This is a genomic window from Porticoccaceae bacterium LTM1 (genome assembly GCA_030252795.1).
Lineage (GTDB): Bacteria > Pseudomonadota > Gammaproteobacteria > Pseudomonadales > Porticoccaceae > SCSIO-12696.
Window position 1 is genome coordinate 1,324,559 of the sequence record CP127080.1, and the last position, 115,343, is coordinate 1,439,901.

Here is a 115,343-nt window from a genome sequence, read left to right on the forward strand (position 1 = left end):
ACTACTGATCAATTCGACTGCTACACTGAAAGTGTTTCAAGCGAGTTAGAGGTGCCCTTTGCGACGTGTATTGATCACCGGCGGTAGTGGTTTTATTGGTAGCCACCTCTGTCAATCTCTGCTGGCAGATGGCTATGAAGTCCATGTGCTGACCCGTGATAAAGCCAAAGCCAGAAATTCTCTTCCCGATGCAGTGAAGCTGTACCAGTCTCTCGCGGATATGGATGCCGATGCGCCAGTTGATGCGGTGGTTAATTTCGCCGGAGAGCCATTGGCCGCCGGTCGTTGGAGTAGCCAGCGCAAGCAGCGCTTTTACGATAGTCGCGTGGGTACAACCGATGCCCTATACGATTACTTTGTTCATGCACCGCAGCCGCCCTCGGTATTGATCAGCGGATCGGCAATTGGTTACTACGGCCCCCATGGTGATGAGCAATTGAGTGAACAGGGAGCTGTGGTAAACAGCTTTTCTCACAGGCTTTGTGATGCCTGGGAGTTGAGTGCCAAACGGTTCGCCGATATGGGCTGCCGTGTCTGCTGCATTCGTACAGGTGTTGTATTGGGCAAAGGTGAGGGTGCTCTGGCTCGAATGATGCCGGCTTTTAAGATGGGACTGGGAGGGCGACTGGGCAGCGGTAAGCAGTGGTTTTCCTGGGTTCATATTGCCGATATGGTGGAGCTGCTTAAATTCTGCCTGGAGCATAACGAGCTGCGAGGGCCGGTAAATGGTACTGCGCCTGAACCTGTTACCAACCTTGAACTCACCCGCCAATTGGCTCGTAGTTTGAATCGCCCGGCAATTTTCCCTATGCCGTCACCGGTAGCACGGTTGCTGTTTGGTGAAATGGCTCAGGAGCTGCTACTGACCGGGCAGCGAGTGGTGCCGACAAAGTTGCAGAAAGCAGGGTTCGAATTCAAGTATCCAAAATTGCAAGATGCGCTAAAGCAAATAATTGTTTAGTACCAGCGCACCCATAGATCTGGTGTTACCGTTTCAGCTTGTATTTTTGCAGTGCCAAATAGCGGCTGCCTTCACTGTGCAATTCACTCTGGAAAAGTACGGCTTGTTCGACCACAAACTCAATATCAACCGGTTTGTAATGGCAATGAATCGCTGACTTTGATCGCGCCAAAGTGATATGGGGTGAAAAACGTTTATGATCACAGGGCAAGCCATTGTTCCTGAATTCTTCTGCAAGTTTTTTTTGAAGTTCATTTAAATGCGAATTTGGTTCTACAAATGCCGCCAGTATTTTTGAGGAGTTTTTGGGGAAGGGGGCGATACGCGTAGTGTGTAAATTCAACGGTGCAGGCCACTGAAAATTAGCCAGGGTATTTTTCAGTAAGCTGAGTTGCTCTGGCGTGGTGTCACCAATAAACAGCAGCGTAATATGTGGATGGTTGGTACGCCTGCAATGAAGCGGTATCTCCTGAGCTTTAAAGAGCTGCTTTTCAGTATTGTGGCTTACCGGAAGGGCCAGAAAAGTTCGAATGGTATTCATGAAGCCTCCGCTTCAGATTGTTATTGAAGTGTATGCCGTTCGATATTCACTACGTAGCCATCAATGGCTTCGTGCAAATAGTTTTCTATCTGAGAATAGACCGGTTCTACGCTGGATGCGCTATTTCCCGCAATCGTGAATGTCCACTCACTGCGAGTCAGGTTGTCCTGGTAGTTGGATTCAATAACTGCGGTAGAAGGGTGCTTGCCAAATCGCTGGCGCAAACCGCTTAGGCGTTGGCGCTTCTCTTTGAGGGAGGTGCAACCCGGCAGATGAAATTGAACAATCAGTTGAATGATCACCATGCCGGGAAGTATAGAACACTGCTGGGCTTAGTCTCCGGTGTAAACACAGCCACTGGTGCAGGTTTCACGAATTACAATCTTGGAGAGTTCCGGCAGTTCCGGTTTCAGGTGTTGCCAGATCCAGCGGGCAATATTCTCGCTGGTGGGGTTTTCCAGACCTTCAATATCGTTCAGGTAATAGTGGTCCAGCTGATTGTAGATCGGCTTGAATTTGGCTTTGATATCGCCGAAATCCATTACCCAGCCGCTGGTGTCACCAACCGGCCCTGAAACATGGATGGAAACCATAAAGGAATGGCCGTGTAGACGGGCGCATTTGTGACCCTCTGGCACATTGGGAAGACGGTGGGCGGCTTCGAAGTTGAATTCCTTGTAAATTTCCATGCTGAACGGACTCTTTGATCGCTATTTGAACAGGCGCGCTATGGTAGTCGCCGCCTCGCGATAAGTATAGATTTTATTACCAAAAAAGTTTCACAAAGTGTTTGACAGCTCTGAGGAATTGGGTAGAATGCGCGTCTCTTTCGAGGGGGTGGTTAGCTCAGCTGGGAGAGCAACGGCCTTACAAGCCGTAGGTCACAGGTTCGATCCCTGTACCACCCACCAGATACTTTAGCCTTATTGGAGTATCGATCGAAAGTGAGCGATTGGTGTATGACAGGCCACCATGTTAAAACGCTCAACACACTGCGGCCCGGTAGTTCAGTTGGTTAGAATGCCGGCCTGTCACGCCGGAGGTCGAGGGTTCGAGTCCCTTCCGGGTCGCCATACAAACAAAAAAGGCCATCTCTTTCGAGATGGCCTTTTTTGTTTGTATGCAATCTGGACTATGGACAAGAACCCCGTTCGACAAATTTGTCTGGAACAAATTTGGGCGCCGCAGCGAAGCCAAGGCGGTCCGAAGGACCGAGGGCCATAGATGGCCCGAGTCACTGATTTGTCTGGAACAAATTTGGGCGCCGCAGCGAAACGAAGGCGATCCGAAGGATCGAGGGCCATAGATGGCCCGAGTCAGTCCCGCCCCTCAGTAGGCACCACAGCTTAACGAAACTGCCAGATTAATTTGGTTAATCTAGCGCCTTTTAAGTTAGAAGCTGCATTCTCCGCAACCCAGAATCGCCCTTACCCTGTTTTCAGAACACGCTGCAAGCACATCCCTGTGAGCTCGACGACAGCATCCATGCTGTCGACGGTTCTGAAAACAGGGTAAGGGCAATTCTTCACATGGTGCCAGGCCAACGCTCAGGCGCAATAAAAAATCTTTCCTGTTCATCCCAGCTGCCTAATTCAGTCTTACAAATCCGCGTCACCATTACCGGAAAATCAGGCATGTCATTAATTAAACATTCATTTAATTCGCTACCCGATATTGTGTTTTCTTCAGCCAAATTTATCACTGGTCCCAGCCATTCCCGCTTGGTCAATGCACGCCAGCGACTTTCTGAAAAAGCGGTTGTTAACTCAGTTATTTTATCCCGGTATAACCACTGCCCATTGCAGTGATTATCAGGTGCCCACTCCGGCTTTTGGGTTGATTGCTGCCAGGGGTAAAACAGGTATCCCTTTAGGGCGGCGCTAGAGGTTATTTGGTGTTCTTCTGTAATCCCGGCAAGTGCATCACGCCCCTCAGCGGTTTGTGGCAGTTTTAATTGGTGGGTGGTTAATCGATTAACTTTATTGCCGAGATTGTCTTTGGGGTTTGGCCCTGGCCACAGCATTTGATTCGAGCTGAGCTCTGAATGCTCGCCAATAAACAGGTAAAATTTTACCGCGACTTCCAGGTGGTGAATCGAGTTGGTGGGAATGTATCGGTAGATAAAATCAAACGCGCCCAGAGTGCGACGGTCGCTATTCTGTACTTGCAGGTTGTGGCCCAGTAACTCCAGTTTCGGGTGGTGTGAAAGGTAAAAAGCCCATAATTCTTCAAAATAGTAACCGAGACGATGACTGCTGCATTTGGCCAGATGTTGTTGCAGGGGCTTAGGGTTGGCATCCAGTGCGGTAAGAAAGTCGATAGTTTCTTCGTCTGAAACAGGCAGCTGGCTATCCATGGTTTTCACCAGTGGAGCACTTAATAATGCCCAGGCAAGGGTGCGAACTTCGGTACTGGAAAATTGAGAACTAATGAATGATGCTTTTTCACAAGGCATAGCAGCGAGCCGGTAGCGGTTTACTGTGTATAATCGTTTCTATATTGAGCATTGCAAGAGTTTTTCATGGCACAGTTTCAACGCATCGGTTTGATGGCGCGATTAACCTATCCGGAAGTGGCGGAGTCGATTCAGCGTTTGGCCGCCTATCTGGCGGCGGATCATACGGTTGTTGTAGAGTCCCAAACAGCCACTTTACTGGACGGCGAGGCGATTCAGTATCAGGTGTGTGATCAACTGGAATTTGCTCGCCAGATTGACCTTGCCATAGTCGTCGGTGGTGATGGCAGCATGCTGAGCGCTGCTCGTGAGCTGATTGACAGTGAAGTACCCATGCTGGGTGTTAACCGTGGCAGGCTTGGCTTCCTCACTGATATCCATCCGGACGACATCGAACAGCGGGTGGGCAAAGTGCTGGCTGGCGAATTTGTTGAGTCCAAGCGCTTTTTGCTTTCTACCGAAATCACTCGCGACGGCGAAACCATCGGTCGAGGCGATGCCCTTAATGATGTGGTGCTGCACCCGGGGCAATCCATTCGAATGATGGAGTTCGAGCTCTACATTAATGGCCAGTTTGTAAACAGTCAGAGGTCTGATGGCTTGATTGTATCCACGCCAACGGGATCTACTGCATACGCTTTATCCGGTGGCGGGCCAATTCTGCACCCCGATCTCGATGCAATTGTGTTGGTGCCAATGAACCCGCACACTCTCAGTAGTCGCCCAATTGTTGTCCACGGTAACAGCGCTATAGAGATTCGCGTGGGTAGCCGCAACGAGCTTCACCCCTCGGTAACCTGCGATGGCCAGAATCATGTGGAGACCGAACCGGGTGATGTAATTCGCATAGTCAAGCGCCAAGGTACTTTGCGATTGATTCACCCGGCGGATCACAACTTTTACCAGATCTGTCGCAGCAAGCTGGGGTGGGGTAGTCGCCTTGATTCGCTGCACGACCATGAAAAAGATAGTTAATCTTTATACGCTTTTATGAATGAATCCAGTTGGACTCTGGTGGCGGAACTGCCACTGTCGCAGAATATTGAGCCGCTCTTGAAGCGCCTTGAGCAGTTGGGTGTCGCTCACAATGTAGTGACTGACAACGCTCGTCAGTCACTTTGGGTTGAAAACCCGGAGCATATTCCGCTGGTGGATGAATTGCTTCAACAGTTATCCAAGCCGCGCCGTCCCAGCGACCCCTGGTTTGACGAAGCGCCCCGAAAAGCTCGAACCAGCTTAAAGTCCTCCGGTAGCATAAAAGCTCTGTTCAGAGAGTTTCCAGTCACCATGTACAGTATTTTACTCAGTGCCATCGGAGCGCTATTGGTGTATGTGGATCTGGGCATGGGGTTGGATTATTCGTTGATTGGAGCGCTTACCTTCCAACCTCTGATAGCCCCGTATTCACCCTTGCAAAGCTTTTTGGATGGTCAGTTCTGGCGCCCGATATCGCCGATATTCCTGCATTTTGGTTTCACTCACTTGGCATTCAATGGTATGTGCCTGTGGCTGTTTGGCGCCCGTATTGAGCGTCTGCTTGGGGCGGGGCGACTGGTTGTGCTGATGCTGATAACTGCCCTGATCAGCAATGTGGCCCAGTATCTCTGGCTTGGCCCACATATTTTCGGCGGCATGTCCGGGGTAGCCTTTGGCTTGGCAGGGTTTGTCTGGGTGCGCCATCAGTTCAGACCTGACCCGTTAACCGAGTTGCCGGCGGTGCTGGTGTTTATGATGCTGCTGTCGCTGTTTCTCGGTATCAGTGGAGCGCTCGACAGTTTAGTCGGTGGCAAGGTGGCAAATGCCGCTCACCTGGGCGGTTTGTTGAGTGGGGCGATACTCGGGTGGTTTTCTGCGCAGGCAGCCGACGCCCGTCGCTGATATAATCGCGATCCTAACTGATCGACCAGAGATGCAGATGGACTATCAACAGCTGTTAAATACCCTCACCCCGGAAATCTACCAGAACCTTAAACGCGCCGTTGAGCTGGGCAAATGGCCTGACGGTAAACGCCTGAGCAGCGAACAGCGCGAAACCTGTATGCAGGCAATGATCGCCTACGAAGCCAAGCACTTGTCACCTGAACAGCGCACAGGCTATGTGCCACCCAAACCCACCGGTTGTGATACCGACCCGCAGCTGGATACGGAAGAGACCCTGAAGTGGAAGCAGTGAAGTGGAAGTAGTAATGACGGAAAACAACCAGGCAGGGCATCTGGGCAAGATGAAGGTAGCGCTGGATACTCAGGTGCGCTACCAGTTGCCACTGAATGACCAGTTGGTAGAGCTCAACCCTCTGATTGGTCAGCACATTCGATTGGAGTACAGCGGTACCATTCACTGCACCCACTGTGGCCGCAAAACCAACAAGAGCTTCAGTCAGGGTTACTGCTACCCGTGCTTTACCAAACTGGCGCAGTGCGACAGTTGCATCGTCAGCCCGGAAAAGTGTCACTACCACGAGGGTACTTGCCGCGAGCCATCTTGGGGTGAGCAGTTCTGCATGACCGATCATATCGTCTATCTGGCGAACTCCTCCGGTGTGAAGGTGGGCATTACCCGTGCCAGCCAGATCCCCACCCGCTGGATTGACCAGGGTGCAGTACAGGCACTGCCGATATTGCGGGTGAAAACCCGTCAGCAATCCGGGCTGGTGGAAGATGTTATTCGTCAGTATGTAGCTGACAAAACCAACTGGCGAGCTATGCTGAAAAACAGTGTGGATGCAGTGGACCTGATTGCCAAGCGCGACGAATTACTGGATCTCTGCAAAGACGAGTTGAACGAGCTGACAGACCGGTTTGGCATCAATGCCATCCAGCCGATCAGCGATGCGGAAGTGGTGGAGATCAATTACCCGGTGATTGAGTATCCGACCAAAGTAACCAGTTTCAATTTTGATAAAGCACCGGTGGTGGAAGGCAAGTTGATGGGCATAAAAGGCCAGTATCTGATCCTGGATACCGGTGTCATCAATATTCGCAAGTTCACTGCATATGATGTAACTATTACTTACTAACACGTCATCCTGAGCGCAGCGAAGGATCTCGTAGAAGCAAGGCCCTGAGATCCTTCGCAGCGCTCAGGATGACAACTGTAGAGACAAGCCTAATGAAAGACGCACAGCCAAAAACTATTTTCCTGAAAGACTACCAACCACCCAATTACCTGATCGATACCACCGACTTACGTGTGGAACTCGAAGAGCAGGGCGCGGCGGTATTTGCCAAACTGAACATGCGTCGCAACAGCGATGCTCCTGCCGGTACCGAACTGGTTCTGCACGGTGTGGACCTGGAGCTGCGCGAACTCAAAATAGACGGTCGTGCATTAACACCAGGCGAATACTTCACCGAAGAAGAAACCCTCACCATCAAAGAGGTGCCAGCCGAATTTGTGCTGGAGTCCGAGGTTTACATCAAACCGCAGGAAAATACCTCACTGGAAGGCCTGTACAAATCTGACGGAATGTTCTGCACCCAGTGTGAGGCGGAGGGTTTTCGTAAAATTACCTACTTTATCGATCGCCCTGATGTAATGAGCGAATTCACTACCACTGTGGTGGGCGATAAAGCCAGTTGCCCGGTGCTGCTCAGTAACGGTAACCCTGTCGATAAGGGCGACCTGGATGGCGACCGTCACTTTGTCACCTGGCACGATCCGTTCAAAAAGCCCAGTTATCTGTTTGCTCTGGTAGCCGGTGACCTGGAATACATCGAAGACACCTTTACCACCATGAGCGGCCGCGAGATTGAACTGCGCATTTTTGTCGAGGAGAAAGACATCGACAAATGCGACCACGCCATGGTCTCACTGAAAAAGTCCATGGCCTGGGACGAAGAAGTCTATGGCCGCGAGTACGACCTGGATATCTTTATGATCGTTGCCGTCGACGCCTTCAATATGGGCGCGATGGAAAACAAGGGCCTGAATATCTTCAACACCTCGGCGGTACTGGCCAAACAGGAAACCACTACCGATGCGGCATTCCAGCGCGTTGAAGCTATTGTTGCTCACGAGTACTTCCACAACTGGTCCGGTAACCGTGTAACCTGCCGCGACTGGTTCCAGTTGAGCCTGAAAGAGGGTTTTACCGTGTTCCGTGATGCGGAATTCTCCGCCGACATGGGCTCGCGCGTGGTCAAGCGGGTGGAGGATGTCAGCATGCTGCGCACTGCCCAGTTTTCTGAAGACGCCGGCCCGATGGCGCATCCGGTGCAGCCTGCCAGCTTTATCGAGATCTCCAACTTCTACACCCTGACCGTGTACGAGAAGGGCTGTGAAGTGGTGCGTATGTACCACACCTTGTTGGGGCCAGAGCTGTTCCGTGAAGGTACCGATCTCTACTTTGATCGCCATGACGGTGAGGCGGCCACCATTGACGACTTCGCCCGCTGCATGGAAGAAGTGTCCGGCCGCGACCTGACCCAATTCAAGCGCTGGTACAGCCAGGCGGGTACCCCGCGCCTGAAGGTGACTGGTGAATACGATGCCGCCGCCCAGACCTACACCCTGAACTTTGAGCAAAGCTGCCCGGCAACCCCGGAAAGTGCCGAAAAGCAGACCTTCCTGATCCCGGTTACCGTCGGTTTGGTGGGTAAGGATGGCGACCTGCCGCTGACCTTGCGTGATTCAGGTACCGATGAAACCTTTACCGACATCGTGCTGGAAGTGACCGAGCGCGAGCAGAGCTTTGTGTTTGAGAACGTTACCGAGCAACCGGTACCGTCATTGCTTCGCGATTTCTCGGCACCGGTGAAGCTGAGCTTCCCGTACAGCCGTGAAGATCTGGTGTTCCTGATGAGCCGTGACAGTGACGGTTTCAACCGTTGGGATGCCTGTCAGACACTGGCTACCCAGATTCTGCAGGGGCTTGTGGAGGACCGCCGCGCCGGCCGAGCAATGGAACTGGCCGATGACCTGGTGGAAGCGTTCAGGGCTGTGCTGAACGATGAGAGCCTGGATCCAGCGATGGTTGCCCTGATGCTCAGACTGCCAAGCGAAGCGTACCTGGCAGAAGAGGCGGAAGAGATTCACGTGGATGATATTCACGCTGCCCGTGAGTTTGTTCGCACCCAGTTGGCCCAGTTGCTCAGCGATGAATTCCGTGCCGCCTACGCCAACAACCAGGTGGAAGAGTCTTATCAGCCGAGCGCCGAGCAGATTGCCAAACGCAGCCTCAAAAACGTTGCGCTCAGCTACCTGATGCTGGCCGACGACAATGCGGTTGCCATGACCCGCGAGCAGTACGACAACGCCACCAACATGACCGACAGCAGTGCCGCTCTGGCCTTGCTGGTACACAGCGAACGCGACCAAGCCAAACAACCGGCTGCCGAGATGCTGGCAGGCTTCTACCAGAAGTGGCAGAAAGAGCCACTGGTGGTGAACCAGTGGTTTACTCTCCAGGCAACCGCACCGCAGGCGGGTGCGGTTGAGCGAGTTCGCGAGCTGATGAAACACCCGGCGTTTGATATTAAAAACCCCAACAAGGTGCGTTCATTGGTTGGTGCGTTCTGTGCCAACAACCACATTCACTTCCACCGTGCCGACGGCGCTGGCTACCAACTGCTGGCTGACGTGGTACTGGAGCTGAATACCCTTAACCCGCAAATCGCTGCACGTCTGCTGGCTCCGCTCACCAAGTGGAAGCGCCAGGTGTCTTCCCGCCAGCACCTGATGCGCGAGCAGTTGAGTCGTATTCTGGCTGAGCCTAAGCTGTCCAAGGATGTATACGAGGTGGTTTCCAAGAGCCTCAAGTAAGCTCGTGGCTAGCAGCCCGCATGGAGTGATAACGAGATGCGGGTAGTTCTTCCCGTATTACGCGTTGCTTCATACGGGCTACAATATGTCATCCCCGCGCAGGTGGGGATCCATGCCACTACGGAGCTACAGACCGCATAGCGCCACAATTTCTGGATGCCCGCCTGCGCGGGCATGACGACGTCTCAGACGCCACCTAATTTCAGCAACACTTCCAACTCTAAGCCATACTTACCATACCGCTTGCATAACAAGGGGAGTGATTTATGCGCTACAAAACGGTGGGTGAGATTCTGGCATTTTCCCGTGAGCTCCACGAGGCACTGTCACGGCAGTACGCAGAACTGGAGCAGTTGACCACCTCCGAGCGAGCCTCGATGCTGCTCGACTACCTCAATCGCCATGAGCATCAGTTGTCAGTGGTGATGGAAAACTATGGCAAGGACATCCACAACGGCGCGCTGAACACCTGGTTACAGTATGCACCGGAGTTCAATATCAATGAGCTGACCGAAAAAGTTCGTGAAGTTGATCTCGAAAGTGTGGATAGCATCGTCCAGACCGCTTTAGAAGTGGATGATTTTCTGGTTAGGCTTTACACGATCATGGCCGAGAAAGCGGATATCGAGAGTGTTCGCGACTTTTTTCAGAGCCTGTTGAAGATCGAGGACAAAGAACGTCATCGTATCGCTCGAAATGCCTATAGCAGTAATGATATGTAATATTATTACCTGTCAGGCCGATTACGATTAGGTTGAATAGGTATTTAAGCCAGAGCCAGGCATCGGAAATAAGAAAAGTTCAACGTTTCTGTGCTGGTAGTTTTGTGCCGGTAGAGAGTGTTGCCATACTTCCTGAGGTTTCTCCGAGAAGGGTCAGGAAAAACTGCTGCCTCAACTACAACTACAGGTTTTCTGAGCCACTAGGGCCCAGCGCCACCACTGGGCAAAAGCCCCATGTCGCCAAGGCTGGAGTCAACGTGTACAAACGCTTTGCAGGCGAAACACCCATTCACAGGATGTAGTCGGTTAACCTTCATTACGTCTTTTGCACAACTACGCAATAAAACTTACCATGTTTCTATGAGGTGGTGCCCCTGTACGTTTTATCGTGGGTACACTCCAATGTATCCACAGTTGTTTCTTCGGCAAGGGTTAAAAAATGTTATTGCAATTTGTCACTCGACTTGCAACTGCCACGCAAAAACCACTGGTTATCGCTTTGCTCGCTTTGAGTCTGGCGGCACCATTGCTCTTGGCCAGTCCCGACCAAAATCATCATCATGAAAATGCCGAAGATACCTGCTTTATCTGCGACCCCGCCAAGCGTGAAAAGGGCCGATTGTGGTGTCGCGAGCACAGCCGCTACGAAGACCGATGCTGGCTATGCCATCCCGAGCTGGAAGATAAAGATCGCCTCTATTGTAATGAGCATGGTTTATATGAAGATGAATGTGCGCTTTGTCATCCTGCCTTGGCCAGCCCCGACCAAAACCATCACCATAAAAATGCCGAAGATACCTGCTTTATCTGCGACCCCGCCAAGCGTGAAAAGAACCGCCTGTGGTGTCGCGAACACGGCCGCTATGAGGACCGGTGCTGGCTTTGCCACCCCGAGCTGGAGGATAAGGACCGCCCCTATTGCAATGAGCATGGGTTATACGAAGATGAGTGCACGTTTTGTCATCCTGAACTAAAGGGAAAAAATGCTGCTCTTGGAGTTGATAAACAAAACTCAACTGAAAGGGGGTTGTTTTGCAACGAACACCAGGTTTACGAAGAAGAGTGCGGGATCTGCCACCCGGAATTGGTTGATGAACTGAAGCCTGGTGAAAGCATGAAGTTACGTTTCGCATCGACTGAGTCAGCGCAAAAAGCCGGGATCAAAACCGCCTTCCCGAAGCATGAGGATTCATTCTCGGTGGTCGAAGCGTATTGCGAAATTGGCTACAACCAAAATCGATTGGCTCTGGTGACTCCGTTGACAGAGGGAATCGTTCGACGAGTGCTCGTGGATGTCGGAACTGAGGTTGAGGAGGGAGATGTATTGATTGAGCTGCATTCGTCTGCAATTTCACAAGCCAAGGCCGACTACCTGTCTGCCATTGCTGATCACAAATTAAAGCAGCTGATTTACCAGCGAATGAAAAAACTCGCCGGGATGAAAGTTTCCGCAGAGCAGGAGTTTGAGATCGCTCAAGCGGAATTTGAGATGTCCTCTTTTGCCGTCGAGCGAGCTCGGCAACACCTGTTTAATCATGGGTTTAATGCGGACGAAGTTGCAGCTATTGAAAAAGATCATGACAGCTCATCTATTTTGCGCATTCGCGCGCCTTTCTCGGGAACGCTGGTTGATCGCAATGCTGTCGTGGGTGAATCCGTAGAAGCCAGTCACACGCTGTTTAGAATTGCTGATTTGTCCGATATGTGGATTGAACTGTCGATTCCCGCCGACCGCTCTCAGCAGGTAAAGACCGGGGCACAGGTTGACGTGTCGTTTGATGATTTTCCCCAGCTTTCCGTCAGTGGCCGCATTACCTGGGTGGCGACATCCATTGATGAACGCAGCCGAACCTTGAGGGCACGTGCTGTCGCCGATGTGCCGCAGGGTACACTGAAGGCCGGCATGTTTGGTAACGCCCGAATTATGGATAGTTGGAGTAACAAAGGAATTTCTATTCCTCGCAATTCCTTACAGTATGTGAATGGCAAGCCATTCTTATTTGTCAAAGTCGAAGACGATCTCTACGACTTGAGGCGTGTTGATGTCGGTAATAAATCCGACTCCCAGATGGAAATAGTAAACGGTGTTTCATCGGCTGATCAGGTAGTTACACAGGGCTCTTTTATCGCTCTGTCAGAATTTTTAAAGTCGCACCTGGGTGCGGGATGCTGTGAGCCGGGTAAAGGTACTGATAAATAATGATAAATGGAATTGTCCGGTTTTCCCTGAATAACCGCCTGCTGGTTATATTGCTGTTTCTGGTTGCTGTTGGCACAGGTGTTGTCTCACTGCTCAATATTTCAATTGATGCCTTTCCCGATACCACTCCTGTTCAGGTGCAAATAAATACCACTGCACCGGCGCTTAATTCGGAAGAAATTGAACAACAGATTACGCTGCCGGTGGAGCTATCAATTGGTGGTCTTCCCGGCTTGGTGGATGTTCGCTCGGTCTCGAAGTTTGGTCTGTCGCAAGTGGTTGCCACCTTCGATGATTCGATAAGTGTTGTCGATGCCCGGCAATATATTTCGGAGCGATTGAGGACGGTGGAGTTGCCGCAAGGCATCAAGTCACCGGAACTCGGGCCTATTTCTACCGGTCTTGGTGAGGTTTTTCACTATACGGTGTCTTCCGAAAACCCGGAGCGGACTCTGGAGCAATTGAGAACTCTCCACGACTGGATTATCAAACCTGAATTGCGCAAGGTGCCCGGTGTTGCCGAGGTCAACTCCTGGGGGGGGTATGAGCGTCAGTACCACGTGATTGTCTCCCCGACTGCGCTGGTTAAATACCACCTCACACTGGATGATTTATTCACGGCTCTGCGCAAGAACAATCAGAACGTTGGCGGGGGCGTTGTCACGGAAGCCGGGCAGTCAAAGTTGGTACGGGGTGTGGGTCGTGCCACTACGGTGGAGGAGATTGAAGGTATTATCCTGGCGAGCTTTGATGGTACGCCGGTCAGAGTCAGGGATATTGCCAAAGAGGTCAAAATAGGCCACGAAATCCGCCGCGGAGCGGTGACCGCGCAGGGGCAGGGTGAGGTGGTGCTTGGTCTGGCCTTTATGCTGATGGGTGAAAATGGTCAAGAGGTAACCGAGCGACTCAAAACCCAACTCGCCAATGTTAAAAAATCGATCCCCGACGATGTTAACGTTGACATTGTTTACGACCGTACCGAAATGACCAAAGAAGTGGTCAAAACTGCACGCCACAATCTGTTTGCCGGTGCTGTGCTGGTCATTCTCGTGCTCTTTATTTTGTTGGGAAATCTGCGTGCCGGTCTTTTGGTGGCGCTGGTGATTCCTACCGCGACACTTTTTGCGATCATGGGGATGTACGAGTTCGCAATTTCGGCGAGCCTGCTCAGCCTGGGAGCGATTGATTTTGGCATTTTAGTGGATGGCTCGGTAGTGATTACCGAGGCCAATATGCGAACCCTTAACGAGCGTGCACTCAAACTGGGGCGCCCGCTGACGTCGGAAGAACGAAAAGAAGCCATTATTCAGTCGGGCACACGTGTGACGAGACCGATCGTATTTGGTGTTGGCATCATTCTGGTGGTTTTTATCCCTGTACTTACCCTGGAGGGAACGGAAGGCAAACTGTTTGGGCCGATGGCCTGGACCTTTATATTTGCTCTGGCCGGTGCGCTGATAACGGCACTGATGCTGTCTCCGGTGCTCAATTATTATTTTCTTCCGCGTCAGCGGCCAAAGCGTGAGGGGCGTTTTATCTCTGCGCTGGTACGGGTCTATGTGTCGTCTTTGCAGCGAGCCTTTAAATACCGTCGTACCGTATTTGCGGCCGTACTGGTGTTGCTGGTATCGGCAGGGTGGATGGCAACCCGACTGGGGGGAGAGTTTATTCCCCGACTGAATGAGGGAGCCATCGTAATTAACACAATCCGGCTTGCAGGAGTGTCGATAGAAGAGTCCACTGCTTACAACACCCGGATAGAATCACTGCTGTTGGCGGAGTTTCCCGATGAGATTCGCTCAATCTGGAGTCGGATTGGTACCGCGGAAGTTGCTACGGACCCCATGGGCATCGAATTGACGGATACGTTTATTTCTCTGAAGCCGCGCGACGAATGGACCAATGCGTCCAGCCAGACAGAGCTGGTGGCCGCTATGCAGACATTTGTTGGAGATCTTCCTGGTGCCAATTTTGTCTTTACACAACCGATTGAAATGCGTCTCAACGAAATGGAGTCGGGTATTCGGTCTGATCTCGGCATCAAAATTTACGGCGATGACTTTGATGAGCTGATCCGGATCAGTGACCAGGTCCAACGTATCCTGATACAGATTGAAGGTCAGTCCGATGTGTCAGTGGACCAGATTACCGGTCAGCCTACCTTGCAGGTTGTGATCGATCAGAACGCAGTAGCTCGATATGGGGTGCCGGCAGAGCATGTTCTTGAAATGGTTGAACTGCTTGGAGGCAAACAGGTAGGCGAGATTTATGAGGGCCAACGCACCTTTCCGCTGGTGGTACGGCTGGCCGAAAATCACCGGGTTGATAGTGACTCCTTGAAGCGACTGACTGTGCCGACGGAAGAGGGGTATCAGCTGCCTTTACATGTGCTTGCCGATATCACTGAAACTGATGAGGCGGCTACCATCAATCGCGAGTGGGGGCGACGCCTGATTCGCGTACAGTGCAATGTGGTAGACCGTGATGTGGCGTCATTTGTGGAAGAGGCCCAGCGACGTATCGGCCAGGAAATAGATCTTCCGGATGGTTACGTTATCGACTGGGGTGGGCAATTTGAAAATCTGCAGCGCGCTGAGCTGCGCTTGTCGATCATCGTACCGGTTACTCTGCTGTTGGTGTTTTTCCTGTTGTATTTCAGCTTGAAAAATATGCGCGATGTTTTGCTGATTTACACTGGTATTCCTCTGGCGTTGATTGGTGGGGTATTTGCCCTGTGGATTCGCGGCATGCCTTTCAGTGTCAGTGCGGCGGTTGGCTTTATTGCACTTTGCGGTATTGCGGTATTGAATGGTCAGATTCTTGTTTCCGCTATTCGCGAGTTTCGAAGTGCCGGTGAGTCGTTGCGCGACTCTGTCACGCGTGCTGCGAGTCAGCGTCTTAGCCCGGTATTAGCAACCGCAATTACTGATGCAGCCGGATTTTTGCCCATGGTTATGTCGACGGCACTTGGAGCTGAAGTGCAGCGTCCTTTGGCGACCGTGGTCGTTGGTGGTGTGTTGACCTCAACCCTGCTGACGTTGTTTGTGTTGCCGCTGTTGTATACCAGGTTTGGTAAAGGCGAACAGCCGGAAGCCGTCAGACCAGGTGGTGGAAATGCGATGATGTTGACCGGGTCGACCTCGTAAGCCCGTTATATATCGATTCGATCAAACTGGCACACCCGGTTGCGACCACTTTGCTTGGCTTGATATAGCGCCTGATCCGCGTGTTTAAACAGAGTTGCGTAGTTGTTGCCTGGTTGCAGGGAGGCAATGCCGATACTGATGGTGATATCAATCCCGCAGGGCGTAAGTCGGCTTATCGAGTCGCGCAATTGCTCGCTGGCCAACTCAACTTGCTCTAAGTCCATTCCGGTAGTCAGGCGTACAAATTCTTCGCCACCAATACGCGCTGCAACGGTATTGGTGTTACAAACCGAAGCGAGCTGGTCTGAGACCAGTTTCAAAACCTGGTCACCCACCGGGTGGCCGTGACGATCGTTGATTTGCTTGAAGTGGTCGATATCGAGAACAGCCAGTGCCAGAGGGGTATTGTTGGCCTGCGCTTCGGCTACTTTTTTCTCTGCCATATGTGTAATAAAACGGCGGTTATACAAGCCGGTAAGCTCGTCTAGAATCGCCAGTTGGGTCAACTCGTTATTTCGGCGCTGGAGTTGATCAAACAACTGTTTCGAGTTGACCAGGTTGCTGACCCGGGCATAGAGCTCATCAAACTGGGGCGGCTTGTTGACGTAGTCGTTGGCGCCGGCTCGATACAACTCTGCGGTACGGGTTTTGTCGTCAAACCCGGACATCACCAGAATAGGCAATCGTTGATCATTGCACTCATCGCGAATGGCCCTCACCAGCCCCAAGCCGGTCATTCGCCCCTTGAGAATAACATCAGTCATCAACAGATCGTATGAGACCTGTCTATAGGCCTCAAAAGCATCTTCGGCATTATCGAACGGATTGACTGTGTAACCATGTGACTCAAGAAACCGGGTTACCAGGTCACACTGGGCACGACTGTCTTCTACGTAAAGGATCTGGCCACTTTGAAGCTTACGGTGTTCAATGGAATTAATCAGCTTCTGGGTGTATTCCTCAAAGGAGGCGAGAGAATTTTTGTAAAACACCTCGGTGGCACCGGCTTTCAAGCACTGGGCAGCGCTGTCGCTGGCACCGGAGCAGAGTACCAGAAGGGGTGTTTCTCGAGTTTCTGCCTGGTGACGTAACTTCCCGCAAAGCTCGTAGCCCTGCATATCCGGTAACACTACAGAGATACAGATCAGGTCAAAATGTGCCTGGGTTGTCAAAGCCAGGGTTTCTTTACCCGAGTCGCTGAACTCGACCTCCATATGAAGGTCGGACAGAATGTTTGCGAAAATAAGTCGCTGGGTTTGGGAGACTTCTACAATAAGGGCTTTCATGAATGGTTTATTGTCAGTTATAAGAGACAGCGACTAATTAGCGGCCGAATTGTATAGAACTTAACCACTTCGGGAGTCAGTCTTTAGGGTGGTTTTTATTGATTTCACTCAATATAGGAGAGAGGTATGAAGGTCTGGACGGCGTTGTTATGTGGATTACTGAGCTGGACTGCTCACGCAGGTTCCCTGGGGGATGAGCATAAAGCGGCGCTAAAAGCGGCGTTGGAACACAGTAATCGCCCTGTAGAAGATAAAGCGCGGGATGCCGACCGCAAACCCGCTGAGCTGCTGGCTTTTTACGGGGTAAAGCCGGGCATGGATGTCGCTGACATGATGACCGGTGGTGGTTATTACGCCGAGATTTTGTCCCGCTACCTCGGGGCTGATGCCAAAGTGTATGCCCAGAATAACCAGACCGCTTTGCAACGGTTTGCCTCGGCGGCCATGGACAAGCGATTGAATGGCAGGGATCTGGACAACGTTATTCGCCTGGACCGGGAACTGGAAGATCCGGGCCTGCCCTCAGGTGCGTTGGATGTGGTGATGATGGGGCTGTTTTATCACGATACCTACTGGATGGGGGTGGATCGCCCGGCAATGAATAAGGCGATTTACGATGCGTTGAAGCCGGGTGGGGTATTCGCTGTGTGGGATCATCGAGCCGAACAGGGCAGTGGAGACCGTGATGTGAAGACCCTGCACCGGGTGGAGGAATCAATTGTCGCCGAGGAAATTCAGCAGGCTGGCTTTGTTCTTGAAGCACGTGGTGACCTTCTGACACACCCGGAAGATGATCACACTATCAATGTATTTAAGCCGGAAATTCGCGGTAAAACAGATCGGTTTATGTTGTTGTTCAGAAAGCCGGTCAGTTCAGAAAATTGAGTTGTGGTGGAGCTACGAATCTGATCCCGAGCAGTCGGCAAGGCATTACTGTTCAAAACACGCTGTAAATACTTCCCTGTACGCTCGGAGGCGGCATCTGAACGCCATGGATGGTGGGAATGTCGGTTTTGCAGGAGCAAAAACCGACCATGCCGGCTACGGTTTTGAACAGCAACACCTTACCTCCCTAAGCTTTTCTGGCGTACTACCGAAGTTAGCCTTTGATTATCGGGAGCTGTTTCCCCCGATTTGTCAGTATTATGAGGGGGAGGCAGCACGCGGTAAGCAAAGGCGGTGTGCTTCTACGGGCCTTCCTTAAGGCCAATACAGGCTAGTCCAGAGGAGTCGGCAAAGCACCAAAATTTCAAGTACAGGTAGACCTTACTGTGGATAGAGCGGCTTAAGTCCGTCCTCAGATTTTGCGGTGCCGGAGCCATTAGCACGCCATCGCTTCAATTCGGTTGCCAGGGCTGTGAGGTCTGGTGAATCGCTAGATTGTCCGTAGAGTGATCTGTCCAAATTCATTAATTGCTTTTCTAATTCACTATCTGCCAATCGCTCGGCGATTTCATTCAGCGTGCTGATTGCCGGGTTCTTCCAATAAGTTTGTCCCCAGACCAGAATAGCCTCGCGCAATTGTTTGGCATTGTTGTCCCTGGCGGCGTTTCGAATTGCAGAGAACAGCTCGCGCTCATTGCCGGTTGGTTGCTCGGTCGTGGTGGTTTGTCTGGACTGTGCTGCTGGGCGTTTAAACAGCAACCACAAGATGCAGATCAATAATACGCCGTTAACGGACAATGAAATCCACAACAGCTGGTTATCACTTTCGGCCACTGGCGGCAATGCCACGTCTTCATTGGGCATTGGGGGTGTAAAGCTCTTTTGCGATGCAGGCAGAATATTAAATCGTCGCTCCGGCAAGGAGGCGGTGCGCAGGGTCTGTTTGGCAGTGTCCCACCATTGCAGGGTTACTTTCGGCAGAGTCAGCAGTCCCGGTTTTGAAGGTACGATTGCAAAAGACTGTTGATTGATTCCGGTCACACCGCCGGAGTCGAGTTGCTGATTGCGCTCGGGCCTGTCAGGGTAAAGTGTGTAGCTGTCGCTCTCTTTTAACTCGATATCGGGGATCCGCTCTGCGGTAGCTCCTTTCGCTTTAATAGTGATGGTTCGAGTGATCGGCTCGCCAACGCGCCAATCTGAAGATTCGTCACTCCACTGGTCTATAAGCTCTACGTTTTGGGCTGGTAGCCAGTTCGAACCGCTGTTGGCCGGCTGCGGTTTAACTTGAATTTCACGGGGTTGACTCAATGCCGAAAAGCGATTGCCATTGCGGTATAAGTCGCCAAAGAAGGTTCGTCTGCTGCTGGGCAGATAGGCAGAAAAACGCAGCGCAGGAATGTTGATTGTTCCATTGCTGGTTGGGAAAATCGCGTATTTCAGCTCCATTACCTGGAAACGCTGGTTATCAATCACTTTACTGAATTGACTTTGGTGGAGTTTTTCAAAGTCAACGCCAGGTAACTCCAGAGTGGTCATTTCCGGATTTTGTAATCCTTCTGCCAGATAAATTCGATAGGTAAGCAGCAGTTGTTCACCAACATAAACGGCATCCTTGTCAGTGATAAGCTCCACAAACAGCGGTACATCATTGCCAATGTCAGTTGGTTTTCGTTCCGCATTTACCTTAATTGTTAATGACTTGGATTTATCACCGTCCAGCTCAAAAACGGGAATGGTGAATGTACCTTTTACTTTCGGTTGCAGAACCAGAGTCCAATTGGAACTGGATTCAGTTAGGCCATTGATATTTCTGTAGCTTTGTTGTTTAAAAGGACCTTGGACAATATGGAAGTTATCAGAAAGCTCTGAAAAATCTGGCTCATCCAGCAGTACCTGCTCATCATAGCTGACCGTCAATTCAAAGGTTTCGTTAAGGCTGAGTTCGGTACGGTCCACATTCGCAGTGAGTGTGCCTGCGCCAGCTACAATTGATAGTGTCAGTGACAAAAATAATAAAATGGCTTGGTTAATAAAGTTCATAACTGCTTTGTATCCGTAATTATTTACCAACGCTGCTCATCCTGTTGGGGAGGGCGGCGGTGTTCATCTCGCTGGCGATTGTTTTTCTGATAATTAAATTTTCGACGCAAAAAAGCGCCGGGATCGTCCGGTACCTTGCGCAAAAACTGTTCCATGGCATTGCGTGCCTCTTTTTGTTCTGGCGTTTCCTCGCTCTCTGCAGCATTGGCCTGTTGTTGCTGTTCGTCACCTGATTCAGGTTCACCCGGCTGGCCTTGCTGCTGTTTTTCCTGTTGCTCCTCTTCCTCTTCACCATTCTCCTGGTTAGCATCCTGCTGTTCGCCACCCTGATTCTCTTTGCGTTGAGAGGTGGAATCCTGCTGTTGGGATTCGTTGCTGCTATCTGATTGTTGTTGAGAGTTGGAGCTGTTTTCCGATGAGCTTTCCTGTTCAGACTCGGATGAGTTCTGTTTCGATGACTCTCCACCTGAAGAATTCTCATCAGATGAATCCTCTCCCGATGAGTCTTGGGATTGAGAATCGCTCTGGTTTTGATCCTGATTCTGTTGATTTTCTCCATTCTCAGATTGAGACTGATCTTGCTGTTGCTCTTGTTGTTTCTTTAAAAGATCTTCAAGTAGCTTTTTATTGTGCTCGGCATCTGCAAGGCCAGGTTCTTTTTTCAGCGCTTTTTTGTAGGCTTCAATTGCCTCTTCCAAACGCTGCAGTTGGGCCAGTGCATTTCCCTGATTGTATAAACCGGCGGCGCTGTTATCTTTTTGATACTCACTTAGAGCCGTTTCATAATCGCCATTGCGATAGGCAGCAGCGCCTTTCCAGTTTGGATCTTTAAAGGTCTGTTGTGCGTTTTCAAATTGCTCTTTTTCAAAAGCTTGCTGACCCTGTTGGTTGGGTGTTTTCCAAAGGTCTTTCCAGTCAAATGCAGCCGCTGGTTCGCTGAACAATATTGGGGCTAACAGCAGAACCGCCAGCATGCCCTTGCGAAATGCCGCGATAACCAGCGGCAGCAAAACAATAGCCATCCAGAAACCCTGGTCATCCCAACTGTCGAATTCGCGTTCCAGACGTTCAGTGTTGTTATTTATGGGCTCACCAAAACCGTTCAACAGGTAGTTTAGATCACTGCTGTCGGCGGAAAGGTCGCTGTATTGACCGCCATTGCGATGAGCCAGTTCTAGCAGCGCACTCTGATCCAGGCTTGCCACCACAATGGTGCCTCTGCTGTCTTTGGCAAAGCCGCCATCGGGCAGGGGAATGGGTGCACCTTTGGGTGTGCCAACACCGAGAATGGAAAGGCGATAGCCGCTGCTGCGCATTAAGTCACTGACTTCTTCTTGCGCCTGTTCGGTCACTTCGTCGGTAATTAATAAAATATCGCCAGTGGCATGGCCACCATCCCGAAGCAGTTGCTGGGCCAGGCTGATTGCATCTTCGGTATTGCTTCCCGGTGTGGCAATCAGGCTGGGGTCAAGTACAGGTATCTGGGCAATGATGGTGTCGGTGTCATCGGTAAGTGGTGTGACCATATGGGCTGTACCACCATAAACCAATAGGGCGGTGACGCCTTCAGTGCGGGCTTTAAGGATATCGGTCAGTTTGTAGCGAGCTCTCGTCAGACGACTGGGCTTTAGGTCTGTACTCCACATGGAAGGAGACAAATCCAGCGCAATAACTAATGCGCTGTGCTCCTTGTGAACCGGCAGTGGCAGTTGTTGCCAGGTTGGCCCTGACAGCCCTATGCTGGTGGCGATAATACCTATTCCCCACAGCAAGCTGTGATTTCGACGTCGGCTTTGCTGGCTATCAAGCATCAACGGCAACCAACGAGGGTTGATTACTTTCGCCCAGTTGCCGAGCGATTGGCTGCGTGAGCGCAGCCACCAGAGCAATAACAGGCCAACGGGAATAGCGAGCAGCCAAAGTGGGCGAAGCAGATGAAATCCGGTTTCAGTCATAAGTCGCCTCCTGTCGTCGAATCATCAGTAACAGGCCTGCGAACAGGGCGACACCCAAGGGCCAGTGATAAAGCGCTTTTGTCGGGCGAAGAGTCTCTGCTTCCTGTTCTATGGGCTCCAATTTGTCGAGTTCCTGATAGATCTGGTTAAGTTCTTCAACGTCACGTGCACGGTAGTAACGACCGCCGGTTTTGTCGGCGATGGCTTGCAGGGTATCTTCATCCAATGCGGTATTGTGAACTCGCTGAACGCCAAACAGAGAGCGTTGTAAAACGCTGTCTGCTCCGACACCCACAGTGTAAATTTTTACACCCATCTGCGCGGCAGCTTCTGCCGCCTTAATGGGATCTAATTCACCGTAGGTGTTGCTGCCATCGGTCAGTAAAATGAGTATGCGGTGATTTTCTGGTCGATCAATCAGTCGTTTAACCCCTAGGCCAATGGCATCGCCGATGGCGGTTTTATTCCCGGCGAAACCTGCTTGTGCCTCTTCCAGCAGGCGAGTTACTGTTTGGCGATCAAAGGTAAGGGGCGACTGTAGGTAGGGCAGGCTGCCGAACAGGATCAATCCCAGCCTGTCGCCTTTGCGGCGTTCCGCAAATTGGCTGAGTACTACTTTAACCGCCACGATACGCTCGGTGGTTCTGCTACCCAGTGGCATATCATCCATTCGCATACTCTCGGAAATATCCACACACAACAGCAGATCACGGCCGGTGGTGGGCAACTCGATTGGTTCGCCAACCCAGGTTGGGCGCGCAGCTGCAAACAGAGCTGTAATCCACAGCAATATCAGTAGCAGGTAGTTCAGTTTGTTTTTTGAAGTAGCTGTAAATGACTTTGTACCCGTACCCAGCAACTGATCGTAAACCGGAATCGCAAGTGCCGGGTTTTGTGACTCAGCCGGTTTGCGAAAACTGCGGTAAATCCAGGGTAGAGGTAGTAAAAACAAAATCCACCACCACTCAAAAATCACACTTGTTGATTCGGTCATGATTTGCCTCCAAGCTGTTTTAACATCCAGAGGCGGGCGTTATTTTGAAATTTCAGACGTTCGTCGTCGCTTAGTGGTTGAGGTTGCTTTTGATAAGCAAGTTCGTCAATTCTGGCGATTAGTGCTTCATCGAATAATGGTTTCGTGGCTTGATGATTCAGGGCCGATAAAAACTGGCTGGCCGACTGGCTGGTGAGTCGTGAGTCTGAATGAACAGTTAGCAGGCAGCGGCGCATTATGGTTACCAGCTGCAGGATAAACAGCTGATCATTGTCTGAGGGATTAAGCCCTAATTCTGACCGTGAACGATGTTCGTCGGCACAGCGTTCTAATTCGGTCAATGCGGATCGTTTCAGCTTTTTCTTGTTGGCAATTTTCAACAGCTGTCTAACGGCAAAAAGAACGAATACCGCAACAATGACAGCAACCAACCACCAGCCGGGTGCCAATGGCCACCAGCTGACAGGATCGGGGAGGTGAATATCTTTTAATTCATTCATGCTCTTGCCCTCCGCTTACCATAGCTGCGTTGTAACAGGGCAGGCACAGACTGGTCGGTACAGAGTTCCAGCCAGCCCATACGCAGTCTGGCGGCGAGTAGCTTTAATTGTTCGCGACGATTGCTGAAAACCTCGACACAGTGTTCCCGCATTTTTTGATTGCGGGTGTTCAATGACTGGCGGATTCCGTTCACAACTACCGGGTAATTTCCGGGTGGCGGCAACTCCTTTTCCAGGCCGTCGAAAATATGGCAGAGCGTCACGTCACAGTGTTTTGCCAATTCGTACAGATTTTCCTGGCAGCTGTCGTCAAGATCATGAAAGTCACTGACCAGAAACACCGATGTACCCGGATGGGCGATACGACGGGTTTCTTCGATGATATTTGATAGTCTGTACTTATCTTCCGGCTGCTCAATAAGGTCCGCGCATAAGGTTTGCAGTGAATTAATCAGCTGCAATACCGTGTGATGACTGCGCCTTGGTCTGATGTCAATTTGTTGTCGGGTACCAAAAAGCATGGCACCCACACGATCATTCGCCTGTATGCCAGACCAGGCGAGAGCGGTACTCAATTGGCAAACGCTTTGCGCTTTTAATTGTTCGCTGCCAAACAGCATCGGTCGTCGCAAATCGGCGATCACCAGAATTGGCCGTTCGCGCTCCTCACGAAACACTTTGGTGTGGGGGGTGCGTGTTCGTGCGGTTACCCGCCAATCGATGGATCTAACATCATCGCCAGGTTGGTAGTGGCGCACCTCTTCAAAATCCATGCCGCGCCCACGAAACGCCGATCGTTGATTACCGGCCAGTTGGCTGCGGGCAATTTTTTTCGGGAAAAAGACCAGATCCTTCAAGGCATGGCGAAGTTGTACCAGCTCGGAAGGATTGGCAATTTCCTGCGCAAACTGCTGTGCAGTGTGTTTTTGCTCACTCATAGAAAAACATCAAGCCGAGGGAACTTCAGCAATCAATCGGTCGATAACCTTATTGGCGTCGATGCCTTTCGCTTCTGCTTCGAAGCTCAAGATCAATCGATGACGCAGCACATCATGAGCGACAGCGCGAATATCATCCGGGCTGACATAGTCGCGCCCCTGCAACCATGCGTAGGCTCGAGCGCAACTGTCGAGGGCGATAGTGGCACGGGGGCTGGCGCCGTAATCCAGCCAGCTGCCGAGTTCTTCGTGGTACTTCTCAGGGGTACGTGTGGCGAGTACCAGTTGTACCAGATACTCCTCAACTGCTTCGGTCATGTGCAGGCTGGCGATTTCCCTGCGGGCATCAAAAAGCGCTTTTTCGGTAACTTCATTTGGTTTGGCAACGGTTTCGGAGAGGCTTTCCCCGCGTGCCAGGCGCAGAATGCCACGCTCGGCTTCCGGGTCCGGGTAATCCACGAGAACATGCATCAAAAAACGGTCCATCTGAGCTTCCGGAAGCGGGTAGGTGCCTTCCTGTTCGATGGGGTTTTGGGTAGCCATCACCAGGAACAGCTTGGGAAGCGGGTAGGTTTTGCGTCCAATACTGATTTGTCGCTCTGCCATGGCCTCCAGGAGCGCGGACTGCACTTTGGCTGGTGCGCGGTTGATTTCATCGGCCAGCACCAGATTGTGAAAGATCGGTCCGGGCTGAAAGCGGAAGCTGCCGTCTTCATGATGGTAGATGTCACTACCGGTGATATCTGAAGGCAGAAGGTCCGGTGTGAATTGCACACGGTGGAAATCGCCCTCAATACCATCGGCCAAAGCCTTGATGGCGCGGGTTTTTGCAAGCCCCGGTGCGCCCTCAACCAATAGGTGGCCGTCGGCCAGCAGGGCGATCAATAGGCGCTCGGTGAGGTGGGTCTGGCCGATAATCTGACTGTTCAGCCAGTCCCGTAAGCCCTGAATTTGTTGCTGAGTACTGTTTGAAATGTGCGTTTCTGTTAGTTCCATGAAATTTTTCACTGAATTGTCAAATTATGTTCATTTGTGGTAGTGCGGCGGGATGCGGAAAATTGTAAACTTCGCCCACCCAGCATACCAGTCAATGGATTTGGTTATATCCCGAATGGCAGTACACCGAAACAATGGGGTGCCAGAGGGTAACAAAGATCATTGCTGACAGGGAAAGTTCCCTGCCTGTTGGTGCTGTAAGTAGAGTCAATAATTAAATTTTCAAGTTAACAGCCGTATTGGGAGTGTGAGTGTGGATACCGGTCGTAGCGAGCCTTTTTTCCAAAAGCTCGAAGAGAAGATCAACAATAGTTACGAGGCCAGTCTTTCGGCGCAACTGATACCCTTTGCCCGAAGGGTGTTTGATCTGCTGCCACTGGAAGAATATATCGACACTCCACTGGCCGATCTGTCCGGCTTTGTTGGCAACTTATGGGACTTCTTCCAGCATTACGACGGAAAGGGTCCAAAGATTCGCGCCTTTAACCCCAGTCTGGAAGAAGATGGCTGGTTGAGCCAGCATTCCGTTATCTTCATCGCCCAGCGCGATATGCCTTTCCTGGTTGACTCCCTGCGCATCGAACTCAACAACCGCGGCCTTAATATTCACACCAACAAAAGTACTCTTTTCAACGTAAAACGCGATGAAAAGCACAACTTGATTGCTCCGGTATATGATGGTGATGGCACTGGTCGTGAAGCACTTATGGTGTTCCTGGTAGATCTGCACTCATCTCAAGAAGAGCTGGATGTATTGGCTGAGAGCATGGTCGATGTACTGGCTGATGTTGAAGCTGTGGTGGAAGACTTCCACCCGATGCTGGATCGCGTTGAGCAACTGATTGAAGAGACGGCTCAGGTTCGCAGCGGAACGTCTGTTGAAGAGCGCGACGAAGCTGTTGAACTCCTGAAATTCCTCCACAATGGTTATTACACCTTCCTTGGCTGTTCCGAATACGAGCGTTATGAGGAAAATGGCCAGCAAATGCTGCGTGAAAATGAAGAACGTCGTCTCGGCCTCTTCAAGCTGCATGGCGGTGAAGCCAGTGCTGAAGCACTGCAGGACCTGAACCCCGGGGTTCGTGGTTTTTACGAAAATGACAATCTGCTCGGGTTTACCTACTCTTCCGTTCGCTCGCGCGTTCACCGCAATATTCACGCTGATTATGTGGTGATTAAGCGTTACAACAAAAACGGTGATGCTATTGGTGAAGTTCGTTTGCTGGGTATGTTTACCTCCCCGGTGTACACCCTTAGCCCGACCCAGATTCCTGTGCTGCGCCAGAAAGTTAAAAGAGTATTTGAGCGCTCCGGCCTGCGCCCGGAAAGCCACGACGGCAAAGCATTACGTCAGCTGCTTGAAGTTCACCCACGCGATGAGCTGTTCCAGAGCACAGATGACGATCTCTACAACACCATTATTCGCGTATGGCAGCTGAATGAGCGCCGTAAAGTGCGTTTCTTCATGCGTACAGATCCGTATGAAAAGTTTGTTAACTGCATGGTGTACATCCCTCGTGACCTGTACAACACCGATGTGCGCGAGCGGGTTGAAAAGATGCTGGAAGAGCAGCTGGGTGCTACTGAACGCGAGTTCTACACCTACCTGTCGGAATCAGTATTGGCACGTATCCAGTTTATTTTCCGCATCGATAGTGATCGCTACAAATCACTGAATGCCACTGAGCTGGAACAGCGCATTGTCCAGATTACTCGCAATTGGAGTGACGACCTTCAAGCCGCCGGTCTGGAGCACTGGGGTGAAGATGAGGGACAGCGCCTGTTCCGCATTTACGGCCGCGGATTCTCTACCAGTTACCAGGAAAGCTTTGATCCGCGTTCAGCAGTCAACGACATTGAGCTGATGGAGTCACTGAAAGACAACAAACTGGCGATGAGCTTCTATCAGCCGCCAGCTGTTGCCAAAGATGTGATGCGCTTTAAGGTGTTCCATTGCGACTCTCCGCTGGAACTCTCATCCATGGTTCCGCTGCTGGAAAACCTGGGTTTCCGGGTTCAGGGTGAACACCCGTATCAAATCAAAACCGTAGACGGCAAGCAGATCTTCCTGTCTGACTTTATCCTGAAGTTCCGTCTCAATATCGATGTGGATGTACCGACAGTTCGCAGTAACTTCCAGGATGCTTTCCGTGCTGTATGGCTGGGGGAGGCGGACAACGACTCTTTCAACCGATTGGTGATTGGCGCTCGTCTGGACTGGCGTTCAGTGGCGATGCTGCGGATGTACGGCAGATATATGAAACAGTTGGGCTTCAGCCTCAGCCAGAAGTTTGTAGCCAATACACTCGCTAAAAATCTTGAGACCACTCGTAATCTGGTGGCACTGTTCAAAAGTCATTTTGAGCCGCGCTACGAACAGGACGGTCGCGCCGAGCGCCTGACCAGCAAGATTCTGTCGGCTCTGGATGAGGTGGATAACCTCAACGAAGACAAGGTTCTGCGTACCTACCTGAACCTGATCAATGCCACCTTGCGCACCAATTTCTTCCAGCTGGATGCTGAGGGCAACCACAAGCCTTACATGTCCATCAAGTTGGCAACCCGCCAATTGGCTGAGGCGCCTAAACCGCGTCCGATGTTTGAAATCTTTGTTTATTCACCGCGCATGGAGGGTGTTCACCTGCGCGGCGGCAAGGTTGCTCGCGGTGGCTTGCGCTGGTCCGATCGAATGGAAGATTACCGTACCGAAGTACTGGGTCTGGTTAAGGCCCAACAGGTTAAGAACGCGGTAATTGTGCCTACAGGCTCCAAGGGTTGTTTTGTGGCCAAGCGCCTGCACCTCACCCATGGGCGCGAAGAGTTTATGGCGGAAGGTATTGCCTGCTACCAGACCTTTATTCGTGGCCTGCTGGATCTGACCGATAACATCGTTGGTGGTGAAATCATTCCGCCGAAAGATGTTGTACGCCTGGACGAAGATGACCCCTATCTGGTGGTTGCAGCGGATAAAGGTACCGCGACGTTCTCTGATATCGCTAACAAGATCTCTGAAGAGTATGGTCACTGGCTGGGCGATGCTTTCGCTTCTGGCGGCAGTAACGGATACGACCACAAAGGTATGGGTATTACCGCCCGTGGTGCCTGGGTGGCGGTTCAGCGTCACTTCCGTGAACGCGGCCTGAATACGCAGGAAGATGAATTTACCGTTATTGGTATTGGCGACATGGGCGGTGACGTATTTGGTAACGGCATGCTGTTGTCAGACAAGATTCGCCTGAAGGTGGCATTTAACCACCTGCACATCTTTATCGACCCGAATCCGGATGCAGCGGCGACCTTCCCGGAGCGCAAGCGTCTGTTTGAAACTCCGCAAACCACTTGGGCGGATTTCAATCCTGAGTTGATTTCCGAGGGTGGTGGTGTATTTGATCGCAGCGCCAAGTCCATCAAGCTGACGCCTCAAATCAAAGAGTCGTTTGAAATTGAAGCAGATGAGCTGTCCCCGACTGAGCTGATTCATCAGTTGCTGAAGTCAAAAGTGGACCTGATCTGGAACGGCGGTATCGGTACTTATGTGAAGGCCACCGGTGAGTCCCATGAAGAGGTGGGCGACCGCGCAAACGACAGCCTGCGGGTGAACGGTAAAGATCTGCGCTGCCGCGTATTTGGTGAGGGCGGTAACCTGGGGATGACCCAGCGTGGCCGCGTTGAGTTCTCCCAGAACGGCGGCTCCTGTAATACCGACTTTATCGATAATGCCGGAGGTGTGGACTGTTCCGACCACGAAGTAAACATGAAGATCCTGCTGAACGAACTGGTCAGCAGCCAGGATCTGACCATGAAACAGCGCAATGTGATGCTGGAAGAGATGACTGACGATGTGGGTCATCTGGTGCTGGAGAACAACTATCAGCAAACCCAGGCAATCAGTGTTGCCGAATTCCATTGCCCGAGTAACCTCGCTGAATACTGGCGCTTTATCTCCACATTGGAGAGCAAGGGCCGCCTGGATCGCGCGCTGGAATTCCTGCCAAGTGATGAGGAACTGGGTGAGCGTAACGTACGTGGTCAGGGCCTGGTTCGTCCGGAGTTGTCTACCTTGATCTCTTACGCCAAGGTGGAGCTGAAGGAGGCGTTGATCAATTCCGACGTTGCGGATAATGCTTACATGGCGAAAGCGGTGGAAACCTTGTTCCCGCAACGGATGCGCAATGAATACAACGCCCAGATTCATCAGCACAGCCTGCGTCGTGAAATTATCGCCACGCAGTTGGCTAACCAGCTGATTAATACCATGGGCCTGACGTTCTTTATGCGTCAGCAGGAGTCTACGGGTGCCAATGCCGGTGAGACCCTGAAGGCCTACGCGATTGTCCGTGACATCTTTGGCTTTACTGATGTCTGGAGTGATCTTGAAGCCCTGGACTACAAAGTTTCCGCCGCACTGCAGTTGGAACTGTTGACGATCTATATGCGCCTTGGCCGTCGCGCTACCCGTTGGGTGTTGCGCAACTGGCGAGGTAACCTGGATCCAGCCAAGCTGATTCCAAGACTGCGTCCGCAAATTGCCATAATTGAAGATCTGTTGTCGGAGATTATGGTTGGTGAGCACGCTGAACAGTGGCATAGCCTGCACGATAACCTGATTGAAAAAGGTGTCAGTGAAAGGGCTGCCAAGCTTGCAGCCAGTGCCAGCAGTTTGTTCTACGTACTGGGTGTTGCCGAGATTGCGCTCAACACTAATGTGCCGGTGGATTATGTTCTGCGCCTTTACCACTTGCTGGGCCACCACCTGTCCCTGGACTGGTTTGGTGATCAGATTGTGTCACTGCGTCCTGAAACCCGTTGGAAGGACTTCGCGCGTGAGTCTTTCGTGGATGAGCTGGAAGCACACCGCCGCAGTCTGACTCTTGCTGTACTGCAGGAGTATGACCAGAAAGATGATATCAATGGTGTCGTGAAGAGCTGGAGCAGTAAGCACAGCCAGCTGGTAGGTCGTTGGCAGGATACCGTTCAGGAACTGCGTTCTACTACTACCCAGGACTTTGCTATGTACTCTGTAGCACTGCGCGAACTGCAGGATCTGTCCCGCAGTACTGGCAGTCAGGTGACTCTTGCTGCCGAGTAATTGAAGGCATTTTGAGGTACCATTGCGCCGGCCTACTTGGCCGGCGTTTTAATAATTGGTGTTAGGGCCTGTTCACACTAATTGAATATTTACTGCTGAGGGCCATTTTTTGGGCCAGCAAGGCAGAAGGAGTGAAGTGTAGTTACTCTACATAAACGACTGATAACACTGCTGGGCGAAAAAATGGCTTCAGCCCTTCGGGTTGTGTCTAAAAAAGCACCACCCTGCGTTATTCGTCGTTTATTTGGAATGACCAAACTGCTCTCCTCATGCCTTGATTGGCACTTTTTTAGACACAACAGTAAGTATTCAATTAGTGTGAACAGGCCCTGGTTAGGTGCCACGATTCCGCCCATTGGCAAGTGCCGGGAAGTGGTTCCTCATATACACACAAATCGTCACAACTTCCCGGCACTTGCCAATGGGCTGATCACGGAGAAGGGAGAGGCCTGGGGGACAATTTGAAAAATACCGAGTTTTTTAGTTATAGGACACTGTTGTCTAACAAATCTAAAGACGTGGGTTGGGTATTGCTTGATGTGACCGTGGCCAGCATGGATGCTGGCCTCGAGCCTACATGGATGTATTTACGGCGTGTCACAGCAAGCAATACCTAATCCATGTCCGGGAATACTATCAGGAACTAGTTATGTACGATCTGGCCCGCAAAGCCCTGTTTTTATTACCTGCTGAAACTGCACATGAAGTGGCGTTGGATGCAATTGGTTGCGCAGAGCGGCTGAAGTTCACCAGCCTGATGAAAGCACCGGTTTCGGCACCGATTACGGTAATGGGGCTGGAGTTTCCTAATCCGGTCGGGTTGTCCGCGGGACTTGATAAAAACGGTGATTTTTTCAACGGGCTTGGTGCCCTGGGTTTTGGTTTTGTCGAGATTGGTACTGTAACGCCGCGACCACAGCCGGGTAATCCCAAGCCACGTCTGTTTCGCCTGCCGGAACACGGCGCAATTATCAATCGCCTGGGCTTTAACAATCTGGGTGTGGATCACCTGGTTGAACAGGTCAGGCACCGTCGCTACAAGGGGGTGCTGGGGATCAACATCGGTAAGAATTTTGATACGCCGGTTGAGAATGCAGTGGATGATTACCTGATTGGCATGGAAAAAGTGTACGCCCACGCCGACTACATCACTGTTAATATTTCATCCCCAAACACACCGGGATTACGTGATCTTCAATTTGGTGAGAGTCTGGATAAGTTGCTGGCGCGTTTGAAAGTGGCCCAGCAGGAGCTTGCTGATCAGCATGGCCGCTACGTACCGCTTGCCGTGAAAATTGCTCCTGATATGGACAGCACCGGCTTGGAAGATATTGCGCGAATCCTCACCAACAGAGAGCTGGACGCTGTAATCGCGACCAACACCACAATCGACCGTGAAGCGGTTGCGGGCTCACAGTACGCCAACGAAGCCGGTGGCCTGAGCGGAATTCCGGTCAGGGAAAAGTCTACCAAGGTCATTGCTGAACTCAGCAAGCTGTTGGATGGCGCGCTGCCGATCATCGGTGTGGGCGGTATTTCCTGTGGTGCGGATGCGGTGGAAAAAATCGAGGCAGGTGCGAGTCTGGTGCAGGTGTACACCGGATTTATCTATCGTGGGCCAAAATTGATTAGAGAAGCGGCGGACGCTATCGCGTCCTCACACCGCTTCCAAAGCCTCGTTGCAGGCTCGTAGTTGGGGCGTTTTAGCCCCGTTGGTATCCGGGTAGTACCCGGAAAATTGAATTGTGTTAAGGACACCTCTAAAAATCACTATTTTTAGAGGTGTCCTTGAGTCGAGCTACATATTGGCGGCTTTCTGGTTACCGGTAAATTGGTTATAACCAGACCAGTGATCTTCCCGGCCGACTCGCCAACCACGATTCCACTCCATAGAGCTTTCGGTTTCTCCACTATGTGGGCAGCTGGATTTGGATTTTCCGTTGAAACCGGCTTGATAGCCTTTGATAAATGCGCGGTGGGAAAGGTCACGTTTTTGCCTTCTCATACTTATTGGCTCCTCGCGTTGTTCGGGTTGTGTTGTAATGATTTACCGGACAATTCACAGTTCAACAAATTCTTCAGACACTGTCGAAGATTTAAATCGCCTTAATTGAGTCATTTTTATTACGACAGGGAATGAAAGCGCTAGTGTTAGGCCAAATGTTTCTCGAATAGATGGCTTGGCAGCACTTTAGTATATGAGTACTGAGTTATGACTGGAAAAATGAAATGGTTGGTCAGCTGTCCCAAGGGGCTGGAGCAACTTCTGTCGCAAGAATTGACCGAACTTGGTGCCGATGTCGAGCGGGAGACTGTTGCCGGGGTTTACTGTGAAGCGAGCCTCGATAATGCCTACCGCATTTACTTGTGGTCACGACTGGCCAACAGGCTGTTGCTGCAGTTGGGCAGTTTTCCGGCAGAAGATTCTGAAGAGCTGTATATGGCCGCACGCCAGCAGGACTGGATGCAGCACTTTGCACCTAACAAAACTTTTGCAGTACGTTTTACCGGTAGCAACCGGGCCATTACCCACACCCAGTTTGGCGCCCGACGCATCAAGGACGGCATAGTTGACTATTTCCGCCACCAGATGGGTGAGCGCCCGGATGTGGATGCCAAAAAGCCGAACATTTGGGTTCAGGCCCACCTGACCAAGGGGACAGTTCATCTCAGTATCGATTTTGGCGGTGACAGCCTGCACCGTCGCCGTTATCGCAGTTCCAATGTGCCTGCGCCCCTGAAAGAGAACCTTGCCGCTGCGCTGTTGATTCGAGCTGGTTGGCCGGAGCTGGCCGCCCAGGGTGGCGCACTGATCGACCCTATGTGCGGTAGTGGCACACTATTGATTGAAGCTGGCCTGATGGCAGCTGATATTGCTCCGGGACTGCTGCGCGATGACGTGGACGGCAGCCATGGCTTTGAGCACTGGCGTGGCCATGATGCCAATATTTGGGGGCTTTTATTGGCGGAAGCACGCCAGCGTCGAATTGAGGGCCTCTCCAAAGAGCTGCCGGAGATTCGCGGTTACGACCAGGATGGACGGGCAGTACGGGCCGCCCAGGAAAATATTGAAACAGCTGGACTGGATTCTTTCGTTCGCGTGGTTCACAAACCACTCGACGAGCTGAAAAAGCCAACTCATAAGCCATTGCCGCTGGGATTGGTGATTACCAACCCGCCTTATGGTGAGCGACTGGGTGAGCAGGAGGCTTTGCGCAGTCTGTATTACCAACTGGGTGAACGCCTGAAGGCCGAATTTGCCGGTTGGCAGGCTGCGGTCTTTACCGGCAACCCGGAGCTGGGGCCGGAGATGAACCTGCGTGCCCACAAGCAATACAAGCTGTTTAACGGTGCAATCCCGAGCAAGCTGCTGTTGTTTACGATCAGTGATACTCCTCGTGAGTCAGCACCTCAAGAACCTGAGGCATTATCCGAAGGCGCACTGATGTTTGCCAACAGGATAAAAAAGAACCAACGTAAACTGAAGAACTGGCTCAAGCGTGAAGATATTCACTGCTACCGACTGTACGACGCGGATATGCCGGAATACGCTGTGGCAGTAGATATTTACGATGGTGAGAAGGGGCTGGCAGTACATCTGCAAGAGTATGATCCCCCCAAAACCATCGATGAACGAGATGCCCGCCGCCGTCTGCGCGAGGCTCGAATGGGGTTGCTGGAGGCACTGCAAATCAGTGAAGAGCAACTCTTCTTCAAACAGCGCAAACGCCAGAAGGGGAGTTCACAGTATCAACGCCAGCAACAGACTCGCGATAACGCGGTAATGGTAGTACGTGAGGGTCCAGCGCGTTTGGAAGTAAACCTGCAGGACTATCTCGACACCGGACTGTTTCTCGATCATCGTCCTTTGCGCAAAATCGTTCGCGAAGAGGCTCGTGATAAAAAAGTGCTCAACCTGTTCTGTTACACCGCCAGTGTGAGTGTGCAGGCTGCACTGGGTGGCGCGAAAGAAACATTGAGTGTCGATATGTCGCAGACCTACCTGGACTGGGCGCGTCGTAATTTTGATCTCAATGATCTGGACCCGCGCCGTCATCACCTGCAACGAGCGGACTGCCTGAAGTGGCTGGATGAAGCCAGTGAGCGGGAAGAACGCTTTGACCTTATTGTGCTCGACCCGCCAACTTTCTCCAACTCCAAACGGATGGAAGACGTGTTGGATGTGCAGCGCGATCACGGTCGTATGATTCGTCAGTGTGTTCGACTGTTAACGCCGGGCGGAACGCTCTATTTTTCAAATAACTTCCGCAAATTTGTAATGGATGGCGATGTGCTCGATTTTCTGGATACAGAAGATATCACTCGACAGACAATCGACCCGGACTTTGAGCGTAACCAGAAAATTCACAACTGCTGGCGGATTCGTCGGCGCGGCTAATAGGTATTACCTGAGTTATGAATTTAATTCTCTACAGCGGCCCCCATTGCACTTTGTGTGAAAAGGCCAAGCAGGTGATCTGGCCGGTAATTGCTGCTACCGGGCATCAATTGCAAGAAGTGGATATCACTACTGACGTAGAGCTGCTGCGTCGCTATCGCCTGAGTATTCCTGTGCTGGCCCAAGAAGCAGGTGATGAGCTTTTCTGGCCTTTTGATAGTGAGCAGTTGGTAACCTGGTTGGAAACTAACTAGATAGCGGTTCAATTCAATAAAAGTATGAAAAGTTATGGAAGAATTTATTGATAGCGTCTGGCGAGTAAAACTGCCTAATAAATGGCAGGGTGAGCACAGCGATGAATGTGCGACTTTTTATCACACCGATGGTGTTGGTGCGCTGCAAATCACAACCTTTGAAAAAGAGGGTGAGGTGCAGCCGGAAGATTTACAGATGTTGGCCGATGAGTTGCTGACTCCTGAAATAGAAATCAGCGAATTGCGTATCGGCGATTTTCGTGGCTTTAGCTTTGAACTTGAAGACGATGCTGAATGCTGGCGCTACTGGTTTGTATCAGCCGGTGAATTTGCTCTGGCGATAACCTACAACTGCGATATAGAAGATCGCGACAAAGAGGCGGGTGTGGTGCTTGAAATCCTTCGCTCACTTCGCGTTTTGATTGAGGAATAAAACAGTATGCAAACGTTCGAACTGGAAGGCCGTGAATTTGTTGAACTGCACAACCTGCTGAAATTGACCGGAATGGTCCACAGCGGTGGTACCGCCAAGTTGTTGATTGGTGAGGGGCAGGTGACGGTTGATGGCGCGGTAGAGTTGCGCAAGCGCTGTAAAATTCGCCCCGGTCAGGTGGTGGAGTTTCAGGGGGAAACGGTTCAGGTTGTTGAGTAAGCCAGCTTGGGTTCCTCTGTTACCCTTCACTTCGCTCAGGGCGACAAAAGCCTAAAAAATCGCCGCGCCGTCTCACTGGTAGCGCAGGCAATTTCCTCCTGACTCACTCCCATATGCTCACTCAACACCGGCAACAGCCATGGCAAATATGCCGGCTCATTACGGCGATTCTTCGGCTTCGGCGTCATATTTCGCGGCAGTAAGTAGGGGGCATCGGTTTCGATCATCAAGCGATCGAGAGGAATGTTTCCAACAATATTTTGCAGCTCCAGGCCGCGGCGTTCGTCGCACACCCAGCCGGTAATGCCAATGTGTAAATCCAGGTCCAGATAGTTAAACAGTGCTTTTTTATCACCAGTGAAGCAGTGAATGACACCATCAACTAGCTGATCACGATAAGCATTCAGAATTTCGAATTGACGCTGGTGAGCGTCGCGTTCGTGCATAAACACCGGCATCTGAAGTTCGATGGCCAACTCCAGTTGAGCTTCAAAGGCTCGCTGCTGCTCTGCAGGGGTAGAAAAATTGCGATTAAAGTCCAGGCCGGTTTCGCCGATGGCTTTTACCTGCGGGAGGCTGGCTAAATCCTTCAGCGCTTTGATGGTGTTTGGGTCAAACTCACTGGCGTGGTGAGGGTGGACGCCAGCGGTGCAGGATAGCAGGCCGGGGAACTGTTCAGCGTACTCCTCACAAAGTTTGGCAACCGCTTCGCTGCCACCAAGATCGGTGCCGGTCAGTACACAATGTTGGATACCATGCTCAAGCGCCCGCTCCAGAGCCTGTTCCGAATCTTTGGCAAACTGCTCACTGGTTAGATTGACACCGATATCGATCAGTGGCGGGTGATTTTGGGCGGGGGATTGGGACATAGCTGATTAAATATTCTGTTTGCTTGTTGGGCGGCGAGTATAACCTGTCGCCGCCCCCAAGACAGATTACAGCAGCATCTGCTTTTCCTGGTTGCTCAGGATGCGAGTGTTATTTCCAAGCAGATGGGCGTAAATGGCCGAAAATGCCAGCACATTCTGTACGTAATTGCGCGTTTCCCTGAAGGGGATGGTTTCTATCCAGGTGTCATAGCTGAGCTGCTTGCCACTCTCCTTGAGCCACTGTTGTACTCGATGTGGGCCGGCATTATAAGCAGCGGTGGCGAGAATACGGTTGTTGTCAAAGGTGTCCAGCAGTTCTTTGTAGTACCGGGCGCCCAACTCAATATTCTTTTCAGCCAACAAAAGATCGCTGACACCAGAATACGTGATGTTGTGGCGACGGGCTGTTTGTTTGGCAGTTGCCGGCATCAGCTGCATCAAGCCGCGTGCTCCGGCCGGTGAAACAGCATCTTCAGCCAAAGCGCTCTCCTGGCGAGCCAGGGCCAACAGCAGGTGGGTATCCATCTTCAGAGGCTGTGTGTGCTTTTGCATCTCTTCGAGATACGTGAGCGGAAAGCGAATCTGGATATCGTTCCAGTAACTGGCCTGGACCATGCTCATAATCGACTGATTGATCCACTCCCAGCGATGGGTGAGTACGGCGGCAGCGATCCATTGCTTCTCACTGAAATTGCGGGTTGCGTCAAACCATTCCCGGCGAGCGTTAAGGGTCTCACCGTGGTAGTGCAGTTCACGGGCCATTTGAATGCCTGGCATTGCGGCAATCGCCTGGATATCTTCTTCGCCTGGGGCGATGGGCTTGTGTTCCATGGCGTAATGGCCACCCAGGTGCTCGCTGGCCAGAAACCCGTAATAGCTGCGTTGCTGCGCCAACTCTGCGTAGATAATTGCCGGATCAGTGCCGTTCAGATGCTCGGAAAGGCGGGCATGCCAGTAACGCCAACGGTTCTCCTGCCGGTATTCACTGGGCAGGTGTTCAATCCAGGTAAGTGCAGTTTGCCAGTTATTGGTTTGCAGGGATTGGCGAATGCGCCACTCGATCAGATCCGGGTCGACCAGATCAAGGCTGCTAAGCAGGTATTCATCAGCAGCTTTCAGGTCATTCTGGCGATACAGTGCCTTCACCAATCCAGTAGTAATTCGATTCTGGCTCTTAACCGAAAAAGGATGAGTCTGATGGTAATGTCCCCAGTACTTCATCGCTGTGCGGCCATCCTGATAAGCGAGCCTCAAAAGGAAGTGCTCAAGAATTGCCAGTGTTTCAGGACTCTTGTCGTTGAACTCCTGGTATTTACCAATTTTGCCAAAGTTATTGGTGGCAGCAACGGCATTGTTGGCTTGCTGTTTGTAGGGCTGCTCTGTAATGAAGCGCTGCAGGTACTTGGCCAGGGAATATTCCCGGTTACTGAGAGCGAGACTGAAGCGTTTCCAGGCAGCAGCGGTATCTATGCGATTGTTATCCTGAAGCAGCTCAAACAGCTTGTCGCACTCTTTTGGCTGTGACTCACCAACCATCCAGAGCTTCATGGCATCGTCCAGTGCGGCTTGTTGCTGTTGCTCGTCACCAGTGCGATATCTTGCGTAGTGGTAGTAGCATTGGTACTCGGTGTCGGCCAATGACGAGTGGTAATAGTGAATAAAATCACTGCCGCGGTGACGGCGCTTCATTTCATCGAGCCATCGAACACGAAGCCGGTCGGCAACCCGGGTACCGTCGTTATCGGCTAAAAACTGTTCAACCTCTTTTTTGGGGAGTCTGCGAATTCGCACGGCGATATCGGCATATTCCAGATAAGGGTAGAGAGGATAATCTTTCAGCTGCTTTTTAAGCCGCTGGAACTCCGGGCCTGGTCCTTTTTTTAATGCTTTAAGCGCCTTCTGGTACAGCTCCCGCTGATCTTGTAGCTGCTGGTCAGCCTGGTCGTGTCGAGTAAGTCTGTCAGAGGCGACAGTTTGCGTGGCAATAGATTGGTCTGCTACAGCAGGGTGAGTGTGTAGCGAGAGAGTCCCGGTCAGGACGACAGCAAATAAGGCGTACAACTTCACTTTTTTCTTAATCCATTTAAGTAAATGGCGGGTCATCTATACAATTAACATCGGGTGGTGCGACACCGCATCACCCGGTAAACTCAACTTCAGTGTAGTACTCTATCGAGTTGTACGCCCATTACATAGGCCCGCTGGTCAATCTTCAGTTTTCCTCCTTAATTCGCACGGCCAGCACATCACAGGTAGCACCGTGCAAAACTCCGTTGGCGGTGGAGCCAAACACCAGGGCAAGACCGTGACGGCCATGACTGCCAACCACAATAAGATCGACTTTGTTCTCGCGGGCAAAGCGGTGCATCTCGTGAGACGGTTGACCGACGATGACATGTTGATCGGCCACCACTACACCCAGTTGTTCGCCGAGTTTGGCCAGCTGGCCTTTGGCCTGGTCTTCAAGTTGGGTTTGAATTTCAGAGAGATCCATAGGAATATCGCCGCCGTAGGCGAAGGAGAGTGGCTCCTGAACATGGATCAGGCTGATACGAGCCTGGCTACAATCTGACTCGCTGTCGGAGAATAACGCTTTAACTCGATCCACCACCTGTTGGGATTCATTAGATAGATCAAGTCCAACCAATACATGTTTATACTGTGCCATAGTCACTACCCCGTGATTTTTTTGGCCATTTGAACAAAGTGTAATCAATTTATGAAGTTTTTTTGGATTTTAGTTGCTATCGCATTAGTTTTGTCACCTCTTGTGAGCCTTCGTTCCTCACCCCGTCAAAAGCGAATAGAGCAATTACGGCGGGCTGCGGCGGCGCAGGGCGTCAAGGTTCAGCTGGCCCGACGAGCGGATGCCAGGGACGACGAACGTTCTCTGGATTCAGTCAGTTACCGCCTGCCTTGGGGGCCGGTTGAGCCAAAAGAGTTCCGTCCCTGGACATTGGTGCAGAATAATCAGCGTGGCATGGAAACTCAATGGGGCGACTGGCGTTGGTTTAAGGGGCCGTCTTCGGTGCCGGTAGAAAGAGAGTTGGGCGCACTACTCGAGCAGCTCCCACCCGGTGTTACAGCGCTTCTGGCGGATCGCGCCGGGGTTGTAGTCCATTGGACAGAAGAGGGCGAGGAGCAGCAAGTAGACGCTATAGTAGAAGGCTTAAAGGCTGTTCGAAAGTTAATGTTAAGCCAATAAGGTGGTTGTTTTTTAAGCATCAGGAATTGGGCTAAATCAACACTTTTTTCAATTTTTCCTTGACCTGTTGTCGGTCACTCCGTTTATATTCGCGTTTTTAGCACTATACATATAAAGAAGCAGTAACCGGTCAAAGCATAATTTTGATCGGATCCTCCGAAAAAAATGGCAAGAAATTCTATGGGCAAATCACTGGTAATTGTGGAGTCGCCAGCCAAGGCGAAAACGATCAATAAGTATCTGGGTAAGGATTTCGTGGTGAAATCCAGCGTGGGTCACATAAGGGACCTGCCCACTGGCGGTGGTACTGGCAAGCCGGTGGATGCCAAAGCCAGAGCTCAGGCTGCTGCATTGACCCGCAAAATGTCGCCGGATGAAAAGGTGGCCCATAAAAAACGCAAAGCCAAAGAGCAGCTCATCACCCGAATGGGGATTGACCCCGAGCACGGCTGGAAAGCGAACTACCAGATTCTGCCCGGCAAGGAAAAAGTAGTTGCCGAGTTAAAGAAACTTGCCAAAGACGCAGACCATATCTATCTCGCAACGGACTTGGACCGCGAGGGAGAGGCCATTGCATGGCACTTGCAGGAGTCCATTGGTGGCGATCTGGATCGCTACAAGCGTGTAGTGTTCAACGAAATCACCAAAACCGCTATCAAAGGTGCATTTGAGAAGCCAGGTGATCTGGACCTGAACCGGGTTAATGCCCAACAGGCGCGTCGCTTCCTGGACCGGGTGGTGGGGTATATGGTTTCCCCGCTGCTGTGGGAAAAGGTTGCCCGGGGATTGTCTGCCGGTCGTGTTCAGTCAGTAGCAGTAAAAATGCTGGTAGAGCGTGAGCGGGAAATCCGTGCGTTTATCCCGGAAGAGTATTGGACAGTGCAGGCTGACCTGGACAGCCCGGTGGAAGACAAGGTCCGTTTTGAAGTGGCCAAACAGGCTGGCAAGGCGTTCCGTCCAACAAACAAAGCGACAACAGATGTTGCCCTTGAGGCACTGCGCGCCGCTGATTATCGCGTCAGCCAACGTGAAGACAAGCCAACCAGTTCCAAGCCAAATGCCCCGTTTATTACTTCGACGCTGCAACAGGCAGCCAGTACTCGTCTGGGCTTTGGTGTTAAGAAAACCATGATGATGGCCCAGCGTCTCTATGAGGCTGGTTACATCACCTACATGCGTACCGACTCAACCAACTTGAGTAAAGAGGCGGTTGAAGCCTGTCGCGAATTTATCGGTATTCGTTTTGGCGATAAATATCTGCCGGAAAATCCGAATATCTACAGCAGTAAATCCGGCGCCCAGGAAGCGCACGAAGCGATTCGTCCTTCCAATATCGATATCATGCCCGGCGACCTGTCGGAGATGGAAGCGGATGCTCGCAAACTCTATCAGTTGATATGGCAGCAGTTTGTCGCCTGTCAGATGACCCCAGCGCAATTTACCAGTACGACAGTAACGGTTGAGGCGGGTGACTTTGAGTTGCGTGTGAAAGGGCGGGTAATTCGCTTTGACGGTTTCCTGAAAGTGCTGCCGGCCTTGCGCAAGAAAGACGATGACGTTGAACTGCCGGAGCTGCAGGTTGGCGATGAAATGAAACTGAATGTGCTGATTCCAAACCAGCACTTCACCAAACCGCCAGCGCGTTACAGCGAAGCTTCGTTGGTTAAAGAGCTGGAAAAACGCGGCATTGGCCGTCCTTCTACATACGCTTCAATTATTTCCACGATTCAGGATCGCGGTTATGTGCGTGTGGAGAACCGTCGTTTTTACGCGGAAAAAATTGGCGATATCGTTACTGACCGACTCAATGAATCCTTCAGTGATTTAATGGATTACGGCTTTACGGCGGCGATGGAGGAGTATCTCGATGAGGTCGCCGATGGTGAGCTGGATTGGCAGGATGTTCTGAATCGTTTTTATAAAGACTTCTCGGCCAAACTGGAAAAAGCGCAAGCCGCTGAAAATGGCATGCGTCCAAATGCGCCGTCGGAAACCGATATTCCATGCCCGACCTGTGGCCGTCCAATGATGATTCGCACCGGTTCTACTGGTGTGTTCCTGGGTTGTTCCGGCTACAACTTGCCGCCCAAGGAGCGCTGTAAGGGAACCCTGAATTTACAGCCCGGTGATGAAGCGGTAAATATCGACGAAGACGATGAAGCAGAATCCAAGTTGCTGTTGGAGAAGCGTCGTTGCCACAAGTGCAACACGTCGATGGAAAACTATTTGATCGACGATAAGCGCAAACTGCACATTTGCGGTAACAACCCGGATTGTGATGGTTTTTACGTGGAGCAGGGCACTTTCAAAATCAAGGGCTATGAAGGCCCGACGCTGGAATGCGATAAGTGCGGCAGCGAGATGCAGCTGAAAACCGGCCGCTTCGGCAAGTTCTTTGGCTGTACTAACGAAACCTGTAAAAACACTCGCAAGCTGCTGAAAAGCGGCCAGCCTGCGCCGCCGAAAATGGACCCGGTACCAATGCCGGACCTGAAGTGCGAAAAGGTGGAAGATCATTATGTGCTGCGTGACGGTGCCAGTGGTCTGTTCCTGGCGGCCAGCCAGTTCCCGAAACACCGGGAAACCCGCTCACCGCAGATTGCCGAGATGTTGCCGTTCAAGGACCAGATTGACTCCAAATACAACTTCCTCTGGAGTGCACCGGTTGCCGATCCGGATGGTGTGCCGACCTATGTGCGTTACAGCCGTAAAACCAAGGAGCAGTATGTGCAGTCGGAGGTTGATGGTAAACCGACCGGCTGGCGTGCCTGGTATAACAATGGCAAGTGGGAAATTGAGGATAAGCGTAAGAAGAAGTAATTTTTTCGTTTATTGAGCTTATGAAAAAGGCCGGGATTTCCCGGTCTTTTTTATTTCTGGTGTCCCGTCCTGAAATAGTGTCAATCTATATCAGGACAAGTCACTGTCATCCTGAGCGCAGCGAAGACAAAAGCGCAACGCGCGTTGGGCGCCGAAGGCGACAATCTCCGCTTTTAGGTTTTGTTTACTCGAAAACCTTTAAGTGCCCTAAATCCGCCCTTACCCAACCGGAACAGGCCCGCCCTCATATACCCACAAATCGGGCAAACCTGTTCCGGTTGGGTAAGGGCTCAATTGGGTGCCATCCATTCTCCGTCATCCCCGCGAAGGCGGGACAAAAGCACGGAGTGCATTGGGCACCCGTAGGGTGAGCGTAGCGTACAATCCATATTGATTATCATCCTGAGCGCAGCGATGATAAAAGTGCACCGCACGTTGATCTCCGAAAGCGACAATCTCGTATCCAAGCATTGGGTGTCAATCTGCCTCTTTAACCCACCTATGTCTTGATCCAGCAAAGATATCCCTTTATTGTTCAACAACTGAAGTGCCTGGTGAGCAAGTGCTCATAGATTGATCGAAGGAATGGTAGCTGGGTCATTTGGATATCCTCTCCAAATTGTGCTGTAACTCTAAGCAGTATAATTTTCCCTCCTTCTTTCAAGGGAAATTCCCGAATTAATTTCCCGTTTATCAGAATTAAGAATATTTCATTTTGATAAACATGTAATAAAAACAATGAGTTTTTAGTGGAGCGGGTGGTCAGATAATATATTAAATGGGAAGCCCGATAATAATTGTTATGAGGCCGAAGGCCTCTTAAACAGGCTGTTAAATTGCAAACATGAACGAAGAGCAAGATGTGAAAAAAGTCTATTTGGTAAATCCGCCAATCCAAGATCCTTGGAGGACTCGCCAAGAATATATAGACGAGCAAAATCAATCGAAATGGCAGTTTCGGTTAACTATCGCTGCGCTTGTGGTTAGCATTATCGCTTCACTTGCAGCTGTGGCTTCGGCCTATGCTGCAATTAAAGCATTAAATAATCTCACTCCTACAATAAATGCGGTGCCAGCGGAAAGTAAAAGCAATTTAACAAGTCAATCTAGTTCGCAGCCTGCGGCTGCTGGGACGCCGCAAAGCGGCGCCCCTAATTGAAGCGTTAAATTTCGAGAATAAATATAGATATGATAAAAATAATACTTTCTAGTTTAGTGGTTTCGGTGTTCATATCTGCTGTGATCACCTTTGCGTCTGTTTCAACGTCAACAGTAGAGGCATCTGAAAATCTAGCGAGCTTAGAGCTCGCAGAAGAAGAGCTATCTGATTTATCCGAGAAAATGGGAATTTCTGTTGAAGAAATAAAAGAGGGGTTTGAGCAAGCTAAGACTTCTGACAGTCCGTTTAATTACCCTGGGTTTTACAGATACTGGTTTCAGGCTTTCCTGTGGGTTTTTACAGCATGTTTCGCTTCAAGTCTAATTCAAAGTTATTTAGTAGTGTCACAATTTAATAAGACAAAGCAGGTAGGGACGCCGTAATCGGCGTCCCTGTTTGCGGCGTTAAGTTTTCTCCGTAATTATGTGGTTATCAAGAGTAGTATGAGTAAGACGAATTCAGCACTGGCGGTGGCCAAAAGAGAGTTAAGAGCGGCAGAGCGATACCATGATGCAATGGCGAAGTGTAATTCATTTGAAGATGTGGATATTGAGTGGAGAGGGTTCTTAGTTTCAATCGAGAAAGTCTGGAAGAAGATTGAGAGGGCGGGTGTTGCGATAAATCAGGGTGAATTTAGTCAGTTTCAGAAGCCTTTCAAGGAACGAAAAAAAAGTGACCAATTGTTAAGCTATATTCTCCATGCGCGCAATAGTGATGAGCATAGTGTTCAAGAGGTTACTGATTATCTCAATAACTACTCGGCCATCCCGATTGGAATTATGCAGAGGAGCATGGGGCGGCCAGATGTGTTTGTGCCAGTGAATCCTGCTGGTAGACCGATGGCTCAAATGGATATTAAGTTTGAATTGCTTGATGTTGTCGATCGAGGAATAACATATAGGCCCCCTTGGGGGAATTGTGTTTCAGGGCCAATTTCGCCAATGGAAGCGGCAAGAGAGGCACTTGTTTTTTACCGTGAATATATGTCTTCTTTTGAAGAGTGGTTCACAACCTAACAAGAAAGGGCAACTGACGCCTACGGCGCAATTGCCTTGAACGCTATGCACCCAGTTACTATGGAGAGGTGAAATGGAATTTACACTTTTAGAATGCAAGCACTGCAATGAGACTGGAACTTGCCAGCTCGAGGACGGTGTATCGTGCGGAACCTGCATCAAAGAAGCTAAAGCCAAGAAGGGATCTAAAGTTGTTGCATGCGGGGTTTGCGCTGGTGTAGGAAAGGTTGAACCAAAGACATCCAGGCTCAATAGTAGGTTGCCATTTCTTATTGTGATGTTGGTTCTACTGGTTTTCTATTTCTATAGCTTCGTCAACTTAGGCGATGATTCAAAGTTTGATCAAATATTTCCACTGGTGGCCTCATTAACAACAATGATAGTAACTTTTTACTTCACCAAGAAATAATGCATAGCACGCCGCTAAAATATGACCTAGCCGCAACAAAAAGTACGATTTCTACTGGACTTGCTACGTGTTGATTCGTATACCAGTTTAGCTGGATATTAATAAATATATTTTTAATCGCAATGGAAATAGGCCTCGGAACCCCGTCAGCTAAATACCGGATTTATATCGGTAATCGACCGCCGCTACCCGAATATCAGGCACTGGATCAACTGCGCCCGGTATTACCCGGTGAAGTTGCCCATATTGTCGAACAAACCGGAAACCACTGGCGGAAAATTTTTAATCTGTTTGCCAAGTTGATGTTTGAGTTGAATGCTGAAGGTCACTCAACTTGGCAGGCTTTTCGGGATAATCGCCTTTTACAGTCTGGAGCTGATCACGCATTACTCTTCAGTCAGCCCGGTTTTAGCCAACCGGATACGATCCATATCGTCAGCGGCAAGAGCCATGCGCTAGCACTGGGGTTTGAGCAGTTGTCAGAATTGAAACAAGACTTTGCCGTTGATAAAAGCCGGAAGCTGATTGTCTCGCCGTATTTTGATTATCGACAGTTGTCGAATCAGAAGTTGGCGGAGTTGGTGGGGGTTGTTAAAAAGTTGGATGGGTTGTAAGACGCTGGATTGCTTCGCTTTGCTCGCAATGACGGGTAATTCACCAGAGCTGTCATTGCGAGTGTAGCGAAGCAATCCAGTGGCTTTATTCTGAACTGGTCTGGGGCGCTTCCAGCTCCAGTGGCACCAGCAAGCGATGGAAATCCCGCGGAGCTACATATTGTAGGGTTTCTTTCCCCTCGTCATTTAAAATCACATCCACACCTTTGGCTTCGTAGAGGTAGTGGTGGCTTTCGCCGCGGTCAATGATTTGGTCGGGTTTGCCAAATAGTTTTTCAATAACTTCGGCATCAAGGCTGGCAGTTGGCAAAAATGTCAGGTCGCTGACCAGCAGGGTCTCGCCTATGTTCATCATGTCCTGACCGAGTGTGAATTTTCTGGAGCCGGTGCCGAGGTATTCGGACTCCACTGCATTCTCTGCCAGGTAAGTAACCATACTCGGCTCGGCTTTGGCGGAAATCACCAGTTTTCCGGCCAGTGGGCCTGACTTGAAGTGGCTGTAATACATCTCCAGGTTGGCATTGTCCTGCTGGTCGATCATTACAGCGATTTCATAATCAATACCAAATTGTGTGGCGGCTTCTTTAAAGGTGGTGGCTCCCAGATTGATTCCAAATACATCGCTGGTTCCGTCATCCCGAACATCAATTTGCCAGGGTAGGCCAGTAGCAGCCACGTCTGAAACGTCAGGCTTTAAGAATTGGTATGCGGTAAATGCTGTAGCCAGCACTAAGAGAATGATCAGTAATTTTTTCACGAGGGCTTGTTCCTGTTTCGGCTTCCTTGACGACGCTGTTTGCGGGCGGCTTTTTTCTCTGCTTTTTCCGCGCGAATTACTTCCAGTTCAGCCATTTCTCTTTCCATCTCGGTTGGCGTTTCCAGCGTCAGTCGCCCAATGGTCCCGGCACGGAGTTCGGTCAGCAGGATTTTGGAAACCTTATCCAGGTCAACACGGCCACCGGCACCCAGGCAGCCTCGGCGGGCGCCGATTAATTCCAGCAGCTCCAGAGCGGGACTTGGGCTGTGAGCGTCGGGGAGCTCGGCAATACCATATCGCTCGCTGACCATTTTCGGGTAGTTCTCCAGCAAAAACTCGGCGGCGAAGAACGCTATATCATCGTGCTCAATAGCGGTGTCTTTGATGGCGCCGGTGGTAGCCAGGCGATATCCGGTGTTGCGGTTCTCCAGATTGGCCCACAGCACGCCTGGGGTATCATGCAGAACGATTCCGTTGCGAAGGTTGATGCGTTGCTGCCCTTTGGTAACCGCCGGCTCGTTGCCGGTTTTGGCGATGATACGACCGGCCAGTGTATTGATCAGGGTGGACTTGCCAACATTGGGGATGCCCATGATCATGGCGTTGATGCTTTTCACGCCCTGATCTTTCTCCGGCAGCATTTTCCGGCACAGGTCGATAATCTGCAGGGCTTTGGATGGCTCTTCTGTAGTGATTGCGAGGGTTTTAACCCCTTGCTCCTGTTCAAGGTAGTGTTGCCACTGAAGGGTGCGCTCCGGGTCGGCGAGATCCGACTTGCTGAGCACCTTGATGCAGGGTTTGTCACCGCGAATACTGCGAATCATCGGATTTTCGCTGCTGAAAGGAATGCGCGCATCCAGCACTTCGATGATCATGTCTACCTCTGGCAGAAGCTGTTTCATCTCTTTGCTGGCCTTGTGCATATGGCCTGGGTACCACTGAATTTGTTGCATGTCTGGAAAACCTTTGAATTAGCCCGTTATTTTAGAAGCCTGGGGCCGATTTTGATATAGTGCCGCCTCTCAATCTGAAACGAGTTGACGATGAATTACCTGCCGCTGGATCAATACAAATACGCCTGGGTGTTTCGCCGCCAGGATATGGCTGTGACGCCGGACGATCTGGCGCAGATCAAGCCGTTAACCGCCAGTCGCTCTGCAGAAGTCTGGCGTGGCCAGATTAGTCCGGTATGTCTCTATCCGAGCCACTTTGGCTCGGGCGATTGGGCAGGGCAGGAGAAGACCTGGAAGGCAAAGGAGCAATGGCAGGGGGCTTGGGATTCCGATAGCCCGGAACTGCCAGAGCTGCTCTCTGGGCATATTAAGTGGGAGCCTAATGTCACCGTCTATTTCTGTTACAAGCACGACCATGTGATTGAAACCACTTGGGGCGTTTTTCGCCGCAACTGGAAGTGCTTCCTGTTTTTTGATGACGGACCTCTGCTGGTTGGTCGCAAGCGTAAAGAAGTGGCGCAGTTCTTTGAGGATGGGACTTTGCAGGTCGGCATACGCGCCTGATTGCTCCCAAGCTTCTCTCTGCCATTAGCACAGACCGAGTCACAGAAACAGACTTGTCATCACCACTTCAGATTGGCCATCATAGCGACCTTTCAGAGATTCCCAAGATAACAAGACAGAGAGCAGCCATACCCATGTGGTTTAAAAACATCCAGGTTTACCGTTTTACCAAACCCTTTCAATTCTCCGCAGAGGAGTTGGATGAGAAGCTGGCCGAGCAGGCGTTTGTGCCCTGCGGCAGCCAGGATATGCACCGCACTGGCTGGGTACCCCCTCTGGGTGACCCGGAAGGCTCATACATCCACAGCGCCAACGGTTACATCATGCTCAGTGCTAAACGTCAGGACAAGGTTCTGCCTGCCGCTGTGGTGAACGAATTTGTGCAGGAAAAGGTTGAAGAGCTTCAGGAGCAGGAGAGTCGCAAGATTGGTCGCAAGGAGCGCCAGGAAATTAAGGACGAGATGATTTTTACCCTGTTGCCACGTGCGTTTACCCGTTCCAGCAAACTCTTTGCATACATCGATTTGAAAGCACAGCTGCTGATCATCAATGCTGGTTCCGCCAAAAAGGCTGAGGATTTCTGTCATGTACTGCGCGAAACACTGGGTACGCTGCCTGTGGTGCCGGTAACCACCAATAATATTCCCCAGCAGGTAATGACCAACTGGATGCGCGAAGGCATTCACCCGGAAGGCTTTGAGTTGGGCGGGGAGTGTGAGTTACGCGATACCAGTGACGAAGGCGGTGTGATCCGCTGTAAAAACCAGGTGCTGACCGCAGCGGAAATCAACAACCACGTTCAGGATAGTATGTACGTGAGCAAGATTGAGCTGGCTTCTACCAACGGAATCGAGTGTATCGTTGATGAAAACTTTGCCATCAAGCGTATTCGCTATGGCGATATGATTCAGGACAAGGCCGAAGAAGTGTACACCGGCGATGCGGCCGAACGTTTTGATGTGGACTTCTCGATTATGACACTGGAGCTGTCGGCGCTGATTGAATCACTGCTGAGTGCTTTTGGCGGTGAAAATCTGGATGCCATTGAAGATGAAGTGATTGCTGCTTAAAGGGGCAGTCACACCATGTAATTTTCAGCACATACTTATTTATCTATGTGTGCCAAATGCCCGTGTCCTTAGGGCTTTTTACTGTGTCATCCTGAGCGTAGCGAAGGATCTCGTTGTGAATAGTTAGGCAAGAGATCCTTCGCTGCGCTCAGGATGACAGATGATAAGATTTTTCGCTGCGCTCAGTTATGCGGGGATTATTGCTGTCACGAGACAGATAGCGCGGAACCCCAGAGGCTTTGTGCTACGCTCTTTTTATTTCTACACCCCGGAATGCACTATGACCACAGCCATTGTTCGCCATATTCTGGTCAAGCACAAAGACCAGGCCGAAAAACTCAAACAGCAAATCGCTAAAGGCGCTGATTTTGGCCAGATGGCCAAGAAGCACTCCATTTGCCCAAGCAAACGTCGCGGTGGAGACCTTGGCGAAGTGCGCAAGGGTGATATGGTGAAGCCGTTTGAGGATGTGGTGTTTAAGAAGCCTACCAATGTAGTGCATGGTCCGGTGAAAACCCGCTTTGGATATCATTTGATTGAGACGGTGTTTCGGGGGTAATAGCTAATTACCGAGCAGTGTGACCCGACCAAAGTTACCAATTCTTTGGGTAGAACCGTCAAGGAACAATGGATATAGCAGTGCCACTTGGGGAGTCAATAAATCACTAGGGGTTGCGCAATTCACTGCCAAGAAAGTGAGGCGCTTTTAAGGCTCTTTCTTTTGCATTCTTTTCTTTGAGCCAGCAAAGAAAAGAATGTTGCCCCCAGTGCACAGAAGTAGCTCGCCGCAGGCGCATGCGAAACTTTCGGGGGCGAAATTCAAAGAGCAAGTACAACAATGTGTAGATACCCGCCTGAGCGGGCACGACAAAAAATTAAATCTCTGAATCTTGCTAAAGGCTGTGTATCGATGGAGGAAGTCAGGGCATATTCTCAATTTCAGCCAATCGGTTCTTAACCTCAATCCATTGCCCCATAAACTGGGTGCTGCGATGGTTATGATGTCGTAGCATTGCGCCGGTAAAGTTATTGAGCCGGTGCTCTTGCAGGTTATCTTTCACTACTTCAATTCGATCGACTAACGCATCGCCAATACTCTTTTTATCAAACAGTTTTTGGGCAATGCTAATACCTTGCTGCTGAGCCTTTTGCCAGTACTCAGCACTCTGATACAGCTGCACTGCGGCATTGGCAAATTCTTGTGGATCATCTGTAGTGTCACCTCCCCAAGGCAGCCCGGCAGTCATGGCCTCGGCTCCAACAGACGTGGTTACGCTGGGGATGCCGCACAACATGCCATCGGCAAGTTTTCCTTTAATACCTGCTCCAAAGCGCAGGGGAGCCAGGTTTACTTTTCCCTGACGAAGTACTTCAAAGGCATCAGGTGCCCAGCCCTTAACCAGAAAGCCTTCCTTTGCATTGTGCAATGCGGTGGCTTTTGGAGGTGGGTAGGCACCGTAGATATGCAGTTCTGCACTAGGAAGCTGTTTGCGAATGAGAGGCCAGATAATTTGTTTCAAATAAAGCACGGCATCCCAGTTGGGGGCATGCCGAAAGTTGCCAATTGAGACAAAGTGCTGGCGTTGCTCAAAACCTGGCAAGTTGTCTGAGTTCAAACCTCTTACATCCAGCATAAACGGGCAGTGCTGCAACAGCATTGATGGCACGTTGAACTCTTTCTCGAGAAGCGCAACTTCGGCCTCGGAAATCATCAGTGATAGGTCGCTGCGGTAAATCGAGGCGATTTCACGCTGAGCCATCTCACTCATCAGATCAGCTCTGCTCACATCGCGATTCTGTTTGTAAGCGGCGTGGCGAGCATTGCGAAGACTGTGTAAATCTTCGGTGTCTAAAAGACGCAGGGCGTTGGGATAGTGCTTTTCGACACGCCAGCCGAATTGTTCTTCGATAAAAAAGCGATCAAACATCACGATATCCGGCTGAAGCTCGGAGATATACTGGTCAAAGCCGGAATCGTTAATTTCGAGCTGCTTTACGGAAACACCCATTTCCGGCAAATTTACCATATGCTCGGTCTCTGTAGCAGCACTTGCAAAATGCACTTGCCAACCGCGCTCCAGGAAAAGGTGGATAAACTCCATCATATGGGTGCCGGCTGCCGAGGAGTTTGGTTCAGGCCAAACATAGCCGATGATTAATACGCGATTGCTGGGCATAATGGTTGATGTCTATGGAAGCATTCTTAAAACGGGACAGAGAGTATGATAACAGCAGTCTATTTTGTTGTGGCGGCGGTTTTTGTCGGGCTGATGGTCTGGTGGCTGTTGTTCAAGCCTGGAAGCGAATACCGAAAGGCGGTTCAAAAGCCGTTTCCGGCAGAGTGGCAGACTATTCTGTTTCGTAACCTGCCGATTTACCGCAATCTCTCCAAAGAGCAGCAGAGTGAACTGCAGGATTTGATCAAAGCATTTCTGCATCAAAAGAATTTTGTAGGCTGCGACGGGCAATTGATCACCGATGAGGTTCGAGTCACTATTGCCGCGGAAGCCTGTCTGTTGCTGCTCAATCGCCCTCACACTCTGTATCGCCAGCTCAAGTACATTTATGTCTACCCGTCAGCCTACCTGGCGCCACACACCGAGGTGGCGGAGGGAGGTGTGGTGACCCATCGAAAACAGGGACGTTCGGGTGAGTCGTGGCAGAATGGCAAGGTGATTCTCTCATGGGACGACGTTGCCCATGGCGCTCGTAACTTCAGCGATGGCCAGAATGTTGTTCTTCACGAGTTTGCGCACCAATTGGATCAGGAATCCGGTACTGCCAATGGCGCACCGCTATTGAACCAGGTGTCCAGCTACCAGAGCTGGGCAAGAGTGCTGTCCCGTGAATTTGAAGAGCTGCAGGATGATCTGATGCGTGGTCACCGGGGACTTCTGGATCACTACGGCGCCACCAACCCGGCTGAATTTTTTGCGGTAGCCACCGAAACGTTTTATGAGCGACCGGACAAAATGATGCAGGAGCATCCAGAGTTGTTTGAGCAATTAATGGCTTATTTTCAGGTTGATCCCAGGAAGTGGCAGTGAAGGTTTTTTAATTTCCGTGACACTTCTTAAACTTCTTGCCACTCCCACAAGGGCAGGGATCATTGCGTCCTGCATTGACCTGAGCAGGTAGTATTTCCCCGTCCAGATAAAACCAGCGGTCATCCTCTTTTGTAAAGCGTGAACGCTCATGAAGTTGTCCGAGTTCACCCTGGTCTTCGTAGGTGGCAATAAACTCTACTTGATCAGAGTCGCTGGAAATCACTTGCAGATTAAGCCAGTGAGTACTGGCTATGGTTTGAGCCAGAACCTCGCGATCATCGACTTGCCTTTTATCGGGATGGTGAGTCTCTACCAGGTAATCCACCAGTCCTTTGCAGAATGCGCTGTAACGAGAGCGCATCAAAGTTTCGGCAGTCGGGGCTGGTGTGCCATTGTGATAGGGTTGGCAGCAGTTGGCGTATGGCTTTGCTGATCCGCAAGGGCAGATTGTCATCAGGCAGTTTTTCATTAAGTTTTGGTTGGAGCGCGCACACCAAAGTAGAAGTTCTCGCGCTATAATCGCGTCAGTTTATGACCCTCGAAAGGAATACACAATGAAAGCCAGTGACCTGAAGCGTGGCATGATCGTTGAGATCAATGGCGCTCCGCATATTGCCAAGCAAATTGATGTGAAAAGCCCGTCTTCACGTGGAGCGAATACTCTCTACAAGGTTCGTTTCAATAACCTGAAAACCGGCCAGAAGCTGGATGAAACTTACAAAGGCGATGACATGCTCAAGGATTGTGACTGTCAGCGTCGCGAGGTTCAGTACTCCTATTTTGATGGCGACAACTATGTGTTCATGAACATGGAAGATTTCAGTCAGTACAGTCTGGGTGCGGATGATCTGGAAGGGCAGCTGGAATATTTGATTGATGGTCTTGAAGGCATAACCGCGCTGATCCTGGATGGCAATGCCATTGGTATCGAATTGCCGCAATCGGTGAATATGACCATTATCGAGACCCCGCCCTGCATTAAAGGTGCCAGTGCTACTGGCCGCACCAAACCGGCGAAAATGGCCACCGGCCTGGAAGTTCAGGTGCCGGAGTACCTGGAAGAGGGTGAGCTGATCAAAATCAACACTACCACCAATAAATTTATGTCTAGGGCATAGTACTTAGTTTGTGACTGGGGCTGTTTTAAACAGCGTCAGATTTCTCCCCCTGCTACAGGACTGCTAAAATAGCAGTCCTGTTTGTTTTTATGCCGGCTATACATCACCGGCCCCAGCTGTAGTGAGAGTCTTTTGAGCACTTTACGTTTTATTCCCGGCCAGCGCTGGGTCAGCAATACCGAATCCGAAGCCGGTCTCGGCATCATCGTTGAGGCCGCTGGCCGCCGTGTGACAGTCAGTTTTCCTGCCATTGGAGAAGAGCGGGTCTATGCGGCGGATAATGCACCGTTGAGCCGTGTGCAGTACAACGTAGGTGATCGTATTCGCAGTGATGAGGATCTGGTGCTGACCGTTACCGAGGTGCGGGAAGAGGGCAGTATTTTCAGCTACATGGGGCTGGATGGTGACGGAAAAGAGCACTGTATTGATGAGCTGGAGTTGGACAGCTTTGTCCAGTTCAGTAAGCCACAGGACCGACTTTTTGCCGGACAGGTGGATAAGCTCAGCCAGTTTGAACTGCGTCAGCAGACCCTTGCTCATCGCCACCGCTTGCAGCAAAGCGACGTGTTGGGCCTGTTGGGGGCTCGAGTGCAGCTGCTTCCCCATCAGCTTTATATCGCCCATGAAGTGGCAAACCGCCACGCCCCACGTGTATTGCTGGCCGATGAAGTAGGCTTGGGTAAAACCATCGAGGCAGGCCTGGTCATTCACCAGCAGTTGGTGTCCGGTCGCTCCCGTCGTGTATTGGTAGTGGTGCCAGACAGTCTTGTGCATCAGTGGTTGGTGGAGATGTTGCGCCGCTTCAACCTGATGTTCACGATTCTCGATGAGGACCGCTGTCAGGCACTGACACCGGAAGACGATGACGGAAGCGCTAATCCGTTCGAAAGTGCACAACTGGTTCTGTGCAGCTTGTCCTTCCTTTCTAAATCGCCAAAGCGCCACCAGCAAGCCTGTGATGCTGGCTGGGATCTTATGGTGGTGGACGAAGCACACCACCTGCAGTGGAGTGAGAAAGAGGCCAGCCTAGAGTACCAATGCGTAGAAGCGCTGGCGAAAAATGTACTGGGACTGCTTCTGCTTACCGCTACTCCAGAACAGCTGGGTATCGAGAGTCACTTTGCCCGTTTACGCCTGCTGGATCCCGACCGTTATTACGATTTGCAGAAATTCTGTGACGAAGAGGGCGAATATCAACGGGTCAGCCGTTTGGTTGAACAGCTGACCAGTGAGGATGCTGCCGATCAGCTACGCCATAGCGATGAGCTGAAAGCAGAATTGCAACATTACCTGGGCAGCGATGCGGACAAGTTGCAAAAAGAGTTGGATGACGATGGCTGTGAACAGGCCATTGACGATGTGGTACGCACGCTATTGGATCATCACGGCACCGGCCGAGTACTGTTCCGCAATACACGGGATGCCGTCAGCGGTTTTCCGGAGCGTCGCCTGGTTCCGCACAAACTCCAAACGCCTGCTGCCTATCGAAGTGCCAGTGAAGGTGCCAGTATTGAACAGCTGCTGAAACCGGAAATGTTACTTGGTGGCGGCTGGCTAGCTTCTGACCCTCGTGTGAAATGGCTTGCCAACTGGCTGGCAGACTTGCGCGAGGAGAGTCGCAGTGACAAGGTGCTGGTAATCTGCGCCAATGCCGACACCGCCCAACAACTGGAAAATCACCTCAATATCCGTTGTGGCGTTCACTCGGCAGTATTCCATGAAGGAATGAGCCTGGTGGAACGGGACCGCGCTGCCGCCTATTTTGCCGACGAGGAAGAGAGCGCACAGGCACTTATCTGCTCGGAAATTGGCAGTGAAGGCCGCAACTTCCAGTTTGCCCGCCACATGGTGCTGTTCGACTTGCCGCTTAATCCGGATCTACTTGAGCAGCGTATCGGTCGTCTCGACCGGATTGGTCAAAAGTACACAGTCAATATTCATGTGCCGTTTTACGACAGTGGCGCCCAGTTTGCCCTGTTGCGTTGGTATCACGATGGCCTTAATGCCTTTGAGCGGGTTTGCCCGGTGGGTGGTGCAATCCAGGCGCAGGTGCGGCAGGAGCTGGATGCTTGTTTGGTGAATGATAATGTCCAGGCGTTGGACAAGTTGGTGGCTCAAACCTATAAGCTGACCGAGGCGGCATTGTACGAATTTCAGCAAGGTCGCGATCGTCTGCTGGAGATGTCCTCCTGTAATCCGAAGCGAGCCCAGCAGGTTGTCGATTCAGTTGCTGAGGCTGAGAGCCCGGAAGTTTTGACCGAATACATGGAAAAGGTATTCGACCAATACGGTGTTGATCACAACCACCACAGTGCTGATGCGGTGATCCTGGAACCGAGCGATCATCTTCAATGCGAAAGTTTTCCGGGGCTGTATGAAGATGGTATGACTGCCACATTCAATCGTGAGAAGGCACTCAGCCGTGAAGATATGCACTATCTGAGCTGGGAACACCCCATGGTCAGTGGTTCCATGGAGATGATTCTGAGCGGCGAATTTGGCAACACCTCTGTTTGTACCATGAAGCTGCCACCACTCAAGCCTGGCAATCTTTTGTTGGAGACGGTGTTTACACTGCACTGCGCAGCACCCCGTTCACTGCAAGTACCTCGCTATATGCCTTCAAGAAAGGTGCGGGTGGTGGTTGAGAGCAATGGTAAAGACTTAAGTGCCGTACTGACCCCGCAACACTACCAGAAACTCGCACAAGGCGTTGCCAAGGGAACAGCCCAAGAGTTGGTGCGTCATGCCAGACCACAGATTACTGCGTTGATTGATAAGGCAGAGACCATCGCTTCCTCTCAACAGCAGGGACTGATTGATGCCGCCATTGCCAAAATGGAACAGTCACAAGGTGTTGAGCTGCAACGCTTGAAGTCACTGGCGAAAGTGAACCCAAATATTCGCCAGGACGAGATTGATTACCTGGAAGAAACCAGGGATCAGTTGCAAAAATACCTCGAAGGCGCAGAACTAAGGCTGGACTCGCTGAGAGTTGCGATTACCGTCTGACTTTCCCCTAGTCATCTCTTCAACGACCGGGTGATATGGTTACCCGGTCGTTGAGTAATTTCGTATCAACCGGCCACTCATCTGACCAAATTCAAGATCAACAAATTGGCACTCTCCCTAAACTGTGCTAAAAAGTCCTTTCAATATAATAAATATGGAAGGAATCCAAATGTCTGTAGATATACCTTCAGATCAGCCAGTCACTCCCGGCACTCCCGAATCTCCAGTTAATCCGCAAGTTGAAACCCCAGAATCCCCACCAAGACGCATCCAGATGGAGTTTCGTGGATCTGGTAGTGAATTCTTTCGTATATGGATCGTGAATGTTTTGCTCTCTATTGTGACCCTGGGGATTTACTCCGCCTGGGCCAAGGTGAGAACCAAGCGATATTTCTACGGGAATACCTATCTCGATAATCACAATTTTGAATATACCGCCGATCCAATTGTGATTTTGAAGGGGAGAATTATTGCTGCTGTCTTATTGGTCGGTTATATATTTGCACAGAACTTTTTCCCTGTAATATCTGGTTTGCTTGCTTTGGCAGGTATGATTATTTTCCCGTGGTTTTTTGTGCGAGCCTATGCATTTAATGCTTATCACAGTGTGTATCGTGGTATTCGATTTCGATTTTCGCGCAGTTATGGCGAGGCTGCCAAAGCCTATATTCTATGGCCATTTTTGGGTGTAATTACTTTTGGAATACTCTATCCAAGTGCTATTTTGCGTCAGGAAAAGTTGCTGGTTGAAGGACACAGCTATGGAGAGAGCCAGTTTTCGCTGAATATCAGAGTGGGTCAGATCTGGGCAATTGTCGGGATAATGATTGCGCTCGGTGTACTGTTTGCTATTGGCACATCTGTATTGACCGCAATTATCGCCGGAGTGTCAGGTTTGGAAGGCGCAGAGAACCGAAATGGTATTTTTGCAATTATTTCGATGATTCCGTTATTCCTGTTTTATTTTGTAATGATGGCCTACTTTACCGTAGCAATGATGAACTTGCGTTATGGAAATATGTTGATTGCAGGCAACCAATTTAATGCCAATTACAAATTTGGCGCCTGGTTGTGGTTGCTGGTTTCCAACACATTTATGATCGTACTGACTCTGGGGCTGGCTATTCCCTGGGCGATGGTTCGCGTGGTTCGTTACCGTGCCAGTTGCACCAGTCTTAACGCCAGGGATATGGATCACTTCGTTGCCGGTGAAAGCAATAAAACCAGCGCACTGGGTGATGAAGTGGGCGAGGCCTTTGATCTGGGCTTTGGCATATGATGGATATTCAGGGCTTTTGGCAAGATGGAAAAATTTCGGCTTCTCCGGAAGCCGTCCTTCATGCTGATGCAGTGGGGCGACTTACGGTTAGAGTTGGAAATGAGGCTGTTGTCAGTGCAGAGATCAAGGAAGTAAAAATCCCTGATCGCCTGGGCAATATCCAGCGACAACTGCGGTTTCCGAATGGCGGTACTTTTGTTACCGCCAATAATGAAGCCGTGGATCAATTACAGCGCAATTTGGGCAAAAGCAGCGGGGGGCATAAGCTTCACGCTGCGGAAAACCGCTGGAGTCTTGCGCTTGTTTGCCTGACTTTGATTGTAGGTTTAATTGCCTGGTGTTTGATCTGGGGTGTGCCGCTAGCCGCACAGGGTGTCGCTAAGGTTATTCCTGATGCTGTGGTGGAGTACACGGACCAAACGTCGATTGATTTTTTTGACGATGTTTGGCTTGATCCGTCGAACTTGCCTGAAGCTCGTCAAAAACAGTTGCTCAATTATTTCCAGCCCTATATCCATACTCTGCAAAGTTCCAGTGATATGCCGGAAATTGATGTTCAATTCCGTGATGGTGGACCACTGGGTGCTAATGCGTTTGCATTGCCGGGCGGCACGATTATCTTTACAGATGACATTGTTGAATTGGCAAAGAGTGATGCCGAGCTACTTTCAGTCTTGTTTCACGAAATAGGGCATGTTGAACATCAACATGGAATGCGGTCTGTACTGCAAGGCTCAATCATTGTGTTGTCACTTGCGTTCGTTACCGGTGATATGAATGGTGTTGCCGAATTGCTGTTGGGCATTCCGGTGTTACTGGTAAACAGTGCCTACTCCAGGGATTTTGAAACCGAAGCAGACGATTATGCTTATCAAAATATGAAACAGGAGGGCATTCCGCTACATCATTTTGCCGATATTCTGAGCCGTATGGATCATCAACATCATCATGGTGATGAGGCGAATAAGGGGGAAGAAAATAAATCCACAGATCAAGGCCCTGTAAGTCATGACACTTCCGATGAAAGTTCAGACAAGGATGTAATGGGGTATTTTTCTACCCACCCCTTGACTAAGGATCGTATCAAGCGGTTTGAGACAGAAGGCGACGAGTAGTTCGTTGAGATAAAAAAAGAGGCTTTGGTATTGATACCAAAGCCTCTTTTTATTGTGCCAGGTTTTTATGGCATTAAGTGCGTTTGACCAGTAGCGCACCACACTCAAGGTGATGGGTGTAAGGGAATTGGTCAAAGGCTGCAAATTTGGCAATCTCGTGAGTGTCTTGCAGTGCTTCAAGGTTGTTTTTCATGGTCTCCGGATTGCAGGAGATGTACAGGATATTGTCAAAACCTCTTACCAGCTCCACGGTGCCGTCATCTAGTCCGGCACGGGGTGGGTCTACAAACACGGTGGAAAAGTTATAGCTGTCCAGGTCAACATTGTTCAGGCGTCTGAACGGGCGAACCTTATTGAGGGCATCGGTAAAGTCCTCGCTGGACATGCGGACAATTTCGATATTGTCCACACCGTTTTCTTTCATGCTCCATTGCGATGAATTTACCGAAATCTTTGAGATTTCTGTGGCCAATACACGTTCAAAATTTTGTGCCAGTGGCAGAGTAAAGTTGCCGTTACCGCAGTAGAGCTCCAACAGGTCACCGCCTTGTCTCTCAGGTGATAAGTTGCGGCTGGTTTCTACGGCCCAGCCAAGCATTTTCTGGTTTACACCGGCGTTTGGTTGGGTAAATCCGGTTTCTACCTGTTTGTAGCGATATTTATTGCCCAGTACATCCAGTTCTTCGATGACGTAATCGCGTTCCAGCACCACCTTCTGCTTTTTGCTGCGACCAATAATGGGGGCACCTAATTTTGTACTAAGGGCTCTGGCTTCGTTCTGCCACTGATCATCGAGAGGTTTGTGATAAATAAGGGTTATTAACGCATCGCCACTCAAGGTAGTTAAGAACTCAACTACATAAAGCTTGCGGCGCAGTAGTTCATTATCTTTGATTCCTGTCATCAGCCGTGGCATCAGCTCACCAATTCGGGTGGAACCAATCGGGAACTCCTGAATCGGAATAGGGCGACTGCCGCCTGGCAGGTGCATGGCATAGTGGGATTCGTCGCCTTCATGCCATATACGAAACTCGGCTCGCATACGAAAGTTGATTGGCTCCGAGGTGAACACCTCTATTTCCGGCAGGTTCAGTGCTGCAAAGTCTTCACGCACCTTGCTGATCTTGTCGGTGAGCTGCTTGTCGTATTGGCTGGTGTCGATGGTATTCAAAATGGGGTAACCTGAATCTGGTGCAGGGGCCTGTTAAGAGGCCCTAAGTGGGTAAGCTGCGGCATTATACGGCAAACCGAGTGGTATGAGGAATTGAGGTGATCCAGACAGTTTCAGTACCTGTTTCCGGGCAGGGGCTTCACGATATAACCAACAGGATTCAGTCGGCAGTGGCCGCTGCAGGGCTTTCTGAAGGGCTTTGTACATTGTATATCCAGCACACGTCGGCCAGTCTGTTGATTCAGGAGAACTACGACCCTTCAGCCAAAGCGGATCTGGAGAGTTGGTTGAACCGCCTGGTGCCGGAAAATGATCCACTCTACACCCATACCCTGGAAGGGCCGGATGATATGCCGGCACATATCAAGTCAGCATTGACTGCCACATCGCTCTCAATTCCTATTATGAATAGCAAGCTGGCGTTGGGTTCATGGCAGGGGATTTTTCTGTGGGAACACCGTCATCACGCGGGTGGTAGAAAAGTATTGGTGCATACTAGTGCTTAATCGGCGGTGCGCACCATTATGGAGGGTTTATATGGATAAAGACATTCTGCTGGTTTACGACAAAGAATGCCCGATCTGCGATTACTACTGTCTTAAAGTGCGTATCGAGGAGTCGGTCGGTCGACTGGTTTTGGTGAACGCCAGAGAGTCCTGCGAAGTGATGGATGAAATTACTGCTCAGGGGCTCGATATTGATCAGGGTATGGTATTGAAGCTAAATGGCCAGATATATTACGGCCCGGATGCCATCTATATGCTGACAAAAATTGGTGGTAAATCGGGGATGTTTAACCGGTTAAATTCGTTGTTTTATGGTTCACAAATAGGGGCCGGGGTTTTTTATCCGATCAGTCGGTTTTTTAGAAATCTGTTACTGAAGGCTTTGGGGAAAACCAAAATCAATAATTTGAATTTTGAGGATAATGAAAAATTTTAATGACCTTCATTATCCTCAAGGGCATGGCGACACTAAAGAACCAAGTTACCTGACTTAAAACCACTTCAGTAAATCATGGCCGAGGAAAATAAGTATTTCCACGGCAATCAACCAGATAATAATCCACTCCAGCAATGATGAGTGCTTGTGCTTTTGCTCGTCCGCCAGCATTTCAAACAGTTTGTGAATCATGCCGAGCTTTTTGTTGAGCACTTCAACGCGAGCCTGTACGTCCAGGTAGCGAGCCATCTCCAGATAGAGGCTCTCCAGCTCCGAGTACTCCCAGAAAAATTCGGGGGTATCCAGCAGCGCGTAGTGGTGGTTAATGTCGCTCTCTACCAAAATCAATTTACCGCGCATACGGCCAATATCTCGTCGGGTTAAGCGAGTGCTGCCTGTCTCAGCCAGGTTGCGGGGAATGTGGGCGGTTTCATCGATAGTCCGGCTGGCGCGTGCTTCCAGTTCGGCCAGTTTTACCGATTGAGCGACGCCTTGGGAGAGTGCCAGCATTTCCAGAGGGCTGCCGTCGGTCAGCTGAATGTGATCATCCCGAATACGGATCGTTTCTGCACCGATGTCAAACGTGAAACGATCCTCTTCGGGCTTGAGAAGAGGATCGATCATCATCGGTGTTAATTCGTCCCAGAGGCGTTGTTCGCTGTCGGCATCAACGCCCCAAAGTACGATACTGCCAAACGGGAATAGAAAAACATCGCCGTTAGTATGTAATTGGACATGAAAAACTTCCCGGTACTCAGTGACCCGATAGTTGGTTTGCAGATGAGTACGCAATTCACTGACGTCAAAACCTTTGGCCAATCCGTAAGCGATGCAGCTTTTCATGTTTGTTCCTTAGGAAGCGTCCGGTTGGTTCTCCGGTAAAGCATTTTTAAAGGCATCCAGGCTGTTGCAGTGCTCCCAGATGCTGCTGAGTAAAGGGTAATTGCTCATGTCCAGTTTAAATCTCAAAGCATTATAAATCTGCGGAATTAAAACTACATCAGCCAGAGTGAGTTGATCGCCAAATAAAAATTTACCGGTTGAACCGTATTTTTTGGCCTGGGCCTCCAGCGGCCCAAAGCCTTTGTGTAGCCAGTGGTGATACCACTCGGTTTTCTGCTCTTCAGTTGCACCCAGCTCACCGGTCAGGTACTTGAGAATACGCAGGTTGTTGAGCGGGTGAATGTCGCAGGCGATATCGTTGGCCAATGCCAATACCTGGGCTCGTTCAGCAATATCTGCTGGCAGAAGAGGATGCTGCGAAAATTTGTTCTCGATGTAATCAAGGATTGCCATGGACTGGTTGAGAGTCAGCTCGCCATCCACCAACGTAGGCACCAGTTGCGCCGGATTCATGGCGGTGTAGCTGTCACTGAATTGCTCGCCGCCATCCTTAACCAGGTGAACGGATTCCTGCTCGTATTCAACACCTTTTAGGTTGAGAGCGATGCGAACGCGGTAAGCGGCAGAAGAGCGCCAGTAGCCGTAGAGTTTCATTGTGTTGTCCTGTTGTTTTGGTGCCGGTAAGACAGCGGTGATTGTCTGCGGCATTGGTGTTTTTAACAACAGGTCGGAGGTCGGACGTCGGACGTCGGGCGCTAAAACCCAAAGAGTTATTGTCATACCCGCGAAAGCGGGAATCCATCTGGCTACATCGTCAGAACTCTTTTTCAAAAAGAGTGGATCCCCGCATACGCGAGGATGACAAAGTGCTTGGCTTTAGCGTCAGACGTCAGACGTCAGACGTCAGACCAAAATAAATACAAAAAAGCCCCGCACAAGCAGGGCTCTTCCTTACTACCTTACAAAGCTCAAACCCGAGCCGGAAGAACAGTACCAGTCACTTCACCAAAACCGATACGAACTGCGCCATCACGCTGGCAGTAGCCGCGCATGATTACGGTGTCGCCATCGTTGAGGAAAGTGCGCTGTTCACCGTTTGGCAGGGTGATTGGCTCTTTACCACCACGGCTGAGTTCCAGCAGGGAGCCGGCTTCTTCGTGTTGTGGGCCGGATTGGGTGCCAGAGCCGAGCAGGTCACCTGGTTGCATCGCACAGCCGTTAACGGTGTGGTGCGCGACCATCTGTGCCACTGTCCAATAGGAGTGCTTGAAGCTGGATTCAGACAGTTTGGCTGGCGCGTCGCCAGCGGCACGCATTTGCTCGGTTTCGATCAGGCACTCAAGATTGACGTCCATACCGCCATTCTCGGTGTTGAAATCGCTGGTCAGGTAAGGCAGTGGCTGAGGGTCACCTTCCGGGTGGGCGAAGCTGCTGCGGAACGGAGCCAACGCCTCGGTGGTAACAATCCACGGTGAGATGGTTGAGGCAAAGTTCTTGGCCAGGAATGGGCCCAGTGGCTGGTATTCCCAGGCTTGCAGGTCGCGAGCAGACCAGTCGTTAAACAGGCACAGGCCAAATACGTGGTCTTCAGCCTTTTCGATGTCGATGCGGTCGCCCAGTTCGTTACCCTGGCCGATAAAGATGCCCATTTCCAGCTCGTAGTCCATACGCTTACATGGGCCAAAGCTTGGCTCATCAGCGTCTGGCGCTTTGGTTTGACCGACTGGACGAGGGAATTTCTGGCCGGAAACGCCAACAGTAGAAGCGCGTCCGTGGTAACCGATCGGAACCCACTTGTAGTTCGGCAGCAAGGGGTTGTCCGGACGGAACAGGGAGCCTACAGCTGTAGCGTGGTAAATGGAGGTATAGAAGTCGGTGTAGTCGCCGATTACGCAGGGCAGGTCGTATTCAACTTCGTCCATAGGAATCAGGCATTTTTCCAGCTCTGACTGTTGCTCGGAACCGCTGCGCAGGGCGCGAGACAGAGCCAGACGCAGGGCGGAGTTGGCTTCTTTACCCATACCCATAAGCAAGTTCAGGATCGGCTCACCAGCGGCTTCACAGGCTTCCTGGGCCAGATCGTCGAGGATGTCGGCATCTGCCAAGGCGTGCATGTCGATTACTTGGTCGCCGATGGCAACACCACCACGGAATTCTTCCTCGCTGCCAGCGCGACGGAACACGGCAAATGGCAGGTTCTGAATTGGGAAGTCACTGCCTTGTGCGGATTCAACCCAGCTGGTCAGCTTGGGATCGTGGGTTTCGTTCAGTAGGGAGGTCATTATCGTCTCTCTTTCTATATTGTTGTCATTCTCACCTTACCTTGGTGTCATTCTGAGCGTAGTGAAGAATCTCTGTGTTGGCTATGTATGAGATCCTTCGTTGTACTCAGGATGACAACGGTGAGGATGAAGATCATTTCTCGCCGGTAAAATGCTTGTTTAGCCCGTTCCAACAGTCCAGATAGTCTTTCTGGCGGTGTTCGGTTTCCAGCGCGTACTTGGTTGGCGCGATCACGTAGCGTGATTCAAACATAAAGGCCATGGTGGCTTCTTGTTTGATTGGCGACAGCTCACCGTTGCTGGCTTTTTCAAACACTGCAGCTTCCGGACCGTGAGGTGACATGCAATTGTGCAGGCTTGCACCGCCTGGCACAAAGCCTTCTTCCTTGGCGTCGTAAACACCGTATATCAGGCCCATAAACTCGCTCATCACATTGCGGTGATACCAGGGCGGACGGAAGGTGTCTTCAGCCACCATCCAGCGGGGTGGGAAGATCACAAAGTCCACGTTGGCCACGCCTTCAGTATCGGACTGCGAAGTGAGTACCGTAAAGATAGATGGGTCCGGGTGATCGTAGCTGATGCTGCCCATGGTGTTGAAGCGCTCCAGGTCGTACTTATACGGCGCTGAATTGCCAACCCAGGCCACCACATCAAGTGGTGAGTGGTCGATGTCACAGGCAAACAGGTTGCCGCCAAACTTACTTACCAGCTCGAAGTTACCTTCGCGGTCTTCATAAGCGGCGACCGGGTATTTGAAGTCGCGATCGTTGGCGTATCCATCAGAGCCAACGGGGCCTCGCTCAGGCAGGTGCATGGGTGCACCGTAATTTTCACAGATATAGCCACGAGCCTGACCTTCCAGCAGTTCAACACGGAATTTCATGCCGCGAGGAATCACCGCAATTTCACCGGCCTTTATCGCCAGAATGCCACACTCGGTGTGCAGGGCAATGGCGCCAAGCTGTGGCACAAACAACATTTCGCCATCGGCGTTGTAGAAGAAGCGATCTTCCATCGACTTGTTGGCGAGGTAGGTGTGAATGCCAATACCGACCTGGGCATTTACATCACCATTGGCGGCCATGGTGGTGAGACCGTCAACAAAATCAGTGGGTTTGGCGGGAATGGCTAGCGGGTCCCAGCGATACATGGTGGGTGGAGTTACCACTTCGGTAATCGGACCGCTGCGCACCAGGCCCTGATCGAGCTGGCGGTAATCACCTTGCGCCACGGATGGGCGAATTCGATAGAACCAGTTGCGACGATTGCTATGGCGCGGTGCGGTAAATGCCGTAGTACTGAATTTCTCCGCATACAGGCCATAAGCCACTTTTTGTGGCGAGAATTGGCCTTGCGGCAGGGCGCCGGGCAGTGCTTCGGATTCGTGCTCATTTCCGAAACCGGACAGATAGCTGAGATCGTCGTATTTGTTTGCGCTCATACGAAAGCTAATCCTTGTTGATATTCTTTGTGTGTGCTCACGGCTGTGACTGAGTGTCATTGCGAGCGTAGCGCGGCAATCCAGTGTTTTAAAGTCGCTGGTTTGTCGCGTCACCTGCCGACTCCATGGAAAGAGGAGTCAGCAGGGGCCGGTGGGGCAGTCTATCAGTCCAGAACGCCGCGGCGAATCTGGTCTTCTTCGATGGACTCGAACAGGGCCTGGAAGTTGCCTTCACCAAAGCCGTCGTTGCCTTTACGCTGAATGATTTCGAAGAATACCGGACCGATAACGGTCTGGGTAAAGATCTGCAGCAGAATGCCTGAGCTCTCAGGATCACCATCGACCAGAATCTGCAGCTTGCGCATCTCTTCCAGGTTTTCGCCGTGGCCTTTTACGCGGGAGTCCACTTTCTCGTAGTAAGTGTCCGGGGTGGGCATAAAGTCCAGGCCCTTGGCGCGCAGGTCGCGAACAGTCTGGTAGATGTCTTCAGTAGACAGTGCAATGTGCTGGATACCTTCGCCTTTGTATTCTTTCAGGTACTCTTCGATCTGGGATTTGTCGTCTGAAGATTCGTTAATCGGAATACGAATCTTGCCGCAAGGCGCGGTCATGGCCTTGGAAACCAGGCCGGTTTGCTTGCCGGTGATGTCGAAGTAACGGATTTCGCGGAAGTTGCCGATGTTCTCGTAGAAGCCTGCCCACTTGGCCATATTGCCCTGGAATACGTTGTGGGTCAGGTGGTCGAGGGTTTTCAGGCCACCTTCGTTGGCGGCGACTTTTTCGCGCCAGCCATTGTAGAAATTGAAGTCTACGTCGTAGATTTCGCCTTTGTCGCCGTAACGGTCAACAAAGTACAAGGTGCTGCCACCGATACCGTAAACGGCCGGGATGTGCAGCTCCATTGCGCCTACAGAAGACGTGAAGTTTTCAGCGCCATGCTCCAGAGCGTATTTGTGGGAGTGAGCCGCATCTTTAACGCGGAATGCCATGCCGCAAACGCTCGGGCCGTGTTCCGCAGCGAATTCAGCCGCTTGTGAGGAAGGCTGGGCGTTGATGATGAAGTTGATGTCGCCTTGCTTGAACAGCCAGGCTTCCTTGCTGCGATGTTTGGCGACTTCAGAGAAGCCCAGCAATTGAAACAGTTCTTTCAGGGCTTCGATGCCTTTGGCATCTGGAGCAGTATATTCAACAAATTCGAAACCGTCGGTGCCGAGCGGATTTTCTTTGGCGAGTTCAACACTCATTTGCGTACCTCTGAGCTGGTTGTCATGTTATAGCTTTGATGGTCAAAGTATGAGATTTTCTCAAACAGAGCTTTTTATTGACCAGTATCAATGCTTGAAAATGCCTATTATAGACTCTTCGTTTTTGTAAACATTCCTTTACGGCTCTAGTTGCTCTCGGGTTTGCCAATGTCGTATTCACGCAGTTTGTTTGCGATGGCGGTGTGGGACACTCCAAGTCGTTTGGCCAATTTTCGGGAGGACGGGTAGGCGGGATAAAGCCTTTTTAAAAGCTCTTTTTCATATTTTTTGATTGATTCCTCCAAAGTGGTAACAGATTCACGATCTACCAGCCCCCAACCCTCTGCATATCCGGGCAACTGAAAGTCTTCCGGTTCCAAAACTGCACCCTCAGCAACAGAGGCGGCCTGCTGTATGGCATTTTGAAGCTCGCGTACATTGCCTGGCCAGTTGTAGCGCTCCAATATGCTGCGTGACAATTCCGAAAGATTAAGGCGTCGTCCACTAGCTACATTGAATTGCCTCAGATAGTGGCGGGCAAGGGGGAGGATGTCTTCACGGCGCTCCCTAAGTGGCGGGATCTCCAGGGTAAGGACATTTAGCCGATAATAAAGGTCCTCCCGGAACTTGCCGCTTTTAGCAAGAGCGCGCAGGTCTTTTTGGGTGGAGCAAACAACCCGGACCTGACTCTGTAGTTCCTGTTCACTGCCAACCCGACGGTAGCTGCCATCTTGTAAAAGGCGCAGAAACTTGGCCTGAAGCGACATGGAAAGTTCGCCTACTTCATGCAGAAAAACTGTGCCATTTTCAGCAGCTTCAAACACGCCACGGTGCTGTACATCATCGTTTTCAGCTTTACCAAACAGCTCGCTCTCAGCGCTGTTTTCCGGCAACCCTGCGCAGTTAACCGCAATGAAAGGGTAGTCCTTACGATGGCTGAATTGATGACAGGCTTTCGCCAAAAGCTCTTTACCGACTCCGGTTTCGCCGCAAATCAACAAGGGGGCCTCAAGCTCTGCAATTTTCTTTGCCTGCCTGACAACGCGCTTCATTTTGGGGCTGGTAGCTTCAATAAACTCGAAGTGACCTACCTGCTTTTTCCAGGCGGCCATCTGCTGTCCCAGTGATGACGGAGCTTTAAAGTAAACCACTGCTCCTGCAAATGCGTCACCGCTATCATCGGCCACGCTGATTGGGTAAAAGCTGGCCAGATAGGGATAGCCTGCAAACTCCAGCTGGCAGGTGTGAGGTTCTGCAGCATGGCTGTTTAGCCATTGGGAAAGGTTGAACCCGCGCAACCACTGCTTGAGTGCTTTCCCTTTGGTTTCCTGGGTGTCGAGTTTCAACAGGCTCAGTGCAGCGCCATTGGCGATACTGATTTGTCCCTGTTGATCAATCGAGATTACCGGGTCTGGCAGGGTGTTGAGGAGTGTATGCACCTCTACATGTTCCCGCTCAAGAGGGATGTAGGGGATAATTACGACATCTTTAACATCTTCAATGCGGCGGATTTCCGGCATCAGCTGCTGGGTGATATTAAGATCCGGCTCCTGGAAGCTGAGGTAGATTTGACCGGTTGGTCCAAATTCAATTCCTCGCAAATCAATATCGTGGCGGACTAATGCGTCCAATACATTGTGAGCAATTCCCGGGCGGTTTTCACAAGCGATGAATAATCTCATGTCACTATTTCTGTACAGATAGGCTTGGTTGTGGAATATACAGAAATTGTAATTAATTTTTTACACTGGTGATAGGGAGGGGGAACAGCCCGGCAATACCGGGCTGGGGCGCTTTAAAGCTGTTCGTCTGTTCGGGCGGCCATAATAAAGTCGTTGCGATGCAATCCATTGATCTTGTGGGTCCACCAGGTCACCGTAACTTTTCCCCACTCCAGAAGAATGGAGGGGTGATGAAACTCTTCTTCAGCTATGGTGGCAACCTTATTGGCAAATACTAAGGCGTCCTTGAAGTTACGGAAGTTGTATTCGCGTTCTAACTGCATGACGCCGTCGCGTACCGGAGCTGACCACTCAGGGATCGATAAAACCAACTCTTTTAATTCTTCGTCAGAGACTTTGGGTGCATCCGCGCGGCAAGCTTCACAGCTCTGTTTGGCTAAAGACATTCGGGTATCCTCAAAAAGGTTTGATAATTTCTTTGGTTAATGCTGATTCAGCAGGCAGTAATGGCCTGAACTGCTTCACGATCTGTGATCAGGCCATGCCGTATGGCCTCTTTGACGTAGGACATAATATCCAGCTCGCACAATCCGTATAAATCTTCCAGATTGTTTATCAGGTAGTAGAGCGGCTGCATGGTATCGATACGATATGGGGTGCGTAGCACTTGCAGAATATCGAGCTCCCGGATTTCTGGGGCGTCGCTCAATGCATGGAGGGTCTCGCCGGGGGAGGATAGGATGCCTCCGCCGTAAATCCTGAGCCCCTGGCTGGTCTTCATAAGTCCAAATTCAACAGTGAACCAATAGAGTCGGGCCAGAAATACGCGTTCCTTGTGGGTGGCATTCAGGCCGAGGTTTCCGTAATGGTGAGTAAAGTCTGCAAAAGATTGGTTGGTTAGTAGTGGGCAGTGACCAAAAATCTCATGGAAGATGTCTGGCTCCTTTAGGTAGTCAAGTTCCTCCGGGGTGCGAATAAAGGTCGCTGCTGGGAACTGTCTGTCAGCCAGGAGGGAAAAGAACCGATCGAAGTTGATCAGCGCTGGTACAGGAGCTACTCGCCACCCGGTGGTATCCAGTAGAACTTCGTTGACTTCAGAGAGTTGTGGAACCCTTTCCTTTGGGAGCTGAAGTGTATTTGCCCCTTGAATGTACTCGTCACAAGCCTTGCCTTCTATGGCGGAAAGCTGACGGTTTATCAGTGTTTTCCAGGTTTCATTTTCAGACGCAGAGTAGTGGATTACCCCACAATCATCAGGTGTCTTGGTAATGTACGATGTGGCTGATTTCATGTTTGATCTCAATATGTCAAGCTGCGGAGTCTATCAGAATGAAAATAAAAATCATTAAATATGTAATCATATATTTACACGATGCACGGAGTCTGCCTTGAGCTGAGCGAGGTCTGAATGGTTTGAGGGGACGTTGGAGGGGTTGTATGCTGCGGGCAGCAAACCTGTCAGGTCTGCTGCGGCACTTGGGGGAGGGGGTTAATCCTTGATAATTACCGGCAGCTGTTCGGTGCGGGCAGCCATAATAAAATCATTGCGATGCAGGCCGTGAATCTTATGGGTCCACCAGGTCACGGTGACTGCGCCCCATTCAACAAGAATGGCGGGGTGGTGATTGGCGGTTTCGGCCAGCTCGCCCACCTGGTTGGCAAAGTTCATTGCCTCGGCAAAGTTCTTGAAGGTAAAGCGACGCTGTAACTGATCAATGCCGTTCTGATCCACGATTTGCCAGTCATGCAGTCGATCCAGCAGCATTTGGCGTTCGTTGCCATCATCAACCCTGGGGGCATCGGCACGGCAGGCTTCACAGGTTTCCTGGGAGAGTCTGGTGGGCATGGTGATTTCCTCCGTTCTGCTTAAGTAATAGCAGAAATCTAAAGGATGGGTTTGGCTGCTAGATGCAGCCCTCTGGTTTGGGGAGTCCGGCAATCTTGCTGGCGATCTTGGCTGGGTTGGGCGGGAAGAGTCTGGTTAGGTAGATACTTTTGCCCTTGTCTGCTCCCAGGTGCAAGGTGACATACTTCACCAGTGGGCGCATGGGTGGTGAGATGTCAAACTCCTGCTGGAACTGCCGAAGTAATTTCAGTACTTCCCAGTGTTGCTCTGTTAGTGTCAAACCTTCAGCTTCGGCAAGGGCCTCGGCCACAGTTTCGGACCAGTCGTTGAGGTCGGTCAGAAAGCCCTCTTTGTCTGTAGCAATTTCACGGTTTTTCACAATTAGTGTCATCAGTACCAACTTTGTACAGCAGAAGCCTTGGTGGTCAGTTCCACAAATGTGGAGTGGTTAATCAGTTTTACGTTGTCGGGCAGTTTATCGCTTAAGCCCCGTGTCTTAATGTCGTCTTCCAGCGCCAGTAACTCTCTTTCAGGCTGTGCAGAAAGTATTCCGTAAACACCATCTTCAATCAGAAGGATTGTGTCTTCAGGTGCGGCAACTCGCAAACAGGAGGTGAGTGCGCCGTGATCAAAAGGTGACTTGTTAACCGTGTGCAGAATCATCAGAAGCTCACAATGTGATCGTGGTCAGCCATTAGCTTTTGAATGCCTGAAACATTTATTGGCTTAATGCCTGCAATAATTTGCTCATTTTTCATATTGCGGTGTTCCAGTGAAGTTTCATCTACGTACAGGTCTTCAACTTCATACATTGGCAGTGCCTTGAGCATGGCGGCATGATTTTTGGTGCCCTGTCCAGGAGATTGCTGGTCGATTAATTGCAGTACACCGTCATCCATAAAAAGAACGCTTACCGATTGCTCAAATGAGCCCGCTGCCAAAACGGCTTCCGCCGCTTCGCGGGCAAGGCTGGTTCCGTAAGGTGAATGACGCAGGATAAAGAGAGCTTTTTTATTCACGTAAAACTCCGTCAGTTACCAAAGGTGATAATGCGATCGGAATTTTCGGTGGCATCCACCAAAAGCCCCAGGCCGGAGAGGTCAAAAGCTGGCTCATCAAGATTGGCAGTGGGCTTTTCAAAGCGGTCAGCTTCTTCGCGATTGATGACGCCACGTCGCAAGGCGGAAGCGATGCAGGCAACCAGATCAATATTGTTTTCTTTGGCCAGTTCGTGCCACTCGCTAGGGTAATTTACTTCGCCTTGTGGTGGCGTGGTCAATGTGGAACCGTTATGAACACCGTCGTGATAGAAAAAAATACGATAAATCGAATGCTGCGCAGCTACAGCTGCCTTGGCAAAAGCGAGGGCTGTTTGTGTGCATTGGTGGGTGCCGGGGGCACCGAGAACTATTAGGGAGAATTTCATTAGGAAATTGTAGGCGCTTAGCTGCAAACAAAAAAGCCCGGCGATCGCCGGGCTTTTTGATGCCGGTATTTAGTCGTCAGCAAAGCCAATAAGATGTAGCAGGCTCGTAAACAGGTTGTGAATATCCAAATACAGGGCAACTGTGGCCATAATGTAGTTTTGTTCGCCGCCGTGAATGATTCGGCTGGTGTCGTACAGGATGAAGCCTGAGAAAAGCAAAACGCCAACAGCATTAATGGCAAGAAACACACCGCTCATTTGAACACCAAAGAAGCCGGCAATAATGTAAGCTAAAATAGCCAAAAGTAAAACAATCAATCCAGTTATCAGGAATCCACGCATAAAAGAAAAATCTTTGCGTGTGGTTAAAACATAACCTGAGAGGATCAGAAAAACTGCGGCCGTGGCTCCCAGCGTTTGCATGATTATTTGAGAGCCATTATCCATTGCCAGATAGTGGTTAAGTACTGGGCCTAGAGAAAAGCCCAATAGGCCGGTAAACAAAAATACTACAGGAAGTCCTGCAGCGGATTTGGCTACACGTGGCAAAACAAACCAAACAATTGCAAGTGCTGCCAGGCTGCACATTAAAGCGGTCACTCTGCTGACTTCCATTGCAGTGGATGCCCATGCAGCAGTAGCACTGACCAATAGAGTCATTGAGAGTAGTAGATAAGTATTTTTCAGTACTTTGTTTGTGCTGAGGGTTGACTCAATGCCTCTAGGGGCGATGTAGGCTTGTTCAGACATTTTGGGTCTCCCTTGACCTAAATGAAGTTTGTCGCCCCATAATACAAAGCATCTTGGCTAAATCAAGGAATTTTTAATTGCCCTAAATTCAGTGTGGAATTGGAGTTTCTGGGAATTTAAATGCGAGAAATGAAAAAGGCCACCCGTATGGGTGGCCTTTAAGTAGTGGCGGAGGGATAGGGATTTGAACCCTAGATAGGCTATTAACCTATGCCGGTTTTCAAGACCGGTGCTTTCAACCACTCAGCCATCCCTCCGTTGTGGGGTGGCATTATAGCGACTTAAACAAAAGGCACAAGAGTAAAATGGTTTTCCCTTGTGCCTTTTTTACACTTTTTTTACCAAGTGCAATCAGTCGTTATTCTGCAGATGTTTCCTGAGATTCTGACGCTGCATTTTCGGCGGCGGCTTTACGTTTCAGGCGCGGATCGTTGGCTGGACGTTTCAGTTCGTTGGCAACGATTTCTACCGGTGCAGGTTTGGCAGTATCCAGTGCCGAGGGCAGAGGGCGCTCACGAGTCACGGTAGTAACTTCAACAGCCTCAACTTTGCGTGGCTTGTTACGTGGGTCGTTGCTCGGGCGAGCTGGAGTGCCCGCTTCGGTTGCTTGAGGCGCTTCTGGTTGTTCGGCTTTGGCAGCTTCGTTTTCAACTGGTGCTTCCGGTTGAGTTTCTGTGGTAGCAATCGAGGCTTCGCCAGTAGCTTCAGGCTCCGAAGTGGTTGCCTCTGTCGCTACGGAAGCTTTAAACAGATCGTGCTGTTCGGCCTTGTTGGCAGAAGAGGGCTGGCTTGCCTTTTTCGCTTCCACAATTTGTGGTTGCTCAGCTTTGGTCGACTCTGCTGGCGCTACTTCTTCAGTCGAAGTGGCAGCTACTGTTTCGGCAGATTGAGGTTCAACCTCTGCTTCTGGCTGTTCAGCGACTTTGGTCTCTTCTTCGGTTTGGTTTTTAGCCTGTGAAGAGCCCTCAGCCTGTAAAGTGCCTTCAGCTTGTAAAGAGCTTTCAGCTTGTAAAGAGCTTTCAGCGGATACAGAGTCTTCAACCAGTGAAGGGCTTTCTGCCTGTACAGGCTCTTCAGTTGCAGGAGTGGTTGCTTCTGCTGCTGGTTGTTCAGTGGCAGTAGGTGCTTCCTGCTCGACTTGGGCGGCCGCCTTTTGCTTCTCTGGTTGATAGGCTGGGGCTGCTTCAGTGGCTTCAGTTTTCTCGGTTGAAGCTTCTTCACGAACCGGTTGTTTCTCGGTTGCTTTCTGCGCTTTCTCGGCTGCCTTGCTTTCTACTTGAAGGGCGGCAGCTTTTTCGGTTGCGTCGTCATTGCTTGCTTCCAAATTGGTTGAAGTTGCATCAACTGCTTTCAACAGTTCATCGTTCACCGGGCGTCTTTCGCGACGGCGACGAGGGGAGCGGCGTGAACCTTCGCTGCGGCGTGGTGGGCGCTGCTCACTGCTGTCCTGATTGCGCTCCTGATTTGAAGTCTGTGTTTTTGGCTGTTGCTTGCTTTCGGCTGTTGCCTGAGCCGCTTTTGCCTGAACCTGTTGGTCTTTTTGGCGCTCAGGCTGGGTGCTGCCGGGTTTTTTGCGGCGATTCTGGTGGCGACCTTCCTGAACGTCACGTTGCTGTTGGCGTCCCTGGCCCTTGTTGCGATTTTGGTTGCCGCTGCCGGACTTTTTACCGCGGTTATTGCGGTTTTCTGCCGATCTTGCGTATTGCCCTTTCTTGCCTTTGTGCGAGGACTTTTTGCTGCGCTTGTCTTGCTTCTCCTCGCTGCCGAACAGAGCGTCGATTATGCGGCGCAGCAGTCCTGGCTTCTTGGTGCCAGTCTTTTTCGGTTCGCTCGGCTCGGGAGCTGGTTGGGTGCGGGCAACACTTTCAACAGCTGGTCGGGCGATCTCGGTAGGTGCGCTTTCTTTGTTGGCGTCGTAATTGGTGGCTTCCGGAGCAATGCTTTCAGCCAGGCGGTAGCTGTACTCCTGAACCACGCCGTCCTGTTCGCGGAGGCGTTGAACCTCGAAATGAGGAGTGTCCATGTGGTTGTTGGGGATAACCACCACGCGAATTTTATTGCGCTTCTCGATTTCGCCGATTTCACGGCGTTTTTCGTTGAGCAGGAAAGTAGCCACTTCAACCGGTGTGATGGCGCGGATCTCAACACTGAACTCTTTCTGTGCTTCCTCTTCCACAAGGCGCAGGATTGACAGTGCCAGTGAGCGGGTGCCGCGAATGGTGCCTTGGCCAGTACAGCGAGGACATACCTTGGAGGTGGTTTCTTCCAGGGATGGGCGCAGGCGCTGACGAGACATTTCCAGCAGGCCAAAGCGTGAGATGCGGCCAACCTGAACGCGGGCGCGGTCCAGTTCCAGTGCATCTTTCATGCGGTTTTCTACTTCGCGCTGGTTCTTGGCGGAGTTCATGTCAATGAAATCGATAACGATCAGGCCGCCGACATCGCGAAGACGTAGCTGGCGAGCAATTTCGTCGGCCGCTTCGAGGTTAGTCTGCAGGGCAGTCTCTTCGATATCGCCGCCCTTGGTGGCGCGCGAGGAGTTGATGTCGATTGAGATCATTGCCTCGGTCGGGTCGATCACAATGGAGCCGCCAGAAGGCAGTTTTACTTCACGCTGGAAAGCTGTCTCGATCTGGTTTTCGATCTGGTAGCGGGTGAACAGCGGAATGTTGTCTTCGTAATCGCGAATCTTGCTTTGGAAGTTTGGCATTACCTGCTGGATAAAGGTGCGAGCCAGGTCGCAGGCAGGTTTATTGTCGATGATGACTTCGCCAATGTCCGGGCGCAGGTAGTCGCGAATGGCGCGAATAATGATGTTGCTTTCCTGGAACAGGAATGAAGGCGCCTTCATGCCCTCTGCTTCCTTGACGATCTCTGTCCACAGGTTTGACAGGTAGTCGAGGTCCCACTGCAGCTCTTCAGAAGAGCGTCCAATCCCGGCGGTGCGAACGATGGCGCCCATACCTTTGGGGACATTCAGGTCGCGCATGGCTTCGCGCAGTTCAGCGCGGTCGTCGCCTTCAATGCGGCGTGAGATGCCGCCAGCACGTGGGTTGTTTGGCATCAGAACCAGGTATCGGCCGGCCAGGCTGACAAAAGTAGTAAGTGCGGCGCCTTTGTTGCCACGCTCTTCTTTTTCGACCTGAATAATCAGCTCCTGACCCTCTTTGAGGACGTCCTGAATGCGAACGCGTCCCTGAATTTCTTTAGGCTGCTTGTTGAAGTATTCGCGGGAGATCTCTTTCAGGGGGAGGAAGCCGTGACGCTCTGCGCCGTAGTCAACAAATGCGGCTTCAAGGCTTGGCTCAATGCGGGTGATTTTGCCTTTGTAGATGTTGGCTTTTTTCTGTTCGCGATTGCGGTTTTCAATGTCCAGGTCATACAGCTTTTGGCCGTCAACCATGGCAACTCGCAACTCTTCTGAGTGAGTTGCGTTGATTAACATACGTTTCATTTTGGTTCCTGTTTACTGCAAAGGCACAGCAGTAGCGGGACGTATGTATTCGGCGGGCAGGTGGTTTAGCAGGGCAGAGGAGGCGATAAAAACAGGGTTACACCAGCGGCTTGGCTGGTGTTCCGGGCACTATTTGTGGTGGTGCCTGAAGGCCTCTAAACTCTTGTGTCATCTGGGTTTCCAGTCGACTCTAACTCTTCTCTGGTGCTTGTCAGAGATGGAGTTCCGTACGTCGCCTTATCGCTTTCTGTTTCGTGCCGGGGAGTTCTCTAGAACTCCCGGGAGGACGACGGATCCATCTTTTTAGCCATTGTTCTGCGCTCTATGGCAGTCAACAATTGGCAACCTGTAACTGCGTGCTTTCTCGTATACGTTCCGCACCGTTGTGCGGTTAAGTTCGGTGCTTGCAGGGCCTGTCAATCGTGTGGGCAGGGGCTGCAAGAACCTTTCAAATTCACTCTTCGGTAACGTCTACTTACTAACTATTAGTAAAGCGGGATACCGGTACAAGGCGCCGCCGTGAAAAAGACCCGGCTGGCGCGGTTGCTGACTATATCAGTATTTGCTAACCCCTTCAAATTAAAGAGAACATTCTGTCAAGGGCGAGTTTCTGGTTTTACTCACATTAGCCGGTCAACCTGTTAGAATGCGCGCCTGTTTTTACTAACCAAGCGGCTGACATGACTGATCAAAAGGCAAAAGAAGGTTCTACGGGCGGGGTGCGCTTTGTAGAGGTTACGGAAGATCAGGAAGGTCAGCGGGTCGATAACTTTTTGATGACCCAGTTGAAAGGTGTGCCCAAGTCGCTGATTTACCGCATCCTTCGCAAAGGTGAGGTGCGAGTAAACAAAGGCAGGGTGAAGCCAACTAACAAGCTATCTGCTGGCGATATTGTGCGTATTCCGCCGGTTCGTGTTTCCGAGGAAAAGGTTGTAGCGGGGCCCGGGGTCAAGCTGCAGCGTTTGTTAGAGCAGAGCATTGTTTACGAAGATGACCTGCTGATGGTGGTTAACAAGCCGGCTGGCCTTGCGGTGCATGGTGGAAGTGGCATTAGTCTTGGGCTGATTGAGTCATTAAGGGCAATGAGGCCGGATCAGCGTTTCCTTGAGTTGGTGCATCGCCTGGATCGTGATACCTCGGGATGTATTCTGCTGGCCAAGAAGCGCAGTGCATTACGTTGGCTGCAAGAGGAGATGCGTGCTCGCCGGATTGATAAAATCTACACTGCTCTGGTTAAGGGGCACTGGCCCAAGGATCGCAGGCGCATCGACGCGCCACTGCGCAAGAATGAACTGAAGTCCGGTGAGCGGATCGTGAAAGTAACTCAGGACGGCAAGCCGTCCGTGTCCAACTTTTCGATCCTGCAGAAATTTGATCGGGCTACCCTGGTCCAGGTCAAGCTTGAGACTGGTCGTACACACCAGATTCGTGTGCACAGCCAGTTTGCTGGTCACCCGCTGGCTGGTGATGACAAATACGGTGATACCGAGTTTAACCAGTACGTGAAATCTGCCGGGCTAGGTCGAATGTTCCTGCACGCCAGTGCGCTTGGCTTTCGGCTGCCGGAATCGGAAAAGAAATTGCTGGTTGAGGCGCCGCTGCCGCCGGAGCTGGAAGAGCCACTTCATAACCTTTAAGCCTTTAGTTACATTGATTATTTGTCGGATAAGCCCTGATTTACTATGACTGAACTACTTATATTTGATTGGGATGGGACGCTTTCGGACTCGCTGTCGAGAATTGCGTTCTGCATGCAAAGGGCAGCCGAAGATTGCGGTATCGAGCCCCCATCCGATAAGCAGGTTCACGAGATAGTGGGGCTGGGGTTGCGAGAAGCGTTGATGGCGCTTTATCCGCATGTGCAAGACGAAGACCTCATCCAGCGACTACGCGAAGGCTACTCCAGTCACTTTATGTCAAACGATAAGGTGCCATCCCCGTTCTACCCGTATGTTATGGAATCCCTGGAGCGGTTTCGCGATACCGGTTACAAGTTGGCGGTGGCAACTGGCAAGAGTCGCCGTGGGCTTGACAGGGTACTGAAAGAGAAAGGGCTTGAGGGTTTCTTTCATGGCAGTCGCTGTGCTGATGAGACCCGATCAAAGCCGCACCCGCTGATGCTGAACGAGTTGCTTGATGAGTTTGGGCTGCAAGCTCATCAGGCAATTATGGTTGGGGATACCGAGTTTGATATGGAGATGGCGCAGCGCGCCGACATTCCTAGATTAGCGGTCAGCTACGGTGCCCATGAGGCCGAACGGCTGAGTCGTTATCAGCCTATTGCAACGATTGACTGCTTTTCATTGATGGAGGGGGTAGTTGAGAGGCATCGTCAAAGTCAGGGTGCCTGAATCCCCTGGTTGCGCAGCATTTCGCACAGCCGGATCAGTGGTAACCCAATCAGTGCTGTGGGGTCTGGTCCCAGCATGGACTCAAGTAGGCTAATCCCCAGCTGCTCGCACTTGAAGCTGCCAGCACAATCAAATGGTTCTTCTTTATATAGGTAGCGTTCTATTTCGCTGTCGCTCAAAGTTCGAAAGCTGGCGGTTGTTGTAACTACATCGGTTTCTGACTCGCCGTTTGAGCTGTTGAGCACGCAAAGCCCGGTGTGGAATCTGACGCTGTTGCCGGATTGTTCCTTGAGTTGCAGTCTGGCGTTTTCAAAACATCCTGGTTTGGTGATTATCTGGCCATTCAGCTCGGCTACCTGGTCGGAGCCGATGATCAGGTGGTTGGGATGGGTTGCTTGCAGGGCGGCGGCTTTTTCCCGCGATAGTCGACGCACCAGCTCGAGTGGCGTTTCGTTTCTCTTCGGGGATTCATCGATCTCCGGTGACTGGCAGGTATAGGGTATCGACAGTCGGTCCAGCAGTGACTTTCGGTACGGTGAGGACGAGGCGAGAACCAGGGTAGTCATAAAGGTGTCTGAGTGCTTGTTTGCCAGTCATTCTATACTGCCTGACAAAGCCGTTAACAGCTTGATTTTTCTTTGACTTATCAAAGTGATATCACTATCATTGCGCGCCTATGTTGACTACCCCATCCAAAAGAGCGTTACCCCAGACGGTTGATGCACGTAAATTGACCGGTCAAGGCGTACATCTGACGGGCGTTTTTACCGGGGAGCAACTGCCTCGTCTGGCTGCGGCTGTACTGAATATCGATGAACCTGTCGATGTTGAGTTGAGCTTCAATATGGACGAACAAGGAACCCGAACTGTTGTCGGTACGGTGTCGGCCAAAGTGGCTGTAACCTGCCAGCGCTGCATGGAGGGCATGCCTCTGGAGCTTAGCTCCGATGTGGCGCTAGGGCTGGTTTGGGATGAAGATGGTGCCAAGCACCTTTCCAGTGAGCTTGAGCCCTGGATTGTGGCCGATGAAAGCGCCCAACTGAGTCGCCTTGTAGAAGATGAATTGTTGCTGGCATTGCCGTTTGTGAATTATCACGATGAAGGCGATTGCCAGGGCGTCAGTCACTTCTCCACCGGTGAGGTGGAAGAGTCGTCTGAACCGAATCCGTTTCAGGTGCTGGAGCAACTGAAGCGAAAAGATTGATGGCGCCGATATGGCTCCGCCAAGAACAGATTAACCTTATTTCAGGAGTTCAATCATGGCTGTACAAAAAAGCCGTAAAACCCGTTCCAAGCGTGGCATGCATCGCTCTCACGATGCTCTGAGCGGACCTACTCTGTCTGTTGATCCAGTAAGCGGTGAGAAGCACCTGCGTCACCACGTTACTGCTGACGGCTTCTACCGCGGTAAGAAAGTAGTCGAAACCGGCAACGAATAAAAAGCAACTTTAAGAGGGCGCCTCTTATAAGAAGCTTCTCTTTGGCAGATTCCATTTGTCTTGCCATCGACGCCATGGGCGGGGACTTTGGTCCCCGCGTCACGGTTCCCGCCGCTGTCGACTTTCTTCGTCGGCACGCTGATGTGCGCGTTATTCTCTTCGGTGACGAATCCGTCATTCGAAAGCAACTCTCCAGTCTCAAACTAGCTGCCGCTGCAAAGCCGGTACTTGATCGTATTGATGTTCACCATTGTGAACAGGTGGTCACAGCAGACGATAAGCCGTCAATTGCCCTGCGCCGAAAGCGCGAGTCGTCCATGTGGGTGGCTGTCAATGGCGTTGCAGATGGCGGTACACATGCCTGCGTCAGCGCAGGTAATACCGGCGCTTTGATGGCAATGGGTTTGAGTGCATTGGGATTGTTTAAAGGTATTGATCGGCCGGCTATCTGCACTGCAGTACCGTCACTGGGTAAGCGCAGTTATCTACTGGATGCCGGTGCCAATCTCGAGTGTTCCCCTGAACAGTTACACCAGTTTGCCACCATGGCCAATTGCCTCGTTCAGGCGGTTGAGCAAAAAGACCGGCCGACGATTGGTTTGCTGAATGTCGGCTCGGAAGAGCTGAAAGGTGGCCGCGAGTTGCAGGAGACGGCTAAGCTTTTGGAGGCTGACCGCGCGCTGAATTACTTCGGCTTTGTTGAAGGTGATGATATCTACCTTGGCACTACCGATGTGGTGGTGTGTGACGGTTTTAGCGGCAATATCGCGATCAAGGCAGGTGAAGGTGTCGCAAAAATGATTGCCCTGCGTTTGCAGAAGGCATTTTCTCGCTCGCTGGGCGCTAAAATTGCCGGAGTGATTTCCCGTGGAGTGTTACGTGCGTTCCAGCGTCGCATAGATCCAGCTGGTTATAATGGCGCGAGCTTTTTGGGATTGCGTGGGGTGGTGGTTAAAAGTCACGGTTCGGCAAATCAGAAAAGTTTTGCCTGTGCACTAGAAGTGGCCTTGGGTGAAGCCAGGGCCAGGCTGCCGAGTTTGATTGAAAAGAGCCTGCAGCAGCGATAAAGAATTAACTGAATCAGATTAGAGTGATTAGAGAGTTATCATGAAAAAGAATCTCGCATTTGTTTTTCCGGGGCAGGGTTCCCAAAAAATTGGCATGCTGGCTGATGTTGCTGAGCAATACCCAATTGTTAAGCAAACCTTTGCGGAAGCATCAGAGGTGCTGGGCTACGATCTTTGGGATCTGGTTCAAAACGGAGAGCAGGAAGCGATCAACCTGACTGAGCGCACCCAGCCGCTGCTGCTGACTGCCAGTGTTGCCTTGTGGCGTATCTGGAACGAGAAAAACGGTGCCCAGCCTGCGCTGATGGCTGGCCACAGCCTCGGTGAGTGGTCTGCTCTGGTTTGTGCCGGTGTGGTTGAATTTAAAGATGCAGTTGAGTTGGTTCGTAGTCGTGGTGCTTACATGCAGGAAGCGGTTCCGGCTGGAGTTGGAGCTATGGCTGCCATCATCGGTTTGGATGATGATGCCATCAAGGCCGCTTGTGAAGCCTCCTCCGGAGATGAGGTGGTGGTACCAGTAAACTTTAACTCCCCTGGCCAAGTGGTTATTGCTGGTCACGCCGGTGCAGTTGAGAAAGCAATTGAAGCTTGTAAGGAAGCGGGTGCCAAGCGTGCTTTGCCGCTGCCAGTAAGTGCGCCTTTCCATACACCGCTGATGCAGCCTGCAGCTGATAAGCTGGCGGCCCAAATTGAAGCGACTGAATTCAAGGCTCCGCAAGTTCCTGTGGTTCACAATGTTCACGCCAAAACCGAGACGGATCCTGCGGCTATTAAAGCGCTGATGATTGAGCAGATTTACAGCCCGGTACTCTGGGTAGATTGCGTAAACAGCCTGACTGCTGCTGGTGTTGATACGGTTGTTGAATGTGGCCCTGGTAAAGTCCTCAGTGGCCTGTGCAAGCGCATTGAACGCTCTTTAAGCGCTCTGGCTACTGAAGATGTAGCCTCTCTGGATGCTGCGCTGGCGGAAGCCTGAAATAAATTATAACGAAGGAGTTAACTATGAGCTTGGAAGGAAAAGTTGCCCTGGTTACCGGTGCCAGCCGTGGTATCGGTGCGGCGATTGCCGATGAACTGGGTGCTAAAGGGGTGGTAGTAATTGGTACGGCAACCAGCGAATCCGGTGCTGAAAAAATCAGTGCGCGTTTTGCCGAGAAAGGTATCAATGGCAAAGGCATGATGCTGAATGTTACTGACCAGGAGTCAGTAGATTCCGTGGTTAAGGCTATTACTGGCGAATACGGCGCACCGACAATTCTGGTCAATAACGCCGGTATCACCAAAGATAATATTCTGATGCGCATGAAAGATGATGAGTGGTTCGATGTGATCGATACCAACCTCAACTCTATCTATCGCGTCTGCAAGGCCTGTGTCCGTGGTATGACCAAAGCTCGCTGGGGGCGCATCATCAACATTACTTCTGTGATTGGTTCAATGGGCAATGTTGGCCAGAGCAACTATGCTGCTACCAAAGCGGGTGCTGCGGGTATGACTCGTGCGCTGGCAAAAGAGCTGGGTTCTCGTGCCATTACAGTTAATGCTGTAGCTCCGGGCTTTATTCAGACAGACATGACGGATGAGCTGGGTGAAGATGCCAAAACCTCTCTGTTGTCCATGGTGCCGTTGGCGCGTCTGGGACAGCCGGAAGAGATTGCCCAGGTGGTAAATTTCCTGGCTAGCGATGCAGCAGGCTACATTACCGGTGAAACCATTCATGTGAATGGTGGTATGTATATGGCGTAACCTGTTGATTCTCAACGGGTTACTCCCTGTTTTTGAAAATGGGTTACGCATTGTGAATTTTAAGGTACAATGCGCACCCATTGTCTTCGGACAAACACTTTTTAAAACCGTATCGACAGCGCTGCGCGGTCGGGCGGTAGGACAAACTCTTACTAATATTTAGGGGTGAGATTACTCATGAGCAGCATCGAAGAACGCGTGATAAAAATGGTTGCTGAGCAACTGGGAGTTAAGGAAGAAGACGTTAAGCCGGCTTCATCATTCGTTGAAGACCTGGGCGCAGACTCCCTCGATACCGTTGAGCTGATCATGGCTCTCGAAGAGGAATTTGATACTGAAATTCCTGACGAAGAAGCTGAGAAAATCACTACTGTTCAGCAGGCTATCTCGTACATCAACGAGAACCTCGACTGATAGTCGATTTCTAAAAAAGGCCGCTCCTTTATCGGGAGCGGCCTTTTTTTTACCCTCGAGAAAGGCGGGTGAATCTGGTTTAATTCCTCTATGTCAAAAACTCCGATCGACACTCAGCAAAGTACTGCAGACCAGCAAACAGTTTCTGTTATGGACAGGGGCTTTGCCTATGGCCATGGTTTGTTTGAGACGGTGCGCGTTCATGATGGTCAGGCGCCATTGTGGGTCAAGCACCGAGAGCGATTGCTGGCTGGGTGTGAGCGTTTGCTGATTTCAGTTGACCCATTGGAAATTGATCGAAAATTAAATGAAGTTTTGGCAAGTGGAGACGGAAAATCCGGCATCGCCAAGCTGATTGTTACTGCTGGGGTCGGTGGCCGAGGTTATCAATTCTCGCAATCATGCGAGCCGGTTATCAGTGGCCTTTATTTGCCGCTGCCTGAGTTACCGTCAAAACGTGCAATTGAGGGTGTTGCGGTAAGAGTTTGCGATTATCGTCTTCCGGATAATCCGGTGCTGGCTGGAATCAAGCACCTTAATCGCCTTGATCAGGTGCTGGCCAGGGCGGAGTGGAGTGATTCTGCTGTTTTTGAAGGGTTATTGATGGATGCGAGAGGTTCGGTGATCGAAGCTACTTGCAGTAATCTTTTTGCCCGGATAGACAATGAATTGATTACGCCAAAGTTAAATTGCAATGGTGTTTCCGGAGTGATGCGCAGGGTGGTGCTGGAGGAGCTTTGCCAAAAAGCCGGCATTCCCTGTGTGGAAAAAGAAATTTCTTTGCAGCAACTTATTCAGTCATCCGAGATTTTTATTACGAACTCTCTGTTTGGTATTTATCCTGTTCGAAAAATTATTGAGCATTGTGAACTCCCCGTGGGGGAGTGGACTAAGCAATTACAACAAAAATTAGGGGAACGCTGGACGTGCTACCGAGTTTAGGTCGTCAGTTTATTATTGGTTGTACCCTGTTGGCAGTTTTGGCCATGGGTGTTTTGTGGTGGGTAGATCGTTATTTACAGGCACCTCTGGCAGTTGTGGAAGCTCACCAGTTCAGCGTTGCACCAGGGAGTAATCTTACCAGGGTGGTGAATGGTTTGGTTGAGTCTGAAATACTGGATCATCCGGAAGTGTTGTTGGGTTATGCCCGAATTTCTGGTCAGTCAGAAATAAAGGCGGGAGACTATCGATTAAATTCGGAGGATACGCCGCTATCCCTGTTAGGAAAGCTTTCCCGAGGGGAGGTGATTGAGTATCAGGTGACCTTCCCGGAAGGGCTGACGGCCAAAGAGTGGCTTCTGCGACTGACAAATAGTGAACAAGTGGAACTGGGGATATCAATAGCTGCAGTGCCAACTTTGCCTTTTGTGGATGGTAGCCCTGAAGGGTGGCTCTATCCGGATACCTATCAATACCATTCAGGCGCTACTGATGTTGAAATTCTTCGACGAGCTTATCAGGTAATGCGTCAGGTGCTGGATGAAGAGTGGCAAAACCGTTCAGCAGATTTACCCTACAAAACACCGTATGAGGCGCTTATTATGGCGTCCATTATTGAAAAAGAGACGGGTGTCCCGGAAGAGCGCCAGCAGATTGCCGGTGTTTTTGTGCGCAGGCTGCAAAAGGGCATGCGTTTGCAAACTGATCCGACCGTAATTTACGGTTTGGGTGATCGTTACAGTGGCAATTTGACTCGCAGGCACCTGCGCGAACATACCGCGTTTAATACCTATGTGATCAAGGGATTGCCACCAACGCCGATAGCAAATCCCGGGCGTGCGGCAATTCATGCTGCACTGCATCCGGCGGAAGGGGATGCACTCTATTTTGTCGCTAAGGGTGACGGTAGCCATGTTTTTTCGGCGACACTTGCGGAACATGAGCGGGCGGTAGATAAGTATCAGCGTCGTAAAAATAATAATTACCGCTCTTCGCCATCTAGCTGAGCCAGAGCCTGTTAGCACTAATCAAAACCATAAGGAACGCATTGAATGCGAGGCAAGTTTATTACCATTGAGGGCACGGAAGGGGTCGGCAAGACCACTAACATTGAGTTTATCCGTCAATGGCTTTCTTCCCGGCAGCTCGATTTTATTGCCACCCGTGAGCCAGGGGGCACTCCGCTTGCAGAGGATATTCGTAATCTGCTGCTGTCGCCCCGGGATGAGCCGGTGGATGAGGCTGCTGAATTGCTGCTGATGTTTGCCGCTCGCGCCCAGCATATCGATCAGGTGATTGAGCCAGCATTGGCTAAAGGTGATTGGGTGCTGTGTGACCGATTTACTGATGCTACCTATGCCTATCAGGGTGGTGGTCGTGGTCAGGATATTGAGCGAATTAAGGTGCTGGAGCAGTTGGTGCAAGGTAGCTTGAGGCCGGATTTAACCCTGATTCTTGATTTGCCGGTAGAGGTGGGGTTACAGCGGGCTCATAAACGCAGTGAACCCGATCGATTTGAGCAAGAGCGACACGCCTTTTTTGAACGGGTGCGTGGCGCCTATAGAGATATTGCCGAGCGTGAGCCAGGGCGCTGTCGGTTAGTGGATGCATCCAGGCCGTTGGAAGAGGTACAGCAGCAAATATCCCATATTCTGGAAGAGTTCTATCGAGATACAGAGGTGTCCGGCTGATGGCGGAAGAAAAACTCTCACCACCAGAAATGCCATATCCCTGGCAGGGACAGCAGTGGGACAGCCTTTTGAGGCTTCATCAAAATGGCCGAATACCTCATGCAATTATGCTTAACGGCCCGGCAGATGTGGGTAAGCACCAGTTCGCCCAGGCTCTGGCACAGCTGGTGTTGTGCCTTGATCCGTTAGGTGGCTACGGTTGCGGTCGTTGTAAGTCATGTCGCTTATTGGCGGCGGAAAGCCACCCTGATCTGCTTTCGGTCGAACCGGAAGAGGTGGGTAAGGCGATCAAAATTGACCAGATTCGTGCTACCCGTGATTTTGTTACCAAAACCTCGCAGCAGGGTGGCTGGAAAGTGGCCATTATCGATCCTGCCGAGGCGATGAATGTGAATGCGGCTAACGCTCTGTTGAAAAGTCTTGAGGAGCCGTCGGCTAACACTCTGTTGATCTTGATTTGTCACCGAGTGTCTGGTGTGCCGGCAACCATCAGAAGCCGCTGCCGCATGATACCTTTTTCGGTTCCTTCAATTAATCAGGGGCTAAACTGGCTGACTCAAGTGGTGGCCAGTGACAACAATCCTCAATGGTTGTTGGAACAGGCCGGTGGTAAGCCGCTGTTGGCGCTAAAGCTGGTCGAAGGTGATTTGCTGGAGCAGCGGGCGAATTTTGATGAATTGCTGGATCAGGTAGCTTCTGGCAGCCTGTCGCCAGTGGTGGCAGCCGAGAAATGCAGCCGCCTCAATGCTAGTGAGCTCCTGGAGTGGCTTATCGGTCGGGTATCCAGCTCAATACGGACCCAGCTTGGCGACAAGGCCTCGCGTCCTTTGTTCAGCTATCATGACCGTCTGGTCACAGCGAGACGTGAAATACTTGGCAGCAGTAACCCCAATCTACAACTATTATGGGAAACACTACTGCTTGACTGGCAGACGTTGCGGTCATCAAATTGATTTCGCACACCCTGTCCGGCTTGCGGTAGAATGGACTAATTCCATAAATTAACAGCCAAAATTGGCCTTTTGTCGAATAACAACAGATACTTACCTATATGAAAACAATGGCAGTTGATAGTCTTGGCGGCGGTGTGCGTAACGGGATACTGAATTTAAAGCTGATGACTGAAGACGAGTTGTATCAGTCCTACATGCCTTTTGTGGTCAATGGCGGTCTGTTTATTCCGACCCGCCAGTCCTATCTGTTGGGTGATGAAGTCTTTGTGCTGCTGCAGTTGATGGACGAGCCTGAAAAGATCCCCATTACCGGTAAAGTGGTCTGGGTTACCCCCAAAGAGACCGCTGGCAGTCGTCGTCAGGGTATCGGTATTCAACTGGGCGAAGCCAACAGTGATCTGGTGGGTAAAATCGAAGCCTATCTGGCGGGTATGATCCAATCCGGTGATCGGACTCACACCATGTAATTGGACTGCTTCCAGGCAGTCCAGGCCAAACATATCTTTTTATCTGAGTTTTCATGCTGGTAGATTCCCATTGTCACCTTAATCATCTGGATGTTTCGCATTACGAAAATGGTCTGGATGGTGTTCTTGATGCTGCCCGGCAGCGTGGTGTTAAGCAGTTTCTGAGTGTTGCGGTAAATCTAGATTCCTCCCGCAAATTACAGGATCTGGCTGAGCGTTATCCCGATGTGGTGATCTCTGCAGGTGTCCATCCACTGCAAAAGAATCTGCCACCCTTACCCGATATTGATGAGCTACGCGAACTTGGTGCTCACCCTAAAGTGGTGGCGATTGGTGAAACCGGGCTCGATAACTTCTACAGTCCGGACTCTGCCGATTGGCAACGGGAGAGCTTCAAGCGTCACCTGAAGGTGGCAGGGGAGCTTGAAAAACCGCTGATTATTCACACTCGCGATGCCCGCGACGAAACCATTGAGCTGATAAAGCAGTATGGCAACCCGCAAGTGGCGGGGGTGTTGCACTGCTTCACTGAATCTCTTGAGATGGCCGAGGCTGCCATGGAGATGGGTTACTACATTTCGTTTTCCGGCATCGTTACGTTTCGCAATGCTTCTGAATTGCGTGAAGTTGTAAAGCGTGTGCCGCTTGATCGCATTCTGGTAGAGACCGACTCGCCCTGGCTTGCACCGGTACCGCATCGGGGTAAGCAGAACGAGCCTCAATATGTGGTTGAGGTGGCGAAGTGTGTCGCGGAGTTGAAAGGGGTGACCGAGCAGGAGTTAGCTGTGGCTACTACAGATAATTTTAAGCGGTTGTTTCGTTGTTGATGGATGTTATTCCAAAAGTCCTTGATGACTCAGCCCAAGCTAGCCTTTGATGGTCAGAAGTTATTTGTCCCGATTTGGGGTATATGAGGGACGGATAACTTGTGGCTGGCAAAGGCGGAGTGTTGAATGGGCCCGCCTTTTGGCCGGTACCGAAAAGTGGTTCCTCATATAACTGACAAATCGTCACAACTTTCCGGTACCGGCCAAAAGGCTGCTTGGGTGTTAGCTAAAAAATAGTTGATTCACTAAGACGTCGATCATTGCTGGCTGATATGATGCGTCTTCGAATCTGAATATGACGGGAATTACATGATCCTCGAAACCTTTCCTGTTGGGCCGCTGCAGTGCAACTGCTCAATAATTGGAGATCCGGTAACGGGTAAGGCGTTGCTGGTGGATCCCGGTGGGGATGCTGACAAAATTCTTGCTCGTCTTAATGAACTGAACCTGCAACTTGTGGCGATAATTCATACCCATGCCCACCTTGACCACGTATTGGCAGCAGGGAAAATTAAAACCGCAACCGGTGCGCCAATTTACCTGCATCGGGATGATCAGTTTTTGTGGGATATTGTCGATCAGCAGTGTGCGATGTTTGGTGTGCCTTACGAAGACAAGTTGCCAGCACCGGATCGTTACATTGAGGATGATCAGGACTTGGGTTGCTGTAGTGGGGTGGCAATACATACACCGGGGCATACTCCCGGCTCGGTGAGCTTCTGGTTTGAGGATCACAAAACCCTTATCGCCGGCGATACCCTGTTTCGTGGCAGTATCGGCCGAACGGATTTGTGGGGCGGCGACTTCAGCCAAATAGAAAAGTCGATTCGCGAGAGGCTTTATTCTCTCGATGATGACGCGACCGTTATTACCGGCCATGGTCCAAGTACGACCATAGCCGATGAAAAGCAGCACAACGCTATTATCAGGGCCTGTTAAAGGCTTACAGGGGAAATGATGAGACAACAACTTTTGACCATGTTGCAGTTGCAGGATGGCATGAACAGCAAGGTAAACAGCGACTGGAAATCCCGCAATCACGAATGGTACCGGGCAATCTGGGTTGAGTGTGGTGAGCTGATGGACCATTACGGCTGGAAGTGGTGGAAGCACCAGGCACCGGATGTGGATCAGGTAAAGCTGGAGCTGGTGGATATCTGGCACTTCGGTTTGAGTACCTTGCTGCAGCACGATCAGTCAAAAGAGCAGATGGCTCAGCAACTGGAGCAGGGGCTTTTGGAATCTGTGCAAGTGGGTGAATTTCGTGAAGACCTGGAAGCGTTCACTCTGTGCACTCTGGAAACCAAAGCTTTTGACATCACCGGTTTTACCCGACTGATGGCCGGGGTGGAAATGGATTTCGAAGAGCTTTACGTCCGCTATGTTGGTAAGAATGTGCTCAATTTCTTCCGTCAGGATCACGGCTATAAAGACGGCACCTACATCAAAATCTGGCACGGCAAGGAAGATAACGAACATCTGGTGGAAGTGGTTGCCGAACTGGATCATAGTTCGAAAAGCTTCAGTGATGATTTGTATGACGCTCTGAAGGAGCGCTATCCAGTCTGATTTTGGAGCTTAAAGTTGATTAATGAGGTTGGGGAAAAGCTCAATCTCATTTCAAATGCGGGAGGTCATTTAGAAATTCTGGCCAATCCCGTATAATCCGCCCCGAATTTTACCTACCCAAACGAATTGACGGAGAATTCCCGTGAAAGCACCTGTACGCGTTGCAGTGACCGGCGCCGCCGGCCAAATCAGTTACTCCCTGTTGTTCCGTATTGCCTCTGGCGACATGCTCGGTAAAGACCAGCCGGTTATTCTGCAAATGCTGGAAATCACTCCCGCACTGGAAGCCCTGAAAGGCGTTGCCATGGAGCTGGAAGATTGTGCATTTCCGCTGCTGCAAGGCATGGTTCAAACTGACGATCCTAACGTTGCTTTCAAAGATGCTGACTACGCGCTGCTTGTTGGTGCTCGTCCGCGTGGACCTGGCATGGAGCGTAAAGATCTGTTGGAAGCTAACGCGGCTATCTTCTCTGTTCAAGGTAAAGCCCTGAATGACAACGCTTCTCGCGATGTAAAAGTTCTGGTGGTTGGCAACCCGGCTAATACCAATGCCCTGATCGCCCAGCGCAATGCGCCGGACCTGGATCCGCGCAACTTCACTGCCATGATGCGTCTGGACCACAACCGTGCTATGTCTCAGCTGGCTGGCAAGCTGGGTGTTCACAGTAGTGCTGTTACCAAAATGACTGTGTGGGGCAACCACTCAGCCACTCAATACCCGGACCTGCACACTGCAATCGTTAACGGCAGTGTTGCTATCGATCAGGTTGAGCAGGACTGGTACGAAAACGACTTTATCCCGACTGTTCAGCAACGTGGTGCTGCCATCATTAAAGCCCGTGGTGCTTCTTCCGCTGCCTCTGCTGCCAACGCTGCTCTGGATCACATGAGAAGCTGGGCCCTGGGTACTGCTGAAGGCGACTGGGTAAGCATGGGTATCTACAGCGACGGTTCTTACGGCATCGAAGCTGGCCTGATTTACTCCTACCCGTGCGTTTGCAAAAACGGCGATTGGGAAATCGTTCAGGGCCTGGAGATCAATGAATTCTCCCGCGCCAAGATGACTGCTACCGAGCAGGAATTGAAAGAAGAGCGCGACGCGGTTGCTCATTTGTTGCCGTAAGTAGTCTTCGTAAGAAGGTTCGAAAGAAGGGCGCCTCTATGGCGCTCTTTTTTTATGGTCGCACGTCGCACGTCAGACGTCGCACGCTAAACCAAGCAGCATTATTCCGGGGGTTGGGCTTGTCTTGTTATGTGCTACGTAGTGATAAGCTCCAATTTATTAAAAGGCTTACTACAGAGTGATTAAAAAAGCGTGCGACGTCTGACGTGCGACGTGCGACCCCAACAAAAAAGCCGCCCAACTGGACGGCCTTTTCATTCTTGCTAACGAAGCTTAACCCGGATAATCACGCTTGGTCGGTCCGGTGTACAACTGACGCGGACGGCCGATGCGGTATGGGTTGCTGATCATCTCGTTCCAATGGGCGATCCAGCCTACAGTGCGGCCGGTTGCGAAGATAACGGTAAACATCTCTACTGGAATGCCCAGCGCTTTCAGGATGATGCCGGAGTAGAAGTCTACGTTCGGGTAGAGTTTCTTCTCAACGAAATACTCGTCTTCCAGAGCGATCTCTTCAAGACGCTTGGCGATTTGCAGCAGTGGGTCGTTCTCGATGCCCAGTGCAGCCAGTACTTCATCACAAGTCTCTTTCATCACTTTGGCGCGCGGGTCAAAGTTTTTGTAAACGCGGTGACCAAAGCCCATCAGGCGGAATGGGTCGTTCTTGTCTTTGGCGCGAGCAACAAATTCGTCGATGCGGCTAACGTCACCGATTTCCTGCAGCATGGTCAAAACGGCTTCGTTGGCACCGCCATGGGCTGGTCCCCACAGTGCAGCAATACCGGCTGCGATACAGGCGAACGGGTTGGCGCCAGAAGAGCCTGCCAGACGTACAGTTGAAGTTGAGGCATTTTGCTCGTGATCAGCGTGCAGCAGGAAGATGCGATCCATGGCGCGTGCCAGAACCGGGTTGATCTTTTTCTCTTCACAGGGAGTGCTGAACATCATGTGCAGAAAGTTTTCTGCATAGCTCAACGAGTTGTCCGGGTAGATAAATGGCTGACCGACGTAGTGCTTGTAGCACATAGCGGCAAGGGTAGGCATCTTGGCGATCAGGCGGTGAGCGGAGATCATGCGGTGCTCCGGGTTGGAGATGTCCAGTGAGTCGTGGTAGAAACTGGACAGGGCGCCAACCGCCCCACACATCATAGCCATCGGGTGAGCGTCGTAGCGGAAACCGTTCATAAAGGTTTCGATAGAGCGATTCACCATGGTGTGATGAGTGATGGTGTCAACGAATTCGGCCTTCTCATTCTCGTTGGGCAATTCGCCGTTGAGCAACAGGTAGCAGGTTTCCAGGTAATCGGATTTTTCTGCCAGCTGCTCAATCGGGTAGCCGCGGTGCAAGAGGGTACCTTGGGCGCCATCAATATAGGTAATCTTGGACTCGCAAGAGGCGGTCGAAACGAACCCCGGGTCAAAGGTAAAGAGACCGTTTTGGGTCAGCGGGCTGACATCGATGACGTCTTGACCGAGAGTGCCGGAGTAGACCTCCAGATCAATTGGCTTCTCAACGCCCTCGATAGACAGGCTTGCTTTACGTTCAGACATATGGGACTCCACTTCAAACACCCGAAAAAAAGGTGTATGTAAATAAACAACAGGCTTAGTTTAACTAATTGAGCCTTTAAACTGGATTACAAACGCCGGAAAGCTATCGTTTGTGCTCTGATAAGTCAAATTTTATTGGCTTTTTGTAATATTTTTACAGGTTAAAAAGTGATCAGCGGGCTTGGCGTCTGGCTGATCTGACGATGAATTAGCCAACTTCATCGAAAAGCTTGGGAATAACTGAAATTCATGGCCTTGTGGATTTGTAATCGACTATCAAGAAACCTATAATCACGGCGCTTTTTACAGGGCTGGTCACTAACTGGTCGGCCCACGAATTCTTTAGTGGATCAGGTGGTCATTTAGTTGTTAACCAAGATGCAACAAAAATGTTCAAAATCGGCGTTCGATGCCGGTTTGTTTGCGCTACCTGGTATCACTGTAGTCTCTACTCTTGATCGTATTCTGAGGGGAAACAGAACCCATGGCTGATATAAGAACCATCTCCTTCGACGGTATTGTGGTTGGCGGTGGCGGCGCAGGCATGCGTGCCGCACTGCAAATGGCGCAATCCGGTTTTAAAACTGCGGTAATTACCAAGGTTTTTCCAACGCGCTCTCACACCGTATCAGCCCAGGGCGGTATCACTTGCGCGATCGCAAGTGCTGATCCCAACGATGACTGGCGCTGGCACATGTACGATACCGTTAAGGGATCTGACTACATTGGCGATCAGGACGCTATCGAATATATGTGTCAGGTTGGCCCGGAAACTGTTTTTGAGCTGGAGCACATGGGGCTTCCGTTCTCCCGTACCGAAGAGGGTCGTATCTACCAGCGTCCATTCGGTGGCCAATCCAAGAATTTTGGTGAGGGTGGCCAGGCTGCCCGTACCTGTGCTGCTGCTGACCGTACCGGCCACGCGCTGCTGCACACTCTGTATCAGAACAACCTGAAAAATAACACCACCTTCCTGAATGAGTGGTTTGCCGTTGATCTGGTTAAAAATGACGACGGTGCTGTGGTTGGTGTTATCGCCATCAATATTGAAGATGGTGAAGTGGTTTATGTGAAGTCCAAAGCCACTGTATTTGCTACTGGTGGTGCGGGCCGTATCTACGCCTCTACTACCAATGCCCACATCAACACTGGTGACGGTGTTGGTATGGCCCTGCGTGCCGGGTTCCCGGTTCAGGATATCGAAATGTGGCAGTTCCACCCGACCGGTATTGCCGGCGCCGGTGTGCTGGTTACTGAAGGTTGTCGTGGTGAGGGTGGTTACCTGGTCAATAAAGATGGCGAGCGCTTTATGGAGCGTTACGCGCCAAACGCCAAAGATCTGGCGAGCCGTGATGTTGTTGCTCGCTCCATGACTCTGGAGATTATCGAAGGCCGCGGTTGTGGCGAGAAAGGGGACCATGTGTTCCTGAAGCTCGACCACCTCGGTGAAGAAGTTCTCAACAGCCGTCTGCCAGGTATTTGTGAGCTGTCCAAAACTTTTGCCCACGTCGATCCGGCTAAAGAGCCAATTCCGGTTGTTCCAACCTGTCACTACATGATGGGTGGTATTCCAACCAATGTTAACGGCCAGGCGCTGACTCACGATGAAAATGGCAACGATGTTGTTGTTCCAGGATTCTACGCCTGTGGTGAAGTGGCTTGTGTTTCTGTGCACGGCGCAAACCGTCTGGGTGGTAACTCACTGCTTGACCTGGTTGTATTTGGTCGCGCGTCTGGTCTGTTTATCGAGAAACAACTGCGTGAAGGTATTGAGCTGACTGATGCAACCGATGCCAATATTGAAGCGGCTATGGCTCGTTTGAATAAGGTGAACGGTTCAACTGAAGGTGAGTCTGCTGCCGAGCTGCGCACTGAACTGCAAAACATCATGCAAAACCACTTTGGTGTATTCCGTCGTGGCGATTACATGCAGGAAGGCATCAAGAAGCTGGCTGAGCTGCGTACTCGCATTGAGAACGTTCGCCTGGACGACAAGAGCTCTGCGTTCAACACCGCTCGTATCGAAGCGCTGGAACTGCAAAACCTGTTGGAAGTAGCTGAAGCGACTGCGATTGCCGCAGAAGAGCGTAAAGAATCACGCGGTGCTCACGCCCGCGACGACTTCCAGGATCGTGATGACGAGAACTGGTTGTGTCACTCCCTGTATTTCCCGGCCGACAAGCGCGTTGCCAAGCGTGACGTGAACTTCACTCCGAAGACTGTCGATACCTTCAAGCCGAAAGCGCGTACCTACTGATTTGGGGAGCCGAGAATAATGAGCATGTTGAAAGTAGAAATTTACCGCTACAACCCTGAGACCGATAGCGCTCCTTATATGAAGAGCTACGAGCTCGACACCCAGGGTCGCGACCTGATGGTGCTGGATGTTCTGGAGTTGCTGAAAGCCCAGGACCAGTCCCTGGCTTACCGCCGCTCATGCCGTGAAGGTGTGTGTGGGTCTGATGGTATGAATATCAATGGCAAGAACGGCCTGGCTTGTATCATGCCGCTTTCTGAAGCTGCGCCAAAAGGCAAGCTTATCCTGCGTCCTCTGCCTGGCCTGCCAGTGATTCGTGATCTGGTTGTTGATATGAGCCAGTTCTATGACCAGTACAAAAAAGTTGAGCCATATTTGCAGAACAGTGCCCCGGTATCCGGCATTGAGCGTCTGCAGTCACCCGAAGAGCGTGAAAAGCTCGACGGCCTGTACGAGTGTATTCTGTGTGCCTGCTGTTCCACCTCCTGCCCATCTTTCTGGTGGAACCCGGACAAATTTATTGGCCCGGCCGGCTTGCTGCAGTCCTACCGCTTCCTGGCGGACAGTCGCGACACCGAAACTGCCAAACGTCTGGAGAACCTGAGCGACCCGTTCAGCGTGTTCCGCTGCCAGGGCATCCAGAACTGTGTATCAGTGTGTCCAAAAGGCCTGAACCCAACTCGCGCCATCGGCCATATCCGCCATATGCTATTGTCAAATAGGGCCTGATAAGGAACCGACAAGTAGGCGTAACGGAACTAGATTATTTGAGTAACAGGTGTGTCAGGTTTTTACCGACACACCTTTGATTTTATCCGTAAAGGAAACCGAAAAGATGCCAGACAGCATCATGGAGCAATTTCTCCGCAGCAGCCACTTTTCCGGTGGTAACGCTGACTATGTGGAAGCGCTCTACGAGCAGTACATACATGATCCCAATAGCGTTGCCGATGAATGGCGCGCTTTCTTTGATTCTCTGCCACGTGTAGATGGGGCCGCTGGTCCCGATACTTCTCACGCGACCATTCAGCAGCACTTCGAGCTGCTTGGCCGACGTAAGGCACGTATGGCTCCTGCACCCGGCTCCGGCGGTATAAATATTGAGCACGAGCGCAAGCAGGTAAAAGTCCTGCAGCTTATTGCCGCTTATCGCTCACGTGGCCACACCAAGGCCAAGCTGGATCCGTTGGCGCTTCAGAAGCGCGCTGGCGCTCCTGACTTGCAGTTGCAATTCCACGGCCTTACCACGGCAGACCTGGATACTACATTCCAGACCGGCTCGCTGTTTATGGGTAAGCCGGAAGCCACTCTGCGCGAAATTATCGACGTACTTGAGAAAACCTACTGTGGCAGTATCGGCCCGGAGGTAGGGTACATAACCGACCTCACCGAGAAGCGTTGGTTGCAGCAGCGTTTCGAAAGCGTGCGCTCCCGTCCAAGTTACGACGACGCAGCTCGCATTGATGTATTAAAGCGTCTTACCGCAGCAGAAGGTCTGGAAAAGCACCTCGACTCAAAGTATCCGGGTACCAAGCGTTTTGGTCTGGAAGGAGGCGAGAGCCTGATCCCGATGCTGGACGGTTTGATTCGTCGCGCGGGTGAATACGGTGCCAAAGAGATTGTGATGGGCATGGCCCACCGCGGTCGCCTGAACGTTTTGGTTAACGTGCTGGGTAAAAACCCCGCCAAACTGTTTGAAGAGTTTGAAGGCAAGAAGCTGGTCAATACCTCCGGTGACGTAAAGTACCACCAGGGCTTCTCTTCCAACGTTATGACTCCGGGTGGCGAAGTTCACCTGGCATTGGCGTTTAACCCGTCGCACCTGGAAATTGCCAACCCGGTAGTGGAAGGTTCCTGTCGTGCCCGTATGGATCGACGCGATGATCCGGAAGGGCGTCAGGTAGTACCTATCCTGATCCACGGTGATGCGGCGTTTGCCGGTCAGGGTGTGGTGATGGAAACTTTCCAGATGTCCCAGACTCGCGGCTACAAGACCGGTGGCTCGGTACATATCATTCTGAATAATCAGGTGGGCTTTACCACCAGCCGTCAGGATGATGCGCGCTCTACTGAATACTGTACCGATGTTGCAAAAATGGTTCAGGCGCCAATCATTCACGTTAACGGCGATGATCCGGATGCAGTGATGTTTGCCACTTTACTGGCAATGGATTACCGCTATGAGTTCAAGAAAGACATCGTTATCGACCTGATTTGCTACCGTCGCCGTGGCCACAACGAGACTGATGAGCCGTCGTCAACCCAGCCGTTGATGTACAAAAAGATTCGCGGTCACAAAACCACTCGCGCCATCTATGCTGAGCAACTGGTCTCTGAAGGTGTGATTAGTGAGGCGGAATCCACTGATTACCTGAACACCTACCGTTCAGCGCTGGATAATGGTGAGCACGTAACTCATAACCTTGTGGTTGAACCGAACGAGAAGCTCCATGTCGACTGGACCCCTTACCTGGGTCATGACTGGACTGCAGAGGGTGATACTGGCTACGACATGCACGCTTTGCAGGAGATTGCCAATCGTATCAGCCAGGTACCGGAAGGTGTGGTTATTCAACGTCAGGTAGGCAAAATTTACGATGACCGCCGCAAGATGGCGGGTGGTGCGTTGCCTCTGAACTGGGGTATGGCAGAATTGCTGGCTTACGCCACCTTGCTTGAGCAGGGTTACATGGTGCGAATGACCGGCCAGGATATTGGTCGCGGTACCTTCTCGCATCGTCATGCCGTGGTTCACAACCAGAAAGACGGTAACGCTTATATTCCGTTGTGCCACCTCAAAGATGATCAGCCGCGCTTCGATATCTACGATTCTCTGTTGTCGGAAGAGGCGGTACTGGCTTTTGAATACGGCTATGCCACAACCACGCCGAATGGTTTGGTGATCTGGGAAGCCCAGTTCGGTGACTTTGCCAACGGTGCCCAGGTTGTTATTGACCAGTTTATTACCTCCGGTGAGCACAAGTGGGGTCGCCTCTGTGGCCTGACAATGCTGTTGCCACACGGTTACGAAGGGCAGGGGCCTGAGCACTCTTCAGCGCGTCTGGAGCGTTACCTGCAGCTTTGTGCTGAGCACAATATTCAGGTGTGCATTCCTACGACTCCGGCCCAGGTATTCCACATGCTCCGTCGTCAGGCAGTTCGTCCGATGCGTCGTCCGCTTGTGGTCATGAGCCCGAAATGGATTCTGCGTCACAAACTTGCGACTTCCTCACTGGAAGAGCTGGCTAATGGTGAGTTCCTGCCAGTGATTGATGATGCCCAAGTTGATCCTGCCAAGGTCAAACGCCTGGTAATGTGTAGTGGCAAGGTCTACTACCATCTGTTGGAAGAGCGCATGGAGCGCGAACAGCAGGATGTCGCCTTTGTGCGCATCGAGCAACTCTATCCGTTCCCGGATGAGGCGCTGTCAGCAGTACTGGCGCGTTACGAGAACCTGGAATCCGTGGTTTGGTGTCAGGAAGAGCCAGTCAACCAGGGAGCGTGGTACAACAGCCAGCACCATATGCGTCGTGTTCTGGCGGAGAGCTACCCGGGTATTTATCTCGATTATGTGGGACGTGAAGCTTCAGCTGCACCGGCAGCGGGTTACATGTCGACCCACCTGGAAGAACAGCAGCGCTTCATTAACGAAGCATTAAAGACTAACTAAGCGAACCTCCTTAAGGAAAAAATACGATGTCAGTCGAAATCAAGGCCCCGACATTCCCTGAATCTGTGCAAGAGGGCAGCATTGCCACTTGGCACAAGCAGCCTGGCGAAGCCGTCAAGCGCGATGACCTGCTGGTGGACATCGAGACCGACAAGGTGGTTCTCGAAGTCGTTGCGCCCTCCGACGGCGTTATGAAAGAAATCCTGAAAGCTGAGGGCGACACGGTTCTGAGTAATGAAGTGATTGCCCGCATTGAAGCTGGTGCAGTTGCTGATGCTCCGGCTGCATCACCTGCTGCAGAATCTGCCCCTGAAGCAGCTCCCGCTGCCAGCGGTGAGAAAGCAGTTAGCCCTGCAGCTCGCAAAATGGCTATGGAGCGCGGCATTGATCCTCAAGTAGTTCCGGGTACCGGCAAAAATGGCCTGGTTACCAAGGAAGATGTAGCTGCTTATCAGGTTCCGGCTGCTCCCGCAGCGCCTGCACCAGTTGCTTCTGCAGAGCCAATGGCCGCTCTGGCCGGCGATCGTGTAGAGAAGCGCGTTCCAATGACTCGTATGCGCTCTCGTATTGCCGACCGCTTGTTGGAGGTTTCCCAGAACACTGCCATGTTGACCACCTTCAACGAAGTGGACATGCATCGTGTGATGGATCTGCGCAGTCAGTTCAAGGACCAGTTTGCCAAGATTCACGATGGCACCCGTCTTGGCTTTATGGGCTTCTTTGTTCGCGCTGCGGTTGAAGCGCTGAAGCGTTTCCCGTCTGTAAACGCCTCTATCGACGGTAACGACATTGTTTATCACGGTTATCAGGACGTCGGTGTTGCAGTTTCTACTGAGCGCGGTCTGGTAGTTCCGGTTCTGCGTGACGCCGATCAAATGAGCATCGCCAATGTTGAAGCTAAAATTGCTGAGCTCGGTGGCAAAGCACGCGACGGCAAGCTGACTATTGAAGAGATGACTGGCGGTACATTCACTATCACCAATGGTGGTGTGTTCGGTTCTCTGCTGTCTACGCCAATCCTTAACCCGCCACAAACCGCGATCCTGGGTATGCACAGCATTCAGGAGCGTCCGGTGGTTGAGAATGGCCAGATTGTGATTCGCCCGATGATGTACCTGGCGCTCTCTTACGATCACCGTCTGATTGACGGTAAAGAGGCTGTTCAGTTCCTGGTGGCGATCAAGGAAATGATTGAAAATCCAGCCAAGATTCTGCTTGAAATTTAATCTGTAACTTATTGATATAGGTATAAAAATGTCTGATAAATTCGACGTAATTGTTATCGGCTCCGGACCGGCCGGTTACGTGGCTGCTATTCGTGCAGCCCAGCTTGGCCTGAAAACCGCCTGTGTTGAGAAGTGGCAGAAAGATGGTAAAGGTGTTAACGGTGGTACCTGCCTGAACGTAGGTTGTATCCCGTCCAAGGCGCTGCTGGACAGCTCCCATAAATTCCACGATGCCGCTCACGCATTCAAGGCGCACGGTATCGAACTGGGTGAACCCAAAATCGATGTTCCGGCAATGATCGCCCGCAAGGACAAGGTTGTTGCCCAGATGGCTGGCGGTATCTCCCAGCTGTTTAAAGCCAACGGCGTAACTTCCATCTTCGGCAGCGGCAAGCTGCTGGCTGGTCGCAAGGTCGAAGTTACCGCTGCTGACGGTACTGTGCAGACTCTGGAAGCGGACAATGTAATCATTGCTACCGGCTCCAACCCGATCAACATTCCGGTTGCCCCGATTGATAACGATGTAATCATCGATTCCACTGGCGCTCTTGAGCTGCAGGAAGTGCCGAAGCGCCTGGGTGTAATCGGTGCTGGTGTTATTGGCCTGGAGTTGGGCTCCGTGTGGAAACGCCTCGGTTCAGAAGTGGTTCTGCTGGAAGCGTTGCCAGACTTCCTGGCGATGATGGACAAGCAGATCGCCAAAGAGTCCCAGAAAATCTTCAAGAAGCAGGGGCTGGACATTCGTCTGGGCGCCCGTGTAACCGGCAGCGAAGTTAAAGATGGTCAAGTGACTGTAACTTACGAAACTGCTGAAGGCACCAAAGAAGAGACTTTCGACAAGCTGATCGTTTGTGTGGGTCGTCGCCCGTTCACTGAAGGCCTGCTGGCCCCGGATTGTGGTGTAAACCTGGACGAGCGCGGTTCAATCTTCGTCGACGACTACTGCTCAACCAATGCCCCGGGTGTATGGGCTGTTGGTGACGTGGTTCGCGGCCCGATGCTGGCTCACAAGGGCTCTGAAGAGGGTGTAATGGTTGCCGAGCGCATCGCCGGTCAAAAGACTGCGATGAACTACGACATCATCCCTAACGTGATCTACACCCATCCGGAAATTGCTTCTGTCGGTCAAACCGAAGAGCAGCTCAAGCAATCCGGTGAGTCGTACAACGTGGGAACCTTCCCGTTTGTCGCCATTGGTCGCGCAGTTGCTGCGGATTGTGCCGAAGGTATGGTGAAAATCATTGCTCATGCCGAAACCGATCGCATTCTGGGTTGCCACATTGTGGGCCCAAGTGCATCTGATCTGGTTCAGCAGGTAGCTATTGCCATGGAGTTTGGCTCCAGTGCAGAAGATATCGGTATGACTGTATTCGGTCACCCGACCTTCTCTGAGGCGGTAAAAGAAGCGGCGTTGGCAGTACACGGTCACGCCATTCATATGCCTAACCGCAAAAAGCGTTAATCGCATATAGGGTAAGGGTGGGTAGCTCTGCATATTTTGTGTAGAATGCCCGCCGTTTTTATTCGAGAGCTGAGGGGTCTGAGGTTAAGGGCAAATCATTTGCCTTTTATCTTGTGTCTCTCGTCTCCCATCTCACGTTCAACAGAGATTTGACGATATGAACTTGCACGAGTATCAAGGTAAGCAGCTGTTCGCCGAATATGGCCTGCCTGTTTCCAAGGGTATTGCTTGTGAAACTGCTTCTGAAGCAGTGGCTGCAGCAAAAGAGATCGGTGGTGACATGTGGGTTGTTAAGGCCCAGGTTCACGCAGGTGGTCGCGGTAAAGCCGGTGGTGTAAAACTGGTTTCTACTACTGAAGAAGTGGAAGCTTTCGCCAAGCAGTGGCTGGGCAAGAACCTGGTAACTTACCAGACAGACGCCAATGGTCAGCCGGTTAGCCGCATTCTGGTTGAAACCTGCACTGACATCGCCAACGAACTGTACCTGGGTGCAGTAGTTGACCGTTCTACTCGTCGCATCGTATTCATGGCCTCTACCGAAGGTGGTGTAGAGATCGAGAAAGTTGCTGAAGAGACTCCGGAAAAAATCCTTAAAGCCGAAATCGATCCGCTGGTAGGCGCTCAGCCTTACCAGGCTCGCGAACTGGCTTTCAAACTGGGTCTGGAAGGCGTTCAGATCAAGCAGTTCACCCAGATCTTCCTGGGTCTGGCGCAAATGTTCCAGGACAAAGACCTGGCTCTGCTGGAGATCAACCCGCTGGTTATCACCGACGAAGGCAACCTGCACTGTCTGGATGCCAAGCTGGTAATCGACAGCAATGCTATGTACCGCCAGAAAGGCCTGAAAGAGATGCACGATCCTTCTCAGGAAGATGCTCGTGAAGCTCACGCTGCCCAGTGGGACCTGAACTACGTAGCTCTGGAAGGTAACATCGGTTGTATGGTGAACGGCGCCGGTCTGGCGATGGGCACCATGGACATCGTTAAGCTGCACGGTGGCCAGCCAGCCAACTTCCTGGACGTTGGTGGTGGCGCGACCAAAGAGCGCGTTATCGAAGCCTTCAAGATCATCCTGTCTGATGACAGCGTTGAAGCGGTTCTGATCAATATCTTCGGCGGTATCGTACGCTGTGACCTGATCGCCGAGGGCGTGATCGGTGCAGTTGAAGAAGTGGGCGTTAAAGTACCGGTTGTTGTTCGCCTGGAAGGTAACAATGCCGAACTGGGTGCCAAAGTACTGGCCGAGAGCGGCCTGAACATCATCGCGGCCACCAGCCTGACCGACGCTGCTCAGCAAGTGGTTAAAGCTGCTGCAGGGGAGAAATAAGATGAGCGTATTGATCAACAAAGACACTAAAGTAATCTGTCAGGGTTTCACTGGCGCTCAGGGTACTTTCCACTCTGAACAAGCCATTGCTTACGGCACCAAAATGGTTGGTGGTGTAACTCCGGGCAAAGGCGGCCAGACTCACCTGGGTCTGCCGGTATTCAACACTGTGAAAGAAGCTGTTGAATCCACTGGCGCAGAAGCTTCTGTTATCTACGTTCCGGCTCCTTTCTGTAAGGATTCCATCCTGGAAGCTGCCAACGCGGGTATCAAGCTGATCGTATGTATCACTGAAGGCATTCCGACTCTGGACATGCTGGAGTGTAAAGTTAAGTGTGACGAGCTGGGCGTACGCCTGATCGGCCCAAACTGTCCGGGTGTTATCACCCCGGGCGAGTGCAAGATCGGCATCATGCCAGGTCACATCCACCTGCCGGGCAAAGTGGGCATCGTTTCCCGCTCTGGTACCCTGACTTACGAAGCGGTTAAGCAAACTACCGACTTCGGCTTTGGTCAGTCTACCTGTGTTGGTATTGGTGGCGACCCGATCCCGGGCTCCAACTTCATCGACATTCTGGAGATGTTCCAGAACGATCCGCAAACCGAAGCCATCGTAATGATTGGTGAAATCGGTGGTACCGCTGAAGAAGAGGCTGCTGCCTACATCAAAGCGAACGTAACCAAGCCGGTTGTATCCTACATCGCTGGTGTTACCGCTCCTGCCGGTAAGCGTATGGGTCACGCTGGTGCCATCATCTCTGGTGGTAAAGGTACTGCAGATGAGAAGTTTGCTGCCCTGCAAGACGCTGGTGTTAAGACTGTTCGCAGTCTGGCTGACATTGGTCAGGCACTGAAAGAAGTTACCGGTTGGTAATTTTTGGTCGGACGTCGCACGTCGGACGTCTGACGCTAAAAAGGCAGCCTTCGGGCTGCCTTTTTTGTAACTGACTTTGTATCTGAATTGTAATTGTTGGTGCGCACAGCGCACCCTGCGGAAAAGCAATGTCTGAATTGAAATATATTGAAGTGGAAACCGGTGCCAATCCAGTGGCGTCGGTGATTTGGCTGCATGGCCTTGGTGCCAATGGCCATGATTTTGAGCCGGTTGTGCCGGAGCTGAAACTGCCTGCAGAAATGCCAGTTCGCTTTATCTTTCCCCATGCGCCGGAGATTCCGGTAACCATCAACGGTGGTTACATCATGCCGGCGTGGTACGACATTCTTGAAATGGATGTTGAGCGCAAGGTGGATGAGGCCCAGTTGTTTGCTTCTGCTGAGGCAATCAGTCAGCTGATTGATCGTGAGCTTGAACGAGGTATTCCGAGTTCTAAAATTGTTATCGCCGGGTTTTCGCAGGGTGGGGCGGTTGCCTATCAGTGTGCCCTGACGTATCCGCAACCCCTGGCTGGCTTGTTGGCGCTCTCAACGTATTTTGCGACCAATAACACCATTCAGGCAGCATCTGCCAATGAGTCGCTGCCGATACAGATAATGCACGGCACTATGGATCCTGTTGTGCCAGTGTCGCTGGGTCGCAAGGCTGCTGATTTGCTGGCGGAGCGCGGTTATTCCGTTGAGTACCGGGATTATCGTATTGAGCACAATGTCAGCCTGCCGGAAATCAATGATATCAGCCAGTGGCTGCAAGCCGTTCTGGCAAAATAAGCCTATTTGATCTTCGCAAAGGCAATTTATGGGTGTCCATTGGCGGTCGTGATTGGTAAAATGCCGGCCTCCGTGGGGAAGGCACGCCAAGCGTGCGCAGTTTGAGGAAAACAAATGAACAACAGTCGACCTGTCAATCTCGATTTGGGTACGGTTAAGTTCCCAATTACCGCGATTGCGTCCATTTTGCATCGTATTACCGGCGTTATCAGCTGGATTGGCCTGGGCTTTTTGCTGGCTGGTCTGTGCATGGCGGTGGAGTCTCAAGAGAGCTTCGCTTCCCTCAAGGATCTGTTGGCAGGCAACTTCCTGATCCAATTCCTGAGTTGGGGATTTCTGACCGCTTTTGGTTACTACTGTCTGGGCACTGCCAAGCACATTATTCAGGACTTTGGATTTTGTGAAGACTTGCCGGGCGGTAAAGCGATCTCTTGGGTAGCCATCATCGGTGGCGTGGTATTGAGCGTTCTGGCGGGAGTATTGGTATGGGCGTAATGAATGGCGTTCGTCAGTGGATTTTTCAGCGCGTTAGCAATGCTCTGTTCGTGCTGTTTGGTATCGTGTTGCTGAAGCTGTTGTTGACTACTGAGTTCAGCTACGAGGCTGTAACCGCATTGGTCAATAACTCGACTTTCCAGATCTATGCCTTGATCACTCTGGTATTTGCCTGCCTGAACTCAGTGTTGGCTGGATGGCAAATTGAAGGGGATTACTCCAAGAAGTTTGGCATTCCATCCAAGCTGATCACAACAGTAGTTGCTGTGGTGAGTGCTGGATACCTGTACTACGGGATCAAACTGCTGGTTTGATTCGGCCTGAGTAAAAAGTCAGTGCATCAAAAAAGGAGCCATCTGGCTCCTTTTTTGTTTCTGAATACTCTTTTGAAGAGTGATCAGATGTCCATGGCTTTGATGGACAGCTCGCTCAGTGGCTTTTTAACCACTTCGTCAGCAATGTAGTTTTGAAGTTCGTCTACAGAGCTGAAGTGGCGAGCCATATCGTACTGGCCTTTATAGTCATTGCCGGTTTCGTCTTCCAGCTTGGCCAGCTGGAACTTCAAACCGTCTACGCCGCGGCCGCGGATAATGTAATACTCAAGTTTCATTGCAGTCTCCACAATGGTTGTGCTGTACGCGTTTATTCCGGCGCGAATGTTACCAATAAACGGGGTGATGCTCCACGTTTGGTGACCAGAAACGGGCTGATGAAGTTGAGGTGTTCTGCGCACCGTCCCTGGTGCACAAAATCTCGTGCAGATAGCAGTAGCGATTGCCTAAGGATTACTGCAGCTTAAATTGAATTTTCTTGACGATTTCTGAGGTGGCGCTGCCTTTTGGGTATTTCAGACGTGTAACAGCTTTAGTTGCTGCCTTGTCGAAGACCTTTGCAGGTTGGGAATCAAGAATTTCTACATCCACAACTTTGCCTTCATCGTCGACTGAGTACTTGATCTCAACATAGCCCTCAATGCCCCTCTGCAGTGCGCGTCTGGGATACTCAAGCCTGAAATCATTCACAGGCTCCAGTTCTTCAGCAAAAGAGGGTGTGCTGTAAGAGCCGAGCAGTAGGGATGACAGGAGTGCGGCTGCTGAAAGGGTCTTGAGTTTCATAATAAAATTCCGGTTGCCAGTTTGTATTCAAGGCATCTTCGTGCCATTAGAAATAATCCATCTCAACCTCAGTAGCGACAGGGACAATTAAATCTTTAGGGGAAATTCATATTTTTTTCTGATCGACTCGCATCCGTAGATATTGTCTACACTTGAAATAGGATTATCTCACTGGGAGTGGTCTGATGATTAGAGCCATGATGACGTCGGATGGGCACTGTGGTCGAATTCTGATCGCCCCTAATCGCTCGATGAGCACTCGCGGTAATGTGCAGATGTTGGCTGCCGTATTTCTGGTATCGCTAATACTGGGAGTTGGATTTGCCATTGCTGGAGCCTGGGTGACGTTACCGTTTTTCCTGCTTGAATTCATATTGTTGAGTGTGGCTATGTATTGGCTGCTGAAGCGTCTTCACAGTCATCAGCTGGTGGTGATTGGGCCATCAAAGATCGTAGTAGCACATTGGCATTGCCGGGTCGTTCTCAATCGTGATCAGGCGAGGTTCCTGGTTGAGGCGCCTCAACGCTTTACCGATCCGCCGAGATTGTTGATAGCCGGAGAGGGGCACAGTATCAATCTTGGTACTTTTCTCAATGAGCGTGAAAACTCTGTGTTGCAGCAGTTGCTGAGAGAAACGGGCTTGCGTTCCATTCATGAGTTTCCCTGTCAGCGAGAGTTTTAGTGCTTTTCGCTTCACTTCTCTCTTCACTTTAGTGCACTGGCCGTTAGAATGAACGCATACAAATCCAGTGCTTTGAAGGAGAAATCATGGCATTTCCAAAAGTGGGCAATATGGCTCCGGCTTTCACCTTGCTCAACCAGAATGAAGAAAAAGTCAGCCTGAAAGATTTTCGTGATAAAAAGAACGTCGTTCTTTATTTCTACCCCAAGGCCATGACGCCGGGTTGTACGACCCAGGCCTGTGGCTTGCGCGATACTCAGGCGGAGCTGGATAAGCATGATGTGGTGGTGTTGGGGGTAAGCCCGGATGCGCCCAAGCGCTTGGCTAAATTCATTGAGCGCGATGAACTTAATTTCGACCTGTTGTCAGACGAGGATCACGCCATTGCCGACAAATACGGTGCCTGGGGGCCCAAGAAATTTATGGGACGTGAATTTGATGGCATATTGCGCACCACCTTTATCATTGGTAAAGATGGTCGCCTGAAGCATGTGATGGATAAGTTCAAAACCAAAACCCATCACGATGACCTGCTGGCCTGGCTTGAGGAAAACCTTTAAATTCATAGGGTTAAATAAATTTATTAAATTAATATATTAAGCCAGTTTTTTCGCTCGCATATAGACTGCGAGCCGTTCAAACGCTAAAGTGTCGGGCTTAATTTTTTGAACTGTCGACTCTAAGAGAGAACTGTATGGATTGGTTGATTCCTGCTGCTCACGCAGCACCTGCCGCTGGCCAGCCACAAGGTGGCTTCATGGGCTTTTTGCCGTTCATTATTATTTTTGTGATTTTCTGGTTCCTGATCATTCGCCCTCAACGCAAGCGTCAGAAAGAGCACCAGGCTCTGGTCTCTGCTCTTGGCAAAGGCGATGAAGTGGTAATGACCAGCGGTATGCTTGGCTCCATCAAGAAGGTAGATGACAACTACGTGGTTGTTGAGATTGCGGATGGTGTTGAGATGAAGTTCCAGAAGGCTGCAGTTCATGCTGTTCTGCCTAAAGGCACTATCAAGCAGATCTAAATGAAAAAGGCGGCTAGTGCCGCCTTTTCTTATTCTTTCTATGATTAGTCTTCCAAAACACCTTTCACTGGCTCAACGGAATACTCCGTTGCAACTACTCACGCGTCTGTCCGCTGAATTGGGTGGGCCTCGAATTTGGGTCAAGCGGGATGATATGACCGGCTGCGGCCTTTCTGGCAACAAGGTGCGCAAACTGGAGTTCACACTGGCGAAAGCCCTTGATGAAGGTTACGACACCTTGATCACCAGCGGTGGCGTTCAATCCAATCACTGTCGTGCAACTGCACTTTTAGGCGCCCAGTTGGGCCTCAAAGTCAGGCTGATTTTGCGAGGCGAGCCAGAAGCTCTGGATGGTAATTTGTTGCTGGATCATCTCGCCGGCGCAGAAATCAGTCACTACGCCCCCAAAGAGTATTTTGCTCGTTTACCGGAGCTGTTTGCAGAGTGGGAAGAGCACTACCGCAAACAAGGGCGTAAAGCATTATCAATCCCAACGGGGGGGAGCGATGGTGTGGGTTTGTGGGGCTATATTGGCTGTGCACAGGAGCTGGCTGAAGACTTTAATCTGGCTGGGATTACACCCACTGCGGTAATTTGTGCTACTGGCTCAGGGGGAACCCAGGCCGGATTGACTGTGGGCATTGCGGATGCTGTTGACCCGTCTTTGCCGGTAATTGGCATGGCGGTTTCGGATGATACTGCCTATTTCCAAAGCAAGGTCAGGGCTGATATCGATGATTGGCAGCAGCTGTACGGTGCTGCTGATCCATCCTGGTTGTCGTCTCTTAGTATCCATACCAACGACGACTACATTGGTCCCGGTTATGGGAAAGCAACACAACCGGTTTTTGATTTGATCGCTAAAGTTGCCCGAACAGAAGGGCTTTTGCTCGATCCAGTCTATACCGGAAAAGCGTTTTATGGCTTGATACAGCAGATTAAAAAAGGTCAGTACAAAGCCGGTGAGGACGTAGTATTTATTCATACTGGTGGTATTTTCGGGCTCTTCGCCCAGCGACAAAATTTGAATCTATAACAAGTGCCTGGCGCCTTGAACGCCGGCCATACATATATAACAACAGGGGATTGTGATGGACTTTGATGTTGCCCAGATAATTGCTCAGCTTAACGAGTGGGTTTGGGGTTCAGTGATGCTGTTCTTGCTGATCGGTACCGGGCTTTACCTGACCGTTGGCTTGAAGCTGATGCCACTTCGTAAAATCTGTTATGCCTTCAGGCAACTCTTTATCGGCCGCAAGCGAGAAGGCGAGGGTGATATCAGCCCATTCAATGCTTTGATGACTTCTCTTTCTGCGACCATTGGTACCGGTAACATTGCCGGTGTTGCCACAGCAATTGGTGTGGGCGGTCCCGGTGCGCTGTTCTGGATGTGGATGACTGGCCTGGTAGGTATGGCTACCAAGTTTGCCGAAGCCGTACTGGCGGTGAAATACCGTGAGGTAGATGAAGACGGACGCCATGTGGGCGGCCCGATGTACTACATCAAGAATGGCTTGGGCAAGAAGTGGGCCTGGATGGGTGTTTTGTTCGCTATTTTTTGTGCATTTGGTGGTACCGGTGCCGGCAATATGGTGCAGGCCAATTCCATCGCCAACGCCATGGAAGGAACCTTTGGTATAGACCCGCTCTATACCTCGATTATTCTGGTGATCCTGGTTGGTATGGTGATTATCGGCGGGGTAAAACGAATCGCTCACGTAGCTGGAGCATTGGTACCCTTTATGGCCTGCACATATATTCTGGCGGGTCTTATAGTATTTGTAATGCATTTCGATGTGGTGCTGCCGACCCTTGGCTTTATCGTTACCTCTGCGTTTGATCCCCCCGCAGCGGTAGGTGGTTTTGCTGGTGCCATTGTAAAAGACGCCATGCAGCGCGGTGTTGAGCGCGGCCTGTTCTCGAACGAAGCCGGTCAGGGCAGTGCGCCTATCGCACACGCTGCTGCCGAAACCGACAATCCGGTGCGCCAGGGTATTATCGCCATGCTGGGTACCTTTATTGATACCCTGATTGTATGCACGATCACTGGTGTGGTGATTGTTGCCACCGGTGCCTGGAGTGGAGCCGAGCAGGGGGCGAATATGACTTCTGCCGCCTTCGGTAGCTCAATTCCGGGTGGTGAATATGTAATTGCAGTGGCACTGTTGCTGTTTGCTTTCACCACCATTCTGGGGTGGGCTTATTACTCTGAACGCTGTTTCGAATTCCTGTTTGGTGTTAAATCCATCGTGGTATTCCGTCTCTATTGGGTTGCGGTTATTCCGTTGGGAGCGATGATGGATCTGCACACCATTTGGGACTTGGCAGGTGTTCTCAACGGATTGATGGCATTCCCGAACTTGATAGCGTTGTTATTGCTCAGCCCGGTAATTTTCAAGCTGACCCAAGCTTATTTCGATAAGCCTGATCCGGTAATGGGTGTTGCAGCAGTCAACAACTCCAATAAGTAATATTCCTCCAGGCCGCCGGAACCCATAAAGTTCCGGCGGCTTTTTATTACCTGTCAAATCTCTTTATTCAAAGAAGTGTTTGCATCAATTACTGTCCTTACTTACAGTGTTGGCATTATTTGGAGCACATTTTATGGCGGGACATTACGGCGACAAACTGGTTATCGCACTGTCGAGCAGGGTTCTTTTTAACCTTAGCGACAGCCATAACGTCTTTGAATCAGATGGTCTGGCAGCGTACTCCCAGTACCAGATAGATCACGAAGACGAGCTGCTCGAACCCGGTGAAGCTTTTCCGCTGGTAAAAAAACTGCTTCGCATTAATGAAAAACTTGGTGGTGAGCCGCGGGTAGAAATTATCCTGCTGTCTCGCAATTCGGCCGATACCGGTTTGCGTATTTTTAACTCTATCGAGCATTACGGGTTAAATATCACGCGCGCAGCGTTTTGTGGTGGCGAAAGTCCATATCGATATGTGTCGGCGTTTGGTTGCCACCTGTTTCTGTCAACCCACGCTGAAGACGTTCGCAGTGCTTTGAGTCATGGTGTTGCGGCAGCTACCTTGATGTCTTCAAAGACCGCTAACTCCAATGACGATGAACTTCGGTTTGCCTTTGATGGTGATGCGGTGATTTTCTCCGACGAGTCAGAGCGCATTTACAAGCAGGAAGGCTTGCCTGCCTTTACCAACAACGAAGTGGCGTTGGCAAAGCAGCCACTCAATGGCGGCCCTTTCAAAAACTTCCTCCATGCCCTGCAGGGATTGCAATCCGAATTCCCCTCCGATGAATGTCCAATAAGAACCGCACTGGTTACGGCTCGTTCAGCCCCGGCTCATGAAAGGGTGGTGCGCACTTTGCGACACTGGAATGTACGCCTTGATGAGTCACTGTTTCTGGGTGGACTCAGTAAAGGTGAGTTTCTAAAGTCATATGGTGCCGATGTGTTTTTTGATGATCAACAGCAGCACTGTGAATCCGCCAGCCCCCATGTGGCTACCGGCCATGTTCCCCACGGCGTTGCAAATGAGCTGACGAAGTAAAGAAAGTCTCACTTTTTATTGGTTTTCTGGCGCAGGTTGATTTTCAGTTCTATTCTGAAAGGTAATAGAAACGGTATCTTTTATAGCTTACGGACGGCATAAGGGTATTCGTGCACACTGAGGTAGATCATGAAACTACAGCAGCTTCGTTATATATGGGAAGTGGCGCATAACAACCTGAATGTATCTGCAACAGCGCAGTGCCTTTACACATCACAACCCGGTATCAGCAAACAGATCAGGCTGCTTGAAGACGAGCTGGGTGTAGAGATATTTGCCCGCAATGGTAAGCACCTTACACAAATAACCCCCGCGGGAGAGAAGATTCTGCAGCTGGCAGGCGAAGTGCTTCACCTGGTTGAAGGAATCAAACAGCAAGCACAGGAGTTTAATGAGCCGGACAGGGGGGCGTTAAATATTGCGGTAACCCAGAATCAGGCAAGTCATCGACTGCCTGAAATTCTGCACTCATTCGGTAAACAATTCCCCCGGGTTTCACTGAGTGTCCAGCAGGCGAGTCCCGATCGTGTCGCTGAACTTCTGTCAGAAGGAACTGTGGATCTGGCCTTGGCTTCCTCAGGATTAAACGTCTCCAATGAGCTGGTTTTGTTGCCTTGCTATCACTGGAAGTTGGGTATTTTTGTTCCATCCCAGCATCCGTTGATCGAGCACAGTAAAATTACCCTGGAGCAACTGGCTGAGTATCCGTTGATTACCTACGCTGCCGGCTATGCCGGGCACGCCTTGATAGAAAAGACCTTTCAGGAGAAAAACCTGAATCCCCGATTTGCCTGTACCGCCACCGATACCGATGTAATGAAAACCTATGTCAGCGCAGGAATGGGGGTTGGGTTGATGGCTTCATTGGCTTATCACCCCCAGCGAGACAATGATCTAAAAGTGCTTTCGGCAGATGATATTTTCAAGCCCTGCACTGCCTGGCTAGGACTGTGGCGCGGCGGTGGATTGCGGCAGTTCACCTTTAAATTTATCGAACAGCTAGCGCCGCACCTGACTCGCGATTGTGTTGAGGAATTATTGGCTCAGCATAACAGCGAACAACTGGACAATATGATTAACAGGCTCGATGTTCCTGTTTACTGATCTCCGTCGCTTCTTTGTAGGGTACTTCTAATAATAGTGATTTTTTGCGAGTGCAAGGCGGCAGCGAACGGAGACCCGGAGTGTATGTGGTATACATGAGGAGTTGAGTACGATGCCAACGCCGCTATCGCGGAAAAAGTGCATTATTTAGATGTGCCCTTCATCGCTTCGAGGGTATTCATCAACACCTGAACCTTGTCCAGTGACTCCTGGTATTCGGAGTTGGCATCGGATTCATCGACGATTCCACCGCCTCCCCAGCAGTGCATTTTGTCCCCGTCAAACGCCAGTGTCCGAATGGCGATATTGGTATCCATACGGCCACAGTGGCTCAGGTAACCAATGGTCCCGCAGTAAATGGAACGCTGCTGGTGTTCCAACTCTTCAATAATTTCCATGGATCGACGTTTAGGTGCTCCGGTAATGGAGCCGCCTGGGAAACAGCCTTGTAACAGCTGCAGGGGAGTACTTCCCTGATCCAACTGACCGGTGACCGTACTCACCAGGTGGTGAACATTTGCGTAACTTTCCAACGCAAACAGCTTGGGTACACGAATGCTGCCGGGATGGCAGGATTTACCCAGATCGTTGCGCAACAGGTCGACAATCATCAGGTTTTCTGCGCGATCCTTGCCACTGTTGAGCAGGGTCCGGGCATTGGCCTGGTCTTCTGCTTCCGATTGCCCGCGCCTAATGGTGCCTTTAATCGGCTTGGTTTCAACCCGGCCTGACTCGTTCACTTCCAGCAATCGCTCAGGGGAAAGTGAAACCACCGCTTGCTGGCGGCCATCTGCATTACACCAGTCCATATAGGCACTGAATGGTGAGGGCAGTGACTGTCTCAGCTGAAGGTAGGCTGAGAGTGGATCGCCTTCACAGGGCGCGCTGAAGTGCTGCGCGTAATTCACCTGATAGCAGTCACCGGAACGGATATATTCGTGAATCCGGTCGATCGCTTTCAGGTAATCCGGCTTTGTTTGCGAAGGACTGAATGGTGCTTTCAAAGAGAATGACTGCTGATCACTTTTATCGCCATTCAGGTGTTCAAGTACAGCCTGACGGGTATCTGAGTTGCAGGACTCGAGAAAGATCAGCTGACTCTGTTGTGCCTGGTGATCGACAATCAGTGCCCAATGATAGAGCCCCAAGCGTAATTGCGGAAGTTGGGCAACCACGGGGTTGTCATTGGCTACCTGCTCCAGACGCTTGCCAAAGTCATAACTGATGTAGCCGGCAAGGCCGCCGCAAAAAGGCAGTCGACGCAAATCTTCCGGTGCGGGTGGAAGGCTGTCCATCAGCGATTGCGCCAATTCCAGAGGGCATCCACTGTGAGACGTGCGACTACCATCGAACTCCAAAAACGCATCGCCATGCGCAGACACTTCAATCAAAGCTGACGGACAGGCAGTGATAATGTCGTAGCGACCAACTTGCGGCGCCTGTAGACCACTGTCCAGCCAGACTGCTCCATCGAGGTCACGCAAAGCCAGAAAAAGGGCTTCGGTATCACGACGATAGGGGAGGGTAATTGATTGGTACATGGGCGCGGCTTTTGGAAAAGCGGCAAGGGTAGTCATTTACTACTGCAAAGGCAATGCCGCTGGTTGATCTGGGGCTTTCAATCAGAGTGGAACATGCCTGGTAGCTGGATGCTGAACACTGTTATTCCATAGGCTTCTGAATTGATCAGTCAGGGTTCTGCATCTGGCGCGGTAATTCAGGGTTAAAACGCCACTACCATAATCATTTTCATTGATTGGAGAAAACAGGGTCGCTTCATCAAACACTATAAAAAAGTCACTTTCCGGTGTGTCTTTGGTAGTGACACGAATTTCACAATGCTCGCTGAGTTTTTGCTGGAGCGAAATAATTGCCGGAGTGCTGCGCCGTTCCAAATCAGTTTTGTCCACCAGCAGCTGCAGTTTGCAGTGTGGGTGACGAAGGCAGAATTGCGCGATATTCTCAAGCAGACTGGAATCACGTAAATACTCCAGATGCAGACTGGGCAAGTAGCCCATAACCTGGCGGTTTACCTCTTCAAACCGGGTGCCCAACTCTTCAGCGATACGATTCGGAGTTTCCAGCGTTGTGCGAACTGAACTGTCTTTATCAGCAAGGTGGCGATAACTGCCGAGGTCGATAGCCATTTCTATATGATCAATGCCTGCTTCGTCAAAGATGTCGCCGTGAGGTTCAAATCCGAACTGCTGATAAAAGTCGCGAGCATGGCACTGGGCGTGAAGGTGCAGGTTGGTCATACCCATGGCGCTGGCGTCGAGAATAATCCGGCGCATAAGTGCGGCACCAATTCCTTTGCCGCGGTGGGATTTCATCACCGCCATGCGCCCCACCTTTCCATTGCTTTCAAGGCGAGCGGTGCCAATGGCCTCTCCCTCGGGGCTGTAGGCCAGCCAGTGGTGGCTGTCGGCGTCGTGTTCATCAATCTCGATTTCAGAGGGCACCTGTTGTTCATCGACAAAGACGGTAAAGCGAATCCGTTTCAGTTGCTCGGAGTCTTTTTCCCAGGAGGCCGGTGATATTTTAATGCTGTAAAAATCGAGATCGTTCATGGCAGCTGGTTCTCTGACAGGTATTTTGCAGTGGCTATACATAAGAGTATACGAATATGGGATCGCAAGAACGACCCCGTATTCGAATATGCCAAAGCGCTTACCCGCAGTAGAATAGTAGAGCAGTAGAGTTAAGCCAGTTCAGCTCTCGCCTGTTTTGCTGCCTCAACCATTTTTACCAGTGCAGCTTCTACTTCTGGCCAGCCACGGGTTTTCAGGCCGCAATCAGGGTTTACCCAGAGTTGGCTGGCAGGAATCCGTTGGCTGGCTTCGCTCAGCAGCTCAACAATAGAGTCAACCGTTGGCACATTGGGCGAATGAATATCGTAAACCCCCGGACCAATCTCATTGGGATAGGTGAACTCCTCAAAGGCCTGCAGCAGCTTCATTGCCGAGCGAGCGGTTTCGATGGTGATTACATCGGCATCCAGCTCGGCGATAGCCTCGATAATGTCATTGAATTGCGAGTAGCACATGTGGGTATGTATCTGGGTGGCTGAGTCTGCCACAGCAGTGCTCAAACGGAACGCATCCACAGCCCACCGCAGGTAAGCGGGCCATTGGGATTGCTTGAGCGGCAAACCTTCACGCAGTGCTGGCTCGTCGATCTGGATAACTTTGATCCCAGCGGCTTGCAGGTCGGCAACTTCATCGCGCAGTGCCAGGGCAATTTGTCTGGCACAGGTTTCCCGGCTGATATCTTCGCGCGGGAAAGCCCAACCCAGCATGGTTACCGGGCCGGTCAGCATGCCTTTAACCGGCTTTTCGGTCAGTGACTGGGCGTAGCGGATCCATTCAACGGTCATCGGCTCCGGACGGTGTACATCACCGTAGATAATCGGCGGTTTTACACAGCGAGAGCCGTAACTTTGTACCCAGCCAGTGGCGGTAAATGCGTAGCCCTGCAGCAGTTCGCCAAAGTATTCCACCATGTCGTTGCGTTCCGCTTCGCCGTGTACCAGAACGTCGAGACCGATTTGCTCCTGACGCTCGATAGCAAAAGCAATTTCATTCTGTATGACCTGTTGATATTCAGCGGCAGAGATATCACCTTGGCGATAGCGGCGTCGAATCGACCGGATTTCACCAGTCTGCGGGAATGAGCCGATGGTTGTGGTGGGGAATGCTGGCAGAGTAATCTGCTTTGATCTGCGTTTGGCAAAGGGCTCACTGCGTTGCAGCCAGCTCTGGTCAATTTTCTGAAGGCGTTGCTGGACGTCTCTGTTGTGA

109 protein-coding genes and 3 tRNA genes (1 of these 112 cut by a window edge) are annotated in these 115,343 nt (G+C 51.1%); 69 read left to right on the forward strand and 43 right to left on the reverse strand.

What is annotated here, in order from left to right; all coding sequences use genetic code 11:
• Nucleotides 1-58 precede the first annotated feature (58 nt).
• Entirely contained in the window at nt 59-961 is a 903-nt protein-coding gene (locus QP938_05725) for a TIGR01777 family oxidoreductase (GenBank protein ID WIO75403.1), read from the forward strand.
• 25 nt (nt 962-986) lie between these two features.
• On the opposite strand, the gene thpR is transcribed toward QP938_05725, so the two are convergent.
• The 3 genes from thpR to queD are packed head-to-tail and all read right to left on the reverse strand — an operon-like array spanning nt 987 to nt 2,191.
• Nucleotides 987-1,502 carry an RNA 2',3'-cyclic phosphodiesterase gene (gene thpR / locus QP938_05730; protein ID WIO75404.1) on the reverse strand — a complete coding sequence of 172 codons (516 nt, stop codon included), beginning with the start codon at nt 1,500-1,502 and terminating at the stop codon, nt 987-989.
• A gap of 20 nt (nt 1,503-1,522) precedes the next feature.
• Entirely contained in the window at nt 1,523-1,807 is a 285-nt protein-coding gene (locus QP938_05735) for a DUF503 domain-containing protein (protein WIO75405.1), read from the reverse strand.
• 27 nt (nt 1,808-1,834) lie between these two features.
• A complete protein-coding gene (gene queD / locus QP938_05740; protein WIO75406.1) occupies nt 1,835-2,191 on the reverse strand; it encodes a 6-carboxytetrahydropterin synthase QueD in 357 nt (118 codons plus the stop codon).
• Nucleotides 2,192-2,337: 146 nt separating this feature from the next.
• Between queD and QP938_05745 the strand changes: the two genes are divergently transcribed.
• Nucleotides 2,338-2,413: transfer RNA gene (locus tag QP938_05745), tRNA-Val, on the forward strand.
• 85 nt (nt 2,414-2,498) lie between these two features.
• Nucleotides 2,499-2,575 (forward strand) — tRNA-Asp (locus tag QP938_05750).
• 452 nt (nt 2,576-3,027) lie between these two features.
• On the opposite strand, the gene QP938_05755 is transcribed toward QP938_05750, so the two are convergent.
• Nucleotides 3,028-3,957 (reverse strand): DUF1853 family protein, encoded by a 930-nt coding sequence (locus QP938_05755; protein WIO75407.1) that lies wholly within the window; start codon nt 3,955-3,957, stop codon nt 3,028-3,030.
• 66 nt (nt 3,958-4,023) lie between these two features.
• Here QP938_05755 and QP938_05760 point away from each other — a divergent pair, with 66 nt between their 5' ends.
• The 8 genes from QP938_05760 to QP938_05795 all read left to right on the forward strand — a co-directional run bounded on the left by QP938_05760 (nt 4,024) and on the right by QP938_05795 (nt 15,786).
• A complete protein-coding gene (locus QP938_05760) occupies nt 4,024-4,932 on the forward strand; it encodes an NAD(+) kinase (protein WIO75408.1) in 909 nt (302 codons plus the stop codon).
• A gap of 15 nt (nt 4,933-4,947) precedes the next feature.
• Nucleotides 4,948-5,835 (forward strand): rhomboid family intramembrane serine protease, encoded by an 888-nt coding sequence (locus QP938_05765; protein WIO75409.1) that lies wholly within the window; start codon nt 4,948-4,950, stop codon nt 5,833-5,835.
• Between the two features lie 37 nt (nt 5,836-5,872).
• Nucleotides 5,873-6,130 (forward strand): DUF1315 family protein, encoded by a 258-nt coding sequence (locus tag QP938_05770; GenBank protein WIO75410.1) that lies wholly within the window; start codon nt 5,873-5,875, stop codon nt 6,128-6,130.
• Nucleotides 6,131-6,143: 13 nt separating this feature from the next.
• Nucleotides 6,144-6,974 (forward strand): DUF2797 domain-containing protein, encoded by an 831-nt coding sequence (locus QP938_05775; protein ID WIO75411.1) that lies wholly within the window; start codon nt 6,144-6,146, stop codon nt 6,972-6,974.
• 92 nt (nt 6,975-7,066) lie between these two features.
• Nucleotides 7,067-9,718 (forward strand): aminopeptidase N, encoded by a 2,652-nt coding sequence (gene pepN, locus QP938_05780; protein WIO75412.1) that lies wholly within the window; start codon nt 7,067-7,069, stop codon nt 9,716-9,718.
• Nucleotides 9,719-9,984: 266 nt separating this feature from the next.
• Nucleotides 9,985-10,440 (forward strand): hypothetical protein, encoded by a 456-nt coding sequence (locus tag QP938_05785; protein WIO75413.1) that lies wholly within the window; start codon nt 9,985-9,987, stop codon nt 10,438-10,440.
• A 439-nt stretch (nt 10,441-10,879) separates the two neighbouring features.
• Nucleotides 10,880-12,640: an efflux RND transporter periplasmic adaptor subunit gene (locus QP938_05790; GenBank protein WIO75414.1), complete on the forward strand. Its 1,761-nt coding sequence runs from the start codon at nt 10,880-10,882 to the stop codon at nt 12,638-12,640.
• Entirely contained in the window at nt 12,640-15,786 is a 3,147-nt protein-coding gene (locus QP938_05795) for a CusA/CzcA family heavy metal efflux RND transporter (GenBank protein WIO75415.1), read from the forward strand. The genes QP938_05790 and QP938_05795 overlap by 1 nt, the downstream gene beginning before the upstream one ends.
• 5 nt (nt 15,787-15,791) lie before the next feature.
• Here QP938_05795 and QP938_05800 read toward each other — a convergent pair whose 3' ends face one another.
• Nucleotides 15,792-17,072, reverse strand: a complete 1,281-nt coding sequence (locus QP938_05800) for a diguanylate cyclase (GenBank protein ID WIO75416.1) — start codon at nt 17,070-17,072, stop codon at nt 15,792-15,794.
• A gap of 126 nt (nt 17,073-17,198) precedes the next feature.
• On the opposite strand from QP938_05800, the gene QP938_05805 reads away from it, so the two are divergent.
• Nucleotides 17,199-17,957 carry a hypothetical protein gene (locus QP938_05805; GenBank protein ID WIO75417.1) on the forward strand — a complete coding sequence of 253 codons (759 nt, stop codon included), beginning with the start codon at nt 17,199-17,201 and terminating at the stop codon, nt 17,955-17,957.
• Between the two features lie 381 nt (nt 17,958-18,338).
• Here the strand turns inward: QP938_05805 and QP938_05810 are convergent, their stop codons facing one another.
• The 6 genes from QP938_05810 to QP938_05835 are packed head-to-tail and all read right to left on the reverse strand — an operon-like array spanning nt 18,339 to nt 25,380.
• On the reverse strand, nt 18,339-19,997 hold the full coding sequence (locus tag QP938_05810) for a BatD family protein (GenBank protein WIO75418.1): 1,659 nt from the start codon (nt 19,995-19,997) through the stop codon (nt 18,339-18,341).
• A 23-nt stretch (nt 19,998-20,020) separates the two neighbouring features.
• Entirely contained in the window at nt 20,021-21,952 is a 1,932-nt protein-coding gene (locus tag QP938_05815; protein ID WIO75419.1) for a VWA domain-containing protein, read from the reverse strand.
• On the reverse strand, nt 21,945-22,946 hold the full coding sequence (locus QP938_05820; protein ID WIO75420.1) for a VWA domain-containing protein: 1,002 nt from the start codon (nt 22,944-22,946) through the stop codon (nt 21,945-21,947). The genes QP938_05815 and QP938_05820 overlap by 8 nt, the downstream gene beginning before the upstream one ends.
• Complete coding sequence (locus QP938_05825; protein WIO75421.1) at nt 22,943-23,446, reverse strand: DUF4381 domain-containing protein; 504 nt, start codon at nt 23,444-23,446, stop codon at nt 22,943-22,945. Before QP938_05825 ends, QP938_05820 begins: the two co-directional genes overlap by 4 nt.
• Nucleotides 23,443-24,384 carry a DUF58 domain-containing protein gene (locus QP938_05830; protein WIO75422.1) on the reverse strand — a complete coding sequence of 314 codons (942 nt, stop codon included), beginning with the start codon at nt 24,382-24,384 and terminating at the stop codon, nt 23,443-23,445. Before QP938_05830 ends, QP938_05825 begins: the two co-directional genes overlap by 4 nt.
• A gap of 9 nt (nt 24,385-24,393) precedes the next feature.
• On the reverse strand, nt 24,394-25,380 hold the full coding sequence (locus QP938_05835; GenBank protein WIO75423.1) for a MoxR family ATPase: 987 nt from the start codon (nt 25,378-25,380) through the stop codon (nt 24,394-24,396).
• A 253-nt stretch (nt 25,381-25,633) separates the two neighbouring features.
• On the opposite strand from QP938_05835, the gene QP938_05840 reads away from it, so the two are divergent.
• Together QP938_05840 and QP938_05845 are read left to right on the forward strand one after the other, a co-directional pair.
• A complete protein-coding gene (locus QP938_05840; GenBank protein ID WIO75424.1) occupies nt 25,634-30,469 on the forward strand; it encodes an NAD-glutamate dehydrogenase in 4,836 nt (1,611 codons plus the stop codon).
• 649 nt (nt 30,470-31,118) lie between these two features.
• Nucleotides 31,119-32,162: a quinone-dependent dihydroorotate dehydrogenase gene (locus QP938_05845; GenBank protein ID WIO75425.1), complete on the forward strand. Its 1,044-nt coding sequence runs from the start codon at nt 31,119-31,121 to the stop codon at nt 32,160-32,162.
• Nucleotides 32,163-32,267: 105 nt separating this feature from the next.
• Here QP938_05845 and QP938_05850 read toward each other — a convergent pair whose 3' ends face one another.
• Complete coding sequence (locus QP938_05850) at nt 32,268-32,474, reverse strand: ribosome modulation factor (protein WIO75426.1); 207 nt, start codon at nt 32,472-32,474, stop codon at nt 32,268-32,270.
• Nucleotides 32,475-32,681: 207 nt separating this feature from the next.
• On the opposite strand from QP938_05850, the gene rlmKL reads away from it, so the two are divergent.
• The 4 genes from rlmKL to QP938_05870 are packed head-to-tail and all read left to right on the forward strand — an operon-like array spanning nt 32,682 to nt 35,774.
• Entirely contained in the window at nt 32,682-34,868 is a 2,187-nt protein-coding gene (gene rlmKL / locus QP938_05855; protein WIO75427.1) for a bifunctional 23S rRNA (guanine(2069)-N(7))-methyltransferase RlmK/23S rRNA (guanine(2445)-N(2))-methyltransferase RlmL, read from the forward strand.
• 17 nt (nt 34,869-34,885) lie between these two features.
• Nucleotides 34,886-35,122, forward strand: a complete 237-nt coding sequence (locus QP938_05860; protein ID WIO75428.1) for a glutaredoxin family protein — start codon at nt 34,886-34,888, stop codon at nt 35,120-35,122.
• A 34-nt stretch (nt 35,123-35,156) separates the two neighbouring features.
• Nucleotides 35,157-35,555: a hypothetical protein gene (locus QP938_05865; GenBank protein ID WIO75429.1), complete on the forward strand. Its 399-nt coding sequence runs from the start codon at nt 35,157-35,159 to the stop codon at nt 35,553-35,555.
• 6 nt (nt 35,556-35,561) lie between these two features.
• On the forward strand, nt 35,562-35,774 hold the full coding sequence (locus QP938_05870; GenBank protein WIO75430.1) for an RNA-binding S4 domain-containing protein: 213 nt from the start codon (nt 35,562-35,564) through the stop codon (nt 35,772-35,774).
• Nucleotides 35,775-35,809: 35 nt separating this feature from the next.
• Here QP938_05870 and QP938_05875 read toward each other — a convergent pair whose 3' ends face one another.
• From QP938_05875 to QP938_05885, 3 genes are all read right to left on the reverse strand, one after another.
• Entirely contained in the window at nt 35,810-36,643 is an 834-nt protein-coding gene (locus QP938_05875) for a TatD family hydrolase (protein WIO75431.1), read from the reverse strand.
• A 66-nt stretch (nt 36,644-36,709) separates the two neighbouring features.
• Nucleotides 36,710-38,710, reverse strand: coding sequence for a transglycosylase SLT domain-containing protein (locus QP938_05880; protein WIO75432.1), 2,001 nt, complete (start codon nt 38,708-38,710; stop codon nt 36,710-36,712).
• 145 nt (nt 38,711-38,855) lie between these two features.
• Entirely contained in the window at nt 38,856-39,311 is a 456-nt protein-coding gene (locus tag QP938_05885) for a universal stress protein (protein WIO75433.1), read from the reverse strand.
• 102 nt (nt 39,312-39,413) lie between these two features.
• Here QP938_05885 and QP938_05890 point away from each other — a divergent pair, with 102 nt between their 5' ends.
• The 7 genes from QP938_05890 to QP938_05920 all read left to right on the forward strand — a co-directional run bounded on the left by QP938_05890 (nt 39,414) and on the right by QP938_05920 (nt 45,866).
• On the forward strand, nt 39,414-39,848 hold the full coding sequence (locus tag QP938_05890) for a hypothetical protein (GenBank protein ID WIO75434.1): 435 nt from the start codon (nt 39,414-39,416) through the stop codon (nt 39,846-39,848).
• 180 nt (nt 39,849-40,028) lie between these two features.
• A complete protein-coding gene (topA, locus tag QP938_05895) occupies nt 40,029-42,668 on the forward strand; it encodes a type I DNA topoisomerase (protein WIO75626.1) in 2,640 nt (879 codons plus the stop codon).
• Between the two features lie 844 nt (nt 42,669-43,512).
• The gene (locus QP938_05900) at nt 43,513-43,827 is read left to right on the forward strand and encodes a hypothetical protein (GenBank protein WIO75435.1); all 315 of its coding nucleotides are present in this window, start codon (nt 43,513-43,515) and stop codon (nt 43,825-43,827) included.
• A 29-nt stretch (nt 43,828-43,856) separates the two neighbouring features.
• Nucleotides 43,857-44,210: a hypothetical protein gene (locus tag QP938_05905; GenBank protein WIO75436.1), complete on the forward strand. Its 354-nt coding sequence runs from the start codon at nt 43,857-43,859 to the stop codon at nt 44,208-44,210.
• Nucleotides 44,211-44,270: 60 nt separating this feature from the next.
• Nucleotides 44,271-44,843, forward strand: coding sequence for a hypothetical protein (locus QP938_05910; protein WIO75437.1), 573 nt, complete (start codon nt 44,271-44,273; stop codon nt 44,841-44,843).
• 73 nt (nt 44,844-44,916) lie between these two features.
• The gene (locus QP938_05915) at nt 44,917-45,252 is read left to right on the forward strand and encodes a hypothetical protein (GenBank protein WIO75438.1); all 336 of its coding nucleotides are present in this window, start codon (nt 44,917-44,919) and stop codon (nt 45,250-45,252) included.
• Nucleotides 45,253-45,374: 122 nt separating this feature from the next.
• Nucleotides 45,375-45,866: a hypothetical protein gene (locus QP938_05920; protein WIO75439.1), complete on the forward strand. Its 492-nt coding sequence runs from the start codon at nt 45,375-45,377 to the stop codon at nt 45,864-45,866.
• 85 nt (nt 45,867-45,951) lie between these two features.
• Here the strand turns inward: QP938_05920 and QP938_05925 are convergent, their stop codons facing one another.
• Both QP938_05925 and ylqF read right to left on the reverse strand, forming a co-directional pair.
• Entirely contained in the window at nt 45,952-46,623 is a 672-nt protein-coding gene (locus QP938_05925) for a hypothetical protein (GenBank protein WIO75440.1), read from the reverse strand.
• A complete protein-coding gene (gene ylqF / locus QP938_05930) occupies nt 46,620-47,576 on the reverse strand; it encodes a ribosome biogenesis GTPase YlqF (protein ID WIO75441.1) in 957 nt (318 codons plus the stop codon). Before ylqF ends, QP938_05925 begins: the two co-directional genes overlap by 4 nt.
• A 90-nt stretch (nt 47,577-47,666) precedes the next feature.
• On the opposite strand from ylqF, the gene QP938_05935 reads away from it, so the two are divergent.
• From QP938_05935 to QP938_05945, 3 genes are all read left to right on the forward strand, one after another.
• Complete coding sequence (locus QP938_05935) at nt 47,667-48,140, forward strand: DUF2947 domain-containing protein (protein ID WIO75442.1); 474 nt, start codon at nt 47,667-47,669, stop codon at nt 48,138-48,140.
• A 134-nt stretch (nt 48,141-48,274) separates the two neighbouring features.
• Nucleotides 48,275-49,210: a recombination-associated protein RdgC gene (gene rdgC, locus QP938_05940; protein WIO75443.1), complete on the forward strand. Its 936-nt coding sequence runs from the start codon at nt 48,275-48,277 to the stop codon at nt 49,208-49,210.
• 280 nt (nt 49,211-49,490) lie between these two features.
• Complete coding sequence (locus QP938_05945; GenBank protein WIO75444.1) at nt 49,491-49,769, forward strand: peptidylprolyl isomerase; 279 nt, start codon at nt 49,491-49,493, stop codon at nt 49,767-49,769.
• Nucleotides 49,770-50,130: 361 nt separating this feature from the next.
• On the opposite strand, the gene QP938_05950 is transcribed toward QP938_05945, so the two are convergent.
• The gene (locus QP938_05950; GenBank protein WIO75445.1) at nt 50,131-51,387 is read right to left on the reverse strand and encodes a glycosyltransferase; all 1,257 of its coding nucleotides are present in this window, start codon (nt 51,385-51,387) and stop codon (nt 50,131-50,133) included.
• A gap of 45 nt (nt 51,388-51,432) precedes the next feature.
• Here QP938_05950 and QP938_05955 point away from each other — a divergent pair, with 45 nt between their 5' ends.
• Nucleotides 51,433-52,257, forward strand: a complete 825-nt coding sequence (locus tag QP938_05955) for a zinc-dependent peptidase (GenBank protein ID WIO75446.1) — start codon at nt 51,433-51,435, stop codon at nt 52,255-52,257.
• Nucleotides 52,258-52,264: 7 nt separating this feature from the next.
• Here the strand turns inward: QP938_05955 and QP938_05960 are convergent, their stop codons facing one another.
• The gene (locus tag QP938_05960; GenBank protein WIO75447.1) at nt 52,265-52,726 is read right to left on the reverse strand and encodes a YchJ family protein; all 462 of its coding nucleotides are present in this window, start codon (nt 52,724-52,726) and stop codon (nt 52,265-52,267) included.
• 85 nt (nt 52,727-52,811) lie between these two features.
• Between QP938_05960 and yeiP the strand changes: the two genes are divergently transcribed.
• From yeiP to QP938_05980, 4 genes are all read left to right on the forward strand, one after another.
• Complete coding sequence (gene yeiP, locus QP938_05965; protein ID WIO75448.1) at nt 52,812-53,375, forward strand: elongation factor P-like protein YeiP; 564 nt, start codon at nt 52,812-52,814, stop codon at nt 53,373-53,375.
• Nucleotides 53,376-53,507: 132 nt separating this feature from the next.
• On the forward strand, nt 53,508-56,387 hold the full coding sequence (rapA, locus tag QP938_05970) for an RNA polymerase-associated protein RapA (GenBank protein ID WIO75449.1): 2,880 nt from the start codon (nt 53,508-53,510) through the stop codon (nt 56,385-56,387).
• A gap of 169 nt (nt 56,388-56,556) precedes the next feature.
• Nucleotides 56,557-57,666 carry a YjgN family protein gene (locus QP938_05975; protein WIO75450.1) on the forward strand — a complete coding sequence of 370 codons (1,110 nt, stop codon included), beginning with the start codon at nt 56,557-56,559 and terminating at the stop codon, nt 57,664-57,666.
• A complete protein-coding gene (locus QP938_05980) occupies nt 57,663-58,781 on the forward strand; it encodes a M48 family metallopeptidase (GenBank protein WIO75451.1) in 1,119 nt (372 codons plus the stop codon). The genes QP938_05975 and QP938_05980 overlap by 4 nt, the downstream gene beginning before the upstream one ends.
• Before the next feature lie 73 nt (nt 58,782-58,854).
• Here QP938_05980 and trmA read toward each other — a convergent pair whose 3' ends face one another.
• Nucleotides 58,855-59,952, reverse strand: coding sequence for a tRNA (uridine(54)-C5)-methyltransferase TrmA (gene trmA, locus QP938_05985; GenBank protein ID WIO75452.1), 1,098 nt, complete (start codon nt 59,950-59,952; stop codon nt 58,855-58,857).
• Between the two features lie 98 nt (nt 59,953-60,050).
• Between trmA and QP938_05990 the strand changes: the two genes are divergently transcribed.
• Both QP938_05990 and QP938_05995 read left to right on the forward strand, forming a co-directional pair.
• Nucleotides 60,051-60,458 carry a secondary thiamine-phosphate synthase enzyme YjbQ gene (locus QP938_05990; GenBank protein ID WIO75453.1) on the forward strand — a complete coding sequence of 136 codons (408 nt, stop codon included), beginning with the start codon at nt 60,051-60,053 and terminating at the stop codon, nt 60,456-60,458.
• A 31-nt stretch (nt 60,459-60,489) separates the two neighbouring features.
• Nucleotides 60,490-60,894 carry a hypothetical protein gene (locus QP938_05995; protein WIO75454.1) on the forward strand — a complete coding sequence of 135 codons (405 nt, stop codon included), beginning with the start codon at nt 60,490-60,492 and terminating at the stop codon, nt 60,892-60,894.
• 54 nt (nt 60,895-60,948) lie between these two features.
• On the opposite strand, the gene QP938_06000 is transcribed toward QP938_05995, so the two are convergent.
• The 16 genes from QP938_06000 to rne form a co-directional block, all read right to left on the reverse strand.
• Nucleotides 60,949-61,737: an RMD1 family protein gene (locus tag QP938_06000; GenBank protein WIO75455.1), complete on the reverse strand. Its 789-nt coding sequence runs from the start codon at nt 61,735-61,737 to the stop codon at nt 60,949-60,951.
• 9 nt (nt 61,738-61,746) lie between these two features.
• On the reverse strand, nt 61,747-62,391 hold the full coding sequence (gene maiA, locus QP938_06005) for a maleylacetoacetate isomerase (GenBank protein ID WIO75456.1): 645 nt from the start codon (nt 62,389-62,391) through the stop codon (nt 61,747-61,749).
• Between the two features lie 314 nt (nt 62,392-62,705).
• Entirely contained in the window at nt 62,706-64,019 is a 1,314-nt protein-coding gene (gene fahA, locus QP938_06010) for a fumarylacetoacetase (GenBank protein ID WIO75457.1), read from the reverse strand.
• Between the two features lie 133 nt (nt 64,020-64,152).
• Complete coding sequence (gene hmgA, locus QP938_06015) at nt 64,153-65,463, reverse strand: homogentisate 1,2-dioxygenase (protein ID WIO75458.1); 1,311 nt, start codon at nt 65,461-65,463, stop codon at nt 64,153-64,155.
• A gap of 164 nt (nt 65,464-65,627) precedes the next feature.
• Complete coding sequence (gene hppD / locus QP938_06020) at nt 65,628-66,707, reverse strand: 4-hydroxyphenylpyruvate dioxygenase (GenBank protein WIO75459.1); 1,080 nt, start codon at nt 66,705-66,707, stop codon at nt 65,628-65,630.
• A 146-nt stretch (nt 66,708-66,853) separates the two neighbouring features.
• A complete protein-coding gene (locus QP938_06025; GenBank protein ID WIO75460.1) occupies nt 66,854-68,389 on the reverse strand; it encodes a sigma-54-dependent transcriptional regulator in 1,536 nt (511 codons plus the stop codon).
• Between the two features lie 113 nt (nt 68,390-68,502).
• Complete coding sequence (locus tag QP938_06030; protein ID WIO75461.1) at nt 68,503-68,835, reverse strand: 4a-hydroxytetrahydrobiopterin dehydratase; 333 nt, start codon at nt 68,833-68,835, stop codon at nt 68,503-68,505.
• Nucleotides 68,836-68,882: 47 nt separating this feature from the next.
• Nucleotides 68,883-69,680, reverse strand: a complete 798-nt coding sequence (gene phhA, locus QP938_06035; GenBank protein WIO75462.1) for a phenylalanine 4-monooxygenase — start codon at nt 69,678-69,680, stop codon at nt 68,883-68,885.
• Nucleotides 69,681-69,878: 198 nt separating this feature from the next.
• Nucleotides 69,879-70,235 (reverse strand): 4a-hydroxytetrahydrobiopterin dehydratase, encoded by a 357-nt coding sequence (locus tag QP938_06040; protein ID WIO75463.1) that lies wholly within the window; start codon nt 70,233-70,235, stop codon nt 69,879-69,881.
• Between the two features lie 58 nt (nt 70,236-70,293).
• Nucleotides 70,294-70,629, reverse strand: coding sequence for a TusE/DsrC/DsvC family sulfur relay protein (locus QP938_06045; GenBank protein WIO75627.1), 336 nt, complete (start codon nt 70,627-70,629; stop codon nt 70,294-70,296).
• Complete coding sequence (gene tusB / locus QP938_06050) at nt 70,626-70,898, reverse strand: sulfurtransferase complex subunit TusB (GenBank protein ID WIO75464.1); 273 nt, start codon at nt 70,896-70,898, stop codon at nt 70,626-70,628. The genes QP938_06045 and tusB overlap by 4 nt, the downstream gene beginning before the upstream one ends.
• The gene (gene tusC / locus QP938_06055; GenBank protein WIO75465.1) at nt 70,898-71,254 is read right to left on the reverse strand and encodes a sulfurtransferase complex subunit TusC; all 357 of its coding nucleotides are present in this window, start codon (nt 71,252-71,254) and stop codon (nt 70,898-70,900) included. Before tusC ends, tusB begins: the two co-directional genes overlap by 1 nt.
• An 11-nt stretch (nt 71,255-71,265) precedes the next feature.
• Nucleotides 71,266-71,661: a sulfurtransferase complex subunit TusD gene (gene tusD, locus QP938_06060; GenBank protein WIO75466.1), complete on the reverse strand. Its 396-nt coding sequence runs from the start codon at nt 71,659-71,661 to the stop codon at nt 71,266-71,268.
• 69 nt (nt 71,662-71,730) lie between these two features.
• Nucleotides 71,731-72,411 (reverse strand): Bax inhibitor-1 family protein, encoded by a 681-nt coding sequence (locus QP938_06065; GenBank protein WIO75467.1) that lies wholly within the window; start codon nt 72,409-72,411, stop codon nt 71,731-71,733.
• 166 nt (nt 72,412-72,577) lie between these two features.
• Nucleotides 72,578-72,668 (reverse strand) — tRNA-Ser (locus QP938_06070).
• Nucleotides 72,669-72,769: 101 nt separating this feature from the next.
• Complete coding sequence (rne, locus tag QP938_06075) at nt 72,770-75,865, reverse strand: ribonuclease E (GenBank protein ID WIO75468.1); 3,096 nt, start codon at nt 75,863-75,865, stop codon at nt 72,770-72,772.
• A gap of 680 nt (nt 75,866-76,545) precedes the next feature.
• Here rne and rluC point away from each other — a divergent pair.
• Nucleotides 76,546-77,502: a 23S rRNA pseudouridine(955/2504/2580) synthase RluC gene (gene rluC / locus QP938_06080; protein WIO75469.1), complete on the forward strand. Its 957-nt coding sequence runs from the start codon at nt 76,546-76,548 to the stop codon at nt 77,500-77,502.
• A 45-nt stretch (nt 77,503-77,547) separates the two neighbouring features.
• Nucleotides 77,548-78,216, forward strand: a complete 669-nt coding sequence (locus QP938_06085) for an HAD-IA family hydrolase (GenBank protein ID WIO75470.1) — start codon at nt 77,548-77,550, stop codon at nt 78,214-78,216.
• Here QP938_06085 and QP938_06090 read toward each other — a convergent pair.
• Nucleotides 78,204-78,782: a nucleoside triphosphate pyrophosphatase gene (locus tag QP938_06090; protein ID WIO75471.1), complete on the reverse strand. Its 579-nt coding sequence runs from the start codon at nt 78,780-78,782 to the stop codon at nt 78,204-78,206. The two genes, QP938_06085 and QP938_06090, sit on opposite strands and share 13 nt — an antisense overlap.
• 110 nt (nt 78,783-78,892) lie before the next feature.
• Here QP938_06090 and QP938_06095 point away from each other — a divergent pair, with 110 nt between their 5' ends.
• The 15 genes from QP938_06095 (at nt 78,893) to QP938_06165 (ending at nt 90,451) form a co-directional block, all read left to right on the forward strand.
• Complete coding sequence (locus tag QP938_06095; GenBank protein WIO75472.1) at nt 78,893-79,420, forward strand: YceD family protein; 528 nt, start codon at nt 78,893-78,895, stop codon at nt 79,418-79,420.
• Between the two features lie 55 nt (nt 79,421-79,475).
• Nucleotides 79,476-79,655: a 50S ribosomal protein L32 gene (gene rpmF, locus QP938_06100; protein WIO75473.1), complete on the forward strand. Its 180-nt coding sequence runs from the start codon at nt 79,476-79,478 to the stop codon at nt 79,653-79,655.
• A gap of 41 nt (nt 79,656-79,696) precedes the next feature.
• Nucleotides 79,697-80,722, forward strand: a complete 1,026-nt coding sequence (plsX, locus tag QP938_06105; protein ID WIO75474.1) for a phosphate acyltransferase PlsX — start codon at nt 79,697-79,699, stop codon at nt 80,720-80,722.
• Between the two features lie 40 nt (nt 80,723-80,762).
• Entirely contained in the window at nt 80,763-81,698 is a 936-nt protein-coding gene (fabD, locus tag QP938_06110; protein ID WIO75475.1) for an ACP S-malonyltransferase, read from the forward strand.
• Between the two features lie 26 nt (nt 81,699-81,724).
• Nucleotides 81,725-82,468 carry a 3-oxoacyl-ACP reductase FabG gene (gene fabG, locus QP938_06115; protein ID WIO75476.1) on the forward strand — a complete coding sequence of 248 codons (744 nt, stop codon included), beginning with the start codon at nt 81,725-81,727 and terminating at the stop codon, nt 82,466-82,468.
• A gap of 177 nt (nt 82,469-82,645) precedes the next feature.
• On the forward strand, nt 82,646-82,882 hold the full coding sequence (gene acpP, locus QP938_06120; GenBank protein WIO75477.1) for an acyl carrier protein: 237 nt from the start codon (nt 82,646-82,648) through the stop codon (nt 82,880-82,882).
• A 150-nt stretch (nt 82,883-83,032) separates the two neighbouring features.
• Nucleotides 83,033-83,824, forward strand: a complete 792-nt coding sequence (pabC, locus tag QP938_06125) for an aminodeoxychorismate lyase (protein WIO75628.1) — start codon at nt 83,033-83,035, stop codon at nt 83,822-83,824.
• A complete protein-coding gene (mltG, locus tag QP938_06130; protein WIO75478.1) occupies nt 83,809-84,828 on the forward strand; it encodes an endolytic transglycosylase MltG in 1,020 nt (339 codons plus the stop codon). Before pabC ends, mltG begins: the two co-directional genes overlap by 16 nt.
• A 45-nt stretch (nt 84,829-84,873) precedes the next feature.
• Nucleotides 84,874-85,512, forward strand: coding sequence for a dTMP kinase (gene tmk, locus QP938_06135; GenBank protein WIO75479.1), 639 nt, complete (start codon nt 84,874-84,876; stop codon nt 85,510-85,512).
• A complete protein-coding gene (locus QP938_06140) occupies nt 85,512-86,465 on the forward strand; it encodes a DNA polymerase III subunit delta' (protein WIO75480.1) in 954 nt (317 codons plus the stop codon). Before tmk ends, QP938_06140 begins: the two co-directional genes overlap by 1 nt.
• A gap of 98 nt (nt 86,466-86,563) precedes the next feature.
• Nucleotides 86,564-86,932 carry a PilZ domain-containing protein gene (locus QP938_06145; GenBank protein WIO75481.1) on the forward strand — a complete coding sequence of 123 codons (369 nt, stop codon included), beginning with the start codon at nt 86,564-86,566 and terminating at the stop codon, nt 86,930-86,932.
• A gap of 53 nt (nt 86,933-86,985) precedes the next feature.
• A complete protein-coding gene (locus QP938_06150) occupies nt 86,986-87,759 on the forward strand; it encodes a TatD family hydrolase (GenBank protein WIO75482.1) in 774 nt (257 codons plus the stop codon).
• Between the two features lie 309 nt (nt 87,760-88,068).
• Nucleotides 88,069-88,698, forward strand: coding sequence for an MBL fold metallo-hydrolase (locus tag QP938_06155; protein ID WIO75483.1), 630 nt, complete (start codon nt 88,069-88,071; stop codon nt 88,696-88,698).
• An 18-nt stretch (nt 88,699-88,716) separates the two neighbouring features.
• Nucleotides 88,717-89,328 carry a dUTP diphosphatase gene (locus QP938_06160; protein ID WIO75484.1) on the forward strand — a complete coding sequence of 204 codons (612 nt, stop codon included), beginning with the start codon at nt 88,717-88,719 and terminating at the stop codon, nt 89,326-89,328.
• Nucleotides 89,329-89,470: 142 nt separating this feature from the next.
• On the forward strand, nt 89,471-90,451 hold the full coding sequence (locus tag QP938_06165; protein ID WIO75485.1) for a malate dehydrogenase: 981 nt from the start codon (nt 89,471-89,473) through the stop codon (nt 90,449-90,451).
• Nucleotides 90,452-90,724: 273 nt separating this feature from the next.
• Here the strand turns inward: QP938_06165 and gltA are convergent, their stop codons facing one another.
• Nucleotides 90,725-92,002 (reverse strand): citrate synthase, encoded by a 1,278-nt coding sequence (gltA, locus tag QP938_06170; GenBank protein WIO75486.1) that lies wholly within the window; start codon nt 92,000-92,002, stop codon nt 90,725-90,727.
• Nucleotides 92,003-92,486: 484 nt separating this feature from the next.
• On the opposite strand from gltA, the gene sdhA reads away from it, so the two are divergent.
• The 10 genes from sdhA (at nt 92,487) to sdhD (ending at nt 104,418) form a co-directional block, all read left to right on the forward strand.
• A complete protein-coding gene (sdhA, locus tag QP938_06175) occupies nt 92,487-94,259 on the forward strand; it encodes a succinate dehydrogenase flavoprotein subunit (protein ID WIO75487.1) in 1,773 nt (590 codons plus the stop codon).
• Nucleotides 94,260-94,283: 24 nt separating this feature from the next.
• Entirely contained in the window at nt 94,284-94,988 is a 705-nt protein-coding gene (locus tag QP938_06180; protein ID WIO75629.1) for a succinate dehydrogenase iron-sulfur subunit, read from the forward strand.
• A gap of 106 nt (nt 94,989-95,094) precedes the next feature.
• Nucleotides 95,095-97,929: a 2-oxoglutarate dehydrogenase E1 component gene (locus QP938_06185; GenBank protein ID WIO75488.1), complete on the forward strand. Its 2,835-nt coding sequence runs from the start codon at nt 95,095-95,097 to the stop codon at nt 97,927-97,929.
• Nucleotides 97,930-97,955: 26 nt separating this feature from the next.
• Nucleotides 97,956-99,155 carry a 2-oxoglutarate dehydrogenase complex dihydrolipoyllysine-residue succinyltransferase gene (odhB, locus tag QP938_06190; GenBank protein WIO75489.1) on the forward strand — a complete coding sequence of 400 codons (1,200 nt, stop codon included), beginning with the start codon at nt 97,956-97,958 and terminating at the stop codon, nt 99,153-99,155.
• A gap of 28 nt (nt 99,156-99,183) precedes the next feature.
• Nucleotides 99,184-100,617 (forward strand): dihydrolipoyl dehydrogenase, encoded by a 1,434-nt coding sequence (gene lpdA / locus QP938_06195; GenBank protein WIO75490.1) that lies wholly within the window; start codon nt 99,184-99,186, stop codon nt 100,615-100,617.
• A gap of 157 nt (nt 100,618-100,774) precedes the next feature.
• Nucleotides 100,775-101,944 (forward strand): ADP-forming succinate--CoA ligase subunit beta, encoded by a 1,170-nt coding sequence (gene sucC, locus QP938_06200; GenBank protein WIO75491.1) that lies wholly within the window; start codon nt 100,775-100,777, stop codon nt 101,942-101,944.
• A 1-nt stretch (nt 101,945) separates the two neighbouring features.
• Nucleotides 101,946-102,818, forward strand: a complete 873-nt coding sequence (gene sucD / locus QP938_06205; protein ID WIO75492.1) for a succinate--CoA ligase subunit alpha — start codon at nt 101,946-101,948, stop codon at nt 102,816-102,818.
• 128 nt (nt 102,819-102,946) lie between these two features.
• A complete protein-coding gene (locus QP938_06210; protein ID WIO75493.1) occupies nt 102,947-103,609 on the forward strand; it encodes a dienelactone hydrolase family protein in 663 nt (220 codons plus the stop codon).
• Nucleotides 103,610-103,723: 114 nt separating this feature from the next.
• Nucleotides 103,724-104,104 carry a succinate dehydrogenase, cytochrome b556 subunit gene (sdhC, locus tag QP938_06215; protein ID WIO75494.1) on the forward strand — a complete coding sequence of 127 codons (381 nt, stop codon included), beginning with the start codon at nt 103,724-103,726 and terminating at the stop codon, nt 104,102-104,104.
• Nucleotides 104,095-104,418 carry a succinate dehydrogenase, hydrophobic membrane anchor protein gene (sdhD, locus tag QP938_06220; protein ID WIO75495.1) on the forward strand — a complete coding sequence of 108 codons (324 nt, stop codon included), beginning with the start codon at nt 104,095-104,097 and terminating at the stop codon, nt 104,416-104,418. The genes sdhC and sdhD overlap by 10 nt, the downstream gene beginning before the upstream one ends.
• Nucleotides 104,419-104,501: 83 nt before the next feature.
• On the opposite strand, the gene QP938_06225 is transcribed toward sdhD, so the two are convergent.
• Nucleotides 104,502-104,714, reverse strand: a complete 213-nt coding sequence (locus QP938_06225; protein WIO75496.1) for a hypothetical protein — start codon at nt 104,712-104,714, stop codon at nt 104,502-104,504.
• A gap of 175 nt (nt 104,715-104,889) precedes the next feature.
• Complete coding sequence (locus QP938_06230) at nt 104,890-105,219, reverse strand: energy transducer TonB (protein WIO75497.1); 330 nt, start codon at nt 105,217-105,219, stop codon at nt 104,890-104,892.
• A 185-nt stretch (nt 105,220-105,404) separates the two neighbouring features.
• On the opposite strand from QP938_06230, the gene QP938_06235 reads away from it, so the two are divergent.
• The 7 genes from QP938_06235 to QP938_06265 all read left to right on the forward strand — a co-directional run bounded on the left by QP938_06235 (nt 105,405) and on the right by QP938_06265 (nt 111,543).
• Complete coding sequence (locus QP938_06235) at nt 105,405-105,902, forward strand: DUF2244 domain-containing protein (protein WIO75498.1); 498 nt, start codon at nt 105,405-105,407, stop codon at nt 105,900-105,902.
• An 86-nt stretch (nt 105,903-105,988) separates the two neighbouring features.
• Entirely contained in the window at nt 105,989-106,462 is a 474-nt protein-coding gene (gene bcp, locus QP938_06240; GenBank protein WIO75499.1) for a thioredoxin-dependent thiol peroxidase, read from the forward strand.
• A 134-nt stretch (nt 106,463-106,596) separates the two neighbouring features.
• Nucleotides 106,597-106,926 (forward strand): preprotein translocase subunit YajC, encoded by a 330-nt coding sequence (yajC, locus tag QP938_06245; protein WIO75500.1) that lies wholly within the window; start codon nt 106,597-106,599, stop codon nt 106,924-106,926.
• Nucleotides 106,927-106,966: 40 nt separating this feature from the next.
• Nucleotides 106,967-107,962: a D-cysteine desulfhydrase family protein gene (locus QP938_06250; protein ID WIO75501.1), complete on the forward strand. Its 996-nt coding sequence runs from the start codon at nt 106,967-106,969 to the stop codon at nt 107,960-107,962.
• Between the two features lie 55 nt (nt 107,963-108,017).
• The gene (locus QP938_06255; protein ID WIO75502.1) at nt 108,018-109,397 is read left to right on the forward strand and encodes a sodium:alanine symporter family protein; all 1,380 of its coding nucleotides are present in this window, start codon (nt 108,018-108,020) and stop codon (nt 109,395-109,397) included.
• Nucleotides 109,398-109,530: 133 nt separating this feature from the next.
• Entirely contained in the window at nt 109,531-110,439 is a 909-nt protein-coding gene (locus QP938_06260; GenBank protein WIO75503.1) for a 5'-nucleotidase, read from the forward strand.
• 129 nt (nt 110,440-110,568) lie between these two features.
• Entirely contained in the window at nt 110,569-111,543 is a 975-nt protein-coding gene (locus QP938_06265; GenBank protein WIO75504.1) for a LysR substrate-binding domain-containing protein, read from the forward strand.
• A gap of 143 nt (nt 111,544-111,686) precedes the next feature.
• Here QP938_06265 and pabB read toward each other — a convergent pair whose 3' ends face one another.
• The 3 genes from pabB to metE all read right to left on the reverse strand — a co-directional run.
• A complete protein-coding gene (pabB, locus tag QP938_06270; protein ID WIO75505.1) occupies nt 111,687-113,120 on the reverse strand; it encodes an aminodeoxychorismate synthase component I in 1,434 nt (477 codons plus the stop codon).
• Between the two features lie 45 nt (nt 113,121-113,165).
• Nucleotides 113,166-114,113, reverse strand: coding sequence for a GNAT family N-acetyltransferase (locus tag QP938_06275; protein ID WIO75506.1), 948 nt, complete (start codon nt 114,111-114,113; stop codon nt 113,166-113,168).
• Between the two features lie 131 nt (nt 114,114-114,244).
• Nucleotides 114,245-115,343, reverse strand: the 3' end of a protein-coding gene (gene metE, locus QP938_06280; GenBank protein ID WIO75507.1) for a 5-methyltetrahydropteroyltriglutamate--homocysteine S-methyltransferase. Its footprint extends 1,181 nt past the window's final position; the window shows 1,099 of its 2,280 coding nt (coding positions 1,182-2,280); the start codon falls outside the window, past its right edge; the stop codon is at nt 114,245-114,247.

Bases quoted from the DNA above. Each gene is read 5' to 3' on its own strand.
- QP938_06260 (WIO75503.1), top strand. From the start codon at position 109,531: ATGGCGGGACATTACGGCGACAAACTGGTTATCGCACTGTCGAGCAGG.
- gltA (WIO75486.1), bottom strand. From the start codon at position 92,002: ATGTCTGAACGTAAAGCAAGCCTGTCTATCGAGGGCGTTGAGAAGCCA.
- pepN (WIO75412.1), top strand. From the start codon at position 7,067: ATGAAAGACGCACAGCCAAAAACTATTTTCCTGAAAGACTACCAACCA.
- QP938_05820 (WIO75420.1), bottom strand. From the start codon at position 22,946: ATGACCGAATCAACAAGTGTGATTTTTGAGTGGTGGTGGATTTTGTTT.
- QP938_05885 (WIO75433.1), bottom strand. From the start codon at position 39,311: ATGGCACAGTATAAACATGTATTGGTTGGACTTGATCTATCTAATGAA.
- fabD (WIO75475.1), top strand. From the start codon at position 80,763: ATGAAAAAGAATCTCGCATTTGTTTTTCCGGGGCAGGGTTCCCAAAAA.
- QP938_05765 (WIO75409.1), top strand. From the start codon at position 4,948: ATGAATGAATCCAGTTGGACTCTGGTGGCGGAACTGCCACTGTCGCAG.
- hmgA (WIO75458.1), bottom strand. From the start codon at position 65,463: ATGAGCGCAAACAAATACGACGATCTCAGCTATCTGTCCGGTTTCGGA.
- rpmF (WIO75473.1), top strand. From the start codon at position 79,476: ATGGCTGTACAAAAAAGCCGTAAAACCCGTTCCAAGCGTGGCATGCAT.
- odhB (WIO75489.1), top strand. From the start codon at position 97,956: ATGTCAGTCGAAATCAAGGCCCCGACATTCCCTGAATCTGTGCAAGAG.
- thpR (WIO75404.1), bottom strand. From the start codon at position 1,502: ATGAATACCATTCGAACTTTTCTGGCCCTTCCGGTAAGCCACAATACT.
- QP938_05875 (WIO75431.1), bottom strand. From the start codon at position 36,643: ATGTCCCAATCCCCCGCCCAAAATCACCCGCCACTGATCGATATCGGT.
- QP938_05945 (WIO75444.1), top strand. From the start codon at position 49,491: ATGACCACAGCCATTGTTCGCCATATTCTGGTCAAGCACAAAGACCAG.
- QP938_06230 (WIO75497.1), bottom strand. From the start codon at position 105,219: ATGAAACTCAAGACCCTTTCAGCAGCCGCACTCCTGTCATCCCTACTG.
- sdhA (WIO75487.1), top strand. From the start codon at position 92,487: ATGGCTGATATAAGAACCATCTCCTTCGACGGTATTGTGGTTGGCGGT.
- lpdA (WIO75490.1), top strand. From the start codon at position 99,184: ATGTCTGATAAATTCGACGTAATTGTTATCGGCTCCGGACCGGCCGGT.
- topA (WIO75626.1), top strand. From the start codon at position 40,029: ATGGGCAAATCACTGGTAATTGTGGAGTCGCCAGCCAAGGCGAAAACG.
- QP938_05915 (WIO75438.1), top strand. From the start codon at position 44,917: ATGGAATTTACACTTTTAGAATGCAAGCACTGCAATGAGACTGGAACT.
- QP938_05950 (WIO75445.1), bottom strand. From the start codon at position 51,387: ATGCCCAGCAATCGCGTATTAATCATCGGCTATGTTTGGCCTGAACCA.
- fahA (WIO75457.1), bottom strand. From the start codon at position 64,019: ATGACCTCCCTACTGAACGAAACCCACGATCCCAAGCTGACCAGCTGG.
- pabC (WIO75628.1), top strand. From the start codon at position 83,033: ATGGACAGGGGCTTTGCCTATGGCCATGGTTTGTTTGAGACGGTGCGC.
- QP938_05795 (WIO75415.1), top strand. From the start codon at position 12,640: ATGATAAATGGAATTGTCCGGTTTTCCCTGAATAACCGCCTGCTGGTT.
- QP938_05770 (WIO75410.1), top strand. From the start codon at position 5,873: ATGGACTATCAACAGCTGTTAAATACCCTCACCCCGGAAATCTACCAG.
- QP938_06185 (WIO75488.1), top strand. From the start codon at position 95,095: ATGCCAGACAGCATCATGGAGCAATTTCTCCGCAGCAGCCACTTTTCC.
- tmk (WIO75479.1), top strand. From the start codon at position 84,874: ATGCGAGGCAAGTTTATTACCATTGAGGGCACGGAAGGGGTCGGCAAG.
- acpP (WIO75477.1), top strand. From the start codon at position 82,646: ATGAGCAGCATCGAAGAACGCGTGATAAAAATGGTTGCTGAGCAACTG.
- QP938_06030 (WIO75461.1), bottom strand. From the start codon at position 68,835: ATGTCTTTAGCCAAACAGAGCTGTGAAGCTTGCCGCGCGGATGCACCC.
- QP938_06265 (WIO75504.1), top strand. From the start codon at position 110,569: ATGAAACTACAGCAGCTTCGTTATATATGGGAAGTGGCGCATAACAAC.
- QP938_05805 (WIO75417.1), top strand. From the start codon at position 17,199: ATGAAGGTCTGGACGGCGTTGTTATGTGGATTACTGAGCTGGACTGCT.
- bcp (WIO75499.1), top strand. From the start codon at position 105,989: ATGGCATTTCCAAAAGTGGGCAATATGGCTCCGGCTTTCACCTTGCTC.
- QP938_05905 (WIO75436.1), top strand. From the start codon at position 43,857: ATGATAAAAATAATACTTTCTAGTTTAGTGGTTTCGGTGTTCATATCT.
- tusD (WIO75466.1), bottom strand. From the start codon at position 71,661: ATGAAATTCTCCCTAATAGTTCTCGGTGCCCCCGGCACCCACCAATGC.
- QP938_05800 (WIO75416.1), bottom strand. From the start codon at position 17,072: ATGAAAGCCCTTATTGTAGAAGTCTCCCAAACCCAGCGACTTATTTTC.
- QP938_06275 (WIO75506.1), bottom strand. From the start codon at position 114,113: ATGAACGATCTCGATTTTTACAGCATTAAAATATCACCGGCCTCCTGG.
- rne (WIO75468.1), bottom strand. From the start codon at position 75,865: ATGAAACGTATGTTAATCAACGCAACTCACTCAGAAGAGTTGCGAGTT.
- QP938_06085 (WIO75470.1), top strand. From the start codon at position 77,548: ATGACTGAACTACTTATATTTGATTGGGATGGGACGCTTTCGGACTCG.
- QP938_06090 (WIO75471.1), bottom strand. From the start codon at position 78,782: ATGACTACCCTGGTTCTCGCCTCGTCCTCACCGTACCGAAAGTCACTG.
- QP938_06025 (WIO75460.1), bottom strand. From the start codon at position 68,389: ATGAGATTATTCATCGCTTGTGAAAACCGCCCGGGAATTGCTCACAAT.
- QP938_06155 (WIO75483.1), top strand. From the start codon at position 88,069: ATGATCCTCGAAACCTTTCCTGTTGGGCCGCTGCAGTGCAACTGCTCA.
- phhA (WIO75462.1), bottom strand. From the start codon at position 69,680: ATGAAATCAGCCACATCGTACATTACCAAGACACCTGATGATTGTGGG.
- sucD (WIO75492.1), top strand. From the start codon at position 101,946: ATGAGCGTATTGATCAACAAAGACACTAAAGTAATCTGTCAGGGTTTC.
- QP938_05955 (WIO75446.1), top strand. From the start codon at position 51,433: ATGATAACAGCAGTCTATTTTGTTGTGGCGGCGGTTTTTGTCGGGCTG.
- QP938_06065 (WIO75467.1), bottom strand. From the start codon at position 72,411: ATGTCTGAACAAGCCTACATCGCCCCTAGAGGCATTGAGTCAACCCTC.
- maiA (WIO75456.1), bottom strand. From the start codon at position 62,391: ATGAAACTCTACGGCTACTGGCGCTCTTCTGCCGCTTACCGCGTTCGC.
- sdhD (WIO75495.1), top strand. From the start codon at position 104,095: ATGGGCGTAATGAATGGCGTTCGTCAGTGGATTTTTCAGCGCGTTAGC.
- QP938_05900 (WIO75435.1), top strand. From the start codon at position 43,513: ATGAACGAAGAGCAAGATGTGAAAAAAGTCTATTTGGTAAATCCGCCA.
- QP938_06250 (WIO75501.1), top strand. From the start codon at position 106,967: ATGATTAGTCTTCCAAAACACCTTTCACTGGCTCAACGGAATACTCCG.
- QP938_06255 (WIO75502.1), top strand. From the start codon at position 108,018: ATGGACTTTGATGTTGCCCAGATAATTGCTCAGCTTAACGAGTGGGTT.
- sucC (WIO75491.1), top strand. From the start codon at position 100,775: ATGAACTTGCACGAGTATCAAGGTAAGCAGCTGTTCGCCGAATATGGC.
- QP938_05980 (WIO75451.1), top strand. From the start codon at position 57,663: ATGATGGATATTCAGGGCTTTTGGCAAGATGGAAAAATTTCGGCTTCT.
- tusB (WIO75464.1), bottom strand. From the start codon at position 70,898: ATGATTCTGCACACGGTTAACAAGTCACCTTTTGATCACGGCGCACTC.
- QP938_05850 (WIO75426.1), bottom strand. From the start codon at position 32,474: ATGAGAAGGCAAAAACGTGACCTTTCCCACCGCGCATTTATCAAAGGC.
- QP938_05935 (WIO75442.1), top strand. From the start codon at position 47,667: ATGAATTACCTGCCGCTGGATCAATACAAATACGCCTGGGTGTTTCGC.
- QP938_05960 (WIO75447.1), bottom strand. From the start codon at position 52,726: ATGAAAAACTGCCTGATGACAATCTGCCCTTGCGGATCAGCAAAGCCA.
- yeiP (WIO75448.1), top strand. From the start codon at position 52,812: ATGAAAGCCAGTGACCTGAAGCGTGGCATGATCGTTGAGATCAATGGC.
- QP938_05785 (WIO75413.1), top strand. From the start codon at position 9,985: ATGCGCTACAAAACGGTGGGTGAGATTCTGGCATTTTCCCGTGAGCTC.
- QP938_05775 (WIO75411.1), top strand. From the start codon at position 6,144: ATGACGGAAAACAACCAGGCAGGGCATCTGGGCAAGATGAAGGTAGCG.
- yajC (WIO75500.1), top strand. From the start codon at position 106,597: ATGGATTGGTTGATTCCTGCTGCTCACGCAGCACCTGCCGCTGGCCAG.
- QP938_06150 (WIO75482.1), top strand. From the start codon at position 86,986: ATGCTGGTAGATTCCCATTGTCACCTTAATCATCTGGATGTTTCGCAT.
- QP938_06140 (WIO75480.1), top strand. From the start codon at position 85,512: ATGGCGGAAGAAAAACTCTCACCACCAGAAATGCCATATCCCTGGCAG.
- QP938_05830 (WIO75422.1), bottom strand. From the start codon at position 24,384: ATGAGTGAGCAAAAACACACTGCACAGCAGTTTGCGCAGGAAATTGCC.
- QP938_06235 (WIO75498.1), top strand. From the start codon at position 105,405: ATGATTAGAGCCATGATGACGTCGGATGGGCACTGTGGTCGAATTCTG.
- QP938_06095 (WIO75472.1), top strand. From the start codon at position 78,893: ATGTTGACTACCCCATCCAAAAGAGCGTTACCCCAGACGGTTGATGCA.
- QP938_05760 (WIO75408.1), top strand. From the start codon at position 4,024: ATGGCACAGTTTCAACGCATCGGTTTGATGGCGCGATTAACCTATCCG.
- ylqF (WIO75441.1), bottom strand. From the start codon at position 47,576: ATGCAACAAATTCAGTGGTACCCAGGCCATATGCACAAGGCCAGCAAA.
- QP938_05845 (WIO75425.1), top strand. From the start codon at position 31,119: ATGTACGATCTGGCCCGCAAAGCCCTGTTTTTATTACCTGCTGAAACT.
- QP938_05790 (WIO75414.1), top strand. From the start codon at position 10,880: ATGTTATTGCAATTTGTCACTCGACTTGCAACTGCCACGCAAAAACCA.
- QP938_05920 (WIO75439.1), top strand. From the start codon at position 45,375: ATGGAAATAGGCCTCGGAACCCCGTCAGCTAAATACCGGATTTATATC.
- fabG (WIO75476.1), top strand. From the start codon at position 81,725: ATGAGCTTGGAAGGAAAAGTTGCCCTGGTTACCGGTGCCAGCCGTGGT.
- QP938_06145 (WIO75481.1), top strand. From the start codon at position 86,564: ATGAAAACAATGGCAGTTGATAGTCTTGGCGGCGGTGTGCGTAACGGG.
- queD (WIO75406.1), bottom strand. From the start codon at position 2,191: ATGGAAATTTACAAGGAATTCAACTTCGAAGCCGCCCACCGTCTTCCC.
- pabB (WIO75505.1), bottom strand. From the start codon at position 113,120: ATGACTACCCTTGCCGCTTTTCCAAAAGCCGCGCCCATGTACCAATCA.
- QP938_05910 (WIO75437.1), top strand. From the start codon at position 44,271: ATGAGTAAGACGAATTCAGCACTGGCGGTGGCCAAAAGAGAGTTAAGA.
- QP938_05810 (WIO75418.1), bottom strand. From the start codon at position 19,997: ATGAACTTTATTAACCAAGCCATTTTATTATTTTTGTCACTGACACTA.
- QP938_05975 (WIO75450.1), top strand. From the start codon at position 56,557: ATGTCTGTAGATATACCTTCAGATCAGCCAGTCACTCCCGGCACTCCC.
- QP938_05755 (WIO75407.1), bottom strand. From the start codon at position 3,957: ATGCCTTGTGAAAAAGCATCATTCATTAGTTCTCAATTTTCCAGTACC.
- rlmKL (WIO75427.1), top strand. From the start codon at position 32,682: ATGACTGGAAAAATGAAATGGTTGGTCAGCTGTCCCAAGGGGCTGGAG.
- QP938_05825 (WIO75421.1), bottom strand. From the start codon at position 23,446: ATGAATGAATTAAAAGATATTCACCTCCCCGATCCTGTCAGCTGGTGG.
- rdgC (WIO75443.1), top strand. From the start codon at position 48,275: ATGTGGTTTAAAAACATCCAGGTTTACCGTTTTACCAAACCCTTTCAA.
- QP938_06160 (WIO75484.1), top strand. From the start codon at position 88,717: ATGAGACAACAACTTTTGACCATGTTGCAGTTGCAGGATGGCATGAAC.
- QP938_06210 (WIO75493.1), top strand. From the start codon at position 102,947: ATGTCTGAATTGAAATATATTGAAGTGGAAACCGGTGCCAATCCAGTG.
- QP938_06040 (WIO75463.1), bottom strand. From the start codon at position 70,235: ATGCCCACCAGACTCTCCCAGGAAACCTGTGAAGCCTGCCGTGCCGAT.
- QP938_06225 (WIO75496.1), bottom strand. From the start codon at position 104,714: ATGAAACTTGAGTATTACATTATCCGCGGCCGCGGCGTAGACGGTTTG.
- QP938_05815 (WIO75419.1), bottom strand. From the start codon at position 21,952: ATGACTGAAACCGGATTTCATCTGCTTCGCCCACTTTGGCTGCTCGCT.
- sdhC (WIO75494.1), top strand. From the start codon at position 103,724: ATGAACAACAGTCGACCTGTCAATCTCGATTTGGGTACGGTTAAGTTC.
- hppD (WIO75459.1), bottom strand. From the start codon at position 66,707: ATGAGTGTTGAACTCGCCAAAGAAAATCCGCTCGGCACCGACGGTTTC.
- rluC (WIO75469.1), top strand. From the start codon at position 76,546: ATGACTGATCAAAAGGCAAAAGAAGGTTCTACGGGCGGGGTGCGCTTT.
- QP938_05835 (WIO75423.1), bottom strand. From the start codon at position 25,380: ATGGAACTAACAGAAACGCACATTTCAAACAGTACTCAGCAACAAATT.
- QP938_05865 (WIO75429.1), top strand. From the start codon at position 35,157: ATGGAAGAATTTATTGATAGCGTCTGGCGAGTAAAACTGCCTAATAAA.
- QP938_06180 (WIO75629.1), top strand. From the start codon at position 94,284: ATGTTGAAAGTAGAAATTTACCGCTACAACCCTGAGACCGATAGCGCT.
- QP938_05860 (WIO75428.1), top strand. From the start codon at position 34,886: ATGAATTTAATTCTCTACAGCGGCCCCCATTGCACTTTGTGTGAAAAG.
- QP938_06000 (WIO75455.1), bottom strand. From the start codon at position 61,737: ATGAAAAGCTGCATCGCTTACGGATTGGCCAAAGGTTTTGACGTCAGT.
- QP938_05995 (WIO75454.1), top strand. From the start codon at position 60,490: ATGGATAAAGACATTCTGCTGGTTTACGACAAAGAATGCCCGATCTGC.
- QP938_05735 (WIO75405.1), bottom strand. From the start codon at position 1,807: ATGGTGATCATTCAACTGATTGTTCAATTTCATCTGCCGGGTTGCACC.
- QP938_05870 (WIO75430.1), top strand. From the start codon at position 35,562: ATGCAAACGTTCGAACTGGAAGGCCGTGAATTTGTTGAACTGCACAAC.